Origin of the sequence: Nocardioides euryhalodurans, from assembly GCF_004564375.1 — a bacterium.
Lineage (GTDB): Bacteria > Actinomycetota > Actinomycetes > Propionibacteriales > Nocardioidaceae > Nocardioides > Nocardioides euryhalodurans.
In genome coordinates this window covers 3,616,949-3,731,178 of record NZ_CP038267.1, presented here as the reverse complement: position 1 = coordinate 3,731,178, position 114,230 = coordinate 3,616,949, and the positions used below count along the sequence as shown (strand labels likewise).

General features: G+C 72.9%; 101 protein-coding genes, 4 tRNA genes, 1 pseudogene and 1 riboswitch (2 of these 107 running past the window's edge). Of the genes and pseudogenes, 29 read left to right on the top strand and 77 right to left on the bottom strand.

What is annotated here, in order from left to right:
* The 9 genes from EXE57_RS20275 to EXE57_RS18035 all read right to left on the bottom strand — a co-directional run.
* Positions 1–1,143, bottom strand: the 5' portion of a protein-coding gene (locus tag EXE57_RS20275; RefSeq protein ID WP_244246893.1) for a bifunctional adenosylcobinamide kinase/adenosylcobinamide-phosphate guanylyltransferase. It extends 447 nt beyond the left edge of the window; 1,143 of the gene's 1,590 nt are visible here — the first part of the coding sequence; the start codon lies at positions 1,141–1,143; the stop codon falls past the left edge of the window.
* An 8-nt stretch (positions 1,144–1,151) separates the two neighbouring features.
* Positions 1,152–1,736, bottom strand: a complete 585-nt coding sequence (gene cobO, locus EXE57_RS18070; RefSeq protein ID WP_135079930.1) for a cob(I)yrinic acid a,c-diamide adenosyltransferase — start codon at positions 1,734–1,736, stop codon at positions 1,152–1,154.
* Positions 1,733–2,635, bottom strand: coding sequence for a CobD/CbiB family cobalamin biosynthesis protein (locus EXE57_RS18065; protein WP_135079928.1), 903 nt, complete (start codon positions 2,633–2,635; stop codon positions 1,733–1,735). Before EXE57_RS18065 ends, cobO begins: the two co-directional genes overlap by 4 nt.
* Positions 2,632–3,420 carry an ABC transporter ATP-binding protein gene (locus EXE57_RS18060; RefSeq protein WP_208542903.1) on the bottom strand — a complete coding sequence of 263 codons (789 nt, stop codon included), beginning with the start codon at positions 3,418–3,420 and terminating at the stop codon, positions 2,632–2,634. Before EXE57_RS18060 ends, EXE57_RS18065 begins: the two co-directional genes overlap by 4 nt.
* Positions 3,417–4,514 carry a FecCD family ABC transporter permease gene (locus tag EXE57_RS18055; protein WP_208542902.1) on the bottom strand — a complete coding sequence of 366 codons (1,098 nt, stop codon included), beginning with the start codon at positions 4,512–4,514 and terminating at the stop codon, positions 3,417–3,419. The genes EXE57_RS18060 and EXE57_RS18055 overlap by 4 nt, the downstream gene beginning before the upstream one ends.
* A gap of 6 nt (positions 4,515–4,520) precedes the next feature.
* Positions 4,521–5,510, bottom strand: coding sequence for an ABC transporter substrate-binding protein (locus EXE57_RS18050; protein WP_135079926.1), 990 nt, complete (start codon positions 5,508–5,510; stop codon positions 4,521–4,523).
* Positions 5,511–5,599: 89 nt separating this feature from the next.
* Positions 5,600–5,760, bottom strand: a riboswitch (cobalamin riboswitch).
* A complete protein-coding gene (locus tag EXE57_RS18045; protein ID WP_135079924.1) occupies positions 5,749–7,017 on the bottom strand; it encodes a nitric oxide synthase oxygenase in 1,269 nt (422 codons plus the stop codon). (Overlaps the previous riboswitch by 12 nt.)
* Before the next feature lie 33 nt (positions 7,018–7,050).
* The gene (locus tag EXE57_RS18040; protein ID WP_135079922.1) at positions 7,051–7,668 is read right to left on the bottom strand and encodes a DivIVA domain-containing protein; all 618 of its coding nucleotides are present in this window, start codon (positions 7,666–7,668) and stop codon (positions 7,051–7,053) included.
* Positions 7,665–8,840, bottom strand: coding sequence for a globin domain-containing protein (locus EXE57_RS18035; protein WP_135079920.1), 1,176 nt, complete (start codon positions 8,838–8,840; stop codon positions 7,665–7,667). The genes EXE57_RS18040 and EXE57_RS18035 overlap by 4 nt, the downstream gene beginning before the upstream one ends.
* A 317-nt stretch (positions 8,841–9,157) precedes the next feature.
* On the opposite strand from EXE57_RS18035, the gene EXE57_RS18030 reads away from it, so the two are divergent.
* The gene (locus EXE57_RS18030; protein WP_279633200.1) at positions 9,158–10,639 is read left to right on the top strand and encodes a cobyric acid synthase; all 1,482 of its coding nucleotides are present in this window, start codon (positions 9,158–9,160) and stop codon (positions 10,637–10,639) included.
* An 84-nt stretch (positions 10,640–10,723) separates the two neighbouring features.
* Here the strand turns inward: EXE57_RS18030 and gatB are convergent, their stop codons facing one another.
* From gatB to gatC, 3 genes are read right to left on the bottom strand one after another with little or no spacing between them, the layout of a single operon-like run.
* The gene (gatB, locus tag EXE57_RS18025; protein ID WP_135079916.1) at positions 10,724–12,232 is read right to left on the bottom strand and encodes an Asp-tRNA(Asn)/Glu-tRNA(Gln) amidotransferase subunit GatB; all 1,509 of its coding nucleotides are present in this window, start codon (positions 12,230–12,232) and stop codon (positions 10,724–10,726) included.
* Positions 12,229–13,746 carry an Asp-tRNA(Asn)/Glu-tRNA(Gln) amidotransferase subunit GatA gene (gene gatA, locus EXE57_RS18020; RefSeq protein ID WP_135079914.1) on the bottom strand — a complete coding sequence of 506 codons (1,518 nt, stop codon included), beginning with the start codon at positions 13,744–13,746 and terminating at the stop codon, positions 12,229–12,231. The genes gatB and gatA overlap by 4 nt, the downstream gene beginning before the upstream one ends.
* A complete protein-coding gene (gene gatC / locus EXE57_RS18015; protein ID WP_135079912.1) occupies positions 13,743–14,057 on the bottom strand; it encodes an Asp-tRNA(Asn)/Glu-tRNA(Gln) amidotransferase subunit GatC in 315 nt (104 codons plus the stop codon). The genes gatA and gatC overlap by 4 nt, the downstream gene beginning before the upstream one ends.
* 107 nt (positions 14,058–14,164) lie before the next feature.
* Between gatC and EXE57_RS18010 the strand changes: the two genes are divergently transcribed.
* The 5 genes from EXE57_RS18010 (at position 14,165) to EXE57_RS17990 (ending at position 19,908) form a co-directional block, all read left to right on the top strand.
* Positions 14,165–16,156, top strand: coding sequence for an acyltransferase family protein (locus tag EXE57_RS18010; protein ID WP_167305969.1), 1,992 nt, complete (start codon positions 14,165–14,167; stop codon positions 16,154–16,156).
* A 68-nt stretch (positions 16,157–16,224) separates the two neighbouring features.
* On the top strand, positions 16,225–17,217 hold the full coding sequence (locus EXE57_RS18005) for a cobalamin B12-binding domain-containing protein (RefSeq protein ID WP_135079908.1): 993 nt from the start codon (positions 16,225–16,227) through the stop codon (positions 17,215–17,217).
* A 34-nt stretch (positions 17,218–17,251) separates the two neighbouring features.
* Positions 17,252–18,175: an SGNH/GDSL hydrolase family protein gene (locus tag EXE57_RS18000; protein WP_135079906.1), complete on the top strand. Its 924-nt coding sequence runs from the start codon at positions 17,252–17,254 to the stop codon at positions 18,173–18,175.
* Positions 18,176–18,244: 69 nt separating this feature from the next.
* Positions 18,245–18,769 (top strand): SigE family RNA polymerase sigma factor, encoded by a 525-nt coding sequence (locus tag EXE57_RS17995; protein ID WP_135079904.1) that lies wholly within the window; start codon positions 18,245–18,247, stop codon positions 18,767–18,769.
* Positions 18,766–19,908, top strand: coding sequence for a hypothetical protein (locus EXE57_RS17990; RefSeq protein ID WP_135079902.1), 1,143 nt, complete (start codon positions 18,766–18,768; stop codon positions 19,906–19,908). Before EXE57_RS17995 ends, EXE57_RS17990 begins: the two co-directional genes overlap by 4 nt.
* Here EXE57_RS17990 and ligA read toward each other — a convergent pair.
* Positions 19,905–22,058, bottom strand: coding sequence for an NAD-dependent DNA ligase LigA (ligA, locus tag EXE57_RS17985; RefSeq protein ID WP_425271718.1), 2,154 nt, complete (start codon positions 22,056–22,058; stop codon positions 19,905–19,907). The two genes, EXE57_RS17990 and ligA, sit on opposite strands and share 4 nt — an antisense overlap.
* A gap of 41 nt (positions 22,059–22,099) precedes the next feature.
* On the opposite strand from ligA, the gene EXE57_RS17980 reads away from it, so the two are divergent.
* From EXE57_RS17980 to EXE57_RS17970, 3 genes are all read left to right on the top strand, one after another.
* Entirely contained in the window at positions 22,100–22,723 is a 624-nt protein-coding gene (locus tag EXE57_RS17980) for an alpha/beta hydrolase (RefSeq protein WP_208542901.1), read from the top strand.
* Between the two features lie 236 nt (positions 22,724–22,959).
* The gene (locus EXE57_RS17975; RefSeq protein WP_244246892.1) at positions 22,960–23,598 is read left to right on the top strand and encodes a TetR/AcrR family transcriptional regulator; all 639 of its coding nucleotides are present in this window, start codon (positions 22,960–22,962) and stop codon (positions 23,596–23,598) included.
* Complete coding sequence (locus EXE57_RS17970; RefSeq protein ID WP_135079896.1) at positions 23,591–25,174, top strand: MFS transporter; 1,584 nt, start codon at positions 23,591–23,593, stop codon at positions 25,172–25,174. The genes EXE57_RS17975 and EXE57_RS17970 overlap by 8 nt, the downstream gene beginning before the upstream one ends.
* A gap of 56 nt (positions 25,175–25,230) precedes the next feature.
* Here the strand turns inward: EXE57_RS17970 and EXE57_RS17965 are convergent, their stop codons facing one another.
* The 14 genes and pseudogenes from EXE57_RS17965 to EXE57_RS17900 all read right to left on the bottom strand — a co-directional run bounded on the left by EXE57_RS17965 (position 25,231) and on the right by EXE57_RS17900 (position 43,560).
* The gene (locus EXE57_RS17965) at positions 25,231–26,229 is read right to left on the bottom strand and encodes a uroporphyrinogen decarboxylase/cobalamine-independent methonine synthase family protein (RefSeq protein ID WP_135079894.1); all 999 of its coding nucleotides are present in this window, start codon (positions 26,227–26,229) and stop codon (positions 25,231–25,233) included.
* A complete protein-coding gene (gene mnmA, locus EXE57_RS17960) occupies positions 26,226–27,380 on the bottom strand; it encodes a tRNA 2-thiouridine(34) synthase MnmA (RefSeq protein WP_135079892.1) in 1,155 nt (384 codons plus the stop codon). Before mnmA ends, EXE57_RS17965 begins: the two co-directional genes overlap by 4 nt.
* Complete coding sequence (locus EXE57_RS17955) at positions 27,377–28,576, bottom strand: cysteine desulfurase family protein (protein ID WP_135079890.1); 1,200 nt, start codon at positions 28,574–28,576, stop codon at positions 27,377–27,379. The genes mnmA and EXE57_RS17955 overlap by 4 nt, the downstream gene beginning before the upstream one ends.
* A gap of 121 nt (positions 28,577–28,697) precedes the next feature.
* On the bottom strand, positions 28,698–29,333 hold the full coding sequence (locus EXE57_RS17950; RefSeq protein WP_135079888.1) for a nucleotidyltransferase domain-containing protein: 636 nt from the start codon (positions 29,331–29,333) through the stop codon (positions 28,698–28,700).
* A gap of 19 nt (positions 29,334–29,352) precedes the next feature.
* Positions 29,353–30,480 (bottom strand): glutamate 5-kinase, encoded by a 1,128-nt coding sequence (gene proB / locus EXE57_RS17945; protein WP_135079886.1) that lies wholly within the window; start codon positions 30,478–30,480, stop codon positions 29,353–29,355.
* A complete protein-coding gene (gene obgE, locus EXE57_RS17940; protein ID WP_208542900.1) occupies positions 30,477–32,021 on the bottom strand; it encodes a GTPase ObgE in 1,545 nt (514 codons plus the stop codon). The genes proB and obgE overlap by 4 nt, the downstream gene beginning before the upstream one ends.
* 186 nt (positions 32,022–32,207) lie before the next feature.
* Positions 32,208–32,462: a 50S ribosomal protein L27 gene (gene rpmA / locus EXE57_RS17935; RefSeq protein ID WP_135079884.1), complete on the bottom strand. Its 255-nt coding sequence runs from the start codon at positions 32,460–32,462 to the stop codon at positions 32,208–32,210.
* Between the two features lie 41 nt (positions 32,463–32,503).
* Positions 32,504–32,812 (bottom strand): 50S ribosomal protein L21, encoded by a 309-nt coding sequence (rplU, locus tag EXE57_RS17930; protein WP_135081119.1) that lies wholly within the window; start codon positions 32,810–32,812, stop codon positions 32,504–32,506.
* A gap of 763 nt (positions 32,813–33,575) precedes the next feature.
* A pseudogene (locus tag EXE57_RS20455) lies at positions 33,576–35,510 on the bottom strand (Rne/Rng family ribonuclease); the annotation flags it as partial.
* Positions 35,511–36,347: 837 nt separating this feature from the next.
* Complete coding sequence (locus EXE57_RS17920; RefSeq protein ID WP_135079880.1) at positions 36,348–37,043, bottom strand: TIGR03936 family radical SAM-associated protein; 696 nt, start codon at positions 37,041–37,043, stop codon at positions 36,348–36,350.
* 80 nt (positions 37,044–37,123) lie between these two features.
* Positions 37,124–38,350, bottom strand: coding sequence for a S8 family peptidase (locus tag EXE57_RS17915; RefSeq protein WP_135079878.1), 1,227 nt, complete (start codon positions 38,348–38,350; stop codon positions 37,124–37,126).
* Positions 38,351–38,547: 197 nt separating this feature from the next.
* Positions 38,548–40,257, bottom strand: coding sequence for a S8 family peptidase (locus tag EXE57_RS17910; protein ID WP_135079876.1), 1,710 nt, complete (start codon positions 40,255–40,257; stop codon positions 38,548–38,550).
* A gap of 128 nt (positions 40,258–40,385) precedes the next feature.
* A complete protein-coding gene (locus tag EXE57_RS17905) occupies positions 40,386–41,573 on the bottom strand; it encodes a winged helix DNA-binding domain-containing protein (RefSeq protein ID WP_135079874.1) in 1,188 nt (395 codons plus the stop codon).
* A gap of 31 nt (positions 41,574–41,604) precedes the next feature.
* On the bottom strand, positions 41,605–43,560 hold the full coding sequence (locus EXE57_RS17900; RefSeq protein ID WP_135081117.1) for a TIGR03960 family B12-binding radical SAM protein: 1,956 nt from the start codon (positions 43,558–43,560) through the stop codon (positions 41,605–41,607).
* 138 nt (positions 43,561–43,698) lie between these two features.
* Here EXE57_RS17900 and EXE57_RS17895 point away from each other — a divergent pair, with 138 nt between their 5' ends.
* Positions 43,699–45,672, top strand: coding sequence for a sensor histidine kinase (locus EXE57_RS17895; protein ID WP_135079872.1), 1,974 nt, complete (start codon positions 43,699–43,701; stop codon positions 45,670–45,672).
* 43 nt (positions 45,673–45,715) lie between these two features.
* Positions 45,716–46,825, top strand: coding sequence for a calcium:cation antiporter (locus EXE57_RS17890; protein ID WP_135079870.1), 1,110 nt, complete (start codon positions 45,716–45,718; stop codon positions 46,823–46,825).
* Positions 46,826–46,986: 161 nt separating this feature from the next.
* On the opposite strand, the gene rodA is transcribed toward EXE57_RS17890, so the two are convergent.
* The 8 genes from rodA to ndk form a co-directional block, all read right to left on the bottom strand.
* Positions 46,987–48,174 (bottom strand): rod shape-determining protein RodA, encoded by a 1,188-nt coding sequence (gene rodA, locus EXE57_RS17885; RefSeq protein ID WP_244246891.1) that lies wholly within the window; start codon positions 48,172–48,174, stop codon positions 46,987–46,989.
* The gene (gene mrdA, locus EXE57_RS20045) at positions 48,171–50,288 is read right to left on the bottom strand and encodes a penicillin-binding protein 2 (protein ID WP_135079868.1); all 2,118 of its coding nucleotides are present in this window, start codon (positions 50,286–50,288) and stop codon (positions 48,171–48,173) included. Before mrdA ends, rodA begins: the two co-directional genes overlap by 4 nt.
* A gap of 70 nt (positions 50,289–50,358) precedes the next feature.
* On the bottom strand, positions 50,359–50,871 hold the full coding sequence (gene mreD, locus EXE57_RS17875) for a rod shape-determining protein MreD (RefSeq protein ID WP_135079866.1): 513 nt from the start codon (positions 50,869–50,871) through the stop codon (positions 50,359–50,361).
* The gene (gene mreC, locus EXE57_RS17870; protein ID WP_135079863.1) at positions 50,868–51,803 is read right to left on the bottom strand and encodes a rod shape-determining protein MreC; all 936 of its coding nucleotides are present in this window, start codon (positions 51,801–51,803) and stop codon (positions 50,868–50,870) included. The genes mreD and mreC overlap by 4 nt, the downstream gene beginning before the upstream one ends.
* Positions 51,803–52,831 carry a rod shape-determining protein gene (locus EXE57_RS17865; protein WP_167305967.1) on the bottom strand — a complete coding sequence of 343 codons (1,029 nt, stop codon included), beginning with the start codon at positions 52,829–52,831 and terminating at the stop codon, positions 51,803–51,805. Before EXE57_RS17865 ends, mreC begins: the two co-directional genes overlap by 1 nt.
* A gap of 138 nt (positions 52,832–52,969) precedes the next feature.
* A complete protein-coding gene (locus EXE57_RS17860; protein ID WP_135079861.1) occupies positions 52,970–54,187 on the bottom strand; it encodes an alpha/beta hydrolase in 1,218 nt (405 codons plus the stop codon).
* The gene (locus tag EXE57_RS17855; protein WP_135079859.1) at positions 54,184–54,468 is read right to left on the bottom strand and encodes a hypothetical protein; all 285 of its coding nucleotides are present in this window, start codon (positions 54,466–54,468) and stop codon (positions 54,184–54,186) included. The genes EXE57_RS17860 and EXE57_RS17855 overlap by 4 nt, the downstream gene beginning before the upstream one ends.
* A 111-nt stretch (positions 54,469–54,579) precedes the next feature.
* Positions 54,580–55,011 carry a nucleoside-diphosphate kinase gene (gene ndk, locus EXE57_RS17850; RefSeq protein ID WP_135079857.1) on the bottom strand — a complete coding sequence of 144 codons (432 nt, stop codon included), beginning with the start codon at positions 55,009–55,011 and terminating at the stop codon, positions 54,580–54,582.
* A gap of 93 nt (positions 55,012–55,104) precedes the next feature.
* Between ndk and EXE57_RS17845 the strand changes: the two genes are divergently transcribed.
* From EXE57_RS17845 to EXE57_RS17835, 3 genes are all read left to right on the top strand, one after another.
* Positions 55,105–55,686 (top strand): winged helix-turn-helix domain-containing protein, encoded by a 582-nt coding sequence (locus EXE57_RS17845; protein ID WP_135079855.1) that lies wholly within the window; start codon positions 55,105–55,107, stop codon positions 55,684–55,686.
* Complete coding sequence (locus EXE57_RS17840) at positions 55,683–56,972, top strand: MFS transporter (protein WP_135079853.1); 1,290 nt, start codon at positions 55,683–55,685, stop codon at positions 56,970–56,972. Before EXE57_RS17845 ends, EXE57_RS17840 begins: the two co-directional genes overlap by 4 nt.
* 83 nt (positions 56,973–57,055) lie before the next feature.
* Positions 57,056–58,324 (top strand): MFS transporter, encoded by a 1,269-nt coding sequence (locus EXE57_RS17835; RefSeq protein ID WP_135079851.1) that lies wholly within the window; start codon positions 57,056–57,058, stop codon positions 58,322–58,324.
* A 102-nt stretch (positions 58,325–58,426) separates the two neighbouring features.
* Here the strand turns inward: EXE57_RS17835 and EXE57_RS17830 are convergent, their stop codons facing one another.
* Genes EXE57_RS17830 through EXE57_RS17820 form a run of 3 tightly spaced genes read right to left on the bottom strand, consistent with a single transcriptional unit; the run spans position 58,427 to position 61,115 of the window.
* A complete protein-coding gene (locus tag EXE57_RS17830) occupies positions 58,427–58,822 on the bottom strand; it encodes a DUF4233 domain-containing protein (RefSeq protein ID WP_244246890.1) in 396 nt (131 codons plus the stop codon).
* On the bottom strand, positions 58,819–60,177 hold the full coding sequence (locus tag EXE57_RS17825) for a bifunctional folylpolyglutamate synthase/dihydrofolate synthase (RefSeq protein WP_135079849.1): 1,359 nt from the start codon (positions 60,175–60,177) through the stop codon (positions 58,819–58,821). Before EXE57_RS17825 ends, EXE57_RS17830 begins: the two co-directional genes overlap by 4 nt.
* 26 nt (positions 60,178–60,203) lie before the next feature.
* Positions 60,204–61,115 (bottom strand): GNAT family N-acetyltransferase, encoded by a 912-nt coding sequence (locus EXE57_RS17820; RefSeq protein ID WP_135079847.1) that lies wholly within the window; start codon positions 61,113–61,115, stop codon positions 60,204–60,206.
* Between the two features lie 122 nt (positions 61,116–61,237).
* Between EXE57_RS17820 and EXE57_RS17815 the strand changes: the two genes are divergently transcribed.
* A complete protein-coding gene (locus EXE57_RS17815) occupies positions 61,238–62,749 on the top strand; it encodes a M48 family metalloprotease (RefSeq protein ID WP_135079845.1) in 1,512 nt (503 codons plus the stop codon).
* A gap of 10 nt (positions 62,750–62,759) precedes the next feature.
* Positions 62,760–65,369, top strand: a complete 2,610-nt coding sequence (valS, locus tag EXE57_RS17810; protein WP_135079842.1) for a valine--tRNA ligase — start codon at positions 62,760–62,762, stop codon at positions 65,367–65,369.
* Positions 65,370–65,398: 29 nt separating this feature from the next.
* Here the strand turns inward: valS and EXE57_RS17805 are convergent, their stop codons facing one another.
* From EXE57_RS17805 to EXE57_RS17750, 12 genes are all read right to left on the bottom strand, one after another.
* Positions 65,399–66,595, bottom strand: a complete 1,197-nt coding sequence (locus EXE57_RS17805) for a hypothetical protein (protein WP_135079840.1) — start codon at positions 66,593–66,595, stop codon at positions 65,399–65,401.
* A gap of 132 nt (positions 66,596–66,727) precedes the next feature.
* Complete coding sequence (clpX, locus tag EXE57_RS17800; protein ID WP_135079838.1) at positions 66,728–68,011, bottom strand: ATP-dependent Clp protease ATP-binding subunit ClpX; 1,284 nt, start codon at positions 68,009–68,011, stop codon at positions 66,728–66,730.
* A gap of 144 nt (positions 68,012–68,155) precedes the next feature.
* Complete coding sequence (locus EXE57_RS17795) at positions 68,156–68,890, bottom strand: ATP-dependent Clp protease proteolytic subunit (protein WP_425271691.1); 735 nt, start codon at positions 68,888–68,890, stop codon at positions 68,156–68,158.
* A complete protein-coding gene (locus tag EXE57_RS17790) occupies positions 68,772–69,365 on the bottom strand; it encodes an ATP-dependent Clp protease proteolytic subunit (RefSeq protein WP_135081109.1) in 594 nt (197 codons plus the stop codon). The genes EXE57_RS17795 and EXE57_RS17790 overlap by 119 nt, the downstream gene beginning before the upstream one ends.
* Positions 69,366–69,496: 131 nt before the next feature.
* Positions 69,497–70,687, bottom strand: coding sequence for a PGAP1-like alpha/beta domain-containing protein (locus tag EXE57_RS17785; protein ID WP_135079834.1), 1,191 nt, complete (start codon positions 70,685–70,687; stop codon positions 69,497–69,499).
* A gap of 146 nt (positions 70,688–70,833) precedes the next feature.
* Entirely contained in the window at positions 70,834–72,252 is a 1,419-nt protein-coding gene (gene tig / locus EXE57_RS17780; RefSeq protein ID WP_135079832.1) for a trigger factor, read from the bottom strand.
* Positions 72,253–72,324: 72 nt separating this feature from the next.
* Positions 72,325–72,397: transfer RNA gene (locus tag EXE57_RS17775), tRNA-Pro, on the bottom strand.
* A gap of 32 nt (positions 72,398–72,429) precedes the next feature.
* Positions 72,430–72,503 (bottom strand) — tRNA-Gly (locus EXE57_RS17770).
* A 73-nt stretch (positions 72,504–72,576) separates the two neighbouring features.
* Positions 72,577–73,683: a PP2C family protein-serine/threonine phosphatase gene (locus tag EXE57_RS17765; protein ID WP_135079830.1), complete on the bottom strand. Its 1,107-nt coding sequence runs from the start codon at positions 73,681–73,683 to the stop codon at positions 72,577–72,579.
* A gap of 7 nt (positions 73,684–73,690) precedes the next feature.
* Positions 73,691–74,539 carry an Fpg/Nei family DNA glycosylase gene (locus tag EXE57_RS17760; RefSeq protein ID WP_135079828.1) on the bottom strand — a complete coding sequence of 283 codons (849 nt, stop codon included), beginning with the start codon at positions 74,537–74,539 and terminating at the stop codon, positions 73,691–73,693.
* Positions 74,532–75,038 (bottom strand): ribose-5-phosphate isomerase, encoded by a 507-nt coding sequence (locus EXE57_RS17755; RefSeq protein ID WP_135079826.1) that lies wholly within the window; start codon positions 75,036–75,038, stop codon positions 74,532–74,534. Before EXE57_RS17755 ends, EXE57_RS17760 begins: the two co-directional genes overlap by 8 nt.
* Before the next feature lie 26 nt (positions 75,039–75,064).
* Entirely contained in the window at positions 75,065–75,634 is a 570-nt protein-coding gene (locus EXE57_RS17750; protein ID WP_135079824.1) for an LURP-one-related family protein, read from the bottom strand.
* A gap of 64 nt (positions 75,635–75,698) precedes the next feature.
* Between EXE57_RS17750 and EXE57_RS17745 the strand changes: the two genes are divergently transcribed.
* The gene (locus EXE57_RS17745) at positions 75,699–76,964 is read left to right on the top strand and encodes a GNAT family N-acetyltransferase (protein ID WP_135079822.1); all 1,266 of its coding nucleotides are present in this window, start codon (positions 75,699–75,701) and stop codon (positions 76,962–76,964) included.
* A gap of 16 nt (positions 76,965–76,980) precedes the next feature.
* Here the strand turns inward: EXE57_RS17745 and EXE57_RS17740 are convergent, their stop codons facing one another.
* The 3 genes from EXE57_RS17740 to metG form a co-directional block, all read right to left on the bottom strand.
* Positions 76,981–77,859 carry a glycerophosphodiester phosphodiesterase gene (locus EXE57_RS17740; RefSeq protein WP_135079820.1) on the bottom strand — a complete coding sequence of 293 codons (879 nt, stop codon included), beginning with the start codon at positions 77,857–77,859 and terminating at the stop codon, positions 76,981–76,983.
* A gap of 131 nt (positions 77,860–77,990) precedes the next feature.
* Positions 77,991–78,824, bottom strand: coding sequence for an alpha/beta hydrolase (locus EXE57_RS17735; RefSeq protein WP_135079818.1), 834 nt, complete (start codon positions 78,822–78,824; stop codon positions 77,991–77,993).
* Between the two features lie 6 nt (positions 78,825–78,830).
* Entirely contained in the window at positions 78,831–80,630 is a 1,800-nt protein-coding gene (gene metG / locus EXE57_RS17730; RefSeq protein WP_135079816.1) for a methionine--tRNA ligase, read from the bottom strand.
* Positions 80,631–80,700: 70 nt separating this feature from the next.
* Here metG and EXE57_RS17725 point away from each other — a divergent pair, with 70 nt between their 5' ends.
* Positions 80,701–81,384, top strand: a complete 684-nt coding sequence (locus tag EXE57_RS17725) for a GOLPH3/VPS74 family protein (RefSeq protein WP_135079814.1) — start codon at positions 80,701–80,703, stop codon at positions 81,382–81,384.
* Between the two features lie 4 nt (positions 81,385–81,388).
* On the opposite strand, the gene EXE57_RS20415 is transcribed toward EXE57_RS17725, so the two are convergent.
* The 3 genes from EXE57_RS20415 to EXE57_RS17710 all read right to left on the bottom strand — a co-directional run bounded on the left by EXE57_RS20415 (position 81,389) and on the right by EXE57_RS17710 (position 84,833).
* The gene (locus EXE57_RS20415; protein WP_135079812.1) at positions 81,389–82,447 is read right to left on the bottom strand and encodes an N-acetylmuramoyl-L-alanine amidase; all 1,059 of its coding nucleotides are present in this window, start codon (positions 82,445–82,447) and stop codon (positions 81,389–81,391) included.
* 115 nt (positions 82,448–82,562) lie between these two features.
* Complete coding sequence (locus EXE57_RS17715) at positions 82,563–83,168, bottom strand: mycothiol-dependent nitroreductase Rv2466c family protein (protein WP_135079810.1); 606 nt, start codon at positions 83,166–83,168, stop codon at positions 82,563–82,565.
* Positions 83,169–83,204: 36 nt separating this feature from the next.
* Entirely contained in the window at positions 83,205–84,833 is a 1,629-nt protein-coding gene (locus tag EXE57_RS17710) for a CHAP domain-containing protein (protein WP_135079808.1), read from the bottom strand.
* Between the two features lie 145 nt (positions 84,834–84,978).
* Between EXE57_RS17710 and pepN the strand changes: the two genes are divergently transcribed.
* Positions 84,979–87,522 carry an aminopeptidase N gene (pepN, locus tag EXE57_RS17705; protein ID WP_135079806.1) on the top strand — a complete coding sequence of 848 codons (2,544 nt, stop codon included), beginning with the start codon at positions 84,979–84,981 and terminating at the stop codon, positions 87,520–87,522.
* Positions 87,523–87,615: 93 nt separating this feature from the next.
* Here pepN and EXE57_RS17700 read toward each other — a convergent pair whose 3' ends face one another.
* Positions 87,616–87,996: a DUF5130 family protein gene (locus EXE57_RS17700; RefSeq protein WP_135079804.1), complete on the bottom strand. Its 381-nt coding sequence runs from the start codon at positions 87,994–87,996 to the stop codon at positions 87,616–87,618.
* Positions 87,983–88,324 carry a hypothetical protein gene (locus tag EXE57_RS17695; RefSeq protein WP_135079802.1) on the bottom strand — a complete coding sequence of 114 codons (342 nt, stop codon included), beginning with the start codon at positions 88,322–88,324 and terminating at the stop codon, positions 87,983–87,985. Before EXE57_RS17695 ends, EXE57_RS17700 begins: the two co-directional genes overlap by 14 nt.
* Before the next feature lie 144 nt (positions 88,325–88,468).
* On the opposite strand from EXE57_RS17695, the gene EXE57_RS17690 reads away from it, so the two are divergent.
* On the top strand, positions 88,469–89,503 hold the full coding sequence (locus tag EXE57_RS17690; RefSeq protein WP_135079800.1) for a mechanosensitive ion channel family protein: 1,035 nt from the start codon (positions 88,469–88,471) through the stop codon (positions 89,501–89,503).
* A gap of 20 nt (positions 89,504–89,523) precedes the next feature.
* Positions 89,524–89,916, top strand: coding sequence for a globin (locus tag EXE57_RS17685; protein ID WP_135079798.1), 393 nt, complete (start codon positions 89,524–89,526; stop codon positions 89,914–89,916).
* On the opposite strand, the gene EXE57_RS17680 is transcribed toward EXE57_RS17685, so the two are convergent.
* The 4 genes from EXE57_RS17680 to EXE57_RS17665 all read right to left on the bottom strand — a co-directional run bounded on the left by EXE57_RS17680 (position 89,882) and on the right by EXE57_RS17665 (position 93,267).
* Positions 89,882–90,757: an acyl-CoA thioesterase gene (locus EXE57_RS17680; protein ID WP_135079796.1), complete on the bottom strand. Its 876-nt coding sequence runs from the start codon at positions 90,755–90,757 to the stop codon at positions 89,882–89,884. The genes EXE57_RS17685 and EXE57_RS17680 overlap by 35 nt on opposite strands.
* 68 nt (positions 90,758–90,825) lie before the next feature.
* Positions 90,826–91,335 carry a putative immunity protein gene (locus EXE57_RS17675; RefSeq protein ID WP_135079794.1) on the bottom strand — a complete coding sequence of 170 codons (510 nt, stop codon included), beginning with the start codon at positions 91,333–91,335 and terminating at the stop codon, positions 90,826–90,828.
* 44 nt (positions 91,336–91,379) lie between these two features.
* A complete protein-coding gene (locus tag EXE57_RS17670) occupies positions 91,380–92,759 on the bottom strand; it encodes an FG-GAP repeat domain-containing protein (protein ID WP_167305966.1) in 1,380 nt (459 codons plus the stop codon).
* Between the two features lie 151 nt (positions 92,760–92,910).
* Entirely contained in the window at positions 92,911–93,267 is a 357-nt protein-coding gene (locus EXE57_RS17665) for a YciI family protein (RefSeq protein ID WP_135079790.1), read from the bottom strand.
* A gap of 152 nt (positions 93,268–93,419) precedes the next feature.
* Here EXE57_RS17665 and EXE57_RS17660 point away from each other — a divergent pair, with 152 nt between their 5' ends.
* Together EXE57_RS17660 and EXE57_RS17655 are read left to right on the top strand one after the other, a co-directional pair.
* Positions 93,420–94,637: an acetyl-CoA C-acetyltransferase gene (locus EXE57_RS17660; protein WP_135079788.1), complete on the top strand. Its 1,218-nt coding sequence runs from the start codon at positions 93,420–93,422 to the stop codon at positions 94,635–94,637.
* Positions 94,638–94,686: 49 nt separating this feature from the next.
* The gene (locus EXE57_RS17655) at positions 94,687–95,187 is read left to right on the top strand and encodes a MarR family winged helix-turn-helix transcriptional regulator (RefSeq protein WP_135079786.1); all 501 of its coding nucleotides are present in this window, start codon (positions 94,687–94,689) and stop codon (positions 95,185–95,187) included.
* Positions 95,188–95,211: 24 nt separating this feature from the next.
* Here the strand turns inward: EXE57_RS17655 and ettA are convergent, their stop codons facing one another.
* From ettA to EXE57_RS17630, 5 genes are all read right to left on the bottom strand, one after another.
* Entirely contained in the window at positions 95,212–96,894 is a 1,683-nt protein-coding gene (ettA, locus tag EXE57_RS17650; protein ID WP_135079784.1) for an energy-dependent translational throttle protein EttA, read from the bottom strand.
* A gap of 57 nt (positions 96,895–96,951) precedes the next feature.
* On the bottom strand, positions 96,952–97,404 hold the full coding sequence (locus EXE57_RS17645; protein ID WP_135079782.1) for a single-stranded DNA-binding protein: 453 nt from the start codon (positions 97,402–97,404) through the stop codon (positions 96,952–96,954).
* 141 nt (positions 97,405–97,545) lie between these two features.
* Positions 97,546–99,201, bottom strand: coding sequence for a GTPase (locus EXE57_RS17640; RefSeq protein ID WP_135079780.1), 1,656 nt, complete (start codon positions 99,199–99,201; stop codon positions 97,546–97,548).
* Between the two features lie 39 nt (positions 99,202–99,240).
* On the bottom strand, positions 99,241–100,986 hold the full coding sequence (locus tag EXE57_RS17635; RefSeq protein WP_244246889.1) for a dynamin family protein: 1,746 nt from the start codon (positions 100,984–100,986) through the stop codon (positions 99,241–99,243).
* Positions 100,983–102,104 (bottom strand): PrsW family intramembrane metalloprotease, encoded by a 1,122-nt coding sequence (locus EXE57_RS17630; RefSeq protein ID WP_135079778.1) that lies wholly within the window; start codon positions 102,102–102,104, stop codon positions 100,983–100,985. The genes EXE57_RS17635 and EXE57_RS17630 overlap by 4 nt, the downstream gene beginning before the upstream one ends.
* Before the next feature lie 60 nt (positions 102,105–102,164).
* On the opposite strand from EXE57_RS17630, the gene EXE57_RS17625 reads away from it, so the two are divergent.
* The gene (locus EXE57_RS17625) at positions 102,165–103,538 is read left to right on the top strand and encodes an aminopeptidase P family protein (protein ID WP_244246888.1); all 1,374 of its coding nucleotides are present in this window, start codon (positions 102,165–102,167) and stop codon (positions 103,536–103,538) included.
* Positions 103,539–103,548: 10 nt separating this feature from the next.
* On the opposite strand, the gene EXE57_RS17620 is transcribed toward EXE57_RS17625, so the two are convergent.
* Complete coding sequence (locus tag EXE57_RS17620) at positions 103,549–105,240, bottom strand: CapA family protein (RefSeq protein ID WP_135079776.1); 1,692 nt, start codon at positions 105,238–105,240, stop codon at positions 103,549–103,551.
* Positions 105,241–105,480: 240 nt separating this feature from the next.
* On the opposite strand from EXE57_RS17620, the gene EXE57_RS19870 reads away from it, so the two are divergent.
* Positions 105,481–105,624: a hypothetical protein gene (locus tag EXE57_RS19870; RefSeq protein WP_167305965.1), complete on the top strand. Its 144-nt coding sequence runs from the start codon at positions 105,481–105,483 to the stop codon at positions 105,622–105,624.
* Between the two features lie 37 nt (positions 105,625–105,661).
* Here the strand turns inward: EXE57_RS19870 and EXE57_RS19865 are convergent, their stop codons facing one another.
* Positions 105,662–105,805, bottom strand: a complete 144-nt coding sequence (locus tag EXE57_RS19865; RefSeq protein WP_167305964.1) for a hypothetical protein — start codon at positions 105,803–105,805, stop codon at positions 105,662–105,664.
* A gap of 412 nt (positions 105,806–106,217) precedes the next feature.
* On the opposite strand from EXE57_RS19865, the gene EXE57_RS17615 reads away from it, so the two are divergent.
* Positions 106,218–106,294 (top strand) — tRNA-Arg (locus EXE57_RS17615).
* Between the two features lie 107 nt (positions 106,295–106,401).
* On the opposite strand, the gene EXE57_RS17610 is transcribed toward EXE57_RS17615, so the two are convergent.
* The 8 genes from EXE57_RS17610 to EXE57_RS17575 all read right to left on the bottom strand — a co-directional run bounded on the left by EXE57_RS17610 (position 106,402) and on the right by EXE57_RS17575 (position 112,092).
* Entirely contained in the window at positions 106,402–106,857 is a 456-nt protein-coding gene (locus EXE57_RS17610; protein WP_135079774.1) for a DUF6653 family protein, read from the bottom strand.
* Between the two features lie 122 nt (positions 106,858–106,979).
* Positions 106,980–107,597 (bottom strand): helix-turn-helix transcriptional regulator, encoded by a 618-nt coding sequence (locus EXE57_RS20265; protein WP_135079772.1) that lies wholly within the window; start codon positions 107,595–107,597, stop codon positions 106,980–106,982.
* A gap of 162 nt (positions 107,598–107,759) precedes the next feature.
* Positions 107,760–108,122: a hypothetical protein gene (locus tag EXE57_RS17600; RefSeq protein WP_135079770.1), complete on the bottom strand. Its 363-nt coding sequence runs from the start codon at positions 108,120–108,122 to the stop codon at positions 107,760–107,762.
* 82 nt (positions 108,123–108,204) lie between these two features.
* Positions 108,205–108,882, bottom strand: coding sequence for a response regulator transcription factor (locus tag EXE57_RS17595; RefSeq protein ID WP_135079768.1), 678 nt, complete (start codon positions 108,880–108,882; stop codon positions 108,205–108,207).
* A gap of 126 nt (positions 108,883–109,008) precedes the next feature.
* Positions 109,009–110,016, bottom strand: coding sequence for an adenosine deaminase (locus tag EXE57_RS17590; RefSeq protein WP_135079766.1), 1,008 nt, complete (start codon positions 110,014–110,016; stop codon positions 109,009–109,011).
* 46 nt (positions 110,017–110,062) lie between these two features.
* Positions 110,063–110,839 carry a DsbA family protein gene (locus EXE57_RS17585; RefSeq protein WP_135079764.1) on the bottom strand — a complete coding sequence of 259 codons (777 nt, stop codon included), beginning with the start codon at positions 110,837–110,839 and terminating at the stop codon, positions 110,063–110,065.
* Positions 110,840–110,876: 37 nt separating this feature from the next.
* Positions 110,877–111,620 (bottom strand): DsbA family protein, encoded by a 744-nt coding sequence (locus tag EXE57_RS17580; RefSeq protein WP_135079762.1) that lies wholly within the window; start codon positions 111,618–111,620, stop codon positions 110,877–110,879.
* Positions 111,601–112,092: a MauE/DoxX family redox-associated membrane protein gene (locus tag EXE57_RS17575; protein ID WP_244246887.1), complete on the bottom strand. Its 492-nt coding sequence runs from the start codon at positions 112,090–112,092 to the stop codon at positions 111,601–111,603. Before EXE57_RS17575 ends, EXE57_RS17580 begins: the two co-directional genes overlap by 20 nt.
* A 120-nt stretch (positions 112,093–112,212) precedes the next feature.
* Here EXE57_RS17575 and orn point away from each other — a divergent pair, with 120 nt between their 5' ends.
* The 3 genes from orn to chrA all read left to right on the top strand — a co-directional run.
* Entirely contained in the window at positions 112,213–112,839 is a 627-nt protein-coding gene (gene orn / locus EXE57_RS17570; protein WP_244247106.1) for an oligoribonuclease, read from the top strand.
* A gap of 41 nt (positions 112,840–112,880) precedes the next feature.
* Positions 112,881–112,956 (top strand) — tRNA-His (locus tag EXE57_RS17565).
* A gap of 95 nt (positions 112,957–113,051) precedes the next feature.
* Positions 113,052–114,230, top strand: partial view of a chromate efflux transporter gene (gene chrA, locus EXE57_RS17560; protein ID WP_244246886.1) — the 5' portion only. 183 nt of this gene lie beyond the right edge of the window; only the first 1,179 of its 1,362 coding nucleotides appear in the window; it begins with the start codon at positions 113,052–113,054; its stop codon lies off the right edge, out of view.

The following is a 114,230-nucleotide window of genomic DNA, read 5'->3' as shown; positions in this document are numbered from 1 at the left end:
CGGCCCGGGCGCGACGTAGAGCACGTCCCGGCGGCCGGCCAGCAGCTGCTGCGCGTGCCGCGACTTGCCGGAGCGGGCACCGCCCAGCACCAGGGTCCGGTGACCGGCGGGCCTGTCCGCCACGGTGGTGCGCTGGTCGGCGCTCCCTTCGGGCAGCACGCGTCCCAGGGCGTCGACGAGCGCTGCCCGGACGGCCGGGTCGGGGTGGACCGACACGCGTACGTGGTGGTCGTCGAGCCCCGGGAAGGTCCGGCCGCGGCGGACCGCGAGTCCGTGGTCGAGCAGCCGCTCACGCAGGTCAGCGCGGTCCGAGCGCAGCAGCAGGAAGTTGGCGGGCGAGGGCCAGACCGTCAGCGGGAACGGTGCGAGGGCCTCGAGCAGCGCGGCTCGGTCGTCGGCCGCCTGCTGCGCGCGGAGCCGACGCTCCTCCTCGGCGCCCGCGAGGACCTCGGCCGCCCGCAGGGCGGTCGAGCCGACCGGCCACGGCTGGCGGACCGCGGCGAGCCGCGCCACGAGCGCCTCGGGGCCGAGCAGGTAGCCCACGCGGAGCCCGGCCAGGCCCCAGAGCTTGGTGAGGCTCCGGACGCAGAGCAGACCCGGGATCCCCGATCCGTGCAACCCGTCCGCCTCGGGAAGGAAGTCGGCGAACGCCTCGTCGACGACGAGCACCCGACCCGGCCGGGCGAGCGCGGCCACCGCCTCGACGGTGTCCAGCCGGCCGGTGGGGTTGTCGGGCCGGCCCAGCACCACCAGGTCGGCCTCCTCCGGGACCGCCGCCGAGTCGAGGGCGAAGTCGTGGGCGGGGTCGCGCAGCACCCGCTGGACCGGCACCCCGGCCGACCGCAACGCCGCCTCCGGGGCGGTGAACGACGGATGCACGCAGGCGGCCAGGCGCGGACGGATCGCCTGCGCGACCAGCCAGAACGCCTCGGCGGCACCGTGCAGGGGGAGGCACCGGGCGGGCGCCGTGCGGTGCCGGTCGGCCAGCGCGGCGACCGCCGGCGCCGGGTCGGGATAGCCGGTCAGGTCGACCTCCCGCAGGTCGGCGAGCAGCCAGTCAGGGGCGGGGCCGAGCACGTTGACCGCGAGGTCGAGCGTCCCGGCCGGCACCTGCCGGTCTCCGTGGTCGTGGAGCGGGTCCATGGCCGGCCCTAGAAGTCCAGCCCGCGACGGGCGCGGACCCCGGTCTCGTAGGCGTGCTTGACCTTGCGCATCTCGGTCACGGTGTCGGCGAGCTCGACCAGCTCCGCCGGGGCGTTGCGGCCGGTGCAGAAGACGTTGGTCCGCTCCGCGCGGTCCCGGATGGCCGACCAGACCGGGTCGGCCTCGATCCAGCCGTAGTTGACCGGGTAGGTCATCTCGTCGAGCACGACCAGGTCGTACCTCCCCGACGAGAGCGCCTCCGCGGCCGCGGTCCACGCCTCGCGGGCGATGGTCGCCGAGCGGTCGAGGTCGTCGGACTCCCAGGTGAAGCCGTCGCCGATCGTCCACCACTCGACCCCGAGACGGCGTGCGACCGCCTCCTCGCCGACGCGCCACTTGCCCGACTTCATGAACTGCACGACGCACACCGACCACTCGCGGGCCACCGCCCGCATCACCGTCCCGAAGGCGGCGGTCGACTTGCCCTTCCCGTCACCGGTCGCGACCAGCACGATCGAGGCGACGTCGCGCCGTGGCGGCCGGGTGCGCTCCCGGTCGGGCAGCGCCTCGCGCGGGGTTCCGGTGGGCGTCATCGTCGGCCTCCTCGGGTGGTGCGGATCAGGTGGTCGGCCGCGGCAGCGAGCATCATGGCCAGCAGCGTCGTGCGGCGGGCCACCCCCAACGCGGCGTCGACGTGGTCGGGACCGGGAGCTGCTCCCCCGGCGTTGAGCACGTAGTGGTCACGCTTGGCCAGCGACACCTCGAGGCGCAGTGCCATCGCCGCCATCGGCCAGCCGGCGTTGGGCGAGCTCGTACGCCGGGCGTCCGCGGGCAGCCGTGACCGGTCGGCCGGTCGGGCCAGGAGGGCCGCGGTGAGCCGCGCGGGCACCAGGTTCAGCAGGTCGTCGGCCCGGGCCGCGACCCGGCCGGCGTGCAGCCAGCGCGGGCTGCGGTAGCCCCAGCAGGCGTCCGCGGTGTTGGCGTAGCGGTGGAGCGCAGCCCCTGGCAGCCCCGCGGCGACATACCAGACCAGGGGAGCCACGACGGAGTCCGAGAGGTTCTCGGCCAGCGACGCCACTGCGGCGCCGCGCACCTCCTCCTCGCCGAGCGAGGTGGTGTCGCGGCTGACGATGCGACCCAGCGCGGTGCGCCCGGCCCCGAGGTCGCTGCGTACGGCGGTCTCGACCGCCGCGACCTCGGTCAGCAGCATCCGCGACGAGAGCAGCGGCCACAGCGCGACGCCACGCAGCACCGCACCGCCGGGGCCACCGACCCGTCGGGCGGCGCGCTCGGCGAGCCACCCGAGGGCGACCGCGGACACCGCGCCGACCAGCCAGGCGGCGCCGCCCGTGGTCACGGACCGGGCCGGTGGACGCTCCGGGACCCGGTGGGCCACCGCGTCGAGGTAGCGCCCGGTCCACACGACGGGATGGAGAGCGGGCCGGGGCTCGGCGAAGGCGGCGTCGAGCCCCGCCGCCACGATCACGCTCACCGCTCGCCCCGGAGCGGGAGCACCGCCGGGCCGCCGTCGCGCTGCAGCACCTCGACCCGGGCTCCGTAGACCTCCGACAGCCGGTGGGGCTGCAGCACCTCGGTCGGGCTGGCGTCGGCCACGACCCGCCCCTGGTGCAGCAGCACCACCCGCTGGCCGTACTGGCCGGCCAGGGTGAGGTCGTGCATGGCCGCGACCACGGTCAGCTCGTCCTGCAGCCGCATCCGGTTGACCAGGTCGAGCACGCTCTGCTGGTGACCGATGTCGAGGGCGCTGGTCGGCTCGTCGAGGAGCAGCACCTGCGGCTGCTGGGCCAGCGCCCGGCCGAGGACCACACGCTGCAGCTCACCACCCGACAGCCCCACGGCGGGGCGGTCGGCCAGCTCGACGAGCTCCAGCCGGTCGAGCGTCCGCTCCACGGCGTCCCGGTCGGACGCCGTCTCGGTTCCGAACCGGCGCAGGTGAGGGGTCCGTCCGAGCGCGACCAGCTCGCGCACCGTGGTGCCCTCGGGCACCTCGGGTCGCTGCGGCATCAGCGCGACCACCCGGGCCACCCGGCGGCGCGACGCCGCCCCGGGGTCCAGCCCACCGACCCGGAGCGACCCCCGCGCGGGGATCAGGCCGGCCACGGCGTGCAGCAGCGAGGTCTTCCCCGCCCCGTTGGGGCCGACCACCGCCACCCAGTCGCCGGGTTCGACCACCAGGTCGACGTCGGTGACGACCTCGACGCCGCCACGCTCGACGCAGACTCCCCGGCACTGGACCACCGGCACCGCGCTGGTCACAGGCTCCCCTTGTGCCGTCGCAGCACCACGAGGAAGAACGGTGCACCCACGAGCGCGGTCACGACCCCGATCGGAACCTCCGCCGGGGCCAGCACGGTGCGCGCGACGACGTCGCAGAGCACGAGGAAGGCCGCCCCCAGCAGCAGTGACAGCGGGAGCAGGATGCGGTGGCCGGCTCCGAAGACAAGCCGGACCGCGTGCGGGACGACGATCCCGACGAACCCGATCAGCCCGCTCACGCTGACGACCGCAGCCGTGCCGAGGGTCGCGGTGACCACGAGCAGCAGCCGCACCCGCGCCGGGTCGACGCCCAGGCTGGCCGCCTCGACGTCGCCCACCGCCATCACGTCGAGCACCCGGCGGTGGACCAGGATCGCGACGCACGAGACCACGACGTACGGCAGCGCGATCACCACGTCAGACCAGCCGTCGGTGCTCAGCCGGCCGAGCATCCACGAGTAGACCGACAGCAACGAGTCGTCGTACTGCTGCTGCACGAAGTTCTGGATGGCGTTGAAGAAGGCACCGACCGCCACGCCCGCGAGGATGATCACCACCGCACCACGGCCACCGCCGACCGTGCTGCCCAGCGTGTACGTCGCCGCCACCCCCAGCAGGCCACCGACGAACGCGAGCAGCGGGATGCCGACGGGGCCGATGGCGCCCCCGGCCACGATGCCGAGGGTCGCGCCCAGCCCCGCACCGCTCGAGATCCCCAGCAGGTAGGGATCGGCGAGCGGGTTGCGGAAGACACCTTGGTAGGCGGTGCCGGCGGCGGCGAGCATGGCGCCCACGAGGACGCCGAGCACCACGCGGGGCAGCCGGATCTCCCAGAAGATGGCCTGCTGGGTCACGGAGAGCCCGGACTCGACCTCCACCCCGGGAACGGCGTCGAGCAGCTCCAGCAGGATGCCACGCACGCCGAGCCCCGCAGGTCCGACCAGGCACCCCACGAGCACCGCCCCGAGGCACACGGCGACCCCGAAGCCGAGCTTCGTACGCCGCAGCCCCGGTCGGGCAGCGAGCCGCCGCAGGGCGCGCGCCCGGGCGACCGCGGCCGCTCCGCGGCCTCCGCTCGCCAGGTCCAGAGCCACGGCCCGTCAGCCGCCCGCGCCGTCGAGCGCGGTCTCGCGCTCCTGCAGGATCTCGCTCACCTGCTGCACGAAGTCGAGCGTGCGCGGTCCCCAGCGACTGGCGATGTCCTCGTCGATCACGTGTACCTGCTCGTCGACGACGGCGGGGACCTGCTGCCACCCCGGGCGCTTCGCGACGTCCTCGGCGGTGACGCCGCAGCAGAAGCCGTCGGCCAGGAACACGAGGTCGGGGTCGGCCCCGACGACGTACTCCGAGGCGAGCTGCGGGTAGTCGTCGCCGCCCTTCGCCTCGTCGGCGATGTTCTCGAGGCCGAACAGCCCGTAGACGGAGCCGATGAAGGTCGCGCTGGTGGCGCTGTAGAGGTCCGGGCTGAGCTCGTGGAAGTAGCTCACCCCCTCCAGCTCGGGTGCGTCCGCCACCGCCTGCTCGATGCCCGAGCGGGTCTCGTCGACGAGCTCGGCGGCCTCCTCCACGTGACCGGTGGCCTGGCCCACCCGTTCGAGCTGCGAGTACGTCTCCTCGAGGTCGGCGGCGGCCGGCAGCACCAGCGTCGGCACCCGCGCCTTGTCGAGGCCGGAGACCAGGTCGCCGGTGTCGTCGGAGGCGATCACCAGGTCGGGCTCGTACTCGAGGATCGCCTCGACGTTGGGCTGGTAGCCGGAGAGCTTGGTGACCGGGACGTCCTCGGGGTAGTCGGACTGGTCGTCCACGGCGACCACCTGGTCGCCGGCCCCGACCGCCCACAGCATCTCGGTGGCGGTGGGGCTCAGCGAGACGATCGACGTCGGCTCGGCGTCGAGGGTGACCTCCGTGTCGCCGCCCACGGGGCCCGAGAGCACCGAGACCGGGAACTCGGGGTCGGCGGCCGGGGACGACGACGAGGCTCGCTCGTCGACGGTGTCGACCCCGCCGCAGCCGCTGAGCACGAGGCCCAGCACCAGCAGCAGGGGGGCGAGAAGGCGCCGGTCACGGCGCGGGGATCCAAGGGCAGGCACAGCATCCTCCGGTCTGCGGAGGACGAGAGTCTTCGGGCCGCACGGGTCCCGAGGAACCCACTGCTGCACGAACTAGACTTCGTCCGAGGCTAGTTGCGTGGCCACGGGCCAGATGACCTGGCTCGTCCGGCTCCCTGGTGGCCAGGGTCCGGCTTCACAGTTGCGGGACAGCACCGGGATCTCACCGGACTTCCTGGAGCACCGTGGCACTCCCGCATGGGCCGGGAGCACCAGCACTCTAGCCCACGTCGTCTGCCGCCTTCCCCCCGCCTCCGCGACCCGCGAAGGCGGCCGGGCGCCCGCGGAGCGCGCGCCCCGCAGCATCGTCGTCGGTGACGAAGCCCGGGGTCCGGACCTCGTCGTCGTAGTAGCGGTGGAACACCTCGGTCTGGGAGCCGGACATCGGCGGCACGATCCAGCTCCAGTCGGCGGGGCAGGGGCGCCCGCTCTGCTCCTCCCGCCGCAGGTGGGTGAGGAACCGGCGGGACTCGGTGTGGTGGTCGGTGATGGTCACCTCGTTCGTGCGGAACGAGTGCAGGACGGCCCGGTTGATCTCCACGAGGGCACGGTCGCGCCACAGGGTCGCGTCGTCCGAGGTGTCGAGACCCATCCGCTCCGCCACCTCGGGCACCAGGTCGTAGCGGTCCCGGTCGGCCAGGTTGCGGGCGCCGATCTCCGTGCCCATGTACCACCCGTTGAACGGCGCGGCCGGATAGGAGACGCCTCCGATGACCAGCCGGTTGTTGCTGATGACGGGGACCGCGTGCCATCGGGCCCCCAGGCCGGCGAACCAGCCCAGCTCGGGGTGCTCGAGCGGGACGTCGTGCACCACCCGCTCGGGGATCGGGAACATCCGTGGGCCCTCCTCGACGGTCTCGACCACGAGCGGGAGCACGTCGAAGGCACCCGGCTGCTCGGGCGGTCGCCACCCGTGCCGGACCAGGGTGTCGGTCAGGTCCCGGTACCGCGGGTCGCCGAGGACGCGCCCGTCGGGTCGGTCGTACCCGGCGTACCGGATGAGCTGCTCGTTCCAGATCCTGGGCGCAGGTCGCGAGGGGGTCTCGGGGGCGAACACGCTGATCATCGGGCGGATCCTCCCTCCGTTGTGGGCCTCCTCGAGGTGCGCGAAGCAGTGCTCGGCCACGCCCGCGGCGTCGGCGACCTTCCTCAGGTCGCGCACCTGCAGGCTTCGCCAGTACAGCCGGCCGATGCACCGCGCGTTGTTGCGCCAGGCGACCCGGGCGCCGAAGGTCAGCTCCTCGGAGGTGTGCCAGTAGCTCCCGGTGACGCCGATCTGCCACAGCACCTCGTCGATCCGCGGCCCCGGGGGCCCGGCGTGGGGGGTCTCGGCGTGGAAGAGCTCGAGGAACTCGATGGCCTCGGCCCGGACCACGTCCGGGTGGGCGGGCGCGGGGGTCTGCCCGCGGTCGGGTGGCCCGGCCGGGGGACCGGGGGGAACGGTAGCGACCCGCGCGGTGGCGGGGCAGGGATCGTCCTGGGGCGACACGTCACGTCCTTCGGGGGGTAGGCCGCGCACCGCTCAGCGCGAGCCGGCGGACTCCGGCCCGCGGCCGTTCCGGGAGGGGGTCTGGGGGTCCAGCCAGTCGTCCACGAGCGGGTCGGTGGGCCCCGGAGTCCCCGCACCCGCCTCCCCCGCCAGCGGCGTGCCGAGCCGGTCCACCTCGGTGGCGAACGTGTCCAGGATCGACCGCATCTGGTCCTGGGCCGAGCGGGCGTAGGTGCTCACCTGCTTCCCTGCCGTGTCGAGGGCCTGCTCGACGATCTTGCGCTCGTGCGCGCGGGCCTGGTCGATGCGCTCGCGGGCGTCCCGGCGGACGTCCTGGACCATCTCCTCGGCCACGAGCTGCGCCTGGCTGAAGAGGTCGACGACCTGCTCGTTGACCCGGTCGCCGATCTGTTCGTACTCGTCGAGCTCGCCCTGGACCCGCTGCAGCTCCCGACGGAGCCGCTCGTTCTCCGCCAGGGTGCCGCTGAGCTCCTGCTCCGCGGCCTCCACCTGGTCGGCCAGCCGGTCGAGGTAGGCGTACACCTCGTCCTGGTCGAGGCCGCCGAGGACACGGCGCTGGAACGTCTCGTCGCGGATCGAGTCAGGCATCCTGCGCTGCGACGGGTCCTGGCGGTGGTCGGTGTCGATCATCTGGTGTCTCCTGACCTGGTCAGCTCCGGCTCGGCGGCGGCGTGCTCGTCGGCCGGGTAGTAGAAGTGCTCGTACTTGATGTGCTCGGGCGGCATGCCGGTGGCAGCCAGCTTCTGCAGCGTGTGCGCCACCATCTGCGGTCCCCCGCAGACCATCGCGGTGCGCCCGTGCAGCGCCTGCCGGGCCGCGACCGTGCCGACCAACCCGCGCGTACCGGGGTACGACGCGTCGTCCGACACGACCTCGGTGTACTGGAACCACAGCCGCTCCCGGGCGAGCTCCCGCAGCCGGTGGCGCTCGTGGAGGTGCCACGGCATCCGGACTCCGTGGAGCAGGTGGACCCTCGGAGCGATGCGCGACCGCCTCCACTCGTCGTCGATCTGCTCGATGACCGCGAGGAGCGGTGCGAGACCGGTGCCACCGGCCACCATCAGCAGGTCGCCGTCGTCGCCCGCCCGTCGGGTCAGCCGATCGCCCACCGGAGCCCCCAGCTTCACGTGGTCCCCGACCTTCAGGGACCGCACGACCGCCGGGCTCACCTGGCCTCCGTCGATCTGTTGCACGTGGAGGTCGAGCGAGCCGTCCGGCCGGGGGGCGTTGGCCGGGCTGAAGTAGCGCCACTGCCGGGGGCGTTGCGGGATCTCCATCGACAGTGACTGCCCGGGTGAGAACGGGTAGGCGCGACCAGGGCGCAGCCGCAGGTGCGTGAGGTCCATGGTCCGCCGCTCCACCGAGAGCACCTCGGCGTCCCACCAGTCGGGGCTGGACTCCGACGACGTCTCCGCCGCCTCGACCATGATCCGCGCGATGACCTGGTAGGCCGCGGCCCAGTCCTGGGCGAGCTCCTCGTCCCACTCAGACCCCAGGAAGTGCTTGAGCGTCGCGAACAGCGAGGCGCCGACAGCGTCGTAGTGCTCCGCGACGACCGCGTACTTGCGGTGGTCCCGCCCCAGGTGCTGCAGGAAGGCAGCGTCGTTCTCCATCTGGTCGGCGTGGCTGACGATCCGGCCGAGGGCGCTGACGAACTTGTCGCGCTGACCCGCCATGGAGAGCGGGAACATCGCCCGCACCTCGGGGTGCGACACGAAGACGTGCGAATAGAAGAACAGCGCCACCTTGTCGCCGTGTGCGGCCACCCGGTCCCAGCTGCGCTGCAGTGCAGAGGCCTCCATCGGACCTACCCGATCCGCGGTGGCAGCTCCCCGGACCGGACGGGCGGCCCCCCGGGGGGCCTGAGGTGGGGCCGGCGCGCGGCGGAGCGCATGGACGAGTGGTGCATCGACAAGGGTTTCCCTCCCAGTTCAGTCCCCCGTCATGCTCTCCCCATGCCCCCGCAGCCTCCCTCTGGCGACGGGATCGACCCCGACTGCTCGGAATCGGCCCGTGACGTTACCGCCGAACGGGCGCGACGGCCAGTCGTCGGCGCACCCGGACCACTCGGACCCGGTCCGACCAGCGCCCCTAGGGTCTCCCCGTGAGCGGGAGCCTGATGGTGCTGGGGACCACGTCCGACGCGGGCAAGACGGTGGTGACGACGGGGCTCTGTCGCGCCCTGGTGCGGCGCGGCCTGCGGGTCGCGCCGTTCAAGGCGCAGAACATGTCCAACAACTCCATGGTGACCGTGGACGGGGCGGAGATCGGCCGGGCGCAGTGGGTCCAGGCGTTGGCCGCCCGGGCCGAGCCGGAGGCGGCGATGAACCCCGTGCTGCTCAAGCCCGGCAGCGACCTGCGCAGCCACGTCGTGGTCATGGGGCGGCCGGCCGGTTCGCTGGACGCGGGCGAGTTCGCGGGCAGCCGGACGCCCCTGGCCCGCGCGGCGTACGACGCCTACGACGACCTCGCGAGCCGCTTCGACGTCGTGGTCTGCGAGGGCGCCGGCTCCCCCGCGGAGATCAACCTGCGTGCCCACGACTACGTCAACATGGGTCTCGCCCGGCACGCCGGGATCCCGTCGCTCCTGGTGGGCGACATCGACCGGGGCGGCGTGTTCGCCGCCATGCACGGCACGCTCGCGCTGCTGGACGAAGCAGACCAGGCCCTGGTCAGCGGGCTCGTGATCAACCGGTTCCGGGGCGACGTCAGCCTGCTCGACCCGGCCCTCACGCAGATCCGGAGCCTCACCGGACGGCCCGTGCTCGGCGTGGTCCCCTGGCTGCCGGGGCTGTGGCTGGACTCCGAGGACTCGCTGTCGGTGCGGGAGCGACCGACCCCGGCGGATCCGGGACGGGCGCGGCTCCGGGTGGCGGTGGTGCGGCTGCCCCGGATCAGCAACTTCACCGACGCCGACGCCCTCTGCCTCGAGCCGGACGTCGAGGTCGACTTCGTCGACGACCCGCGAGGCATCCGCTCCGCCGACGTGGTGGTGCTCCCCGGCACCCGCGCGACGATCGCCGACCTCGGCTGGCTGCGGGAGCACGGGCTCGCCGACGCGGTGCGCGCGCACGCGGCGCGCGGCGGGCCGGTGCTCGGTATCTGTGGGGGCTTCCAGATGCTCGGTCGCGAGATCGAGGACCCTGACGGGGTCGAGGGCCCGCCCGGCACCCGCGTGGCCGGGCTGGGCCTGCTCGAGGCGACGACGACGTTCGGCTCCGACAAGGTGCTCGCCACCCGGTCCGGCACCGCGCTGGACGCCCCGGTCACCGGGTACGAGATCCACCACGGCCGCGTCGCGGTCGCTGCCGGCGACGAGCTGCCCGGAGGCGTCCGCTCGGGTCCGGTGCTCGGCACGATGTGGCACGGCTGCCTGGAGGGTGACGCGTTCCGGTGGGCCTGGCTGCGGGAGACCGCCCAGGCCTGCGGGCGTGACGGCCTCCGGTTCGGGACGGTGTCGTTCACCGCCGCCCGCGAGGCACGCCTCGACACCATCGCCGACGCGCTGGAGGAGCACCTCGACCTCGACGCCGTGCTGGCCCTCGTCAGCGACGGCGCCCCCGCCGGGCTCCGCCCGGTCACGGGCGGGCTGGTCGGCTGAGCCCCGCCCACCGCCGAGTCGGCGCGTCCTCGCTGCTGTCCTACGTCGACGCGGCGCGAAGTGACACGCAGGGGACGCCGACTGTCAGGAAAGCCGCTCCAGGACCAGCTCGCGGACCCGCCCGGCGTCGGCCTGGCCGCGCATCTCCTTCATGACCGCGCCGATCAGCGCACCGGCCGCCGCAACCTTGCCGTCGCGGATCTTCTGCGCGACGTCCGGGTTGGCGGCGATCGCGTTGTCGACGGCCGCACCCAGCGCGCCGTCGTCGGAGACGATCGCCAGCCCGCGGGCCGCGACGATCTCCTCAGGCGTGCCCTCGCCGGCGTACAGCCCCTCGAAGACCTGGCGGGCCAGCTTGTCGTTGATGGTGCCGGCGTCGACCAGCGCCTGGACCCCCGCGACGTCCGCGGGCGAGACCCCGAGGGAGGCCACGTCGGTGCCCTGCTCGTTGGCGCGGCGGGCGAGCTCGGAGAGCCACCACTTGCGCGCCGCCTGCGGTACGACGCCGGCAGCGACGGTCTCCTCGACCAGCCCGAGCGCGCCCGCACCGACGGTGTCGCGCATCTCGAGGTCGGAGAAGCCCCACTCGGCCTGCAGCCGGGCCCGTCGCGCGGTCGGGTTCTCCGGCAGCGTCCCGCGCAGCTCCTCGACCCACTCGCGTGACGGCGCCACCGGCACCAGGTCGGGCTCGGGGAAGTAGCGGTAGTCCTCGGCGTCGGACTTCTCGCGGCCGCTCGTGGTGACCCCGGTGTCCTCGTGCCAGTGGCGGGTCTCCTGGGTGATGGAGCCTCCGGCGTCCAGGATCGCGGCGTGCCGCTGCATCTCGTAGCGCACCGCCCGCTCGACGGAGCGGAACGAGTTGACGTTCTTGGTCTCGGTGCGGGTGCCGAGCACTCCCGAGCCCTTCGGCGCCAGCGAGAGGTTCACGTCAGCACGCAGGTTGCCCTGGTCCATCCGGGCCTCGGAGACACCGAGCGCGACGATCAGGTCGCGCAGCTGCGCGACGTAGGCGCGCGCCACCGCCGGCGCCTTCTCCCCCGCGCCGGTGATCGGCTTGGTGACGATCTCGATCAGGGGGATGCCGGCCCGGTTGTAGTCGACGAGCGAGTGGTCGGCGCCGTGGATCCGGCCGGTGGAGCCGCCGACGTGCAGCGACTTGCCGGTGTCCTCCTCCATGTGGGCGCGCTCGATCTCCACGCGGAAGGTCTCGCCGTCCACGTCGACGTCCATCCAGCCCTCGAACGCGATCGGCTCGTCGTACTGGGAGGTCTGGAAGTTCTTCGGCATGTCCGGGTAGAAGTAGTTCTTCCGGGCGAAGCGGCACCACTCGGCGATGGAGCAGTTGAGCGCGAGGCCGATCCGGATCGCCGACTCCACCGCCACCCGGTTAACCACGGGCATCGCGCCGGGCAGGCCGAGGCAGGTGGGGCAGACCTGGGTGTTCGGGTCGCCGCCGAAGACGGCCGGGCAGCCGCAGAACATCTTGGTGTTGGTGTTGAGCTCGACGTGGACCTCGAGGCCGAGGGCGGGGTCGAACTTCTCGAGCGCCTCCTCGAAGGGGAGGAGGGTCGCGGTCCCGGACGCAGACGTCATGCCGAGGTTCCTTCCAGGGTCGGGGCGCGGTCGAGCAGCGGCCCGCCCCACTCACGGTTGAGCAGCGTCTCGAGCGCGGCACCGACCCGGTAGACCCGGTCGTCGGCGAGCGCGGGCGCGAGGATCTGGACGCCGGTCGGCAGGCCGTCCTCGTCGGCGAGACCGCTCGGCACCGAGATGCCGGGGACGCCGGAGAGGTTGGCGGGGATGGTGGCGAGGTCGTTGAGGTACATCGCCAGCGGGTCGTCGAGCTTCTCACCCAGCTTGAACGCCGTCGTCGGCGCCGTCGGCGACACCAGCACGTCGACCTGACCGAAGGCCGCGTCGAAGTCCCGGGTGATGAGGGTGCGGACCTTCTGCGCCTGGCCGTAGTAGGCGTCGTAGTAGCCGCTGGAGAGGGCGTACGTGCCGAGGATGATGCGTCGCTTCACCTCGTCGCCGAACCCGGCGTCACGGGTAGCCCGCATCACCTCCTCGGCGCTCGGGTCGCCCTCGGGCACGACCCGGAGGCCGTAGCGCATGGCGTCGAACTTCGCGAGGTTGCTCGACGCCTCGGCCGGGAGGATCAGGTAGTAGGTGGCCAGCGCGTGCACGAAGCTCGGGCACGACACCTCGACCACCTCGGCTCCGGCCTTGACCATCAGGTCGACCGACTCGCGGAAGCGGCTGAGCACGCCGGACTGGTAGCCCTCGCCACCCAGCTCCGTCACGACCCCGATCCGGACGCCGGTCAGGTCGCCGGAGGCACCCTCGCGGACCGCGTCGAGCAGCCCCGGCAGCGGCTGGTCGATGCTGGTCGAGTCGAGCGGGTCGTGGCCGCCGATCAGCTCGTGGAGCAGCGCGGCGTCGTGGACCGTGCGGGTGACCGGGCCGGCCTGGTCGAGGGAGTTGGCGAGCGCGACGAGGCCGTAGCGGGACACCCCGCCGTACGTCGGCTTGACGCCGACCGTGCCGGTGACCGCACCCGGCTGCCGGATCGAGCCGCCGGTGTCGGTGCCGATGGCCAGCGGTGCCTCGAACGCTGCCACCGCGGCGGCCGAACCGCCCCCGGAACCGCCGGGGATCCGGTCGAGGTCCCACGGGTTGCGGGTCGGTCCGTAGGCGGAGTGCTCGGTGGAGGAGCCCATCGCGAACTCGTCCATGTTGGTCTTGCCGAGGATCGGCAGCCCGGCCTCGCGGAGCCGGCGCACGACGGTGGCGTCGTAGGGAGGCACCCAGCCCTCGAGGATCTTCGACCCGCAGGTGGTGGGCAGGCCCCGGGTGGTCAGCACGTCCTTGACCGCGATCGGCACCCCGTCGAGCGCGGACAGCGGCTCGCCCGCCGAGCGTCGCGCGTCGGAGGCGGCGGCCTCGGCGAGCGCCCCGTCGGTGTCGACGTGGAGGAACGCGTGGACGGCGGGGTCGACCGCGGCGATCCGGTCGAGGTGGGCACGGGTCAGCTCGACGCTGCTGACCTCGCGGGCCGCGATGGCGTCGGCGAGGTCGGCGGCGGTGCTCTTCGTCAGGTCGCTCACTGCTCGTCCCCCAGGATCCGCGGGACGCTGAACCGCTGCTGCTCCGACTCCGGAGCCCCGCTCAGCGCCTCTTCGGCCGTCAGGCCGGGCACGACGACGTCGTCGCGGAAGACGTTGGTCATCGGCAGGGCGTGCGAGGTCGGGGGGACGTCGTCACCGGCGACGCCCTGGATCGAGGCGATCGACTCGAGGATCACGCTCAGCTGCGGCGCCAGGTGGTCGAGCTCGGCGTCGGAGAGGTCGATCCGGGCCAGGTCGGCCAGGTGGGCGACCTGCTCCCGGGAGATGGACGCTCCGGGGGTCTCAGGCATGGGCGCCATCCTAGGTGCACCCGTCGGGCCGCCGAGCGCCGCGTCGGGCGTCCGGGACGGTCCCGACGATGCGGCACCGACCCCCCACGATCCGTATCCTCGGCGCAATGTCGTGGTCCTACCGCCCCGCACTCGACGGGCTCCGGACCCTGGCGGTCTACAGCGTGCTGCTCTTCCACACCGGCCATGCGTGGGCGTCCGGGGGCTTCATCGGCGTCGACCTGTTCTTCGTGCTCTCCGGGTTCCTCGTGACGAGCGTGATCGTCAGCGAGATCGACCGCACCGGAACGCTGCAGCTGGGCCGGTTCTACGCCCGCCGCGTCCGTCGGCTCCTCCCGGCCGCCGCCGTCGTGATCGTCGCCACCTGTGCGGTCTTCGTCCTCGTCGCCGGCCTGTCCACCCGCGTCACGCTGGTCCGCGACGCGCAGAGCGCCCTGCTCTACGTCGTCAACTGGCACTTCCTCGGCCAGGCGGAGGGCGGCTACTTCGCCACCGACATCGAGAAGAGCCCGTTCCTGCACTTCTGGTCCCTGGCCATCGAGGAGCAGTACTACCTCGTCTTCCCGGCGCTGCTGCTCCTGCTCACCCGCGTCGGACGTCGGTGGATCCCCCGCGTCCTGGTGGTGCTGCTGCTGGCCTCGGTCGCCTCGCAGCTCTTCTGGGCGCAGGTCGACGCCGACCACGCCTACTACGGCACCGACGCGCGCCTCTACCAGCTGCTCGCGGGGTCGGTGCTTGCGCTGGGGCTCCACCGGCTCGCCCGTCCCGGCGTACGGGTCCCGTGGGGCCCGGTCGCCGGGGCCGCGCTGGTCGCCTTCGTCGTGCTCAGCAGCGGGCTCGTCCCGCTTTCGCCGTCGGTCCGAGGCCTGGTCGCCACCGTCGTCGCGGTCGCCCTCGTCGCGGCACTGATGCTCGCCGACGACAGCCCGGTCGCGCGGCTGTGCTCCCGACGGGTGCCCGTCTTCCTCGGCAAGATCTCCTACGGCACCTACCTGTGGCACTGGCCGGTGATCCTGGTGCTGCAGGAGGTGCTGGCGACCAGCCCCCGGGTCGTCGCCGTCCTCACCGTCGCGCTGAGCACCGGCCTCGCGGCGGCGTCGTACGAGGTGCTGGAGATGCCGATCAGGAAGTCCTCCACCCTCGACCGGCTGAGCTGGACCCCGGCGGTGGTGGGCGTGGCGGCCAGCGCCGTGCTGGCGGTCACCGTCGTGCCCACGCTGCTCGAGGCCGACAGGCGGCCGGTCCTGGCCAGCAGCCAGGAGGGCGTCGGCGACACGCTCACCGAGCGCCCGGTCCAGGTCCCCACGGACGTCGACTGGGAGCAGGTCACCAACGACTACGGTGACGTCGGCTGGTGCACCGCGGAGGACCCCGAGGCGTGCACGGTCGCGGAGGGGTCCGGCCCCCACGTGCTGCTGCTGGGGGACAGCCAGGCGCAGTCCCTGGTCCCGATGTTCGAGCGCCTCGCGGAGGAGCAGGACCTCACGCTCTCGCTGAACGTCGTCGAGGGCTGCCTCTGGCAGGAGGAGCTGCTCAACAGCAAGTCCTCCGAGGAGGAGAAGCAGAACTGCGAGGACGCCCGGGTGGGCTGGTACGACGAGGTCCTGCCGGTCCTCGATCCCGACGTCGTCGTCATCATGTCCCGTCCCCGCGACGACCGGACGTGGCGCGGGGTCGTGCAACGCCGCGACGGCGCCGAGCAGCCCCTGTCCCGGATGACGCTGCAGGCCTCCCGTGCCACGCTCGGCAAGATCTCCGACATCGTGCCCAGCACGCTGCTCGTCGAGCGTCTGGTCATGCCGGAGACCTTCGACCCCGCGCAGTGCCTGACGACCTCGCCCGACGCCGCGGAGTGCGCCGCTCCCGTGCCGGTCGGCGGCTCCTCGAGCGACGGCTACTTCCAGACGGAGTCGGCCAGGTCGCCGCGCATCCACACCGTGGACCTCAACCCGGCCTTCTGTCCGGACGCACCGGTCTGCCTGCCGGTCGTCGACGACGAGGTCGTGTGGCGCGACGACCACCACGTCACGGCCCGCTACGCCCTCAGCCGCCGTGACCAGGTCTGGCGGATCCTCCGCGGGACCGGCGCCTTCGGCTGAGGCAGGCGGGTGCTCACCCCGTCCGGGTGGTGACTCGGCACCCTCGACCGTGGGACGATCCGCCCATCATGACCCTCACCGCATCGCTGGTCCCCGCCGCCGACCACTACTGGTCAACGCTGGTCCGCAACGACGCGGAGGCGGCGTACGCCGTGATCGACGGCATCCTCGACGCCGGCGTCGACCCTGCCGTCGCCCTCGACATCGTCGTCCACACCCAGCAGCGGATCGGTGAGTCCTGGGCCGCCAACGACTGGACGGTCGGCCAGGAGCACGCGGCCACGGCCATCAGCGAGGAGGTCGTCTCGCGCGTCTGGGAGGACCTGCCCGAACCCACGCCGGGCCCCCGCCCGCTGCTGGTGTGCTGCGCCGAGCGGGAGTTCCACAGCCTGGCCGCCCAGGTGGTGGCCGCCTCGCTCCGTGCCTGGGACCGGCCCACCGAGTTCCTGGGCCCGAACACCCACCGCGAGCGGCTGGTCCAGCACGTCGAGGAGACCCGCCCCTCCGTAGTCCTGGTCAGCGCCTCCCTGTCGTCGTCGCTGACCCGCGTGGCGCGCCAGATCGCCGCGGTCACCGCGACCGGTACGCCGGTGCTGGCCGGCGGTGCCGCCTTCGACGCCAACGGCGCCCGCGCCCACCGGCTCGGCGCGACGGCGTACGCCCCCGACGCCCGCGCGGCCTTCGACCTCCTCGACCGGCTGCCCGACGTCGTCATCCCGCCGCCGTCGCCCCACGACGAGGAGGCGCAGCGGCTCACGACCATGGCCGACACCCTGGCGCGCGAGGTGCTCGACGCCACGGAGGGTTCTCTCGGTGCCGGCGCAGACGCCCTCACGCCCGACCACTGGCGGGTGGTGCTGGCCACCTTCACACCCCACCTGGTCGCGTCGGTGGCAGGCGGCGTGCTCACCGAGGACCCGACCGTCCCGGTGGCGGCCCGGCAGTGGCTCGACGGGGTGCTGCAGCGACGCGGGGCGCCCGACCACGTCACCGACCTGCTCTGGGAGCAGCTCCGCGGCCGCCTGCAGGAGTACCCCGCCTCGCGGGCCCTGCTGGGCTGAGCCCGGGCTTGGACCCGCGTGGGACCGTGAAGCCATGCACCTGCGCGGACCCTCGCTGACCGGTGCCGTCCTGGCGGCGGCCCTGCTGCTCGGCGGCTGCAGCGACTCCGGCTCCGGGGCCGCCGCTCCTCCCGACCCCGCGCCGTCGTCCGAACCGACGGACCCGCCCCAGCCCGCGCTGTCGTACGTCGCCCTGGGCGACTCGTTCACCGCGGCGCCCGGGATCCCGGAGACCGACACCTCGGACGGCTGCCTGCGCTCGTCCCGCAACTACCCCGCGCTCGTCGCCGAGGCGCTCGAGTCCGACCGCGACGTCACGCTCGCCGACCGCAGCTGCAGCGCGGCGGACACCACCAGCCTCGCCGGGCCCCAGGAGATCGGGCGGGAGGCGCTGCCGCCCCAGCTCGACGCGCTGGATCGCGACACCGACCTGGTCACGCTCTCGATGGGTGGCAACGACTTCGGGGTGTTCCTGCAGCTCGTCGGCGGCTGCGTGAGCCTCTCGCAGCAGGACCCGGCCGGGTCGCCCTGCGCCGACGCGGCGGGCCGGCAGGGTGACCTGCTGACCACGACCCAGCAGGAGATCGAGCAGCGACTGGTCACGGCGGTGCGCGAGATCCAGTCCCGGGCACCGCGCGCCCAGGTGCTGCTGGTCGGCTACCCGCAGCTGGCACCCGCCGCCGGCGAGTGCCCCGACCTGCTCCCGCTCGCCAGCGGCGACCTACCCTTCGCGAGGACGGTCAACAAGACGCTCACCGACAACCTCGCGCGAGCCGCCGAGCGCACCGGGACGACGTACGTCGACGTCTGGTCGGCCTCCGCCGGGCACGACATCTGTGCGGACGCGCCGTGGGTCAACGGCCAGGTAGGTCAGCAGGGTGGCGCGATCCCCTTCCACCCGCTCCCGGCCGGCCAGCAGGGCGTGGCCGACCTGGTGGTCGCGGCCGTCGAGAAATGACCGGGCCCGACCCAACCCATTCCCCCGGCGTGCGCATCTTCGAGGTGTAGACACTCTCGAGGAGGTGCGATGACCCGGTCCCCCACGGACGCGGAGTTCGACGAGCTGGTGCACGGCAGCTGGGCGTCGCTCTACCGCACGGCGTACCTCATCGTCGGCGACCACGGCCTGGCCGAGGACCTCGTCCAGACGGCCCTCACCAAGACCTACGCGTCCTGGTCGAGGGTCAGGGACGTGCGCGCCGCCCCGGGATACGCCCGCACCACGCTGGTCAACACCGCCGCCAGCTGGATCCGCAAGCGCTCGTGGCGTCGCGAGCTCCCGACCGAGACCCTCGACGACGCCCGCCCCGACGGTCGCCCCGGCGACCCGAGCCTGCGCCCCAGCGTGCTGCAGGCGCTCGACCGGCTCGCACCCCGCCAGCGGGCGGTGATCGTGCTCCGCTACTACGAGGACCTGTCCGTCGCGCAGACCGCACGGGCGCTCGGGTGCTCCGAGGGGACCGTGAAGTCCCAGACCCACGACGCGCTGGCGCTGCTCCGCACGGAGCTCGGCGACGCCGTCATCCCGTCCACCGCAGGGAGGTCGTCATGACCGAGCGACTCAGCCAGCTCCTCCACGAGGAGGCGACCCACCTCGCCTCCCCCGTCCCCGATCCCGCTCCGCTGGCGCACGCGGGCCGCCGCCTGCGCCGCCGCCGCCAGGTCACGACGGGCGTAGCGGTGGCCGCCAGCGTCGTGGTCGTCGCCGGCGGCAGCGTCCTGCTCGGGCTCGGTGACCGCGGTGACCGTGAGGTGCAGCCCGTCGACGTCGACCGCGACGCCATCGTGTGGGGGTACGGCGACACCGTGCACCTCGACGACGTGACCGCCTCGGTTCCCGGCACCCTGCTCACGCTGAACCACACCTCGGTCGGGGTCCTTGCCGTGAGCACCACCGCGGACGCCGAGCTCGCCGGGCCGGGCCGGCTGACCCTCGTCCGCTACGACGGCACCACCGAGGACCTCGGGGAGCTGGAAGCCGGTGCCCACCCGGCCACGGACCCGGGTCGCGACGTCTACGTCCTCGCCGAGACGCGCGGCCCCGGGCGCGCCGTCATCGTGCGGGACGCCCAGACCGGCGAGGTCCGCGAGGAGCTCGAGGTTCCCGGACTCGACGGCGCCAGGCCGCCGATGGCGCTGGACGGGGACACGCTCTACGTGCGCGCCCAGCCGCGGCGGATGCTCACCGTCGACCTCGTCAGCGGCGAGGTCGCGCCGGCGATCAGGGCGACCTACTACAGCGACGCCACCCGGGACCGCGTGGTGACCGGCGACCGCCGTACGTTCCGGGTGGTCGACGTCGGGACGGGCGAGGAGCTGATGAGCGTTCCCACGGCCGGCACCCTGCTCCAGGCCGAGCTGTCCCCCGACGCGCGCTTCCTGCGCGTGGTGCGCGCAGGCGAGAGCCGCGGGGTCGGCTACGAGTACGCCGCGTCGCGGACGCTGGAGGCCTGGGAGGTCGCGAGCGGCCAGCCGATCGATGTCGACCTCGGTGACGCCAGTGCGGACTCCGGCGGCTGGACGTTGTCGGGCGACCTCTACACCTTGACCGACACGGGCGTCGTGCGGTGCGACGTACCGGAGGGGACGTGCGAGGAGACCCGGATCGAGGACCTCCCCGAGCTCGCCGAGCCCAGCCTGGCGGACCCGGTGCCGCTCGACCGGATCGTGCTTCCCGACGAGCTCCTCTAGACCGCGTCGGGGCCGCCCTCGAGCAACCTCTTGAAGGCGGCTTCGTCGAGCGTCGGGACGCCGAGCTGCTCGGCCTTGTCGGCCTTGGAGCCGGCGTTGTCACCGACCACGACGTAGTCGGTCTTCTTCGACACCGATCCGGAGGCCTTGCCACCCCGGCTGATGATCGCCTCCTTGACCGAGTCGCGGGTGAAGTCCTCGAGCGACCCGGTCGCGACGATCGTCAGCCCCTCGAGGGTGCGCGCGATCGACTCGTCGCGCTCGTCGGCCATGCGTACGCCGGCGGCGGCCCACTTGTCGACGATGGCGACGTGCCAGTCGGACTGGTCGCCGTCGAACCACTCACGCACCGCGGCGGCGATCGTCGGGCCGACGCCCTCGGTGTCGGCGAGCAGCTCCTCGTCGGCGTCGCGGATCTCCTGCAGCGACCCGAACCGGGTCGCCAGCGCCCGGGCCGCGGTGGGGCCGACGTGACGGATCGAGAGCGCCACGACCACCCGCCACAGCGGGACGTCCTTGGCGCGGTCGAGCAGGGAGAGCAGCCGCTCCCCGTTGGCCGACAGCACCCGCCCGTCGGTCGCCCGCTCGACCTCGGTCTTCTTGGCGGCCCGCGTGAACAGCTCGGTGCGCAGCAGCCTGGCCTCGTCGAGGTCGAAGACGTCGCCCTCGTCCTCGATGACGCCGGCCTCCAGCAGCGCGTGGGCGGCCTCGCTGCCGAGGCCCTCGATGTCGAAGGCGCCCCGGCCGGCGACGTGGAAGACCCGGTCGAGCAGCTGGGCCGGGCACTTGCGGTGGTTGGGGCAGCGAAGGTCCTTGTCGCCCTCCTTCTGTTGGGCGAGCGTGGTGCCGCACGACGGGCACTCGGTCGGCATCACCCACTCGGCCAGACCCTCCGGCCGCAGCGGGAGCACGGGGCCGACGATCTCGGGGATGACGTCTCCCGCCTTGCGGAGCACGACCGTGTCACCGGGGCGCACGTCCTTGCGCTTGACCTCGTGGGCGTTGTGGAGGGTCGCCCGCTCCACCGTCGAGCCGGCCACCCGGGTCGGCTCCATCACGCCGAAGGGCGTCACCCGGCCGGTGCGGCCGGTGTTGACCTCGATCGAGATCAGCCTGGCGTTGACCTCCTCGGGCGGGTACTTGAACGCGATCGCCCAGCGGGGGGCCCGGCTGGTCGAGCCCAGCCGACGCTGCAGGGAGACGTCGTCGACCTTCACGACGACGCCGTCGATCTCGTACGGGACGAGCGAGTGTCGCTGCTCGCCGGCGTGGTCGACGAAGGCCTTCACGTCCTCGAGCGTCGGCACGACCCGGACCTGCTCGCTGGTCGGCAGCCCCCAGGCGGCGAGCGCCTCGTAGGCGTGGGACTGCGCCTTCGGTTCGAAGCCCCGACGCTGGCCGATCCCGTGGCACACCATCCCCAGCGCGCGGGTGGCGGTGACCCGCGGGTCCTTCTGGCGCAGTGAGCCGGCCGCGGCGTTGCGCGGGTTGGCGAAGACCGGCTTGCCGGCGTCGGTCATCGCCTCGTTGAGCCGCTCGAACGCCGCCACCGGCAGGAAGACCTCGCCCCGCACCTCGAGCAGGTCGGGGACGGGGAACCCGTCGGCGGCGCGGAGCCGGTGGGGCACCGAGTCGATGGTCTTGACGTTGGGGGTGACGTCCTCGCCCGTCCGGCCGTCGCCCCGGGTCAGCGCGCGGACGAGTCGGCCCTTCTCGTAGAGGAGGTTGATCGCCAGTCCGTCGACCTTCAGCTCGCAGAGCAAGGCGGGGTCGGTGACGCCGTCGCGGGCCATCCGGGCGTGCCACGACTCGAGCTCCTCGAACGAGAACGCGTTGTCGAGCGACTCCATGCGCTGGAGGTGGTCGACGGCGGTGAACTCGGTCGAGACGGCTCCCCCGACCTTCTGGGTCGGCGAGTCGGGGGTCCGCAGCTCGGGGAACCTCTCCTCGAGGGCCTCGAGCTCGCGCATCCGGACGTCGAAGTCGGCGTCGGAGAGGGTGGGGTCGTCGAGGACGTAGTAGCGCCAGCGCGCCTCCTCGATCGCCTCGGCCAGCTGCTGGTGCTGCTCGCGCGCGGCCGCGGACGGGGCGTCGGGAGCAGCTGCCTCGGACGTCGTCATGGTGCCTATCCTGCCTGACCCATCTGACAGGCTGGCGGCTCCGAAGACCGTCCGTGGAGGTTCCTGCGCACGTGACCCATCAGCACGCCCCGACGCTGACCGAGTACGCCTCACCCCCTGTCCCGACCGGCCTGGTGCTGATGCTCCACGGCGGCAAGGACCGCGGGCACGAGGTCGTCGACGAGCGCAGCGCCTCCTGGCGGCGCTCCGCGGCGATGGCCCGGTCGATCTCCGGCGACCTCGGCGAGGCGGGGGCCGCCGTCTGGCTGCTCCGCTACCGCCACCGCGGCTGGAACGGCGGCGCCGGCCCGGTCGACGACGCCCGCTGGGCGCTCCAGCAGGTACGGGAGCGGCTCGGGGACCTTCCCGTCGTGCTGCTGGGCCACTCGATGGGCGCGCGCACCTCCGCCGCCGTCGCGGACGACCCGCTGGTCCGCGGGGTGGTCGCGCTCGCCCCCTGGTTCCCGGGGGGTGAGTCCGTCGCCCCGTTGGCGGGCAAGCGGCTCGTCGCCGCCCACGGCAGCCGCGACCACATCACCTCCCCGCGAGCCACCCGCGCCTTCGTCGAGCGCGCCGGCGACGTCGGCGCCGAGGCGACGTACGTCGACATGGGGCGGGTCGGTCACTACATGCTGCGTCGGATCGGGCGCTGGAACGAGGTCGCGCGGGAGCGGTCGTTGGAGCTGCTGGGCTGAGGGAGGGGCGGGCCGCCGCTGGTTTCCCCGGTCGGCCGGGGAAACCGGGGGTTCGTGCCGCAAGCCTGGGTGACGAACCCGGAGACTCGCGGACCCACCCCGCCCGGTGCACGGCGACCAACCCGGTCTAGACCGCTCGACCGACCTCGGGCGCTCGGGAATCAGGGCGCACCCCGACCCGTTGGGCGATGAAACGAAACCGTTCCGTTTCATCCTTGCCCACAGCGGAGGCACGTGTGACCAGCACCGAGCCCCAGGCCCGCCCCCGGGTCGAGGGTGACCGCGAGCAGGAGATCCTGCGCGCGGCGCTACGCGTCCTCGCGGAGGTCGGCTACGACCGGCTCACGATGGACGCGGTGGCCACCGAGGCGCGGGCCTCGAAGGCGACGCTCTACCGCCGCTGGAAGGACAAGGTCACGTTGGTGATCGACGCGCTGCTCGCGGAGAAGGAGCAGCCGACGCTCCCCGACACGGGCAGCCTCCGGGGCGACCTGCTGGGCGCCTTCTGCGGCATGGGCGGCATCACGGATCCCCGCCAGCTGGCGACGTTCAGCAGCGTCCTCACTGCCGTGACCCGAGACCCGGAGTTCGCCGAGGCGTTCCGGACCCGGGTGATCGGACCCAAGATCGCGCTCACGCAGCGCATCTACGAGCGGGCTCGCGACCGCGGCGAGATCCGGGACGACGTCGACCTGGAGATCCTCGGCCCGGCGCTGGCCGGCATCCTGCTCCACCGCTTCCACGTCCTGGGCCAGCCACCGACCGCCGAGGTCGTCGCCCGGGTCGTCGACCAGATCATCCTCCCTGCAGCGACGAGTCCGACCGCCTCGAACGGTCCCTCGTCCCGACCCACACGACAGGAATCCCATGACTGACACCGACAAGGTGACCGAGGCCCACCGCCCCGGTCGCGAGCTGCACCTGGGCTGGGCCCTCGTCCTGATCTCCGTCGCCCAGCTCATGGTCGTGCTCGACGGCACGATCGTGAACATCGCGCTCCCCTACATCCAGCAGGACCTCTCGATCGACAGCGCCGACCTGACCTGGGTCGTCACCGGGTACGCCCTGGCGTTCGGCAGCCTGCTGCTGCTCGGCGGCCGGCTCGGCGACCTCTACGGCCGCCGCAGGATCTTCATGGTCGGCCTGGTCGTCTTCGCGGTCGCCTCCGGTCTCGGCGGGCTCGCGACCAACGAGGGCACCCTGCTCGCCGCCCGCGCCCTGCAGGGCCTCGGGGCGGCGCTCGCCTCGCCGGCCGCGCTGGCCCTGATCGCCACGACGTTCCCGGCCGGCCCGGCGCGCAACCGCGCCTTCGCCGTCTACGCCGCCATGTCCGGCGCCGGCGCGGCCGTCGGCCTGCTGCTCGGTGGTTGGCTGACGGGTCTGGACAGCCTGCCGGTCGAGGGCTGGCGCCTCACGCTGCTCATCAACGTCCCGATCGGCATCGCCGCGGCCGCCCTCGCACCCCGGTTCCTGCCCGAGTCCGAGTCCCACCCCGGCGAGCTCGACCTGCCCGGCGCCGTCACCGGCACGCTCGGCCTGCTCGGCCTGGTCTACGGCTTCAGCCGCGCCGGGTCCGACGGCTGGACCGACACCTGGACGATCGCCAGCCTGGTCGCCGGTGCCGTGATGCTCACCGCGTTCATGCTGGTCGAGAGCCGCGCGGCCCACCCGCTGCTGCCGTTCCGGGTGTTCCTCCACCGCACCCGCGCCGCGAGCTTCGTGGCGATGTTCCTGGCCCCGGCCGCCATGTTCGCGATGTTCTACTTCCTCAGCCAGTACATCCAGAACGTGATGGGCTACAGCCCGATCGAGGCCGGGCTGGCGTTCCTGCCCTTCTGTGCCGGCATCGTGGTCGCCGCGGGCGTGGTCTCCAACCTCGTCAACCGGGTCGACCCGCGCTTCCTCGCCGGTGTCGGCACCCTGATGTCCACCGCGGCCCTGTTCGGCTTCTCCCGGCTGCCGTACGACACCACCTTCCCGGCGACCGAGGTCACCGGCAGCTACGTCACCGACCTGCTCCCCTGGATCGTGCTGATGTCGCTCGGCATGGGTGCGACGTTCGTACCCCTCACGCTGACCGCCGTCCACCACCTGCGCAGCGAGGACTCCGGCATCGGCTCGGGCGTCCTCAACACGATGCAGCAGGTCGGCGGTGCGTTGGGCCTGGCGATCCTCGGGACGGCGGCGACCCAGATCGCGACCGACCGTGGCGCCGAGTTCGCGGCCGCGGCCGAGCGGGCCGCCGGGTCCGGTGGACCGCAGCCCACGCCGGAGCAGGTCGGGGCGCTCCAGGAGATCGCCGGGCTGCAGATCTTCACCGAGGGCGCGACCAACGCGTTCCTCGTGGGCGCCGGGATGATGCTGCTGGCCTCGGTCGTCGTCTGGATCTTCCTCGACGTCAAGCACGAGGAGCTCGCGACCGACGGTCCCGAGGGCGTGCACGTGGGCTGACCCCCGCGCCGCTCCCGTCGACGGGCTCCTCCCCTGCCGGGAGGGGCCCGTCGTCGTCAACCGCCGTCGAGGTGGCGGGCGGTCGCGGCAGCCAGCGCCAGCGCCTGCCGCGCCCAGCCGCTCGTCGCGCCGGTCAGCCCGCAGCCCGGGCTGACCACCAGCCCCGGACCGGGCTCCAGCCCGACCATGTCGAGCCAGCGCAGCACCGACTCGGTGAGCGACGCCTCGGTCGGCGCGGTGGCCGGGTCCCGCGTCGGGACGACCCCGAGCGCGACCGGTCCCCCGGCCTCGAGGGCGGCGGCGAGGTCGTCGTGGTCACCCGGCGAGAGCACCGCGGGGTCGACCAGCAGCCCCTGCACACCCGCTCCCCGCACGAGGTCGAGCGGCGTCCCCGGGGCACAGCTGTGGACCCACGTCTCCGCCCCCTCCGCAGCGATCGCCTCGGCGACCCAGCCGAGCGCGGCCGACGCCTCGGGTGGCTGCACCACGCGGTGCCGGCCGAAGCCTGACGCGGTCGGGACCCGGCCCTCCAGCACGGACGCCAGGACCGGCTCGTCCAGCTGCACCACCCAGCGGTCGACGCCGGGCAGTCGTCGGCGCAGGTCGGCGAGGTGCCGGCGTACGCCCTCGGCCAGGGCCTGCGCGAGGTCACGGCGGGCGCCGTGGTCGGCCAGCACCCGGTCGCCGCGGGGACGCTCGACGGTCGCCGCGAGCGTCCACGGCCCGGTGACCTGGGTCTTGTACGGGCCGACGTAGCCCTGGCCCTGCTCCTCGACCTGGTCGAGGTCCTGCGCGAGCAGGCTGCGGGCGCGGCGCTGGTCGACACCCTCCCGGTCGGTGAGTCGCCACCCGGCGGGCTGGAGGTCGAAGGCGAGGTCGGTCGCAGCCGCCACGGCTCGCCCGGTCATGGAGGCGCCTGCGCCGCGTCCGGGCAGCTCCGGGACGTACGGGAGGCCGTGGTCGTCGGAGAGCTCGCCGAGCACGACACGCACCGCCTCGGCGTACGCCGTCGCGTCCTCGCCCGGGTGGGACCCGATGCCGGTGGCCAGCGTCACCGGCCACCGCCGGGACCTGGTGGGCGAGTCTGTCGGTCCGAGGGGGAAGGTTCGGCCGCCAGGTGACGCCCGGTCGACGCGATCGTCGCCGACCCCACCACGCGCGTGCCGTCGTAGAGGACCGCCGCCTGCCCGGGCGCGATGCCGTACGCCGGCGTCAGCAGCTCGATCGCCACCTCCTCGCCCGTGACGGTCACGACGGCAGGGTGCTCGTCACCGTGGGCACGGAGCTGGACGGTGCCGTGCAGCCGGTCGGGGACGCTGCCGCACCACCGCGGCCGGACCGCCGCGATCCGGTCGACGGCGAGCTCCTCGCGTGGACCGACCGTGACGGTCCCCGACACCGGCTCGATGTCGAGCACGAACCGGGGCTTGCCGTCCGGCGCAGGCCGCCCGATCCGCAGTCCCTTGCGCTGCCCGATCGTGAAGCCATAGGTCCCCGTGTGCTGCCCGAGCACCTCACCGGAGGTCGCGTCGACGATGTCGCCGCCGTGGTTGGGCGCCCGGTCGCCGAGCTTCTCGGCCAGCCAGCCGGCGTTGTCGCCGTCGGCGACGAAGCAGATGTCGTGGCTGTCCGGCTTGTCGGCCACGAGCAGGCCACGGCGGGCCGCCTCCTCGCGCACGGCGGGCTTGCTCGTGTCGCCGAGCGGGAACAGCGAGTGCCGCAGCTGCTCCTGGTCGAGCACCCCGAGCACGTAGGACTGGTCCTTGCCGTGGTCCACCGCGCGGTGCATCTCGACCAGGCCGTCGTCACCGGTCCGCAGCCGGGCGTAGTGGCCGGTCGCCACCGCGTCGAAGCCGAGCCCGAGCGCGCGGTCGAGGACTGCGGCGAACTTGATCTTCTCGTTGCACCTCAGGCAGGGGTTGGGCGTCCGCCCCGCGGCGTACTCGTCCATGAAGTCCTCCACCACGTCCTCGTGGAAGCGGTCGGAGAGGTCCCAGACGTAGAAGGGGATGCCGATCACGTCAGCTGCCCGCCGGGCGTCGTTGGCGTCCTCGATCGTGCAGCAGCCGCGCGCGCCCGACCGGTACGACGCGGGGTTGCGCGAGAGGGCCAGATGGATCCCGGTCACGGTGTGACCGGCCTCGACGGCACGGGCCGCGGCGACGGCGGAGTCGACGCCGCCCGACATGGCAGCGACGATGTTCATCGTCGTGCTGCCCTCGCGCGTTCGACGACCGGTCCGATCGCCTCGACGACGGCGTCGACGTCGGCGACGGTCGAGGTGTGGCCGAAGGAGAAGCGCAGCGAGTGCCGCGCCTGCTCGTCGTCGCACCCCATCGCGAGCAGGACGTGCGAGGGCTGGGGCACGCCGGCCGAGCAGGCCGAGCCGGTCGAGCACTCGATGCCGCGCGCGTCGAGCAGCATCAGCAGCGAGTCGCCCTCGCACCCGGGGAACCCGAGGTGCGCGTTGCCCGGCAGGCGGGCGTCCGCGGGCTCGAGCGGGGCGCCGTGGAGGTGGGCGTCCGGGACCACCTCGATGACCCGGCGAACCAGGTCGTCGCGCAGCCCCCGGACGTGGGCGGCGTGCTCGGAGCGGGCCTTGACGGCGGCCTCGACGGCCGTGGCCAGCGCCGCGATCCCGGGGGTGTCCAGCGTCCCGCTCCGGATGTCGCGCTCCTGCCCACCGCCGTGGCCGAGCGGGGTCACGGAGACCTCGCGCCGGACGACCAGCGCACCCACGCCGTACGGCCCCCCGACCTTGTGGCCGGTCAGGGTCAGCGCGTCCACGCCGGACGCGGCGAAGTCGACGGGGACGGACCCGACGGCCTGGACGGCGTCGGTGTGCACCGGGATGCCGTGCTCGGCGGCGATTGCGACGACCTCGTCGAGCGGCTGCAGGGTGCCGACCTCGTTGTTGGCCCACATCACCGAGGCGAGCGCGACGGAACCGGGATCGCGCCCGACCGCCTCGCGGAAGGCGTCGACGTCGAGCCGGCCGCGCGCGTCGACGGGCAGCAGCTCGACCTCGGCACCCTCGTGCTCGGCCAACCAGACCAGCGGGTCGAGGACGGCGTGGTGCTCGACCGCGGTCGAGAGGATCCGGGTGCGCGCGGGATCGCTGTCGCGGCGCGACCAGAAGATGCCCTTGAGCGCGAGGTTGTCGGACTCGGTGCCGCCGGAGGTGAACACCACCTCGCCCGGCCGGCAGTCGAGCGCCTGCGCGATCGTCTCGCGCGACTCCTCGACGACCCGCCGCGCGTGCCGGCCGCTCGCGTGCAGCGAGCTCGGGTTGCCGACCGCCACGAGGTGTGCGGTCATCGCCTCGACGGCGACGGGGAGCATCGGCGTCGTGGCGGCGTGGTCGAGGTAGACCGTGCGCGGCTCGGGGGTCGTCTGGGACATGTCCGGTCCAGCGTACGGCGTCCGCCGCGGTGGTCCGGAATCCGGCTCGGACGGCGGCCCGTGTGGGGCGCCGGGGGCAGGGCGGCGGCCCGGGGACCGTCCCACCAGCCGATTCGGTAGCTCACCCACCGCCCATCAGTCCGAGCCACGGGTGGTCCGGGGCGAGGCGCCCGACCGCGGCTCGCAGCCAGGACTGCCGGGACGGGGCCAGGAGGGGCCACGCCGCCGCGAGATCCGTACGGTCCTTGGGCCGGTCGAGCCGGGCCTTGTGCTGGAGGACGATCTCGGGGAGCTGGTGGCGGACGCCCTCCTCGTCGACCCAGGTCACGTCGCCGAGCGGGGCGGACCAGTCGGGCTCGCGCCGTGACACCCACGCTCCGTCCCGGTCCTCGCTGAGGATCACGTCGAGCCGCCACGGAGCCAGCGCATGCTCCCGGAGCCACACCTGGCCGGCGGCGTCGTGCAGCTCCGGCCAGCGCTCGGTCAGCGGACGGAGTGCTCCGTCACCGGCACCCCAGAAGTCGAGCCTCCCGCCGAGGAGCTCGCGGAGCCGGGGCAGGTCCTTGCGGAAGATCACGACGTCGATGTCCTCGTGCCGCCGTGCGACGCCGGTGAACGCCTCGATCGCCCAGCCACCGACCAGCCACCACGGCCTCCCGAACTCGGCCAGCAACACCTGCACGCCGGCCGGGTCGTACGGCTCCCAGGGGCCGTACAACCGCTGGAACTCGCGCTCCTCGGCCTCCTCGCTCGTCACCCGGCGAGGCTATCCCTGCTCAGGAGCCGGGTGAGAGCAGGACGAGGTCGTCGCGGTGGACGACCTCCCGCTCGTAGGCCGCGCCGAGCTCGCGCTTGAGGTCGTGCGAGGTCCGCCCGAGCAGGGCCGGGACCTCGTCGGCGTCGAAGTTGACCAGCCCGCGCGCGACCGGACGGCCGGAGGGGTCGGTGAGGTCGACCGGGTCGCCGGCGACGAACGAACCGTGCACCCCGGTCACCCCGGCCGCCAGCAGCGAGGCCCGCCGCTCGGTGACGGCCCGGACCGCGCCGTCGTCCAGGACGAGCCGGCCCTTCGGCTCGGTCGCGTGGGCCAGCCACAGCAGCCGCGTGGGCCGCCGCTTGCCGGTCGGGTGGAAGAGCGTCCCGACGGGGTGGCCGGCCAGCGCCTCCGATGCCTGGTCGGCCGAGGTGAGCACCACCGGGATCCCGGCCCCGCCCGCGATCCGGGCCGCGTCGACCTTGGTCTGCATCCCGCCGCTGCCGAGGCCGGCCGCACCTGTGGTGCCGATGCTCACCCACGACAGGTCGTCGTCGGCGGGTACCTCGGGCACCAGGCGGGTGCCCGGCCGCGCCGGGTCGCCGTCGTGGAGCCCCGAGACGTCGCTGAGGAGCACCAGCAGGTCGGCATGGACCAGGTGCGCCACCAGCGCCGCCAGGCGGTCGTTGTCACCGAAGCGGATCTCGGAGGTGGCGACGGTGTCGTTCTCGTTGACGATCGGGATGACGCCGAGCTCCAACAACTTGGCGAAGGTCTGGTACGCGTTCCGGTAGTGCGACCGGCGGGTGACGTCGTCGACCGTGAGCAGCACCTGCCCCGCGGTGAGGCCGTGCCGCGCCAGCTCCTCGGTGTAGCGGTGCACCAGCAGTCCCTGCCCCACCGAGGCGGCCGCCTGCTGCGCGGCCAGCGCACGAGGGCGTCGCGGGAGGCCGAGCGGAGCCAGGCCGGCCGCGATCGCGCCCGAGGACACGAGGACGACCTCCGCACCGCGAGCGCGTACGGACGCGAGCACCTCGACCAGCTGCCGCACCCGCCCGGGGTCGATGCCCCCGGCCGCGGTCGTCAGCGAGGAGGAGCCGACCTTGACCACGACCCGACGGGCCGCGGTGACCGGCTCGCGGACGCTCACGCGTCGGGATCCTGCTCGGCCCAGTCGGGGTCGTCGGCGCCGCCGATCTCGTACGACGACGGGCCGCTCGCGCCACCACGGGCCGGGTCGCGCAGGCGACGGGCCACGTCGGCCCGGGTCTCTCCTTCGGCGCGCTCCTCGAGGCCCTCCTGGATCTCGCGGCGGCGGCGGGCCGCCGGCCGGCTCTCGTCGAAGCGGGAGTCCTCGCCGCGGCGGGCGAGGTTCTCGGCGCCGGCGTCGAGACCGGGCTTGAAGTCGAAGACCACCGCGTTGTCGGGATGGCCGATGAGGACGGTGTCGCCCTCGACCGCGCCGAGCTCGACCAGCCGGGTCTCCACGCCGAGGCGGTTGAGCCGGTCGGCGAGGAAGCCGACGGCCTCGTCGTTGCTGAAGTCGGTCTGGCGGACCCAGCGCTCCGGCTTCTCGCCGCGGACCCGCCAGCCCTCGCCGGTCTCCTTGACGGTGAAGTCGGCCCGGCCGTCGGCCGAGGGCGGCCGCAGCACGATCCGCGTGGTCTCCACGTCGGGCTTCTCGGCGCGGGCTGCCTGCACGATCCCCGCCATCGCGAAGGTCAGCTCGCGCAGCCCCTCGCCGGACGCGGCCGAGACGGGGATGACGCGCAGCCCGCGGGCGGTGAGGTCGTCGATGACGATGTCGGAGAGGTCGCGGCCGTCGGGCACGTCGATCTTGTTGAGCGCGACCAGCCGGGGCCGGTCCTCGAGCCCGCCGTACCGCGCCAGCTCCCGCTCGATCACGTCGAGGTCGTCGACCGGGTTGCGGCCGGGTTCCATGGTGGCGGTGTCGATGACGTGGACCAGGGCTGCGCAGCGCTCGATGTGGCGCAGGAAGTCGTGACCCAGGCCCCTGCCCTCACTCGCACCCTCGATCAGCCCCGGGACGTCGGCGACGGTGAAGGTGGTGTCCCCCGCGGTCACGACACCGAGGTTCGGGACGAGGGTGGTGAAGGGGTAGTCGGCGATCTTGGGCCGCGCCCGCGAGATCGCCGCGATCAGGCTCGACTTGCCCGCGCTGGGGAAGCCCACCAGCCCGATGTCGGCCACGACCTTGAGCTCGAGCACGATCTCGATCTCGTCGCCCGGCTCGCCGAGGAGGGCGAAGCCGGGGGCCTTGCGCTTGGAGGAGGCCAGCGCCGCGTTGCCCAGGCCGCCGCGACCACCGGCCGCGACGACGAGCTCGGTGCCCGGTCCGACCATGTCGGCGAGGACGTTGCCCCGGGTGTCGGTGACCACGGTGCCGTCGGGCACCGGCAGCACCAGGTCGGCGCCGTGCCCGCCGTTGCGGTGGGCACCCGCGCCGTGGCCGCCGTGCTCGGCGCGGCGCTTGGGGCTGTGGTGGTAGTCCAGCAGCGTCGTGACGTCGGACTCGACCCGCAGGATCACCGATCCGCCCGGGCCGCCGTTGCCGCCGTCGGGGCCGCCGAGCGGCTTGAACTTCTCGCGGTGCACGGACGCCACGCCGTTGCCGCCCCGGCCCGCGGAGACGTGCAGCGTCACGCGGTCGACGAAGCTGGGGATGGCCATCTGGCTCACGCTGCCTTGGTCGGTTTCCCCGCCTGAGCGGGGAAACCTGCACTTGGAGGGGGAAACTTCGGGTACCAAGCGACAGTTTCCCCGCTCGAGCGGGGAAACCGACACCCGGCCAACGACAAAGGACGTCCCCGATTCCAGGGACGCCCTTCGCGGATGCTGGTGGTGAGTGACGTCAGGTCACTCGCCGGGGACGACGTTGATGACGCGACGGCCGCGCTTGGTGCCGAACTCGACCGCACCGCCCACGAGGGCGAACAGGGTGTCGTCGCCGCCGCGGCCGACGCCGGAGCCCGGGTGGAAGTGGGTGCCACGCTGACGGACGATGATCTCGCCGGCGTTGACGACCTGGCCGCCGAAGCGCTTGACGCCGAGGCGCTGGGAGTTGGAGTCCCGACCGTTCTTGGTCGAGGCCGCGCCCTTCTTGTGTGCCATATCAGTAGTCCTTAGCGTGAAAGTCCCTGAGCTCGACGGGCTCAGAGGGAGATGTCGGTGACCTTGACCTGGGTGTACTTCTGGCGGTGACCCTGGCGCTTCTTGTAGCCGGTCTTGTTCTTGTACTTCTGGATCACGATCTTGGGGCCCTTGGTGCCGCCGAGAACCTCGACGGTGACCGAGGCCTTGCCCAGCGACTTGGCGTCGGCCGTGACCGTCTCGCCGTCGACCGTCATGACCACGGGCAGGGTCAGCGTCTCGCCGACAGCCGTCGAGACCTTGTCGATCTCGATGACGTCGCCGACAGCGACCTTCTGCTGGGTGGCGCCTGCGCGCACGATCGCGTACACCGCGGTCTCCTTCACGTCATTGCTTCGTCTTCGGCCCTGCGGCACGCCACGATCCCGAGCGGGATGGGGATGCCGTGCAGGGAAGGCACGCGTAGCGCACCGAGGTTCAATAGTACGGATCGGGCACGACCGGCGCAAAACGGTGGCCGGTCCTCCCTCACCGCTTGCGCGAGCCCCGCTTCTTGACCGGCACGTGCTCCACCGTGGGGGTGGTCGCCGGCTCCGCGTCGGCGGTCCCGGGCTCGACGATCCCGTCCACCGGGGGTGCCCCGACGGAACCGGCCGCCGCGGGAGGCGTGGAGGCGCTGCTCGGTGGGCCGGCCGGACGGCTGGCGCTGCGGCGGCGGGTCCGGGTGACGACGGTCGGCGTGCTCGGCGGGGCCGGCTCGGCCGTGGGTTCGGCCGTCGGCTCGGGGGCAGGTGCCGGGGTCGGCTCGGAAGGCGCGTCGCCCTCGGTCGCCGTCGGCTCGGCCGGCGACGCCTCGGGCTCCGTGGCGGTCGCCTGCTCCTCGACCGGCTCCGCGTTCGTGGTCTTCCCGGACCTGCGGGCACGCTCGCGCTTCGGGGCCTGCGTCGGCTCGGCGGGCTCGGTCTGCTCGGCCCGCTCCTGCGCAACGGCAGGAGCCTCCGGCACGTCGGTCGGCTGCTGGTCGGCGGGCTCGTCCTCGGGCTTCGCCTCGGAGGCACGCGCCATCGCGGCGACGTCCTTGGGCGAGGGGCCCTTGCGCGAGCTGGACTCCTGCTTGCCGTTGTCGTCACCGTCGCCGCGCCCGCTGCGCCCACCGCGGGACCGACGGGAGCGCCGCGGCTCCTCCTCGCTCCTCCTCGGCTCGACCGGTACCTCCGTGGTGATCAGGCCGCGGCCGTTGCAGTGCGTGCAGGTCTCGGAGAAGGCCTCCAGGAGGCCCGTGCCGATCCGCTTGCGCGTCATCTGCACCAGGCCGAGAGAGGTGACCTCCGCGACCTGGTGGCGGGTGCGGTCACGGCCGAGGCACTCGACCAGCCGGCGCAGCACGAGGTCGCGGTTGGACTCCAGCACCATGTCGATGAAGTCGATGACGATGATGCCGCCGATGTCGCGCAGCCGGAGCTGGCGCACGATCTCCTCGGCCGCCTCGAGGTTGTTCTTGGTGACCGTCTCCTCGAGGTTGCCCCCGGAGCCGGTGAACTTGCCGGTGTTGACGTCGACGACGGTCATCGCCTCGGTCCGGTCGATGATCAGCGAGCCGCCCGAGGGCAGCCAGACCTTGCGGTCGAGACCCTTGGCGATCTGCTCGTCGATCCGGTACGCCGCGAACAGGTCGGTCCCGTCGCCGTCGTGCTTGGAGACCCGCTCCTGCAGGTCGGGGGCGACCTGGCCGACGTACGTCTGGACGGTCTCCCAGGCCTCCTCGCCCTGGATCGCGAGCTTCGAGAAGTCCTCGGTGAACAGGTCGCGGACCACCTTGAGGGTGAGGTCGGGCTCGCCGTAGAGGAGCTGCGGGGCGCTGCCCTTGGCCGCCTTCTCGATGTCGGCCCAGCGGGCGGTGAGCCGCTCGACGTCGCGGGTCAGCTCCTCCTCGCTCGCGCCCTCGGCCGCCGTCCGGACGATGACACCGGCGCCGTCCGGGACGATCTCCTTGAGCAGGGTCTTGAGGCGGTTCCGCTCGGTGTCGGGCAGCTTGCGGGAGATGCCGCTGTTGGTGCCGTCGGGGACGTAGACCAGGAAGCGGCCGGCGAGGCTCACCTGGCTGGTGAGGCGGGCGCCCTTGTGGCCGACCGGGTCCTTGGTGACCTGCACCAGGACCGACTGGCCCGAGGACAGCACCGACTCGATCTTGCGGGGCTGGCCTTCCTTGTGGCCCAGCGCCGACCAGTTCACCTCACCGGCGTAGAGCACGGCGTTGCGGCCCTTGCCGATGTCGATGAAGGCAGCCTCCATGGAGGGCAGCACGTTCTGGACCCGGCCGAGGTAGACGTTGCCGATCAGCGAGGTCTGCGACTCGCGGGCGACGTAGTGCTCGACGAGGACCTTGTCCTCGAGCACCGCGATCTGGGTGAGGTCGTCCCGCTGGCGGATCGCCATCACCCGGTCGACGGACTCGCGGCGGGCGAGGAACTCCGCCTCGCTCACGATCGGGGCACGGCGCCGGCCGGCCTCGCGGCCCTCGCGGCGCCGCTGCTTCTTGGCCTCGAGCCGGGTGGAGCCGCTCAGCGAGGTGATCTGGTCCTCGGCCGTACGGGTCTGGCGGACCCTCGTGACGGTGTTGCGCGGGTCGTCCCCACCGTCGCCCCCGTCCTCGCCGGCGCGGCGCCGGCGCCGGCGCCGACGTGAGGACGGGCTGTCGCCGCCCTCGGCGTCCTTGCCGTCGTCGTCGCCCTGGGCGTCGGTGCTGCTGTCGTCATCCTTCGAGGACGTCGTGTCCTTGCTCCCGCCGCGGCCGGAGTCGCGGTCGCCGGACTTGTCGGAGGAGCCCGCGTCGTCGTCGGGGCCGGCCTCGTTGCCCTCGCCGGGCTCGCCCCCCGGCTTGCGGCGGCGGCGGCCACCACGGCGCCGGCGGCGGCGACCGGCGGACTCGCCGCCCTCGCTCGAGCCGCCGTCCCCCGCGGCGTCCTGGTCGGGCTCCTCGTCGGTCGCCTCGGTCTCGACCGGCTCGGTCGCGACGGGCGCGCCCTCGCCCTCCGCGGCGGCTGCGGGGGCGTCCGACTCGTCGGTGGCCGGCGCCTCGTCGGCGACCGGCTCGGCGGGCTTCTTCTTCGCCCGGGACCTGCGGGCCGGCGGCGCCTGCGCGGCGTCCGGCGCCTGGAAGATCAGCGCGGTCCCGGCCGCGGTCGACCCGTCCTCGGCGGCGGCCTCCGGCGAGGCTGCCGCCTCGGTGCTCTCCGCGGGGACCTCGGCGGCGGGCTTGGCGGCTGCCTTCTTGGTCGTACGCCGCGCAGCGGCCTTCTTCGCCGGCCTGGCCGGCGCGGCGGGTGCCTCGGCCTGCTCGGCCGACGTCTCGGCGGCCGGTTCGTCCGGGGCGTCGGCCGGCGGCGGCGTCGCCGTCTTCTTGGCGGCGGTCTTGCGCGCCGTCGTCTTCTTCGCGGCGGTCTTCTTGGCCGGCGCCCGCTTGGCGGCGGCCTTCTTCGCTGGCGCGGCGGCCGGGATGGTGTCCGCCGCGTCGGGCGTGGCCACCGGTTCGGCGGGAGTCTCGGTGGTGGGCTCCTCGCCCGGGGTGTCGCTGAGCATCTGCTGCTCCCTCTGCCCAGCCGTCCTCGGCCGGGCGGTCGGCGCCGGGACCCGGGTGCGCGGGGTCGTCGGCGCGAAGCCTTCGGTTGCGACAACACCCTCCGCAGGTGCGTCGAGGAACGCCTGCCGCCGACCTGCCGCGGTCGCCGGGCCCTTCGTGGCCGGAGGTCTGTCACCCTCTCCGACCGGGCCGCGTCGCGGTCTGGCGGTGACAAGCGTCCTTCGTGCCGACCACCCGGAGGTGTCCGGCGAGAACGTCGTCGGGCCGACGGTACGCCGACCGAGGCCGAGTATCGCACACGCCGCCGGGTTCGGCGGTATGCCCGCTCAGGCCAGCGGGTCGGCCAGCGCGCCGCTCTCCTCGTCGAGCACGCCCTGCTCCAGTCGGGTGAGCAGCGGCGGACCTGCGACCTCGAGGGCAGCCACCTGGCGCAGCCCGGTGAGGACGTCGTCGGGCCGGACGGCCGGGACGGCGTGGTGGAGCACGAGCTCGAGGGAGCGCCCGGACGCCTCGAGGGTGTGCACCGCGGCCCGGCAGTCGAACTCGCGCATGCCCTTCTTGGTCATCCGCTCCACGAGCACCGACTCGGTGCCCAGGAAGCGGTCGGCGGCCGCTGCCAGGGCCTCGGCGTCGGCGTCGACGTCGATCCGCCACCGGCTCGCGGTCAGCCTGTCGGCGAGCGATCCCCCGGGCGACTCGGCCACGACCACCACGTCGAGCCCGTCCGGCATGACCGCGTCGAGGTCGCGGCGTACGTCGTCGGGCTCGACGACCGTGGCGAGGCCGATCTCGAGGTACTCCGCCTCGCTCGCCGCCCCGGTGGGCGCGGCGCCGGCGTAGGAGATGCGCGGGTGGGGGTTGAAGCCCGAGGAGTACGCCATCGGGATCCGGGCCCTGACCAGGGCGCGCTCGAAGGCGCGGGAGAAGTCGCGGTGCGAGGTGAACCGGAGCCGGCCACGCTTCGCGTAACGGATCCGGAGCCGCTGGACCGGCGGCGCCTGCTGTTCGGGCTGCTCACGCACCCGGACAGGGTAGGCCCCTGTCCGGGTGCGCTCGCAGTCGCGGTCGGCGGAGGGAGGACGCCGGCCGGCCGGGACGCGGGTCAGCTGATCCGCGAGTAGAGCAGGCGGTTCGGTGAGCCGCTACCGGCGTTGGTGACGACGCCCGTGGTGGAGCCGCCGACGATCGCGCTGCTCACCGTGCTCGGGGAGGCACCCGGGTGGCCCTGGAGGTAGAGCGCCGCGGCACCGGCCACGTGCGGGGCGGCCATCGAGGTGCCCGAGATGGTGTTGGTCGCCGTGTTGCTGGTCCACCACGCGGAGGTGATGCTCGAGCCGGGGGCGAAGAGGTCGACGCAGGAGCCGTAGTTGGAGAAGCTCGAGCGGGCGTCGGTGCTCGTCGTGGACCCGACCGTCAGCGCCGCCCCGACGCGCGCCGGCGAGCCGTTGCACGCGTTGGTGCTCTCGTTGCCGGCGGCCACCGCGTAGGTCACCCCGTCGGAGATCGAGCGGCTGACCGCGTTGTCCAGCGTGGTGGAGACGCCGCCGCCGAGGCTCATGTTCGCGACGGCGGGGCCGGAGGTGTGGTTGCCGGTCACCCAGTCGACACCCGCGATCACCCCGGAGGTCGAGCCCGAGCCGTTGCAGTCGAGCACCCGGACCGGGACGAGGGTCACCTGCTTGGCGACGCCGTGGACCGAGCCGCCGACGGTGCCCGCGACGTGGGTGCCGTGGCCGTTGCAGTCGCTGCTGCCGCGACCGTCGTTGATGGCCGTGGCGCCGGCCGTCACCCGGCCCCCGAACTGGTTGTGGGACGCCCGGATGCCGGTGTCGATGATGTACGCGGTGACGCCCTGACCGGTCCGGTCGTAGGTGTAGGAGTTCGTCAGCGGACGGTTGCGCTGGTCGATCCGGTCCAGCCCCCAGGTCGCCGGCGACTGCGTGGCGGCCACCGTGACCCGCTGGTCGGCCTCGACGTACGCGACGTCGGCGTGCTCGCGGACCGCCTCGAGCGCGCTGTCCGACAGCTCGGCGGAGAAGCCGTCGAGCACGGTGGCGAAGCGCTGGACGTCGCTCGCACCCTCGGACCGGGCCTCCCGGACGACCGCCTTCTCGTCGGCGTCGGTGGCGCGGTCCTCCAGCACGACGATGTAGCTGCCGTCGATGGCCGTGGACTTCTGGGCGCCCGTCAGCGGCGCCGCGCCGTCGTCGGCGGGGGCGGCCAGGGCGGGTGCGGCGGCACCCGCGGTGAGGGTGCCGAGGGTGAGGACGGTGGCCGCGGTGGCGGCCAGGCCGCGCCGGCGGCGCGACGTGGGTGTCGACTTCGACATGCGGTAGCTCCCGAGATGTGTCGATGCCCAGCGGTTGCTGGCTGCTCGCGAAACTACCCACCGCGGCAGCCCCGGGGCATCGGTCAGGTTCGTGCACCGCACAAACCTGCACCCTCGGCCGGGGCGCCGGTCGAGGGGTGCGCGCACCCGGACAGGAGGTCCTGGCCGGGTGCGCGCGTCGCCGTGGAACGGCCGGGTCAGCCGGTCGTGATCGAGGTGTCGTCGATGACGAAGCTCGTCGCGAGGCTGGCGTCCTCGGTGCCGGTGAAGCGCAGGGTCACCGTCCTGCCGGCGTAGGCAGCCATGGTGAAGCTGCGCTGCACGTAGGACGTGCCCTCGTCGAGGTTGGAGAAGGTGCCGAGCGTGCTGGTCGTGCCACCCGAGACCACCTGGACGGTGAGCCGGTCGTAGGCGGTGGCGGTCGTGGTCTCGGCGCTGCTGACGTAGAGGTGGAACGACAGCGTGGCGCTGGAGGCAGCCGGGATCGTGACGCTCTGCGACAGGGTGTCGGTGGTGCTGGTGCCGTAGCCGTTGAGCCACGCCTTCCACGAGCCGGTCCGCGCGGGCGCGCCGCTGGCGCTGGTGATGACACCGCTGGTCGAGGTCCATCCCGTGGCACCGGACTCGAAGCCCGGGTTGACCAGCAGGTTGCCGCCGGTGGGCGGCGGGGTGGTGCCGCCGCCGGTCAGCGGGGAGTAGAGCAGCCGGTTCGGGGAGCCGGTCTGGGCCCCGGAGACCACCCCGGTGGTGGCGGTGCTGGTGATCGCGTTGTTGACCGTGGCCGGCGAGGCGGACGGGCTGCCCTGCAGGTAGAGGGCAGCGACGCCCGCGACGTGGGGCGTCGCCATCGAGGTGCCGGAGATGGTGTTGGTGGCGGCGTTGCCGGTGTGCCAGGCGGAGGTGATGGCCGAGCCCGGCGCGAACAGGTCGAGGCAGGAGCCGTAGTTGGAGAAGCTCGAGCGGGCGTCGGTGCTCGTCGTCGACCCCACGGTCAGCGCCGAGGCGACCCGGGAGGGCGAGCCGTTGCAGGCGTTGGTGTTCTCGTTGCCAGCCGCGACGGCGTAGGTCACGCCGTCGGCGATCGAGTTGTTGACCGCGGTGTCCAGGGCGCTGGACACGCCGCCGCCGAGGCTCATGTTGGCGACCGCGGGGGCGCCGGCGGCGTGGTTGCTGGTCACCCAGTCGACGCCGGCGATGACGCCGGAGGTGCTGCCCGAGCCGTTGCAGTCGAGCACGCGGACCGGGCGCAGGGAGACCTGCTTGGCCACGCCGTACGTCGTGCCGCCGACCGTGCCGGCGACGTGGGTGCCGTGGCCGTTGCAGTCGCTGGTGCCGCGACCGTCGTTGATCGCGGTGTAGCCGGACCCGACGCGGCCCCCGAACTCGTTGTGCGAGGCGAGGATGCCGGTGTCGATGATGTAGGCGGTCACGCCCTGGCCGGTCGGGGTGTAGGTGTAGGCGTTGTCGAGCGGCAGGTTGCGCTGGTCGATGCGGTCCAGGCCCCAGGTCGCGGGCGACTGGGTCGCGTCGACCGACACGCGCTGGTCGGCCTCGATGAAGGCGACGTTCGGGTTCTCCTGCAGCCGGGCGACGGCTCGGTCGGACATCCGGGCCGAGAAGCCCTCGAGCACGGTGGAGAAGCGGTCGACGTCCTTGGCCCCGGCTGCGCGGGCCTGCTCGACCGCGTCGGTGCCGCGGGCGGTGGAGGTGCGGCCTTCCAGGACGACGATGTAGCGGCCGTCGATGGCGGAGGCCTTCTCGGTGCCCAGCAGCGGCGCCGGGCGGTCCCCGTCGCGTGCGGCTTGGGCGGATCCGGTGCCGGCGGTGAGGGCACCGAGGGTGAGGACGGCGGCCGCGGTGGCGGCCAGGCCGCGCCGGTGGCGCGACGGCGATGACTGACTCGACATGGGGTGTCTCCCGAGATGATCCATCGCCCAGCGGTCGCTGGGCGCTCGTGAACCTATCCAGCAGGACGGCGGGCTGGCCCGCCTCGCACCGCGTCAGGTTCGTGCACCGCACAAACCTGAACCATCGGTCAGGGCAGCACCGCACCCTTCATCAGCTGGGACTTGTAGATGTTGCCGATCACCTGGCCGTCGAGCCAGGCCGTGAGGCGCGCGGCCTCCCGGTCGAGGGCGGCACGCGCAGTGCGGCCGGGGTCGGAGCGGAGCACCACCTGCACCCGCCCGTCGTCGTCCTGCACCCAGCAGCCGACGACCCGGCCGTCCCACCAGGCGGTGGTGCCGGCGTTGCCGGCGCTGTCGACGAGGTGGCGCACGTCGTCGGGGTGGAGGTAGAAGTCGCGCTCCTTCCACCCCATCGTCGTGGGGTCGAGGGTCGGGAGCAGCGCCGCCGAGGCCGGCTCCGGGTCGGCGGGGTCGACGTCGTCGGGCAGCACCCAGCCGGTGCCGCCGCCGTCGAGCGACACCTCGACGGCGTCGAGGTCGGCGAGCGCCCGGCGTACGGCGCCCTTGGTGCCGCCGAGCCACCAGGCCAGGTCCGTCTCGGTGCCGGGACCGAACCGCGCCAGCCAGCGACCCACGAGCTCGGCGTAGCCGTCGGCCTCGGTGGTGGGCTCCGGGACCTCGCCCAGCCACGCGGCCATCGGGGTCCAGCGCGGGCGGGAGATCCGCCAGTGACCACCGTTGACCCCGCGGACGATCTCGCCGCGCGCACCGAGCCAGGTCAGCACCCGCGGGGCGACGGGGAGCGGGGTGCCCCACTTCGCGCTCGCGGGCGAGGCGGAGACCTTCGCGTCGAGCGCGGGGAGCCGCTCGCGGATCGCCTGGGCGCCGAGTGCGCCCTCGCTCTCGAGGAGTGCGAGCACCTCGGTGCGCCGCTCCCCCAGCCAGGCCTCACCGTCGGTGGCAAGCCCGCCGACGACGACGTCGCGACCGATCTTCTTGCGCTCGGTCTCCGCGACCCGGGCCGAGGCGCTCCCCCACGCCGCCGGGAGCAGGTCGCGGGGGAAGACGAACAGGGTGCGGCGCATCGCCAGCTGCTTGACCAGCGAGCGGTCCTCGTAGAGCGCGGTGTCGACGTCGGCCACCGTGACCCCGTCGACCCGGGCCGCGACCGAGAGATGGACGGAGTGCGGCTCGGTCGCGTGGAGCACGACCATCGCGCGGGTCGCGGCCACCGCGTCGCCGACCCGGTGGTCGGGAGCGATCGCATGACGTCGGACCAGCCTGGCCCGGCGCTCGCTGTCGGGGACGTGTCGCACGGGGCCATCCTGCCCGAGCCCGGTGACGCTCTCAGACGACGCTGAGGGGCAGCAGCTTCTGGCCGGTGGGGCCGATCTGGATCTCGGTGTCCATCTCCGGGCACACCCCGCAGTCGTAGCAGGGCGTCCAGCGGCAGTCCTCGACGTCGGGGACGCCGTCGGGGTCGTCGGCCGCGGCGAGGGAGTCCTCCCAGTCCGCCCACAGCCAGTCCTTGTCGAGGCCCGAGTCGAGGTGGTCCCACGGAAGCACCTCGTCGTAGTCCCGCTCCCGGGTGGTGAACCAGTCGACGTCGACGCCGGTGCCGGCGAGGGCGGACTCCGCGGACTCCATCCAGCGGTCGTAGGAGAAGTGCTCGCTCCAGCCGTCGAAACGGCCACCGTCGCGCCAGACCTGCTCGATGACCCGACCCACCCGACGGTCGCCCCGGGACAGCAGCCCCTCCACGATCCCGGGCTTGCCGTCGTGGTAGCGGAAGCCGATCGCCCGGCCGTAGCGCTTGTCCTCGCGAACCGTCTCGCGGAGCTGGCGCAGCCGCTCGTCGGTCGTCTCGTGGTCGAGCTGGGAGGCCCACTGGAACGGCGTGTGGGGCTTGGGCACGAAGCCGCCGATCGACACGGTGCAGCGGATGTCATTGCGGCCCGAGACCTCACGGCCCTTGGCGATGACCTTCTTGGCCAGCTCGGCGACCTGGAGGACGTCGTCGTCGGTCTCGGTGGGCAGCCCGACCATGAAGTAGAGCTTCACCTGCCGCCAGCCGTGGGAGTACGCCGTCGCCACGGTGCGGATCAGGTCCTCCTCGGTGACCGCCTTGTTGATCACCTTCCGCATCCGCTCCGAGCCGCCCTCCGGGGCGAAGGTCAGCCCCGAGCGACGGCCGTTGCGGGAGAACTCGTTGGCGAGGGTGATGTTGAAGGCGTCAACCCGGGTCGAGGGCAGCGACAGCGAGACGTTGGTGCCCTCGTAGCGGTCGGCGAGCCCGGAGGCGACGTCGCCGATCTCGGTGTGGTCGGCGCTCGAGAGCGACAGCAGGCCGACCTCCTCGAAGCCGGACTGCCGGATGCCGTTCTCGACCATCGCGCCGATGGTGTTGATCGAACGCTCCCGCACGGGGCGGGTGATCATGCCGGCCTGGCAGAAGCGGCAGCCGCGGGTGCAGCCGCGGAAGATCTCGACGCTGAACCGCTCGTGCACCGTCTCGGCCAGCGGCACCAGGGGCTTGGCGGGGTAGGGCCACGCGTCGAGGTCCATGAGGGTGTGCTTGCGGACGCGGTAGGGGATGCCGGGCCGGTTGGGCACGACGGCCTCGATCGACCCGTCGGCGGCGTAGGCGACGTCGTAGAAGCGCGGCACGTAGACGCTGCCACCCACGGCCAGCCGTCGCAGCAGCTCGTCGCGACCGCCGGGGCGGCCCTCCTGCTTCCACTCACGGGTCACGTCGGAGATCGCGAGCACGACCTCCTCGCCGTCGCCGAGCACCGCGGCGTCGATGAAGTCGGCCACCGGCTCGGGGTTGAAGGCGGCGTGGCCGCCGGCGATGACGAGCGGGTCGTCGTCACCGCGGTCGCGGGCGTGGAGCGGGATGCCGGCGAGGTCGAGCGCCGTGAGCAGGTTGGTGTAGCCGAGCTCGGTCGAGAACGAGACCCCGAAGAGGTCGAAGGCCCCGACCGGGCGGTGGGAGTCGACGGTGAACTGCGGGATCGGACCGGCGGCGTCCCCGGCGCGCATCACCTGCTCCATGTCGGGCCACACCGAGTAGGTCCGCTCGGCCATGATCCAGTCGCGCTCGTTGAGCACTTCGTAGAGGATCTGGACGCCCTGGTTGGGGAGCCCCACCTCGTAGGCGTCGGGATACATCAACGCCCAGCGGACGTCGACCGAGTCCCAGTCCTTGACGGTGGAGTTGAGTTCGCCGCCGACGTACTGGATCGGCTTCTGGACCGACGGCAGTCTCGGTTCGAGACGCGGGAAGACCGATGCGACCGACACGGGCGGCTTCACCTCGACAATCTGGTGGGGAACCGGCTCATCGTACGTCGGTCGCGGGGAGGGAACCGATTCCCCACAACCGCCCACGGGTGTCCCCGCCAGCCCCTACCCTCGTGATGTACCGCTAGGGGGAGATTCGTGGGCACCTCTCACAGTGCGATGCGCGAGCGTGCGCGTGTCGGGGGACGCCAGCGTCGCGTGCTGGTCGTCGCCCTCGTCGCGCTGCTCGGAACCGTGCTGGCCCTCGCCGAGATCCCGCCGCCGGGCACCCCCACCGAGATGTGGCCGAGCCTGGCCGCCTCCTTCATCTGGACGACGGTCGTCTGGGACGGCCGCAGCCGCCCCGGCCGCGACGTCCTCCCCCACCTCGCCGCCCAGCTGGTGATCTTCGTGGGCCCGGCCCTGGCGTTCGGCTGGGGCCCGGCCGACTCCCTGTGGATGGCGACGGCCAACATCGCCGGCGGCATCCTGATGGCGGTGGTCTACGCGCGCTTCGGCCCGTCGCCCGAGTGGTCGCCCGGCAGCGCCGTGGCCCACGTGGGGCTGCTGGTCTCCGCCGTGGTCGCCAGCGCGGCGGTCGCGCTCGTGGGCGGTTTCCCCCACGTCGCGATCGGCGCGCTCGATGAGCTGCAGCTGTGGTGGACCATCCGCAGCATGGTCTACGCCTACGTCGGCGGCGCGACCTTCCTGCTGCTCTTCTTCGGCGTCCGCCGGGCCACGACCGCGCCGCGGTGGGCCGTGGCACTGCTGGTGCCGCTGGGCGCGGCCGGGCTGTGGGTCACCTACCTCAACCCCAACCTGCCCCTGACCTGGTCGCTGCTGCTGCCGGCGATCGCGGCGGGCAGCATGCTGAGCCCGCGGGGCGCCGCGACGTACGCGCTGGGCGTGGCCGTCGGCGGGGCGCTGGCGACGCTCCACCCGATCAACCAGTTCGGCTACGACGGGTTCATCCCCGGGTCCGTGCTGATCGACCTGCTGCTGACCGCGTCGACGTTCGTCACGCTCCAGCTGGCGATCCTGCGGGACCAGCGGGCCGAGGCCACCGCCGAGCTGGACCGGCAGTCACGGGCAGCCCACGAGCAGGCGACGCTGCTCGGCACCGTCTTCGACACCATGTCCGACGGCCTGGTGGTGGTCGACGAGCACCGCCGGGTCGTCATGCACAACACCGCCGCGCGGCAGCTCCTCGGCCGCCGGATCCCCGTCGGCCAGGAGATGAACTGGTCCACCTACCTCGGCCTCCACGACCTCGACCGCGAGCCGCTCACCGACGCGGCGCTCCCGGGCAGCGGCGTCGAGCACGCCGCTCGCCAGATCGTGGTCCGCGGCGACGGGGGCGAGCGGGTCCTGGGCGTGGGCTCGTGGGACCTCCCCGGCCAGGACGCCCGGACCCTGGTCCTGTTCTCCGACGTCACCGCCGAGCGCGAGCGCCTCGGCGAGCTCACCAGCTTCGCCGGGGTGGTCGCCCACGACCTGCGCAGCCCGCTGGCCGGCCTCTCGGGATGGCTCGAGATGGCTGCCGACGCGCTCGAGGAGGCCGGGCCGTCCCCGGCGAGCACCTTCGTGTCGCGCGCCCAGCTCAGCGGCGAGCGGATGCGCCAGGTCATCGAGGACTGGCTCGCCTACACGGTCCAGCGCGACGGGCTGCTCGCCGTGGCCGACGTCCCCCTCAAGCCCTTGGTGGCCGAGGTGGTGGCGCCGTACGCCTCGAGCGGACCGGACCTGGCCCCCGTCTTCGAGGTGGCCGCCGACGACGTCGTGCACGCCGATCCTGTCCTGACCCGGCAGCTGATCGCCAACCTCGTCAGCAACGCCGTCAAGTACACCCCCCAGGGCGTCCGCCCCGAGGTGGCGGTGCGGTCCGGGCCCGACGAGGAGCCCGGCTTCGTCCGGGTGACCGTCTCCGACCACGGGATCGGACTCCCCGAGGGCGAGGAGGAGCTGATCTTCCAGGAGTTCCACCGCGCCCCCGGCCACGCCGCCGACTACACCGGCACCGGTCTCGGGCTCTCGTTGTGCCGCAAGATCGTGCACCGCCACGGGGGCACCATCTCCGCCCGCAACAACCCTGACGGAGGGACGGCGGTCTCCTTCACGCTTCCCGCCGCCTGAGCGCGACGGCCGTCGGGATGGCCTCGCCCCCTAGGGTTCAGGCATGAGCAGCGACGTCGTCCGGGGCCGGTTCAGCTGGACCCTGCTGGTCCCGTTGGCGGCCCTCGTGGGCCTGGTCGCCACGTGGGGACGCAAGCCCGGAGACCTGGTCCTCGCGCTGGTCGCGCTGCTGCTGATCGGGGCGGTGCTGGCCGCCGTCCACCACGCGGAGGTGGTGGCGCACCGGGTCGGCGAACCCTTCGGCTCGCTGGTCCTGGCGGTCGCCGTGACCATCATCGAGGTCGCCCTGATCGTCACCCTGATGGTCACGGCCACCGGGCAGGAGACCGCCGGGCTGGCGCGCGACACCGTCTTCGCAGCCGTCATGATCTCGGTCAACGGCATCGTCGGGCTCTCCCTGGTCGTCGGCGCGCTGCGCCACCAGTTCGCCGTCTTCAACCCGGAGGGCGCCGGGTCCGCGCTCGCCACGGTCGTGACCCTGGCGACGCTCACCCTGGTGGTGCCGACCTTCACCACCTCGGCGTCCGGCCCGGAGTTCACCTCCGGCCAGCTCACCTTCGCGGCCGTCGCCTCGCTCGCGCTCTACGGCATGTTCGTCTTCACCCAGACCGTCCGGCACCGCGACTTCTTCCTCCCCGTCGAGGCGGGCGGCTCGTTGCCCGACGAGGACGACGACGGCCACGCCGACCCGCCGTCGGGTCCGCAGGCCCTGACCAGCCTGGCGCTGCTGCTCGGGGCGCTGGTCGCGGTCGTGGGGTTGGCCAAGGTCGAGTCGCCCGCGATCGAGAGCGCGGTCGCCGCTGTCGGCTTCCCCCACGCCGTGGTGGGCGTCGTGATCGCGCTGCTGGTGCTGCTGCCGGAGTCGATCGCCGCCGTGCGCGCCGCGGCCCGGCAGCACGTCCAGATCAGCCTCAACCTCGCGTACGGCTCGGCGATGGCCTCGATCGGCCTCACGATCCCGACGATCGCGGTGGCCTCGATCTGGCTCGACGGACCACTGGAGCTCGGACTCGGCACCACCGAGATGGTGCTGCTGCTGCTGTCGGTGATCGTCGCCGTCCTGACCGTGGTGCCAGGTCGCGCCAAGCCGCTCGCCGGTGGCATCCACCTCGCGATCCTGGCGTCGTTCATCTACTTCACGATCGCCCCCTGATCAGCCTGGACTCACCGGTCGTCGCCGTCGTGAGCGTCCCCCGACGGGTGTGATGGCAAGGCGGAGTGCCGAAGGCGGGCCGGAGGCCCGTCGAGGTGCGACAACGCCCCCAGCGCGCCCGGATGGGGCGCGGACCAGCCGAGAGACCGGTGAATGCACGCTCAGCGGCGGACGAGCACCCGCCCGGGGCTGAGGTGGCGCGTCGGGGAGGCCGACGAGCGCAGGTGGATGTTCTGGAGCAGCCCGACCGCGAGCAGCACCGCGAACATCGAGCTGCCGCCCGAGGACACGAACGGCAGCGGGACGCCGGTGACCGGCATGATGCCCAGGCACATCCCGATGTTCTGGAAGGCCTGGAAGCCGAGCCAGCAGGCGATGCCCGAGGCGGCGATCCGGCCGAAGACGTCGTCGGTACGGGACGCGATCACCAGTGCCCGCCAGATCACGACGGCCAGCAGCGCGATCAGCACGCCGGCGCCGAGCAGGCCGAGCTCCTCGCCGGCGACGGTGAAGATGAAGTCGGTGTGCTGCTCGGGCACGAAGCCGGACCGGGTCTGGGAGCCGTTGAAGAGCCCCTCCCCGAACAGGCCGCCGTTGCCGACCGCGATCCGGGCCTGCTCGGTGTTGTAGCCGGCACCGCGGGGGTCGAGCTCGGGGTCGGTGAAGGCCAGGAAGCGGTCGACCTGGTAGTCCTCGAGCAGCCCGGCCCACACAGCCAGCACGGCCACCGAGACACCACCACCGGCGAGCAGCGCGAGCCAGCGCCGCGGGGCCCCCGAGGCAGCCAGGACCCCGAAGACGGTGGCGGTGAGGACGAGCATCGTCCCGAGGTCGGGCTGCAGCAGGATCAGCGCCGCCGGGAGGCCTGCGATCAGCAGCATCAAGGTGACGTCGACCCAGTCGACCGTACGCCGGCGGCGGGCCTCGCTGCGCTCCGCGACGACCAGCGCCATGCCGATGACGACGGCGAGCTTGGCGAGCTCGGAGGGCTGGACCGACATCCCGCCCAGCTGGATCCACGAGCGCGAGCCGTTGATGACCACGCCGTTGGTGAGCACCAGCACCAGCCCGCCGACCGAGGCGAGGTAGGCGAGCGGTGCCAGGATCCGGACCCACCGGTGGTCGGTGGCCATCACCATCACCATCAGCACCAGGCCGATGGCGACGTTGACCAGCTGCTTGCGCAGGTAGGCGGTCGGGTCGCCGGCCGTCAGGTCGTCACGGGCCGAGGTGGCCGACCAGACCAGCAGCGTGCCGATCACGAGCAGCCCGGCGACCGCGGCCATGAGGAGCCAGTCGAGGCCGGGGACGCGGCGTACGGACGCGGAGCGCGGGGCGCGGTAGGTCACGAGCCGCCTCCCGTCGGCGGCAGGATCGACCCGTCGCGCTTGAAGGACGGGAGGCTGTCGGGGGCGACCACACCGGGGATCGCCGCCTGCTCCGGGTCGACCTCCATGCCGTCGACGCCGTAGAGGGCCTCGTAGATCGCGCGGACCGCGGGACCGGAGGTACCGGAGCCGGTGCCGCCCTGGCTGACCATCATCACCACGACGTAGTCGTCGGTGTAGGAGGCCACCCACGAGGTCGACTGCTTGCCGTAGACCTCGGCCGAGCCGGTCTTGGAGCGGATCTTGACCTGCTCGAGCGGGAACTCCAGCAGCCGCCAGTTCATGGTGCCGCGCAGGCTCACGCCCGTGAGCGCCTCGTCGATGTAGCTGATGACGCTGTCGGGCAGGTCGACGTCGCCGGCGGCCTTCGGCTTGAACCGCTTCAGGACGGTGCCGTCGGGGCTGACGATCGCCTTGGCGATCCGCGGCTCCCAGAGGGTGCCGCCGTTGGCGATGGCGCCGTAGGCCCGGGCGAGCTGCAGCGGCGTGACGATCGTGTCGCCCTGGCCGATGGAGAAGTTGACGGCGTCACCGGCCCGGTAGGCGAAGCCCTCCACGCAGAACTCACCGGCGAAGGTGTAGACGAAGTCGCTGGTCTTGGAGTCCTGCGGCTTGGCGGCGATCCCGCAGTAGTAGTCCTTCATCTGCTTCCAGTACGCCCGCTTCCACCGGCGGTCCGCGATCCGTCCCGAGGCCTCGCCCGGGAGGTCGATGCCGGTCTCGGAGCCGAAGCCGAAGGTCTTGGCCTCCTCGACGAGCGGGTCCTTGGCGTTCACGTCGTCGACGTCGGAGCCGAAGCGCTGCCAGAAGCTGTAGCCGACGCGGTAGAAGAAGGTGTTGCAGGAGACCTCGAGCGCCTTGTCGAAGCCGATGGAGCCGTAGGCGCCAGACTCGTAGTTCTTGAACACCCTGTTGCCGACGGCGAAGCCCGAGGAGCAGTCGAGCCGGGTGTCGGTGGTGTAGCCGTTGGTCAGCGCTCCGGCCGTCATGAACGGCTTCCAGGTCGAGCCGGGCGCGAACTGGCCCTGCGTGGCCCGCCCGAGCAGCGGCGTGCCCGCGGCCTCGGAGTAGAGGGTGGCGAGCTGCTTCTTGGAGATCCCGCCGACCCACACCTCCGGGTCGTACGTCGGCTGGCTGGCCATCGCCACCACACGGCCGGTGTCGGCCTCCATCACCACGACGGCGCCGGCGTCGGCGACGTAGTTGCGGCCGGTCACCTCGTCGCGGGTGGCCCGGGCGGTCGCGATCGTCCTGGCGAGCTGCTGCTCGACCACGCCCTGGACCTTGGCGTCGATCGAGGTGACGAGCGTGTCTCCCGGCTGGCCGGGCACCTCGCTCTCCTCGCCGAGCACGCGCCCCATCGAGTCGACGGCGACGCGGCGGTAGCCCGGCATGCCGCGCAGCCAGTCGTCGTACTGCTTCTCGACGCCGGCGCGCCCGACCGAGGAGGCGCCGTTGACCGAGCGGTCGCCGGTCGCCACGGCCCGGTCGTACTCGCCGTCGGTGATCGGGCTGAGGTAGCCGAGCACGTGGGCGAGGTTGATGCCGAAGGGCTGGGGGTAGGCACGGACGGTCTGCTGCTCGGCGATCACGGCCGGGTGGTCCTCGGGCTGCTCGAGCACCCGCAGCGCGACCCGCTCGGGGACGTCGCGGGCGATCGGCACCGCCTGGTAGGGCGAGCCGTTCCAGCACACGCCGGCGATGCTGCCGGGGTCGCCGCACGTCGCGAGCTGCTTGCGGATCTGCTGCGGCGAGCGGTCGACGCCCGCCCCGATCCGCTCGAGCAGGGCCTGCTGTTGGCGCTCGGGGAGCTTGCCGAGCAGGGTCCGGTCGACCGAGATCACCCACGACATCCGGTTGGCCACGAGCGGCCGGCCCTGCGCGTCGACGATCAGCCCGCGCTGCGGCTGCACCACGATCTCGCGGACCGACTGGGACGCCGCCTGGGTGCGGTAGTCGGCCCCGGAGACCACCTGGAGGTAGTAGAGGCGGACGAAGAGGGTCGCGAAGAGGGAGAACACGAGCGCCTGGATGACGATCAGGCGCAGCCGGCTCCGGGTGTCGGCGCTGGCCATCAGTCGGGGTCCCCGCGGCGTTGTCCGGCGGTGGAGCGCAGCGGAGGAGTCGGAGAACGTCGTGGGGTGTTCATGCAGCGACCCGCTCGTCCTGGAGCCGCCGGAACATGCCCATCAGCGGCGGCAGCACGAACGGCGTGAGCAGCACGTCCCAGACCACCGCGACCACGATCACCCCGAGCAGCCCGGTGACGTCGAAGCTGGCCTGGCCGAGCAGCATGCCGGCGAGCGCGAACGCGCTGGTGCCGATGAACGACGAGGCGGCGACGGTCGCAACCACGGCGGTCGCCGACGGGCGGACCTCCTGCTGCATCCGGCCGGCGACGTAGCCGACCACGACCAGCGCGAGCGCCCACTGACCGGCGACGTGGTCGGCCGGCGGGGCCAGGTCGAGGACGACGCCGGCGCCGAAGCCGAGCACCGCCGCGAACTGGGCACCCCGGGTCAGGGCAGCGGCCACGACCACGAGCAGGACGAGGTTGGGGACGATCCCGTGCCAGGCGACGTACGGGAAGACGGTCACCTGCAGCACGAGGGCGACGAGCACCGCGGCCAGGGCGGTGAGGATGCGGACCAGGCTCACTGCAGGCTCCCGTCCGCCTCGATCACGGCCCGGTCGCTGGCGGTGCCGGAGGGGACGACGACGCCGACCAGGTCGAGCGCACCGAAGTCGACGAAGGGCTCGATCTCGGCGCGCTGCGAGGTCTCGCGCAGGCTGGAGTAGACGGCCGTGACCCGTCCGACCGGCACGCCGGAGACGTACGGCGACCCGCCCTCGCTCCCCCACGTGACGACGACGTCGTGCTTGGCCGGCACCTCGGCCTGGTCGACGAGCTCGAGGTCGAGCAGACCGGCGTCGCCGATGGCACCGCGTCCCTCGAGGAATCCCATCTCCATCGACGTGCCGACGCGGCCGCCGACGACGGAGCCGGAGTCGATGACCAGCAGCACCGTCGCGGTGGTGCGGGTGACCCGCAGCACCCGGCCGACGAGGCCGTCGTTGTTGACGACCGTGAGGTCGGGGTGGATCCCGGAGTCCGAGCCCGCGTCGATGGTGACGGTCCGCGAGAAGGACTGCGCAGGGCCCATCGCCACGACGCGCGCGGGCACCAGGGCGAAGCCGAGGGTCTCGGCAGCCGCGGTGAGACCGTCGTACTCCTCGAGGCGGTTGCGGTCGTAGGGGTCGCTGGCGGCGTCGGCGCGCAGCTCGGCGTTCTCGGCCTCGAGGGCGCTCAGCTCGGCCCGCAGGTCGTCGCGGGACCGGAACCAGCCCGGCACGCCCACGATCGGCCGCACGGTCGCGGCGACGCCCGACTCGACGGGACCGAAGACCTCGCCGACCACCCGGCGTGCGGGCTCAACGGGCGAGTCGGAGCCTGCCTGGTGGTCGAGGGTGATCAGCGAGGCGCTGGCGAGCAGGAGGGCCACGAGGAGCGCCCGCGAGGGGCGCGGACGCTGGTCGAGGTCACCGATGCTGCGCCACCGGCGCTCTCGGGTGCGGTGGAAGTCGCCCATCAGTACCGCCGGGGCTCCGAGACGAGCACCTGCTGGAGGGCCTCGAACTCCTCGACGCACTTGCCCGCCCCGAGCGCGACGCTCACCAGCGGGTCGTCGGCGACGTGGACCGGCATGCCGGTCTCGTGGCGCAGCCGCTCGTCGAGACCGCGCAGCAGGGCGCCGCCGCCGGTGAGCACGATCCCACGGTCCATGATGTCGCCGGCCAACTCGGGCGGCGTCTGGTCGAGGGTGGCGCGGACGGCGTCGACGATCGCGTGGAGCGGCTCCTCGAGGGCCTGCCGGATCTCGGAGCTGGAGACCACGACCGTGCGCGGGAGTCCGGAGACCATGTCGCGACCGCGGATCTCGGCCTCCGGCTCGTCGGGCAGCGGGAACGCCGAGCCGAGGGTCATCTTGACCTCCTCGGCCGTGCGGTCGCCGAGCATGAGGGAGTACTCCTTCTTCATCCACGCGACGATCGAGGCGTCGAGGTCGTCGCCCGCGGTGCGGATGGAGAGACTCGTGACGATGCCGCCGAGGCTGATGACCGCCACCTCGGTGGTGCCGCCGCCCACGTCGACGACCATGTTGCCGGTCGCCTGGTGGACGGGCAGCCCGGCGCCGATCGCGGCGGCCATGGGCTCCTCGACGATGTAGACGCGCCGGGCACCGGCCTGGTATCCGGCCTCCTTCACGGCACGCTGCTCGACGGCCGTGATGCCGCTCGGCACGCACACCACCATCCGTGGCTTGGCGAAGTAGCGGCGGCGGTGCACCTGCTGGATGAAGAACCGCAGCATCTGCTCGGTCGCCTCGAAGTCGGCGATCACGCCGTCCTTGAGGGGGCGGATGGCGGTGATGTTGTCCGGCGTCCGGCCGATCATGCGCTTGGCCTCGTGGCCGACGGCGAGGATCTCGCCGGTCGCGTCGTTGAGGGCCACCACGCTGGGCTCGTCGAGGAGCACGCCCTTGCCGCGGACGTAGACCAGCGTGTTGGCCGTGCCGAGATCCACCGCCATGTCGCGGCCGATGAAGCTGTTCGCCATTGCCCGAATGCCTCGCGCTCGCTCGTTCGTACCTGGGGAAGGAGGAGCCGCACCGTGGTCGGCCACGACACCCTGCGACGAGGGTAGGTTTCGCGGCTGCCTCCGGCGGGGAGGACACGCAGGAGCGGCGGTGGTCTCTTATCGCACCGGACGGGTGGGTGGGGAGGCGGGGTCCCGGTCGAGCTCCGGGTCGTGGGCCCACAGCCCGGACCCGCGCACGGGCTCGGCCCCCTCGACCTCGCCGTGACGGCCGGCGACCACGAGCGCCAGGTGGTGGAGCGACTCCCCGTCGTGGTCGAAGTAGGCGGTGTGGGCGTCCCGCGCGTCGGCCGGCTCCGTCGACTCCGCGCGGATCCTGCGACCGCCCCACTCCTCGGTGGCGGGGTCGTCACCGAGGCCGAGCGGACCTGCGGCACCGAGCGCCGCGACCGGGTCGTGGCTGTTGCGGGCGACCCAGACCCGGTCGGGGTCCAGGCCGGTGTCGGCTGCCCGGTCCACCGGACCGCCCGCACCGGGGCTGCCGACGAGCACCAGGTCGTCGGCGGCGAGGCCGGGGCCGTACGCGCCGAGCGCCGCGGTGGTCGAGCCGTAGCTGTGCCCGAGGACGGTCAGGTGGGCCGGGCCGGCCGGGCGTGCCGTCAACAGGTCGTCGAGGTCCTCGGCGAGACGCTCTCCCCCGGCGACCGCCCGCCGCTCGGTCAGCGCCTCGACCGGGCCGTCCGGGGCGTCGTACCCGATCCAGGCGACGGTGGCGTTGCCGTCGTGGGGGTCGAGGAACCGGGCAGCCTCGTGGAGGCGGAGGGCGCGTGCCACCTCGCGGGGTGCCGAGGACGCGTCGGCCCCGAGCCCCGGCACCACGACCGCGACGTCGTCGGCGGTCGCCGGGTCGCCGACGGCCACCGTCACCGCACCGTCGCCTCCGAAGGCGGTCGGCTCGTAGGCGAGCAGGTGTCCCTCGACAGGGCGCCCGGTGACCGGGTCGACCGTGGCCTCGATGCGCGCGAGCGCGTCGCGGAGCGCTGCCGCGTGGTCGGCGCGCGCCGGCTCGCCGGGTGCGGCCAGGTCCCGCTCGACCGCGAGCAGCAGCCGCGCGTGCAGCAGGTCCTGGACGAGCGCCGCCGCCACGACGGGGACTGTCGAGGCGTCGGCGACGAGACGGCCGGCAAGCTCCTCCAGCACGGCCGCCACGCCCGCCACCCGCCTCCGGAGAGCGGCGGACGCGACGGCGTACGCGGCGGCGGCGGCGCCACACCAGTCGGGTCCCGGCCCGGCGTCGCCGACGGCGCGGTCGAGCACCTCGGCCACCTCGCGCAGCCGGTCGGCCAGCTCGTGCACCCCGGCGGCGGGTGGGCTCACCCCGCGCTCCCCAGACGGGCGACGGCCGCGGCGACCGCCTCGTCGACGTCGGTCACCGACCGGGCGGTCACGAGCAACCCGTCGACCAGCCGCTCCGCCTCCGCGCGCAGCCGGGACACCGCGTCCTCGGCGGCCCGCACCAGCTGGTCCGCCTCGCGGGCCGCACCCCCCAGCGTCGCCACCGGCGCGCCCGCCAGCAGCCCCAGGGCGTCCCCGAGCTCGGCCGCGCACGCGTCCCAGCGGTGCGCCTCGGCGCGGAGGTCATCAGGTCTCAGCTCCACGGCCCCTCCTCTCCCGAGGAGGATGCCGCGTCACGGCCGGCCGCGCGCGCCCACGACGGCTGATCCACAGGCACCGGCCACCGCCCCGCCAGGGCCGCGACAAGGGTGGGGTCAGAGGTCGGAGAACCAGATCGCGATCTCGCGGGCGGCGGACTCGGGCGAGTCGGACCCGTGGACGAGGTTCTGCTGCACGGCCAGCCCCCAGTCGCGGCCGAGGTCGCCCCGGATCGTGCCGGGAGCCGCCGCGGTGGGGTCGGTCGCGCCGGCGAGGGCGCGGAAGCCCTCGATGCAACGCTGGCCCTCGACCACCATGGCCACGACCGGACCCGAGAGCATGAACTCGACCAGGGGCTCGTAGAACGGCTTGCCCTGGTGCTCGGCGTAGTGGTCGGCCAGCAGCTCGGGCGTCGCCGACCGCAGCTCCAGCCGGACCAGGCCGTAGCCCTTGGCCTCGATCCGGCGGATCACCTCGCCGGTCAGGCCGCGGCGGACGCCGTCGGGCTTGATGAGGACGAGGGTGCGCTGGACTGCGGGGTCTGCCATGGCGCGGACTCTAGCGATCCTGCGCACGCGGGCTCACGACCAGGTCGTGCAAAACTCTTGTGCACAAGATCTATGCACAGATAGTGTGCACCCATGCCCGACGAGCTGCTCCACCTCGACACCGCAGCGCTCCACACGCTCGCCCACCCCCTTCGGTCCCGGCTGCTGCTGGAGCTGCGCCTGCACGGCGCTGCGACCGCCACCGACCTCGCCGGCCGGCTCGACACCAACACCGGCGCCACCAGCTACCACCTGCGCAAGCTGGAGTCGGTCGGCCTGGTCACCGACACCGGCACCGGTGCCGGCAAGCGACGGATCTGGGAGGCATCGACCCGCGGTCACGCGTGGACCCCCAGCGAGTTCGCCGGCGATCCCGATGCCGAGGCGTCGGTCACCTGGCTGACGCGCTTCTACCAGTCCACCCTGGCCGAGCGGGTCGACCGCTGGGCCGACCTCCAGCACCAGTGGCCGGCCGCCTGGCGCGACGTGCTCGGCTCCGGCGACGACGGCGTCACCGTCACCGCGCCCCAGGCGCGTGCGATGTGGGACGAGATCGAGGCGGTCGTACGCAGCTACCGCGACGCCGGCGCCGGTGACCCCGACGCGCGCTGGGTGCAGGTGTGGACCCACGTCCTGCCCATCGACGACCGGCCGCCCGCCCCGGAGGGCTCGTGAGCGAGGTCCTCTCCCCCGCCGCTGCCCGGCGTACGTTCCTCCTGCTGACCCTGACACGGTGGTTCCCTGTCGGCCTCGTGGTGGGTGTGATCACCCTCTGGGTCCTCGAGCGCGGCCTCACCATCTCCCAGGCCCTCCTGGCGTTCTCCCTGCAGGGGATCGTGATCTTCGTCCTGGAGCTCCCCACGAGCGGGTTCGCCGACGCCTTCGGCCGCCGACCCATGCTCATCATCTCCGCGGTGGTCAACGTGATCGCCGGTGTGGTGATGATCGTGGCCGACTCGTTCTGGTCCTTCGTCGTCGCCGCGGCCCTCCAGGGCGTCTTCCGGGCGCTCGACTCCGGCCCGCTCGAAGCCTGGTACGTCGACAGCGTCCACGCCACCGAGCCGGGTGCGGACGTCGATGGCACGCTCGCGGCGCAGGGCACTGCCCTTGGCGTCTCGATGGCGATCGGTGCGGTGATCTCCGGCGGCCTCATCGCCTGGGATCCCCTCTCGGGCCCCTCGGCCCTGCTGCTGCCCATGCTCTGCTGGGCGTCCCTGAACGTGCTTCACCTGGTCGCGGTCGTGGTCCTGATGAAGGAGGCGCGCACCCACGTCGATGCCTCCGGTCTACGACGCGCGGCCGCCTCGGCGCGGGAGGCCCCGGCCGTCGTACGGGACGGCCTCGGGCTGCTGCGCGGCAACCGCGTGCTGCGCTGCGTGGTCCTGGTGGAGGTCTTCTGGACCGCCGCAGTCGTGGTGGTCGAGACCTTCCAGCCGATCCGCCTCGCCGAGCTGGTCGGTGGCGAGGAACAGGCCGGCGCCTTGATGGGACCGGTCGCGGCGGTGGGCTGGGGGGTCTTTGCGGCAGGATCCGCGCTGGCGGGGCTGGGCAGCAGACGGTTCGGTGTCGCGAGGACCGCAATCGCGGCCCGGGTCCTCAACGGGCTCGGCGCCGTCGTGATGGGTGTCGCAGCCGGGCCGGTGGCACTGATCGCGGCGTACCTCTTCACCTACTCCATGCACGGCACGGGCGAGCCGATGCACGCGGCTCTGCTGCACCGTGAGGCGAGCGCCGCCAACCGGGCGACGGTGCTGTCCATGGGGTCGATGGTGTTCTTCGCGACGTTCTCGCTCCTCGGGACCCCGCTGGGCCTGCTCGCCGAGGCCAGCAGCACCCAGGTCGCGATGGTCACCGCAGGCGCCTTCAGCGTCCTCGGGGCCTTCCTCTACCTGCCGGCGCTGCGTGCCGAGCAGCGCCGGCCAGCGCCGGCGGGCGAGCCCGCGCCGGCACCGGGGACCTGACCCGCCACCGAAGGGTGTACGCAGGGACCGGCCGCCACTAGGGTGTGCCGGCCACGCGCCATCAGTCTCGGGGGAGAACCACCATGTCCGACCTGCTCTCACCAGCAGCGGCCCGGCGCGCCTTCCTGCTGCTGACGGTCGCGCGCTGGTTCCCCGTCGGGCTCGTGGTCGGCATCTTCACGCTCTGGTTCGTCGAGCGCGGCCTGACGGTAGCCCAGACGCTGCTCGCCTTCTCGCTCACCGGGATCGTGGTGTTCGTGCTGGAGCTGCCCACGGGTGGCTTCGCCGACGCCCTGGGGCGGCGGCCGGTGCTGATCGCGGCCGCGGCCGTCAACATCGTCGCGGGTGCGGTCCTGATCTGGGCACCGGCCTTCTGGGCGTTCGCCCTCGGGGCGGCCCTGCAGGGCGTGTTCCGGGCGCTCGACTCCGGCCCGCTCGAGGCCTGGTACGTCGACACCGTCCACGCGACCGAGCCGGGCGCCGACGTCGACCAGACCCTGGCCACCGAGGGCACCGTGATGGGCGCCTCGATGGCGATCGGCGCGGTGGTGTCGGGCGGCCTGGTCGCCTGGCACCCGCTGTCGTCCGGCACCGCCCTGCTGCTCCCGATGGTCTGCTGGGTGTCGCTCAACGCGGTCTACCTGCTCGCGATCGTGCTGCTGATGAGGGAGCCGCGCACCCACGTCGACACCACCGGCCTGCGGCGAGCGGCCGTCTCGGCCCGCGAGGCACCCGGCGTGATCCGCGACGGCTTCAGCCTGCTGCACCACAACCGGGTGCTGCTCTCGCTGGTGCTCGTCGAGGTGTTCTGGACCGCGGCCCTCGTCGTGTTCGAGACCTTCCAGCCGCTGCGGCTCGCCGAGCTCGTGGGCGGGGAGGAGCAGGCCGGCGCGCTGATGGGACCGGTCGCGGCGGTCGGCTGGGGCGTGTTCGCGCTGGGATCAGCCCTGGCGGGCTTCGCGAGCGGCCGGATCGGGGTGGCCCGGACCGCCATCCTCGCCCGGGTGCTCAACGGCCTCGGCGCGGTCACGATGGGCCTGGTCGCGGGCCCGGTCGCGCTGATCGCGGCGTACCTCCTGACCTACGGGCTGCACGGCACCGGTGAGCCGATGCACTCCTCGCTGCTCCACCGCGAGGCGCAGGCGCGCAACCGGGCGACGGTGCTGTCGATGAACTCGATGGTGTTCTTCATCTCCTTCGCCCTGCTCGGCCCGCCGCTCGGCCTGCTCGCCGGCGCGACCTCCACGCAGGTCGCCATGGTGACCGCCGGCGCCTTCAGCATCCTCGGCGCGTTCCTCTACCTGCCCGCGCTGCGGGCCGAGCGCGCCCGTCCCGTCGCTGTCCCGTCATGACGTCGAGATGGGCCTGAGCAACCTCCGACATGGGCGTCCGTCACCGTCTGGCCGTCACGGATGCCCATCTCGAACGGTGCGGGGGCCCATCTCGGCGTGAGGTCAGGCGGGGTCGCCGGAGTCGCGCGCCTCGTAGGCGGCGTACGCGGCGGCGCGGTCCTGCTCGATCCGGCGGCCGAGGAAGAAGGCGGTGCCCCAGAGCAGGGCGAACACGGTCCCGAGGAGGAACATCATCGGCACGACCACCCCGATGCCGATCGCGGCGACCTGCACGACCCAGCCGGCGACGTACGCGGCCTCGGAGCGGAGCATGCCCGCCAGCACCAGGCAGGCCGCGGCCACACCGAGCCCGACCGCCAGGGCCGTGCCGAGGGACACCCCGGAGACGACGACCATGACGGGCGTCGACAGCGCCACCACGATCCCCTCGAGGGCCAGCACGGCCGCGCACATGCCGCGGCGGGGCGAGCGGGTCGCACCCGCGGCCTGCTCGCTCACGGACGCCGCCTGAGCATCGCCCGGACCTCGCCGACGGTCACCACCGAGCCGGTGACGAGCACCGCGCCGGAGGAGAGCGAGCTGCCGGTGTCGCCCTGCTCGGCGATCGCCGCGGCCACATCCAGCGCGTCGGCGAGCCTGGGCTCCACCGTGACCCGGTCCTCGCCGAAGATCTCGCGCGCGGCGCGGGCCAGGTCGGCGGCGGGCAGCGCCCGGTCGGTGGAATTCTGGGTGCAGACGACGTGGCTCAGGTGCGGCTCGAAGGCCGCCAGCACGCCGGTGTGGTCCTTGTCGGCCATCACGCCCATCACCCCGACCAGCGGCTCGAAGCTGAAGGAGTCCTCGAGCGCGGCGGCGGCCGCCGCGGCACCGTGCGGGTTGTGGGCGGCGTCGAGCACGATCGTGGGGCTGCGCCGGACGACCTCGAGCCGACCCGGCGAGCTGACCTCGGCGAACGCGCCGCGCACCAGCTCGTCGTCGAGGGGGCTCTCTCCCGCGAACGCCTCCACGGCCGCGAGGGCGACCGCGGCGTTCTGGGCCTGGTGGGCTCCGTGCAGCGGGAGGAAGACGTCGTCGTAGCGCGCCCGCAGGCCCTGCAGCGAGACCATCTGGCCCCCGACGGCAGCGGTCCGGGCGGCCACGCCGAAGTCGACGCCCTCGCGGACCACCGTCGCGCCGACCTCGGCCGCCCGCTGCAGCAGCACCTCGGCCACGTCCGGCTGCTGCTCGGCGAGCACCGCCGTGGCGCCGGCCTTGATGATCCCCGCCTTCTCGAGGGCGATCTGGGCCGGGGCGTCACCGAGCAGCTTCGCGTGGTCGACGGCGACCGGCAGCACGACCGCCACCGTGCCGTCGGCGACGTTGGTGGCGTCCCACGTGCCGCCGAGGCCGACCTCGACGACGGCCACGTCGACGGGGGCGTCGGCGAAGGCGGCGTACGCCATGCCGACCACGGCCTCGAAGAACGACAGCGGATAGGGCTCGGACCCGTCGACGAGGTGGGTGTACGGCGCCACGTCGTTGAACGCCTCGACGAACTCCTCGTCGGTCAGCGGCCGGCCGTCCACGCAGATCCGCTCGCTCATGCGCTCCACGTGGGGGCTGGTGAAGCGGCCGGTGCGCAGCTCCATCGCGCGCAGCAGCGTGTCGATCATCCGGGACGTCGACGTCTTGCCGTTGGTGCCGGTCAGGTGGATGACGGGGTAGCCGTGCTGCGGGTCGCCGAGCAGCTCGGTGAAGGCCCGGATCCGGTCCAGCGACGGCTCGAGGCGCGTCTCGGGCCACCGGGACAGCAGGGCGTCCTCGACCTCCTCGAAGGTCTGGGCCAGACGGGGCGCGGCGGGAGTCTCACTCATCGCCGCCGAGTCTAGGACGTCGCGGCTCAGGTCCCGCTTCCGCGCACCAGCAGCTCGACCATGTCCACGACGGGCCGGTAGCCGAGGGCGGCGTACAGCTGGTTGGAGGTGGGGTTCGCCTGGTCGGTGTAGAGGCACGGCTGGGCGCCGGCGTCGAGGACGCGCTGGGAGACGGCCGCCACCGTGCACCCGGCGTAGCCGCGCCCCCGGTGCTCGGCCGGGGTGAAGACCGGCCCGATCCGGGCGGCGCCGAAGGCCGGCGGGTGGGCCGCGGTCAGGTGGACGGGGACGTCGTCGTCGTCCACCCAGAGCCAGATCTCACCGAGCGCGATGCGCCGCTCCATCCCCTCACGGGTGGCGCTCATCGCGTGCATGGTGCCCGGCTCGCGCCCGGCCTGCTCGTCGGCGGCGACGGCGAACGCCTCGAACCACGCCAGCGCCAGGTCGACCTCGGCAGGTCGCGCCTGCCGCAGGCTCCCCGGCGCCGGCCGCGGCGGGGTGACGGCCGTGAGCCGGTGGAGCCGCGTGTGCGGCCCGTCGGCCACCTCGCCCCCGGCCAGCCGCGCGAGCTCCTCCGCGCACACCCGGGCGGCAGGGACGGCACCATTGACGCCGACGACCTGCTCGCCGCGCGCGTGGAGGGCGCGCGCCAGAGCCAGCGCGGCGGTGTCGGGCATCGGCAGCACGAAGAGCGGGTACGGCTCGAAGGGTGCGGTGCGCATCGCCACGCCGCAGACCTCACCGCTACCGTCGCGGGCCACGACCCACCAGCGGTACGGCGCCCCGTCCGTGACGCCGTCGGCGTCCTCGGCCGCGGCGCGCTCGGCGACCGACGCGACCACGGTGTTGAGCACCGGGTCCGCGGCAAGGTGCTCCCCCGCCTCGGCCAGGAAGGCGGCGGGGTCCTCGTGGAAGGTCAGCGTGGGGTCCTCCGGCATGGACAGACCCTAGGGCTCCGCACGGCTGCGATTCGCGCCATTTTCCCGCGGCCGCGGGCGGCACGCCGATACCCTCGGAGCGCCGGGTCGTGGGCCCCGGCTGGCTCGTCGGGGGAGGTGCCGTGACCGGTTCCGCTGCGCATGCCGTACGTCTCGCGACGTGGGGCAGCCTGGTCCTGGTGGGCCCGTTCGTGGTGCTGGTGGCGCTCCTCGGCATCCTGCTCGTCGACCCCGTCCGGGTCCTCACCCCGCTGGTCGGGCTGGTGACCGCCCTGTGGGGCGGCCTTCTCCTCACGACGTGGCTCGCCGTGCGGCACCTTCCCCCGGCGCCCCTCGACCGCGAGGACGCCCCCGGAGCGGTGGCCGTGACCCCCCAGGAGCAGCCCGACCTCTGGGGCCTGGTCGACGAGGCGGCCTCGCTCGCCGGGGTGCAGGCGCCGGACGAGGTGCGGCTGACCGCGGTGGGCGCGATCAGTGCCTGGCCGGGTGAGCGGAGCCACCTCGACATCGGCGTCCCGCTGCTCTTCGTCCTGGACGCCCCCGCCGTGGGGGCGCTCATCGCCCGCGCCCTCGCGACCGCCGAGTCGGGGTGGGCCGAGGCGGCCGGGCCGGTCGAGCGCTTCCGCGCCTTCGCCGGCGTCCTGGCGAGCCGTCGACTCACCCGGGAGCCCGCCCGGACGCTGCACCGACGCGTGAGCGCGCTGCGGAGCGAGGCACTGCTCGCCGCCGACGACGTGGCCGCGCTCGTCGGCGGGCCGCGCACCGCCGCCCGCGCGATGGGCTGGGCGCACGTCGTCCGGGCAGGCAGCCAGTGGTGGCACGAGGAGTTCGTCGCCCCGGGCCTCGCGCTCGGCGTCGCCCCGCGCCCCCTGCTGGTCGGTCTGGAGTCGCTGCTGGGAGACCCCGCCCGGCGTACGGCGCTGGCGCGCGCTGCCGAGACGCTGCTTCCCGCCGGCGACGGGTCGGGCGTCCCGGGATTCGCGGAGCGGGTCCACAGCCTCCGGGTCGGTGCCGACGCCCCGCCCGAGGAGGTCGGCTCCCCCACCTCCGAGCTGCTCCGGGCGCCGTCCAGCATCCTCGAGCGGATCGGCGAGACGGCCGCGCGGGCGGCGACCGGCGACCTGACCTGGCCGCTCGCCCTGGAGGCGTGGGCAGCCCGCACCTCCCACAGCTGCGCCGTGCTGCTGACGGGCTGCACCGGGACCGTGCAACCGCTCGGTGAGCTGCTCGGGAGCGTGGGTGAAGGCCGGCTCCCCGACTGGGTCCGCGGGATCGTCCGAGGCCCGGCCGCCGACACCACCGAGCTGGGCACCTTCCTGCTCACCGGGCTGCTCGTCGCCGCGCTCGTGGACGGCGGCGCCGGACGGATGAGCGCGACCTGGGGCGGCGAGATCGACGTGGTCCAGCCCGACGGCACCACCCTGGAGGTGTCCCGGGCGGCCCGGCTGCTGGTCGAGGACCCGACGCTCGCCCCCACCCTGCGGGACATGGTGGTCGACCTCGGGGCGTCGCCGGACTTCGTCCCGGCCCCCGACGGTGGTGGTGCCGCCCTCCCCCTGCAGTCCTTCCTGCGGGAGCCCGGGCGCCGGCGGATCCCCGGAACTGGTTTCCCGGGCGTGACGCCCCCCTCCTAGACTTCGCCGCATGACCGAGACCGAGCTGCAGGCGACCACGACGACGAGTGCCGAGCGGCGCGCCGTCGTCGTACCCGACAAGCCTGCGCTGGAGGGCCTCGAGGCGAAGTGGTCGCAGCAGTGGAAGGCCGACGGCGTCTACCACTTCGACCGCACCCAGCCCCGCGAGAACGTCTACTCCATCGACACCCCTCCCCCGACGGTCAGCGGCAGCCTCCACGTCGGGCACGTCTTCTCCTACACCCACACCGACCTGGTCGCGCGCTACCAGCGGATGCGGGGCAAGGCCGTCTTCTACCCCATGGGCTGGGACGACAACGGGCTCCCGACCGAGCGACGCGTGCAGAACTACTTCGGCGTGCGGTGCGACCCCTCGCTCCCCTACGACGCCGACTTCACCCCTCCCGAGAAGCCCGACCCCAAGCGGCAGCTCCCGATCAGCAGGCCCAACTTCATCGAGCTGTGCGAGCAGCTCGTCGAGCAGGACGAGGAGATCTTCGAGGAGCTCTGGCGCACCCTCGGGCTGTCGGTCGACTGGAACCAGCACTACACGACGATCGGCCCCAAGGCGCAGCTGGTCAGCCAGCGCGCCTTCCTGCGCAACTTCGCCCGCGGGGAGGCCTACCTCTCCGAGGCGCCCACCCTGTGGGACGTCACCTTCCAGACCGCGGTCGCCCAGGCCGAGCTCGAGGCGCGCGAGTACGCCGGCCACTACCACCGGGTGGCCTTCCACCGGCCCGACGGCGAGCCGATCCACATCGAGACGACCCGCCCGGAGCTGATCCCCAGCGTGGTCGCGCTGATCGCCCACCCCGACGACGAGCGGTACCAGCAGCTCTTCGGCACCACCGTCACCTCCCCGGTGTTCGGCGTCGAGATCCCGGTGCTGGCCCACCCGCTGGCCGAGCCCGACAAGGGCGCAGGCATCGCGATGTGCTGCACCTTCGGCGACCTGACCGACGTCACCTGGTGGCGCGAGCTCGACCTCCCCGTCCGCACGCTCCTGGGACGCGACGGCCGGATGTCCCGCGAGACGCCGGAGTGGCTGTCCGGGGAGCAGGCCGCCGCGGCGTACGAGGACCTCAAGGGCAAGACCGCCTTCTCCGCGCGCGAGGCCGTCGTCGCCAGGCTGCGCGAGTCGGGCGACCTCGAGGGCGAGCCGACGCCCACGAAGCGGATGGCCAACTTCTACGAGAAGGGCGACAAGCCGCTCGAGATCGTCGCGACCCGGCAGTGGTACATCCGCAACGGTGGCCGCGACGCCGACCTGCGCGCCGAGATGGTCGCGCGCGGCAGCGAGATCGACTGGGTGCCCTCCCACATGAAGCACCGCTACGACAACTGGGTGGGCGGGCTCAACGGCGACTGGCTGATCTCGCGCCAGCGCTTCTTCGGGATCCCCTTCCCCGTCTGGTACCCCCTCGACGAGCAGGGTGACCCCGACTACGACCACCCGCTGCTGCCGCGCGAGGACGAGCTGCCGCTCGACCCCTCCACCGTCGCCCCCCACGGCTACGACGAGGAGCAGCGCGGCCGGCCCGGCGGGTTCCTCGGCGACCCCGACGTGATGGACACCTGGGCCACCTCCTCCCTCACCCCGCACATCGCGGGCGGCTGGGAGTCCGACGACGACCTGTGGCAGCGGGTCTTCCCGATGGACCTGTGCACGCACGCCCACGACATCATCCGGACCTGGTTGTTCTCCCGCGTCGTGCGCTCCCACTTCGAGAACCACGTCGCCCCGTGGCGGCACGCGCTGATCTCCGGGTTCATCGTCGACCCCGACCGCAAGAAGATGTCGAAGTCGAAGGGCAACGCGGTCGTCCCCTCGCAGATCCTCGAGACGTTCGGTGCCGACGCGGTGCGCTGGCGCGCGGCGATGGCCCGCCCCGGCCTCGACTCACCCTTCGACGAGAGCCAGATGAAGGTCGGCCGGCGGCTGGCGATGAAGGTGCTCAACGCCTCGCGCTTCGTGCTCGGCATGGCCGACTCCGAGCTCAACCACGCCGCGGTCAGCGACCCGGTGGACTGCGCCCTGCTCGGTCGCCTGGAGGTGGTCGTCAACCGAGCCACCGAGGCGTTCGACGCCTACGACTACTCCTCCGCGCTCGAGGCGGCCGAGAAGTTCTTCTGGGAGTTCTGCGACGACTACCTCGAGCTGGTGAAGGAGCGGGCCTACGACGAGGCCGGCGGCCCCGGCACCGCCTCGGCGCGCGCGACGCTCGCCATCGCCCTCGACGTGCAGCTGCGACTGCTCGCACCCTTCCTCCCGTACGTCACCGAGGAGGTCTGGTCGTGGTGGCGCGACGGGTCGATCCACACCGCCTCCTGGCCGGTGAGCACCGACCTCGGTGCTGCCGCGGCGGCCGACCCCTCGCTCATCGACGCGGTGGCCGCCGCCCTCATCGGCATCCGGGGCGCGAAGTCGCAGGCCAAGGTCTCGATGAAGGCACCGCTGGCCCGGGTGGAGATCTCCGGCCCGGCCGACCAGGTGGCGGCCGTCGAGAAGGCCGCCGCCGACCTGCGGTCCTCGGGCAGGATCACCGGTGACCTGGTGTTCACCAGCGTCGCGGGCGCCGACCAGATCACGGTGCAGGCGGAGCTGGCCGAGACCGACTGATCCCCGACGCCCGCTGGAGGGGCGCCCCGTCAGCGGCGAGCGCCGTGCGAGCCGCCCCGACCGCGGTCGTCGCCGCGGTCTCCCCGGTCGTGGTCGCCGCGGTGGCCGCGGTCTCCCCGGTCGTGGTCGCCGCGGTGGCCGCGGTCGTGGTCGCCGCGGTCCTGGTGGCGCTGGTCGTCTCGACCCCGGTCGCGGTCGCCCCGGTCGCCGTCGCGGCCGCCGTGGCTCTTCTCCTGACCTCGGTCGTGGTCACGGTCCCGGTCGCCCTGGTGGCCGCGGTCGTCCCGCCCCCGGTCGCCGTGGTCGTCGCGGTCACCGTCGTGGTCGTCCCGGTCGTGGTCGTCGCGACCCTCGTCGTCCCGGTCACCGTCGTGGCCGCGGTCACCGCGGTCCTCGCCACCCCGGTCACGGTCGCCGCGGTCCCGGTCGTCGCGGTCCCGGTCGCCGCCGGTGGCCTCATCACCGTCGTTGCCGTGGCCGTGGCCATGGCCGTTCCCGTGGCCGTGGCCGTGGCCATTCCCGTGCCCGTTCCCGTTCCCGTGGCCATTCCCGTGGCCGTCGTCGTCACCGTCGTCGTCGGGGTGGTCGCCGTCGCCGTCGTCGTCACCGTCGGGCTGGTCGACCCCGCCGTCGTCACCGTCGGGGTAGTCGACCCCGCCGTCGTCGTCCGGGTTGTCGATGACGCCGCCACCGTCGTCGTCCGGGTTGTCGATGACGCCGCCACCGCCGTCGCCGTCCGGGGTGTCCGGGTCGCCCGGGGTCCCCGGGTTCCCACCGGGGGTGCCAGGCTCGACGGGGTTGCCGCCGCCCTGGGTGCCGTCACCGCCGGCGTTGCTGATCTCGCTGCGGACGCCACCGGCGGCGTCGTTGCCCCCGTTGCCCCCGTTGCCGCCGTTCGTCGGCGCGATCGGGGTGGCCGCCGGGACCACGGTCGCGGGCTCGACGGGGGCCGGCTCAGGAGCGACCGGCGCGCCGGGAACTGCCGGAGCCAGCTCGACCGCCTGGCCATCGGGCACGGACGGGGCCTCGGGCTCCTGCGCGGCGATCATCGTCTGCTGGACACCCATGCCGGGCACGACCTCGAAGGCGAGGAGGGTCGAGTAGATCCCGTGGGGCGTCAGCGCGGTCGGCACGGTGCCCGGCCGGAACACCCCGGAGACCACCAGTGCGCAGAGGAGCGCGACGACGCCGAAGGCGAGTGCCGGCCTGCTGTGGTTGATCTCCATGACATCCCTCTCCCGAGCGCCCGAGCGGTCCTTGACCAGTGTCGGGGGGGCTCAGGCGGCAGAGAAGGGCCCGGGCGACAAATGACTAGAAGTGACTAGACCGCGATGACCAGTCGGAGGGCCGATCGGGGGTCAGGCGGACTTCTTCTTCTTCGACTCGGCCTCGCGCGGCACCAGGGTCGGGGCCACCTCGTCGGTCACGACCTCGCCGGTCACGACCACCTTGCTGACGTCGCCACGGGAGGGGACGTCGTACATCACGTGGAGGAGGACCTCCTCGATGATCGCGCGCAGCCCCCGCGCACCGGTGCCACGCTCCATCGCCTGGTCGGCGATCGCCTTGACCGCCTCGTCGGTGAACTCGAGCTCGACGCCGTCGAGCTCGAAGAGCTTCTGGTACTGCTTGGTGAGGGCGTTGCGGGGCTCGGTCAGGATCTGGCAGAGCGCTTCCTGGTCGAGCTTGTTGACGCTGGCGATCAGCGGGAGCCGGCCGATGAACTCGGGGATCAGCCCGAACTTGGTGAGGTCCTCCGGACGGACCATGGCCAGCAGGTCGTCGGAGTCGCGCTCGGCGGCACCACGGACCTCGGCGGTGAAACCGAGGGTCTTCTTGCCCACGCGCTGCTCGATGATCCCCTCGAGGCCGGCGAACGCACCACCCACCACGAAGAGGATGTTGGTGGTGTCGATCTGGATGAACTCCTGGTGGGGGTGCTTGCGACCGCCCTGCGGCGGGACGGAGGCGGTGGTGCCCTCGATGATCTTGAGCAGCGCCTGCTGGACGCCCTCGCCGGAGACGTCACGGGTGATCGAGGGGTTCTCCGCCTTGCGGGCCACCTTGTCGATCTCGTCGATGTAGATGATCCCGGTCTCGGCCTTCTTGACGTCGTAGTCGGCGGCCTGGATCAGCTTGAGCAGGATGTTCTCGACGTCCTCGCCGACGTACCCGGCCTCGGTAAGGGCCGTGGCGTCCGCGATCGCGAAGGGGACGTTGAGCATCCGCGCGAGGGTCTGGGCGAGGTAGGTCTTGCCGCAGCCGGTCGGACCGATCACCAGGATGTTGGACTTGGCGACCTCGACCGCCTCCTCCTTGGCGTGCTTGCCCACGGTCGGCTGCAGCCCGGCCTGGACCCGCTTGTAGTGGTTGTAGACCGCCACCGCGAGCGACTTCTTGGCCTGCTCCTGGCCGATGACGTAGGAGTTGAGGAACTCGAAGATCTCCTTCGGCTTCGGCAGCTCCGCGAGGCTGACCTCGGTCCCCTCGCTGAGCTCCTCCTCGATGATCTCGTTGCAGAGGTCGATGCACTCGTCGCAGATGTAGACGCCGGGACCGGCGATCAGCTTCTTGACCTGCTTCTGGCTCTTCCCGCAGAAGGAACACTTCAGCAGGTCGCCACCGTCACCGATGCGTGCCAAGGGGAATCATCCTCCGCTCCAGTCCGGCACCACGGGGTGCGCCGGAACCGCTCAACTCAGGGCCACCCCCACGGGGGCAGCCAGACGACGGTACCCCGTGCCACCCGCGGACTGCGGGTGACACGAGGAACGCGTCGTGTCGGGTCATGTCAGGGCGGGGGCGCCCTTGCGCGGCTGGATCACCGCGTCGATGAGGCCGTACTCGACCGCCTGCTCGGCCGTCAGGATCTTGTCGCGCTCGATGTCCTGGCTGACCTGCTCGCGGTCGCGACCGCTGTGGTCGGAGATCATCCGCTCGAGCAGCTCGCGCATCCGGAGGATCTCGTTGGCCTGGATCTCGATGTCGGAGGTCTGGCCGAAGGTGCCCTCGGTGTAGGGCTGGTGGATCAGGATCCGGCTGTTGGGCAGCGCGGTCCGCTTGCCCGGGGTGCCGGCGGCGAGCAGGATCGCGGCCGCCGAGGCGGCCTGGCCGATGCACACCGTCTGCACGTCGGGCTTGATGAAGTTCATCGTGTCGTAGATCGCGGTGAGCGCGGTGAACGAGCCACCCGGGGAGTTGATGTAGATCTGGACGTCCTGGTCGGGGTTCATCGACTCCAGGCACATGAGCTGGGCGATGACCGCGTTGGCGACGTCGTCGGAGATCGGGGTCCCGAGGTAGATGATGCGGTCCTCGAAGAGCTTGGCGTAGGGATCGATGCGGCGGAAGCCGTACGACGTCCGCTCCTCCCACTGCGGGATGTAGTAGTTCACGTCGTCCTCAGTCCTTGTCCTGGTTGCGCGCGGGGCGGCCCTCGTCGGCGGCCTCGCGGGCGCTCTTGATGACCTGGTCGACGAGGCCGTACTCGAGGGCCTGGTCGGCGGTGAACCACCGGTCACGGTCGGCGTCGTTCTCGATCTGCTCGACCGGCTGGCCGGTGTGCTGGGCGATGAGATCGAGCAGCACCTTCTTGATGTGCAGCGACTGCTGCGCCTGGATCTTGATGTCCGAGGCCGAGCCCCCCATGCCGGAGGACGGCTGGTGCATCATGATCCGCGCGTGGGGGAGGGCGTAGCGCTTGCCCTTGGTCCCGGCGCAGAGCAGGAACTGGCCCATCGAGGCAGCCAGGCCCATGCCGACCGTGGCGACGTCGTTGGGGATGTAGTTCATGGTGTCGTAGATCGCCATGCCGGCGTCGACGGAGCCACCCGGCGAGTTGATGTGGAGGAAGATGTCGGCCTCGGGGTCCTCGGCGGACAGCAGGAGGAGCTGGGCGCAGATCGCGTTGGCGTTCTGGTCGCGCACCTCGGAGCCGAGGAAGACGATCCGCTCACGCAGCAGCCGCTGGTAGATGTGGTCGTCGAGCCCGTACATCGAGGAGCCGCCGTTGGCCTCCGGGGAGAGCGTGGGGCTGGAGTTCTGGTTCACGACTGCGACCCTAGCCGGAAGGACGGACAGTTCCACGGGTGATGGGCCCCTGTTCGCCAACAGCGGATTCGGTGGCCTCAGCCGAGCCACTCCAGCAGCGCCTGCTCGACCCGGGGGTGGTTGAGCAGGTCGAAGTGGTCCGCGTGGGGGACGTGGAGCAGGTCGGCGCCCGGGAACAGCTCGCGGACGGCCGACCTCCGGCCCGAGCGGCCGTACGCCGACGGGAGCCGGACCAGCAGGTCGCCGGCCACGGCGCCGACCGGGTGCCGGGGCGAGCCGGTCAGCGTGGCGGCGACCAGGTGGTAGCGGGCGTTCGGGAGCGGCGGCAGGTCCGCGCCGAGACCCTCGACGAGGTCGCGCACGCCGGTCGAGCGCCACTCGAGGATCCGGCCGAAGGCCGCCGACTCGGGCAGCAGCCCCAGCGCGCGGCTCCCCCGGCCGACGCCGCGTGCGATCGGGCTGCCGTGGTGGGGGCTGCCGAGGGTCACCACGTCGGTGACCCTGTCGACCCAGGGGCGGTCGGCCCCGGTGGCCACCGCCGAGGCGGCCCGTATCACGAGACCCCCCATGGAGTGACCGACCAGGGCGATCCGCTCCACCTCGACCGGCCAGGCCTCGACGAGGTCCTGGAGCAGTCCGGCGAGGGCGGCGCCGTTGTCGCGCAGCGGGAGCCCGGAGTTGGCCCGGAGCAGGACGGGGGTCCAGCCTCGGCAGGCCAGCGCCTCGGGGTACGTCGTGCCGCGGCGGTCGCGGCCCGCCGACCAGGCGGCCTCGCTCTCGCAGAGCCCGTGCAGCATCACCGCGACCCGGCCGGTGGCGTCGGGGAAGGCCTCGGCGAGCGCGCCGCGCTCCGGGCGTACGTCGGCATGGTCGCGCCGGACCGCCATCGGGATCGCCAACGAGGGCCGTTCGCGCTCGAGCCGGTCGCCGATCAGCCCGTTGACCGCGGCGTTGAGGAAGCGCCCCCGCGGGTCGGCCTCGAGCCGGGGACCCCGGGCGCCGGCGTCGTCGAGCCCGCGTGCGGCCGCTCGCAGCCCCGCACCGAGGCCGCCGTACACGGCTCCGGCGATGCCGCGATGGGCGACCTCCGCGACCCCCGGCCCGGAGCGGGTGACCCGGCGGCCGACGCCGTGGACCCGGTCCACCCACGCAAGGTGGGTGTCGCGCACGGTCCGGACGACCAGCTCCTCACCCACCTCGGCGAGCAGCGACAGGGCGTCCAGCACCGTCGGCTCGCGGGGGCCGGCGGGCGACCGGGTCGAGGTCATGGTGCCCACGATACCCCGGTGAGTGCACAGATGTGCACCAAGTCAGGGGCGGACCTGGTGGGCGAGTCGTGCGCCTGGCGGCCGAAGCTTCGGCCGCCAGGTGCCGGTTTCCCCGCTCGACCGGGGAAACCGACGCAGCCCAGCGATCAGGCCTTCTCCGCGGTCTCCTCGACCTCGTCAGCAGCCTCGACGGTCTCCTCCGAGCCCGACTCGGCCTCGGCCTCGTCCTCCGGCTCGCCGATGGTGCCGTCGGGGCGCAGGCCCTTGAGGACCACCACGTTGCCCGAGGCGTCGGTGACGGTGGCCGCCTCGACCATCGTCGCCAGCGCCTTGCCGCGCAGGATCTCCTGCACCAGCTCGGGGATGTGGTTGTGCTCGAACATGTGGTTCGCGAACTCCTGCGGGTCCTGCCCGGACTGCTGGGCCCGGCGGACGAGGTGCTCGGAGAGCTCGCCCTGGTCGACGCCGAACTCCTCCTTCTTCGCGATCTCGTCGAGGAGGAACTGCGCGGCGACCGCGTCCCGGACCCGGCGCTCGAGCTCGGCCTCGAACTCCTCCTGGGTCTGTCCCTCGTCCTCGAGGTACTTCTCCATGGTGATGCCGGCCATCATCAGCTGCTGCTCGACGGACTGGCGCCGCGAGTTGAGCTCGTCGGTGACCATCGTCTCCGGGAGCGGGACCTCGACCTGGTCGAGGAACGCCTCGAGGACCGCGTCGCGCGCCGCGGCGGCCTGCTCGAGCCGCTTGCCGCGCCCGAGGCGCTCGCGGACGTCGGCCTGCAGCTCCTCGGCGGTGTCGAACTCGCTCGCCATCTGGGCGAACTCGTCGTCGAGCGCGGGGAGCTCCTGCTCCTGGACCTGGTTGACGGTGACCTTGACCTCGACGTCCTCGCCGACGAGGTCGCCGCCGACGAGCTGGGAGGTGAAGGTCTTGTCCTCGCCGGCAGCCATGCCGGCGAGGGCCTCGTCGAGGCCGTCGAGCATGCCGCCACGACCGACCTTGTAGGACATGCCGGACACCTCGGCGCCCTCGACGGGCTCGCCGTCCTGGGTCGCGGCGAGGTCGATCACGACGAAGTCGCCGTCGGCGGCCGGGCGGTCGACGTCGGTCAGCGTGGCGAAGCGCTCACGCAGCGCCTCGACCTGCTCCTCGACGTCGGCGTCGCTCAGCTCGACGTCGTCGACCTGCGCCTCGAGGCCGTCGTAGGCCGGGAGCTCGATCTCGGGCTTGATGTCGACCTCGGCGGTGAACTCGAGGGTCTCGTTGTCCTCGAGCTTCGTGATCTCGATCTCCGGCTGGGCCAGCGGCTCGAGGGAGTTCTCCTGGAGCGCCTCGATGTACTTCTGCGGGACCACGTCGTTGATCGCCTGGTCGAGGACCGCCCCGCGGCCGACCTGGCGGTCGATCACGGTCGGCGGGACCTTGCCACGGCGGAAGCCGGGGACGTTGATCTGCTGGGCGATGGTCTTGTACGCCGCGTCGAGGCTCGGCTTGAGCTCCTCGAAGGGCACCTCGACGGTCAGCTTGGCCCTGGTCGGGCTCAAGGTCTCGACGGCGCTCTTCACAGGTGGATCTCCTTGTGTCGGTGTTGGGGTCGTGCTCGGACGGTGGTCGTGCGTCAGCTGGACCACCGCACGTCGGGGCGACAGGACTCGAACCTGCGATCTCCTGCTCCCAAAGCAGGCGCGCTAGCCACTACGCTACGCCCCGCCAAGTGGCCCGCAGGCTGTCCGCCGACCGCTTGGAGCGGATGACGGGAATCGAACCCGCGTAGCCAGTTTGGAAGACTGGGGCTCTACCATTGAGCTACATCCGCGCGCTCACTTCGCGCCGCGAAATGTGCGTTGTCATCGTGCCACACCGGCCTCGTCAGGCCCCAACCGAGGCGGTCAGCGGCGGGCGACGAGGACCAGCGCACGGTCGTCGCTGCGCGACCCGAGGGCGTCGATCAGCCGACGCGCCCCGCCGTCGTACTCGCCCCGGAGCAGCTGCTCGGCCTGGCCCAGCATCCGGTCGATGCCCAGGCCGATGTCCTTGGTGGGGGTCTCCACGAGGCCGTCGGTGTAGAGCATGATCGCGTCCCCCGGCCGCAGCTGGCCGCGTACGGCGGGGAAGTCGACCCCGTCGAGCAGCCCGAGTGCCGGCCCGTCCCCGGCCCGGACCACCCAGCGCCCCGACCCGGCGATCCGGTGGGCACCCGGCGGGTGACCGGCGCTGCGCAGCTCGTAGAAGCCGCTCTCGAGGTCGAGGGAGAGGTGGACCGCGGTGGCGAACCCCTCCTCCCAGCTCTGGCGCAGGAGGTAGGCGTTGGCGGCAGGGAGGAACTCCGCGGGCGGCAGCGCGTTGAGGAGGCCGCCGAAGGCCCCCGAGAGCAGCAGGGCGCGGGTGCCGGCACCCTCGCCCTTGCCGGAGACGTCGACGACGACGACGTCGAAACGCTTGCGCTCGGGAGGTCCTGCGGTGACGACGAAGTCCCCCGCGAACGGGGTGCCGCCGGCGGAGCTCAGGGCGAACTCGGCGTGGTAGCCCACCGGCAGCGTGGGGATGGTGCCCTGGCTCTGGATCCGGTCGCGCAGGTCGACCAGCATCGACTCGCCTCGCACCCCCGCGACACCGAGCCGACTGCGGCGGAACGAGCTGAGCAGGATGATGAAGCCGGCGATGAAGAGCACCACGATCCCGCCGAGGACCCGCGAGTTCACGTCGTCGCTCTCGGTGAGGCGGCCGAGCGAGACCACCACGAGCAGCAGCACGAACACGACGAACCACGGCAGCTGTCGCGGGCCGAGGCTCAGGCTGCCGATGATCAGCGGCAGGACCAGCGCCGTGACCGGCACCAGCTCGGGGAAGAGCCACTGCGGCACGGCCAGGCACATCGAGAGCACGATGAGCAGGAGCAGGGCGCGGTTCTCCGGGGGCGTGCTCCGGCGCATCGCAGCGGCGACGGCGCCGCGGAGGCGGGGGGTCCGGCCACCGGGCCGGTCGTTGCTGGTCATCGGGCAGTCACTGTACGGCTCGGGAGCGGAACTTCGGCTGACATCCGGGACACCAGAAGAGGTTGCGCCCCTCGAGCTCCTCGGTCCGCACCGCACGGCCGCACACCAGGCACGGCTGCCCGGTCCGCCGGTAGACGTAGACCTCTCCCCCGTGGTCGTCCCGACGCGGCGGGCGACCCATCGCCTCCGGGGTGTGCTCGGGGCGGACGGTGTCGATGCGGCCCAGTCTCACGCCCTCGGCGAGCAGCAGGACCAGGTCGTCCCACATCGCCTGCCACTGGCCCACCCGCAGGGTGCGGCCCGGCCGCAGCGGGTGGATCCGGTGCCGGAAGAGCACCTCGGCCCGGTAGACGTTGCCCACGCCTGCGAGCACCTTCTGGTCGAGCAGCAGCGCGCCGATCGGCCGCGCGCTGCGACGGATCCGCTGCCACGCCCGGTCCGGCTCGGCGTCCTCGCGGAGCGGGTCCGGGCCCAGCCCGGCCAGCACCCGGTCGCGACGGGCCGGGTCGACGAGCTCGCAGATGATGGCGCCGCGGAGGTCGGCGTACGCCAGGCCGTCGGGGCGGCGTGCCTGCAGCCGCAACCGCACCTGCCCGACCGGCAGCGGGACGTCGGTCAGCCCGGTGCGGGTGTCGAGCTGCCCGATCAGCCCGAGGTGGACGTGGACCAGCCGGTCGCCCTCGAACGCGACGAACAGGTGCTTTCCGGCGGACTCGGCCCCCAGGAGCACGGCACCGTCGACCAGCGCGGCATCGGCGGCGAACCGGCCCTGCGGGGAGCTGACCGCGGTCGGGAGTCCTCCGAACGCGTCGCGCAGCTCGCCGGCGATCCGGAAGAGGGTGTGGCCCTCAGGCATCGCCCCGGCCGAGCGCCGACTCCGGGAGCGGGGGCAGCTCGCGCGTGGTCTCGTACGACGCGAGCTGGCCGATGCGCCGCACGTGACGCTCCTCGCCGGTGAACCCGGTGGCCAGGAAGACCTCCACGAACCGGGTCATGTCGTCGAGGGAGTGCAGCCGGCCGCCGACGGAGACGACGTTGGCGTCGTTGTGCTCGCGGGCGAGCACGGCCGTCTCCTCGGACCAGACCAGGGCGCAGCGGATCCCGGCCACCTTGTTGGCGGCCATCTGCTCGCCGTTGCCGGAGCCGCCGACGACGACCCCGAGGCTGTCGCGGCCCTCGGCCCGTTCGGCCGCCACCGCGTCGGCAGCACGCAGGCAGAAGACGGGGTAGTCGTCGAGGGGGTCGTAGACGAACGGCCCGTGGTCGACGGCCTCGTAGCCGTGCTCGGCGAGCCAGGCGAGCAGGTGGGCCTTGAGGTCGAGGCCGGCGTGGTCTGAGCCGAGGTGGACGCGCATGGCGGGCATCTTCCCAGAGCCCGGGGTCAGCGCTGCATCAGGGCGTCGAGGCCGACGGCCACGGCGGCGGCCACGCGGAAGTCGACACGGGGGTCGGGGACGCGGACGGTGTAGGTGTCGCGGACCGAGCCCTGGCGCTCGACCGACATCAGGGGCGCGCCGGCGGGGTCGACGAAGTCGAAGTGGATCGGCAGGAACGGGATGTCGACGAAGCGGCGTACGAGGGCCACGCCCTGGCTGCGCTCCTGACCCGTCCCGGTGTAGCCGGGGCCCTCCACGTGGAAGGTGGACCGCAGCAGGCTGGCGCCGAAGTCCTTGCGGAAGAAGCCGATCGGCTGCCCTGCCTCGTCCGCGATGTCGTACCCGGCGTTGAGGTCGACCTTCTTGCGCGCCTTGAACGAGAAGACCGGACGCGTCTGCTGCTCGTCGGCGTAGAAGGTGACGTGCTCCTTGAAGGCCATCCGCTTCTGCTGCGCCAGCCCCATCAGCGCGCCGTCCGAGCCGTCCGCGTTCGTGGCGTACAGGGCGTAGCGGTTCGTGGTCATCGCGAACTTCTGGCGCACGTGGAAGGTCGGCAGGTACATCTCGGCGGTCATGGCCGTCAGGGTAGCCACGCGATAACGCGTGGCGGCCGGGCGCGCACCACGGCAGGCTGGGGGGATGACCACCAGCGACGTCCGGGTCGACCGCGCCACCGACGACGAGCGCTACCTCGCGACCGACGAGGTGGTGTGGTTCGACGAGCCCGGGAGCCTCCCCGCCGCCGACGAGCTCGCCGGGGTGCCCGCCGACCAGCGGTTCGCGGCCGAGGTGCCCGACGCCGACCCCGCGACGTACGCCGGCATCTACGGCGTACGCCCGCTGCAGCTGGCCGTGCCCGGAGGCGAGGGCGCGCGGCTGGTGCCGTGCGCCGGCCTCACCTGGGTCGGCGTCCACCCCGACCAGCGGCGCCGCGGCGTGCTGACGGCGATGCTGCGCCACCACGTCGAGCAGACCCACCGCGAGGGCGTCGCGATCTCCGCCCTCCACGCCAGCGAGGCGGCGATCTACGGCCGCCACGGCTGGGGCGTCGCGTCGCTGACCTTCGCGGTGTCCCTGGGTCGGGGCACCGAGCTGAAGGCGCCCGGCCTCGACGAGGAGGCGGCCGCCCTGCGCACCCGCATGGCCGGCCTGGCCGACCCGGGGATCGCCGAGCGGCTGCGGGAGTGCGAGCTGCGCGTCGCCGTGGGCGAGCCGGGGATGGTGGTCGGGGAGCTCGGCTTCTTCGAGGCCATCGTGATCCACCAGCGCGAGCCGCGCGCCACCCGCGACAAGGAGCCGATGCGCTTCCTCTTCGCCCAGCGCGACGGCGTCGACGTCGGGCACGCGGCGTTCCGGCGCGAGCACAAGTGGGAGCAGGGACGGCCCGGCGGCAAGCTCGAGGTGTTCGCGGTGGTGGGCGCGCCCGCCACCCGGCTGGCGCTTCTGCGCCGGCTGGTCGACTTCGACCTGATGGCGAGCGTCAAGGTCCCCGAGGTCGGGGTCGACGACCCGCTGTGGCAGTGGATCGGCCCCCGCAGCGCCAGCGACGTCGAGACCACCGACAACCTGTGGCTGCGGATCGTCGACCTCCCGGCGGCCCTGCCGCTCCGGTCGTACGTCGGCGACTGCGACGTGGTCGTCGAGGTCGACGACCCGGCCGCGCCGTGGCAGGCCGGTCGCTGGCGGATCGTCACCCGGGGTGGCGAGGGCTCGGCCACGCGGACCGACGCGGACGCGGACGCCTCGCTGCCGGTCGCGGCGCTCGGCTCGGCGTACCTCGGGGGCACCAACCTGGTCGCGATGCTCCGTGCGGGCGTGCTGTCCGAGCACCGGCCGGGCGCGATCGGGGAGCTGTGGCGGGCGTTCCGCACCGACCTCGCGCCCACGCCCGCCAGCGGCTTCTGACCGCTCCAGGGTGTGCCTAGCCGCGACGCAGGATGTCGCGCAGCACCTGGGGGTAGTTGGTGATGACCCCGTCCACGTCCCAGCCGATCGCGCGGCGCATGCCCTGGCCGTCGTTGACGGTCCACACGTGGGTCTCCAACCCGTGGGAGTGGATCTGGTCGACGGTGGCCTCGGTCATGTCGCCGAGGGCGGGGTTGGCCTGCTCGGCCCAGGTCGCGGCGTCGGCCAGCTGCGCCTCCGTCGGCGGTCCACCGGCGAAGAGCAGCCCGACGGGCACGTTCCCCGCCACCTGGTCGTAGGTCCGCAGCCAGGCGTGGTCGAAGGACTGGACCACGAGCCGGTCGGCGCGCAGCGCGGCGCGGAAGACGGGCAGGGCGTCGAGCTGCCGGTCGAGGTCGGCTGCGATGCCCGGGTAGAGCGAGGGGTTCTTGACCTCCAGCAGCATGCCGGTGCGACGACCGACGGCGTCGCCCCACTCGGCCAGGGTCGGCACCCGGGCACCGGCGAACTCCGGCGCGAACCACGATCCGGCGTCGAGGGTGCGGATCTCGGCCAGCGTGAAGTCGGCGACGTTCCACGGCGCCCGGTCGGGGAACCGCTCCTCCACGTCGGTGGTCCGGGCCAGCGAGGTGTCGTGGAGGATCACCAGCTCCCCGTCGCGGGTGCGCTGGATGTCGTTCTCGACGACGTCGGAGCGCTGCTGCACGGCGAGGCGCACGGCGGCGAGCGTGTTCTCCGGCGCGGCACCCGAGGAGCCGCGGTGGGCGACGACGTCGACATCGCTGCCGGGCGCGGCCTGGGCAGGCGCGGCGACGCCGGCCGCCAGGCCGACGCCGAGGAGGGTCGTGAGGAGGAGTCCGAGGAGGAGTCCGAGGAGGCGGACGAGGACAGGCATGGTTTCTCCCGAGAGTGATGGGCCGGCCCCGAGTGGCCGGCCTCGATGACGTCACCCTGCCCATCCCCGCGTGACACAGGATGACGCCGCCGCCAACTCTGCCCGACATGACGGCGTCGGGACGGTGCGTGTCAGGGAGCGGTCAGGAAGCGCGCGACGTCGGCGACGGCCCGCTCGCCCTGGTCGTTGTCGGTGCGGCGCCAGAATCCGTGCGGCACGCGCGGATAGACCACCACCTCGGTCGGGACGCCGTCGCCGGCCAGCAGGTCGGCCAGCACGTGCCCGGTCGGGGTGAGCACGTCCAGCTCGGCGAGCTGGACGAGCGTCCGCGGCAGTCCCGCCAGGCTCTCCCGGTCGAGCACGTGGAAGGCCTCGTCCCCCGACGCGTCTGCTCCCTGGACGTAGAGGCGCCAGAACCACGCACACCGGTCCAGGGTCAGGTCGACGCCGGCCAGCTCGCGGTCGTAGGTCCGCCCGGCGGGGTCGACGAACGGGTAGACGAGCACCTGCGCGTCGTACCGTCCGGGATGGCGCAGCACCTCGCCGAGGGCCAGCGTGGCACCGGCCGAGTCCCCGGCGATCGCGAGCCGCTCGAAGCCCTGGTCCGCGAGCCAGTCGGCGGCGGCCCAGGTGTCGTCGGCAGCCGCGGGCCAGGCGTGCTCGGGGGCCAGCCGGTAGTCGATGAGCAGCACGGCCATCCCCGTCGCCACGGCGAGCCGGCGGGCGATGCCGTCGTGGGTGACGAGGTCGCCCATCACGAAGCCACCGCCGTGGACGTAGAGCAACGCGCTGGTCGCGCCTTCCGGCGTGTAGAGCCGGGCCGGTACGCCGCCGGCGTCCACGTCCGCCACGCGGTCGACGGCCGGCTTGGTCTCGTGGGCGGCCTCGGCCCGCCCTGCCGCCCGGTCCGCCGCGACGGCGGCGCGGTCGCCCTCGGTCACGAGTGGTCCACGGAGATCGGTCATGTCACCTCAGCCCAGCCGGGCCAGCTCCTCGTCGATGATGGAGGGGTCCAGCTTGGTGAAGACCGGCGTCGGCTTCGCCACCGTGGCCCCGACCCGGACCGGCCGCGACTCCCAGGCCGGCGTGCCGGAGTAGTCGCCGGTGATGACCGGGTACGACGTCAGTCCGGCCCCGTGGTCGGGCTCGAGCTCGTCGACCTGGTCGACCCGCGGCATCGGCATGAACTCGCCCTCGCCCCCGAGCACCAGGTGGACCTTGTTGGCGGAGTGCGGCAGGAAGGGCGAGAGCAGCGTGTTGCAGTCGCTGACGCACTGCGCCGCGACGTGCAGCACGGTCGCCAGCCGCTCGCGCTGCGACTCGTCCTTCATCTTGTAGGGCTCGGTGACGGTGAGGTAGCGGTTGACCTCGCCGACGACCCGCATCGCCTCGGCGGTGGCCGCCCGCAGCCGGTGGTGGGCGAGCAGGTCGCCGACAGTGTCGAAGCCCGCGCGGACCTTGGCCAGCACCGCCTCGTCGACCGGCTCGAGGTCGCCGCAGGGTGGGATCTCCCCGAAGTTCTTGGAGATCATCGTCGCCGTGCGGTTGACCAGGTTGCCCCACCCGGCGACCAGCTCGGAGTTGTTGCGGGTGACGAAGTCGGCCCAGGTGAAGGCCGCGTCGGAGGTCTCGGGCCCGGCCGCGCAGATGAAGTAGCGCAGCGGGTCGGGGCCGTAGCGGGCCAGGAAGTCACCCACGTACAGGACGTGGCCGCGCGAGGTGGAGAACTGCTGGTCGCCCATGGTGAGGAACTCCGAGGACACGACCTCGGTGGGGAGCTGGAGCACGCCGTAGTCGCCGGGCTCGCCGCCCCGGCTCCCGCGCCCGTCGTAGGCCAGCAGCTCCGCGGGCCAGATCTGGGAGTGGAAGACGATGTTGTCCTTGCCCATGAAGTAGTAGGAGCGGGCCTCGGGATCGTTCCACCAGTCGCGCCACCGGTCGGGCTCGCCGAGCCGGCGCGCCCACTCGATGGAGGCCGAGAGGTAGCCGATGACGGCGTCGAACCAGACGTAGAGCCGCTTGGTCGGCTGGTCCTCCCAACCCGGCACCGGGATGCCCCAGTCGATGTCGCGCGTCATCGCGCGAGGCCGGATCTCCTTGAGGATGTTCTGGCTGAACTTGATGACGTTGGGACGCCACGTGCCCGACGCCTCGCGCTCGTCGAGCCACTCCCCCAGCGCCTCCGCGAGCGCGGGCAGGTCGAGGAAGAAGTGCTGGGTCTCGACGAACTCGGGCGTCTCGCCGTTGATCTTGCTGCGCGGGTCGATCAGGTCGGTGGGGTCGAGCTGGTTGCCGCAGTTGTCGCACTGGTCGCCGCGCGCGTCGGCGTACTTGCAGATCGGGCAGGTGCCCTCGATGTAGCGGTCGGGCAACGTCCGGCCGGTCGAGGGACTGATCGCCGACTGCGTCGTCTGCTCGACCATGTAGCCGTTGCGGTGACAGGTGCGGAACATCTCCTGCACGACCCGGTAGTGGTTGCCGGTGGTGGTGCGGGTGAAGAGGTCGTACGACAACCCGAGGTCGACCAGGTCGGTGACGATCACGGCGTTGTTCTTGTCGGCGAGGTCGCGGGCGCTGACGCCCTCCTTGTCGGCGGTGACCAGGATCGGGGTGCCGTGCTCGTCGGTCCCGGAGACCATGAGCACGTCGTGGCCCGCCATCCGCATGTACCGGCTGAACACGTCGGAGGGAACGCCGAAACCGGCCACGTGGCCGATGTGGCGCGGGCCGTTGGCGTACGGCCAGGCGACGGCAGACAGGACATGGGTCATGCGGGTCATCCTAGGAGTGGCCCGGCAGCGGTCCGTGGCCGGTTTCGGCCCACGGTCCTACGGTGGTCGCGTGGAGACGCTGATCGCGGAGGACCTCGCCCTGCTGCTGCTCGACGACGACAAGGGGACCATGGCTGCGTCGAGCGTGGCGCGCCCGCTCTTCGGCGGGGCGCTGCTGGTCGAGCTGGCCCTCTCCGGCGCCGTCGAGGTGGCCGAGAAGACGGGCGTGTGGTCGAGCGCGAAGGTGCGCGCGACCGGGACGGCAGCACCGTCGGACCCCCTGCTGGCCGCTGCGCTCGCGACGGTCGCCAAGCAGCCGCGGTCGGCACAGGACCTCACCAACCGGATCGGCAAGGGGGTCCGCGAGCAGCTGCTCGAGCGGCTCGTCGACCGCGGGCTGCTGGAGCGGCGCGAGGGCCGGTTCCTCGGCCTGTTCCCCCACACGACCTGGCCGGCGGCCGACGCGGCCCACGAGCGGGCCGTCCGGCAGCGGCTCCAGGACGTGCTCGTGACCGGGGTCGACCCCGACCCGCGTACGGCCGGGCTGGTGGCGCTGCTCGCCGCCGTCGACCAGGCCCACAAGGTCGTGGACCCCGACCGGCTCAAGGCCCGGCAGGTCAAGCGCCGTGCGAAGGACGTGGCCGAGGGAGCCTGGGCGGCTGACGCCGTGCGCGACGCCGTGCAGGCGGCCCAGGCGGCGGTCACAGCCGCCGTCGTGGCCTCCACCGCCGCGACCACCGCCGGCGGCAGCTGACCCGTCAGCCGTCGATCCGGGCCTGGGTCCGCCGTCGGATCGCGGGCAGCCGGTCGTAGAGGCGCTGGCCCGGGCACGCGGTGTCGTTGGTGTCGCGGTGGCCGTCGATGACCGGCAGCCGCACCCGCTGGCCGTCCCGGTAGCGGTCACTGCCCGTCGAGGTCGTGCGGACCGTGCCGACCGCGTCCCGGCCGTGCTTGTCGAGCTTCCAGGCCGCGATCCGGGTCACCATCCGGACGGCGCCCTTCGAGGGCCGGCGCTGCTCGAGGTTCCCGATGACCGCGACTCCCACGGACTGGTGGTTGAACCCCAGCGTGTGGGCGCCCTGGACGAGGCGGTGGGCGCCACCGGAGCGGCCGATCCAGCCCCGCCCGAAGCGGTCGACGAGGAAGTTGTAGCCGAGGTCGAACCACCCGAGCGACTGCGTGTGGTAGCGGTACATGCCGCGGATGATGCCCGGGACGTCGGAACGGCGGTAGCCGTTGCCGGTCGCGGTGTGGTGGACGTGGACCTGCTGCAGCCGGTCGAGGTAGCGGGGCCGGCCGTTGCGCAGCCGCGGCTTGGCGCCCCAGTCCTGACGCGTCCGCAGCACGGGTCGGCGGGCCTCGCCGTCCGCCGCCTCGGTCGCCGCGGCCCGGGGCGCCGGGGCCGCCGTCCGGTCGGTGGCGAGGGTGCCGGGATCGATCAGCACCAGCTCGAGGTCACGGTGGCCCGAGCCAGCGACCCGGACCTCGACGTCACGCTGCGGGCCGGTCCACACCAGGTCGGTGCCGTGCCGCGCTCCTGACGCCTCGGCGGCACCGATGGTCGGGCCGTCCTCGAGCACGGGCAGCCGCCGCCAGGCCTCGGCCGGAGCGGTGCGGAACCAGACGCGGGGGGCGGCACCCCGCCAGGTCGCGCCCACGAGGGAGTACGACGTGGTCTGCAACCGCGAGGTCCCGCGGGCGAGCGGCTCCTCGGCGGCGCGCACCACCGAGCCGTCGGCGGCGGTGAGCCGGACCATGGGTGGCGGCGCCTCGGCGGGGGCTGCGGGTGGGAGGCCGGCCAGGAGGGGCAGGCTCACCACTCCTGCGACCAGGACACGGGGGGCTGGGCTGAGTCGCATGACCCCGGCATCATGCGTCACGCCCGCCACGGTGTCGACCCCGCGGGCACGGCCGCGGGGTCGACCCGGCGGGTCAGCTGAAGTCGAGCTCCCGGGTGCGGGAGCGCTTGAGCTCGTAGAAGAACGGCACCTTCGCGATGGCGATGCAGCCGTCCCAGAGCTGGCCGGCCTCCTCGCCGCGGGGGATGCTGCTGATGACCGGGCCGAAGAACGCGGTGCCGTCGAAGGCGATGGTCGGCGTGCCGACCTCGTGGCCCACCTGGTCCATGCCGAGGTGGTGGGACTTGCGGATCGCGTCGTCGTAGGAGGAGTCGTACATCGCGTCGGCCAGCGAGGTCGGCAGCCCGGCCTCGACCAGCGCCTCCTCGATCGTCGCGCGGTCGAAGTCCCGGCCGTCGTGGTGGCGCCGGGTGCCGAGCGCGGTGTAGAGCGGGAGCAGCGCCTCCTTGCCGTGGAGCTGCTCGGCGGCCATCACGACACGCACCGGGCCCCAGGCGTCCTTGAGGAACTCGCGGTACTCGTCGGGCACGTCCTTGTCCTCGTTGAGGTAGGCGAGGCTCATGACGTGCCAGGTGACCGAGATGTCGCGGACCTTCTCGACCTCGCGGATCCAGCGGGAGGTGATCCAGGCGAAGGGGCAGGCAGGGTCGAACCAGAAGTCTGCATTGGTGGGGGTCATGCTGGGGCAACCTCGTCCCTCGGGACCGTTATTCCGTCAGCGGCGGGGCACCCGCACCGTCGTCGTGGCCTTGCCGCCCACCACCACACCGGTGCCGGTGTACGACGCGCGGACCGTGTGACGCCCCGGGGCGATCCCCCGCAGCACGGCGCGCAGCCGGCCGTCGACGACGTCGCCGGTGACCGACGTACGCCCGATCCGGAGGGTCGCCTCGCCCCGCGGCCCGGGGACGCCGGCCGCGGCGACCCGCAGCACGACGACCGCGCGGCCGCGCCGGCCGGTCGCGCCGAGGCGCAGCGTCGCCGGCGTGACCACGGGACCGGCCGCGGCCATCGTGACCGTGTGGTCGCGGTAGCCCGGGTGCTGCAGGTCGACACGCACGGACAGCCGGTGGCCGACGTCGTCCACGGTCGCGACGTACGCGTTCCCGGTCGCCCGCGGGATCGGCTCGCCGTCGCGGAGCCAGGTGTGGGTCACGGTGGCGCCCGCCGGGGCGAACGTCCCGGCCGCCACCTCGAGGCGCCGGTCGAGCCGCGGGGTGCCGGACAGCGCGAACGGGGTGGTGACGTCGAACTCCCCGGCCGCCACCCGGGTCGTGGCCGCGGTGCTGACGGAGTGCCGGCGGTAGCCCTCGCGGGTCGAGACCACGGTGGCGGTGATCCGGCTGCGGATGTGCTCCTGGCGCAGCCGCAGCCTGCGGGCGTCGGCGCCCTCGATCCGCTGCCCGTCGGCGTACCACCGGAAGGTGCGGGTCGTCGCGGACGGCGTGAGCGAGCCCGGCAGGACCTCGAGCACCTCGTCGACCTGCGGCGTGCCGGAGACGGTGGGCGCGACCGCGGTGGCCAGGGTGCCGCGGACGACACGGGTGGTCGGCGCCGTGGTCTCGCGGCCCGGGAGGTGGCCCCGGGCCGTGGCCGACACCCGGGCGGTCAGCCGCTTGCCGCGCTGGGCGAGCGTCGGGGTGAAGGAGGTCGCGGTCGCGCCCTCGATCGGCTTGCCCGCGGCCAGCCACTGCACCGAGGTGGTCGCGGTCGGCGTCCAGCGACCGAGGTCGACGCGGAGGGTGGCGCCGATCGCCGGGGTGCCGGTGACCACCGGGTCGGAGGTGGCGCGCACCTCCCGGTCGTCGAAGTGCACGAAGCCCGAGGGCCAGCCGGTCCCGCGCTTGGTGATGGTGCGCCAGTGGAAGTCCCCACCCCAACTGTCCTCGGAGACCACGATCCTGCGTGCGGACACGACCCGCTCGACGTACGCCACGTGGCCGGACGACCCCGCCCCGGGGACGTTGGCCCGCCACCACGCGACGGCACCGACCATCGGGGTGTCGTCGGTGATGCGGCGGTTGGCCGGTCCCCAGTTGGAGGCGTTGCCGCTGCCGCTCCACGGCCGCTCGGCGGACATGCCGCCCCGGACCAGGCGGTAGGCGACGTAGTTGGTGCAGTTGTGGCCGGAGTACATCCGCCACCACATCCGGTCGTTCGCGCGCTTGTAGCCGAAGTGGCCGTAGCCGCGGTCCTGGCAGCTGTCGTAGCCGGTGCACAGATAGCTGCTCGCGGCGGTGGCGGAGGGCAGCGGGGAGAGCAGCGTGAGCAGCATCACCAGCAGCAGCGACAGGGGCAGGGCCGCTGTCAGTGCCGCGAGAGGAGACCGGGGGGGCGGGGTCACGGGGAGCGATTCAACCCGATGTCAAGGAGGCGCGCAGCAGTTCGCACCAGAATTCTCAGATGCCCCACCCGTCCCGGCAGGCCCTCCACCCCCGCGCACGCCGCCCAATTCGGCGGCTACCCGACCCGGTGAGAGGATCGCGGTCATGCCGGGAACGAACCTCACCCGCGACGAGGCCACGGCCCGCGCGGACCTGCTCGACGTGACGTCCTACACCGTCGACCTCGACCTCACCACGGGCGCGACGACCTTCGGATCGACGACGACGATCCGCTTCGAGTGCGCGCGTCCCGGCAGCGACACCTTCGTCGACCTCGTCGACGCCACCGTGCACTCGATCACGCTCAACGGCACCGAGCTCGACCCCGCGACGGCGTACTCCGACAGCCGGATCGCGCTGACCGGCCTCGCCGCGAGCAACGAGCTCGTCGTGGTGGCCGACTGCACCTACAGCCGGACCGGCGAGGGCCTGCACCGCTTCGTCGACCCCGTCGACGACCGGGTCTACTGCTACAGCCAGTTCGAGGTGCCCGACGCCCGCCGCGTCTACGCCACCTTCGAGCAGCCCGACCTCAAGAGCGTCTTCACCTTCAACGTGACCGCGCCGGCCCACTGGCGGGTCGTCTCGAACGCGCCGACCCCGGAGCCGGTGCCGGCCGGTGAGGGCGCGGCCGTCTGGCACTTCCCGACGACCAAGCGGATGTCGACCTACATCACCGCGGTCGTGGCAGGCGAGTACCACGAGGTGCTCGACACCTACGTGGGGAGGCACGGCACGATCCCGCTCGGGCACTACTGCCGGCAGTCGCTGGTCGAGCACCTCGACCTCGACGAGCTGCTGCTGCTCACCCGGCAGGGTTTCGAGTTCTTCGAGGACGCCTTCGGCTACCCCTACCCGTTCGAGAAGTACGACCAGCTCTACGTGCCGGAGTACAACATGGGCGCGATGGAGAACGCCGGTTGCGTGACGCTGCGCGACGAGTACCTCCCCCGCAGCCGCCAGGACCGCTCGTTCTACGAGTTCCGCGCCTCGGTGATCCTCCACGAGATGGCCCACATGTGGTTCGGCGACCTGGTGACCATGAAGTGGTGGGACGACCTCTGGCTCAACGAGTCCTTCGCCGAGTGGGCCTGCTACCACGCGGCCGTCGAGGCCACCGACTTCACCGAGTCGTGGACCGGCTTCACCAACTCGCGGAAGCAGACCGGCTACCGCCAGGACCAGCTCCCGAGCACGCACCCGATCGCGGCCGACAACGTCGACCTCCACGCGGTCGAGGTCAACTTCGACATGATCACCTACGCCAAGGGGGCGGCGGTGCTCAAGCAGCTCGTCGCCTGGGTGGGGCTCAAGCCGTTCCTCGCCGGGCTGACCGACTACTTCCACGCCTTCGCCTACGACAACAGCCAGTTCGCGGACCTGCTCGCCGCGCTGGAGAAGTCCTCGGGCCGCGAGCTCGAGGGCTGGGCCACCGAGTGGCTGCAGACCGCGGGGGTCAACACGCTGGCGCCCGAGTTCGAGCTGGACGAGGCCGGCCGCTACGCGAGCTTCGCCGTACGCCAGAGCGCCCACCCGGACTGGCCGACCCTGCGCCGGCACCGGATCGCGATCGGCCTCTACGACGACGTGAACGGCTCCCTGGTGCGCCGCGACCGCTTCGAGGTCGACGTCCAGGGCGAGCTCACCGTGCTCCCCCAGCTCGCCGGGGTGCCGCAGCCCGACCTGCTGATCCTCAACGACGAGGACCTCACGTACGCCAAGATCCGGCTCGACGAGCGCTCCCTCGAGACCGCGGTCACCGAGCTCGGTCGGCTCGACGACTCGCTGGCGCGGGCCGTGTGCTGGGGGGCAGCGTGGGACATGACGCGCGACGCCCAGATGCGGGCGACCGACTTCGTGCACCTCGTGCTGCGCAACATCGGCGCCGAGACCGACCCCTCGGGCCTGTCGAGCCTCCCCCGCTTCGCCGCGCTCGCGGCCAGCACCTACTCCGCACCGGAGCACCGCGACGCGCTCAAGGCCGAGTGGGAGGAGGGGCTGCGCGCCCTCGCCGAGGACGCTGTGCCGGGCAGCGACCACCAGCTGACCTTCGTCCGCCAGTACGCCGCGGCCGCCCGCAGCCCGCAGGCGCTGGACCACCTGGCGGCGCTGCTCGACGGCACGGCCACCCTCGAGGGGCTCGACGTCGACCAGGACCTGCGCTGGTCGCTGCTGACGGGCCTGGCCCGGGCGGGGCGTGCCGACGAGGCGGAGATCGCCGCCGAGCTCGCCCGCGACCACACGATCTCGGGCCGCGAGAAGGCCGCCGCCGCGCGGGCCTCGCGCCCGACGGCCGAGGCCAAGGCCGAGGCCTGGGCGGCGGTCGTCGACAAGACGACGCCCAACGAGACCTCGCGGTCGATCGTGCTGTCCTTCATGCGCCCCGACCAGACCGACGTGCTGGGGCCGTACGTCGCGAAGTACTTCGAGGCGGCCGAGACGCTGTGGGACGAGATCGGCACCCACAAGGCGTCGGTCGCGCTGGAGCACATCTTCCCGAAGCCGCTGGCCTCGCCGGAGCTGCTCGAGACCGTCGACGCCTGGCTGGCCACGACCTCGGCCGCCCCGGGCGCGCGGCGCTACGTCAGTGAGGGACGCGCCGACGTCGTCCGCGCGCTGGCTGCCCAGGAGCGGGACGCCCGGGCCTGAGCGGATAGCTGACCGCGAAGATCATCGTTCCCGCTCACGAAATGATGATGTTCGCGGTCAGCTGTCGGGCAACCCGAGGGCGCCGCCGCGGGATCAGTGGGCGTGGCGGGTCTGCGGGGCGCGCGCGTGCTCGGCGAGCTGGGCGATCCCGCGGACCAGGCCGACGACGAGGTCGCCCTCGGCGAACGAGCTGCGCATCTGCAGCACGGCCAGCTCGACTGACTGGTCGTCGAGGGTGCGGCGTACGTCGGCCCCGGTGACGACCTCGATCACGCGGGCGCGGGGGTCGACCAGGATCAGGACGCTGCGGTCCGGGGCGACCGAGGCCGCGTGGAGCCGGGTGGCGAACTCGCGGGGTGCGCCGTCGGCCTTCCCGACGAAGACCGAGAACTCGTAGCGGCTCGCCTGCTCCGCCGCCCGGATCGCGGTGTCGATCTCGTGACGGTCCGAGGACCGGAGCTCACCAGCTGCCACTGGCCCCACCGGTCGTCCCGGTCTGCCGGCCAGCCGGCTCGAGCTCGCCGGCCGAGCCGCCCGGACCGCCGAACCACTGGTCCTTGCTCTCGGTGCTCGGCAGCAGCTTCTCGCCACGGGTCAGGGCCGGCAGCAGCACGGCGAGCGTGATGAGTGCGAACAGCACGAGCGGGATGCCGGCCACGACCACGAGGATCTGGAGCAGGCTCACGTCCTCGGGAGTGCTCCAGCCCTCCGGGACCTCCGCGCCGGCGGGCGCTGCCACCAGGACGGGCAGCGCGGACGCGAGGAGCAGGAGGGTGATGCGGCGGGTCAGCGTCGAGGTCACGAGGGGAGGATATCGGAGTCCCCGCCCGTTCGGTCCAGCCGCCCGCGAGGGCGTACGCCGGCGGGCGACGTCGACTCCGTCACACCTGGCGCGGCCCCGCGTGCACCGATTCGACGTGGGGCACGAGGTCGACATACTGGATGGATGCTGCAGATAGTCACGACCGACCCGTGCACCGACGAGGAGTACGTCTGCAACACCGTCCTCGACTGGACGGGCAACGACCAGGCGGCCTGGGCCGCCGACCTGCTGGTCGGCACGCCGCTGGCCATCGCCGGCCTGCTCATCCTCTTCTTCGTGCTCCGCTGGGTTCTCGGCCGGCTGGTCGACCGGCTGGTCGCCCGGGCCGAGTCCGGGGCGCTGACCGCCCGCGTGGGCCGTCTCTCGCTCGGTGCCGGCAAGGCCAAGATGCCCTCCCCCACGGAGCTGGCGACCGCCACCCGCCGGGTCCAGCGCGCGAAGGCCATGGGCTCGCTGCTCAAGAGCGTCATCACCGGCGTCCTGCTCGCCGTGATCGGCACCATGGTGCTCGCCGAGATCGGCGTCAACGTCGGCCCGATCATCGCCAGCGCCGGCATCGTCGGCATCGCGCTGGGCTTCGGCGCCCAGAGCCTGGTCAGCGACTACCTCGCCGGCATCTTCATGGTCTTCGAGGACCAGTACGGCGTCGGCGACGAGGTCGACCTCGGCGAGGCGAGCGGCACCGTGGAGGCGGTCAGCCTCCGGGTGACGCGGGTGCGCGACGTCAACGGCACCGTCTGGTACGTCCGCAACGGCGAGATCGTCCGCGTCGGCAACATGTCCCAGAACTGGGCGCGCAGCGTCATCGACGTGTCCGTCGCCTACCACGAGGACCTCGCCCGGGTGCGCCGCGTGCTCGAGGACGTCGCCCACGACATGTGGGAGGACGACGACTATCGGGGCGTCATCATCGAGGAGCCCTCGGTCTGGGGCGTCCAGGAGCTCGGCGTCGACGGCGTGGTCGTCCGGGTGGCGCTCAAGACCGCCCCCCTCGAGCAGTGGGCCGTGGCGCGCGAGATGCGTCAGCGGATCAAGGCGCGCTTCGACCACGAGGGCATCGAGATCCCGTACCCGCAGCGCATGGTCTGGCACCGCGGTGCACCCGGCGAGGAGCAGCCGGCCGACGCCGCGTCGACCGCGGGCGAGCCGACCTCGTGACCGCCCGGCACAATGAGCCGGTGACCACGTTCTACGAGGAGATCGGCGGGTTCGAGACGTTCCGGCGGATCGTCCACCGCTTCTACGAGGGCGTGGCCACCGACGAGGTGCTGCGCCCGCTCTACCCCGAGGAGGACCTCGGTCCGGCCGAGGAGCGCTTCCTGCTCTTCCTCGTCCAGTACTGGGGCGGGCCCACGACCTACTCGGACACCCGTGGGCACCCGCGCCTCCGGATGCGCCACGCGCCCTTCGCGGTGACCCCCGAGGCGGCGCAGCGCTGGCTGGTCCACTTCCGCGAGGGGCTCGACGCGGTCGACCTCACCCCGGAGCAGGACGCGCGGTTCTGGGACTACGTCACCCACGCAGCGCAGTTCATGGTCAACACGTTCGAGCAGCCGACACCGCCGCAGTGAGCCGCTCCCGGTAGCCCTCCGCCGGGGCGGACGGACGGCCGGTGGCGGGATCCACGAACACGACGACGACCCGCGCCCGGGACAGCACGTCGTCCCCGTCGCAGATCTCGGCCTCCAGCGTCATGGACGTCGACCCGAGGTGGGCGACGCGGGTCCAGGCGTCGTACGGCTCGGGACGGAGCAGGATCGGCACGGCGTAGTCGACGTCGATCTGGGCCACCACGACCGGCGGCGGCCCACCGTCCTGGCCCAGCCCCTCCCACAGCCGGCCGAACAACCGGATCCGCGACTCCTGGAAGTACTCGAAGTACTTCACGTTGTTGGTGTGACCGTAGACGTCGACGTCGGAGAAGCGGACGTGGACGGGGTAGTGACCGAGCTCGTCGCGCACCGGCTCGTGGCGCCGCGTCCGAACCGGCTCGCCGGGCTCGAGGTACGGCTCCAGGGCCTCCCGCTCCGCGGTCGAGAGCCGACGGGGCCGCTCGGTCGCGAACACGTACGGGGTCAGCAGGGTGCTGGCTCGGGCGTAGACCTGTCGCGCGCCGTCGTGCTCGTGGAAGATCTCGTAGGCCAGCGTGAACGACGCTGCCCTGACCTCGGTCACCCAGACCTCGATGGAGACCGTCTCCCGGCCGAACAGCAGCGGAGCCAGGTACGACACCTCGTGCCGGACGACCACCACCCCCTCCACCAGACCCTCCCCCGACTGGACCGCCGGCCCGTGGTGGCGCAGCAGGTCGACCCGCGCCTCCTGGAGGTAGTCGACGTACACCACGTTGTTGACGTGGCCGAGCAGGTCGAGGTCGGCCCAGCGCATCGGGCACTCGTAGCGGTGGCGCACCCCTCGACTCTGCCAGAGTCCGCGCGTCGGGACGCCCACCGTCCGCACTCAGGCGTCGAGCGAGGAGGTCAGCAGTCGAAGACCGACCAGCAGAGGTCGTTGCGCAACCGCTGGTCGTCGAGGACGAGCTCACGGATCTCCTCGGGGAGCTGGTCCCGCTGCCACCGGCACTCGTCCCGACCGGCCGCCTCGGACTCCCCCTCCGCCGCCCGCGCGGCCTTGATCGCGTACGCAGCCGCCCCGAGCTCGTGCGCCGCGACGTGCGCGACGGCGCCGGCCTGACCCGCGGCGTACGCAGCGTGCCGGGCCGCACCGCGCAGCTCCCTGGCCGCACCCATGGCGTGCCCGCCTGCGGCGCGGGCCTGCATCATCGGGACCTCACCACGGACCCACGCGCGGGCGTGCTCGATCGCCTCGCGCGGTCGCGGGTCGTCGGGCCGCGCCGACTCGAACAACGGCAGGACGTGCTCCGCGCACGCGGCAGCCCACAGCGTGAGGAGATGGTGGTCGGCGTCGGTGAGGGTGCCTCCGCGCCGGATCGTGACGAACCGGGGGTCGCGGACCTTCGGCAGGATCATGGACGGCGCTCCTTCCCGAGCAGCGCCTTCGCGCCCGGGCGGCTCTAACGGGTCAGGATGACGAGCTGACGGTAGCCGCGGTAGCGCTGCTCCTCGGGGCTGGGGATAGACCTTCCGTTGCTGATCGTCCACGCCGCCCGGTTGCCGCGATAGCCCGGGATGGCGCTGCAGGTGTCACCGTTGCCGTTGCGCCCCCTCCGCATCGCCGGCTGAGGCACGGGCAGCGCCCGGAAGCGCTGGCCCCTGCCCGCGTTGACGAGCATCCAGTCCCGCTGCTGGGTCCTGTCGTCAGGCGACACCAGCTTCTGGACGACAAGCAGGTCCGTTGCGGTGTCGCCGTTGGCGCGACCGCTGCAGAAGCTGAAGCCCGCGCTCAGAGGGAAGCTGAAGTCCACCTGCGGGAAGTGCGGTGACTGCCGACGATTGAGGCGTACCTCCAGAGCGAGGTTGGAGACGGTCACGAGGTCCGGCCATCGGTCACGGTTCAGGTGGACGAGCCCGGCGTCCTGCCACCGCCGTGCAGGAATGACCTCGTCCCGGGCCACCTCTCGATAGGACACCCGTCCGGCCCGGGTCGTGCGGTTCTCGTACAGGCGCAGCGAGTAGGAGCAGGACAGGAAGTCCTGGCGACCGTCGCGATCGAAGTCCCCGGTCGACGAGCAGCGTGTGTTCTGCACCGACGGCAGCCCACCGGTGCGCCTCTCCACGAACCGCTTGCCCCTGTTGACGAAGATGTGGTCCCTGCTCGGATGGGAAGCGGGCGCCAGGTTGCCCACGAACAGGCTGGGTCGTCCATTGCCGCGGATGTCGAGGATCGAGACTGCTCGTCCCCGTCCTGAAGGATCTCGGGCCCCCCACGAGGACACGACGTTCTCGAAGCCACCGCGAGGCTGCTGGATCAGCAGCTCGTTCCTCTTGTCCGAGACCGTGCCGTTGTTGGCGCCGCGGACGCAATAGAGGTCGGGCCGCCCGTCCGGGCGTGCGTCGTCCGGCCCGGCGAAGTCGGCCGTCGCGCACTGATGACGGTCGGTCCGCGACAGGTACCGGTCGAACGTGAACCCCCCGCGGCTGTTCCCCAGCCAGATCTCCCACGGCCGGGTGTGGAACGAGAGGAGGACGTCCGGGTTCCCGTCGCGGTTCTTGTCGAAGACGAGACTGTCACCCCACGTCTGGGAGTACGCCCCCAACCCCTCTCGTCGGGGGTCCACCTGGAGGGTGATGCCACGCACCCGCGGCCGGGCGCGCAACCGGGAGGATCTCAGCTCGGCCTCGCGCGCCGTCGCGGAACCCATGGGCCCGGCGGCGAAGTCCTGGATGGGCCTGCCCGCAGGCAGCACCCGGCTTCCGCCCGTCGAGGCACCCCGCGCCGGGAGTCCGTGGCTGAGCCCGACGAGCACGGAGAGGGCAAGGCTGGGTACGAGCACGGTGCGCATCATGATCCCCCGATCGCGTCCGACACGATCCACACCCGAGACGCGGGCCCGATGCCCTGCTGATGGTGTTCGGAGACCGTCGAGCGTAATCGTCAGGCTCCCGGTCCGGCAACGGCTCGACGACACGGCGTCGTGCGCCCCGTCACTCGATCGCGGGCTGCGAACCGAAGCGGCGCACCTCGTGCGGCCAGCCACATGCCTCGGCGATCCTGGCGGCCCACGTCAACGCTGCCGCCTCGTCGGGCACGTCCACGACGGCGAACCCGCCCAGCCACTCCTTGGTCTCGGCGTACGGTCCGTCGGTGATCACCACCTCGCCACCGGTGGGGTCGACGCCATGGACCGGGCCGCCCTCCTCCAGCCCGCCGGCGAAGACGTACACGCCGGCCGCCTTCATCTCGTCCACGACCCCGAGTGCGAGCGGCGCGCGCCCGCGGAACCACTCCTCGGTGTGGTCGCCCACCCACTGCTGGTTGAAGTACAGGAGGTACTCGGCCATGACTGCTCCTTCTGTGGTGCGGCCCCGACGGACCGCGTTCACCAGGTCCACGAACGGCGACGGGCGAATTCGACACTGTTGTACCGGACGGTTCCTGCGACGTGTCGCGGACTAGGGTGACGGAGTTGTTCATCCCCGAGATCGGAGTCGCCATGCCCGAAGCCGTCATCGTGTCCGCTGCCCGCACCCCCATCGGCCGGGCCAACAAGGGTTCCCTCACGGACCTGCGGCCCGACGACCTGGCGGCAGGCATCGTCCGTACGGCGCTCGACAAGGTGCCGGCGCTCGACCCGGCGGACGTCGACGACCTCTACCTCGGGTGCGGCCTGCCCGGCGGTGAGTCCGGCTTCAACATGGGCCGCGTGGTCAACGTCATCAACGGCATGGACCAGGTGCCGGGCGCCACCGTCACGCGCTACTGCGCCTCGTCGGTGCAGACCACCCGGATGGCCTTCCACGCGATCAAGGCCGGGGAGGGCGACGTCTTCGTGTCCGCCGGGGTCGAGACCGTGTCGCGCTTCCGCAAGGGCACCTCCGACCACTGGCCCGACACCCAGAACCCCCGCTTCGCCGACGCCCTGGCGCGGACGGAGAAGGCGGCCCAGGGTGGTGGCGACCCCTGGCACGACCCGCGTGAGGACGAGCAGCTCCCCGACATCTACGTCGCGATGGGCCAGACGGCCGAGAACGTCGCCTCGCTTCGCGGGCTGAGCCGGCAAGAGCTCGACGAGTTCGGCGTACGTTCCCAGAACCTCGCCGAGAAGGCGCTCGCAGACGGCTTCTGGCAGCGCGAGATCACCCCCGTCACCACTCCCGACGGCACGGTCGTCAGCGCCGACGACGGGCCGCGGGCTGGTGTCACGCTCGACGCGGTCAGCGGGCTGAAGCCGGTCTTCCGGCCCGACGGCGTCGTCACCGCCGGCAACTGCTGCGCCCTCAACGACGGCGCCGCGGCCGTCGTCATCATGTCCGACACGAAGGCGGCCGAGCTCGGCCTCACCCCCCTGGCCCGCATCGTCTCCACCGGAGTGAGCGGGCTGTCTCCGGAGATCATGGGACTCGGCCCGGTCGAGGCGACCAGGCGGGCGCTCGCCCACGCCGGCATGAGCATCGGCGACATCGACCTGGTCGAGATCAACGAGGCCTTCGCGGCCCAGGTCGTGCCGTCCTACCAGGACCTCGGAATCGACCTGGACCGCCTCAACGTCAACGGCGGTGCCATCGCGGTCGGCCACCCCTTCGGCATGACCGGCGCCCGGCTCCAGAACACGATGCTCAACAGCCTGGACTGGCACGACAAGTCCACCGGGCTGATCACGATGTGTGTCGGCGGCGGGCAGGGCATGGCCCTGATCCTCGAGCGCGTGTGACGTGTCGCCGGACCCGCCGCAGGGGCGGGTCCGGCGCTAGGGTCACGCCATGGACGATTCGGGGGTTCAGTGGCTCGACGTCGACCAGCAGCGTGACTGGCGAGCCCTGGTGCTGGGGACGACGCTGCTCTTCGACCGGCTCGACAGCGACCTGGCACGACGCCACGGCATCTCGCTGGCGGAGTACGAGATCCTGGTCCGGCTGTCGGAGCGCGAGGGACGGTGCATGCGGATGGCGCAGCTCGCCGACTCCGTCGCCCACAGCCGCAGCCGGGTCACCCACACCGTCAAGCGGCTGGAGAAGGCCGGCCTCGTCGAGCGGGGGAAGTCGCCGGAGGACGGACGCGGCATCGTCTGCGCCATGACCGACGAGGGCATGGACCTGCTGCGGGCCATGGCGCCGACCCACGTGAACGGGGTGCGTGCCCACCTGGTCGACCTGGCCAGCGAGGAGGACTTCCGGGCGGTCGGGCGCGTCATGAACGCGGTCGCCGACCACCTCATCGCGGCCCACCCGGAGATGGAGATCCGCGACGGGTCGGAGGCCTGAGCCGCCGACCCCGTCGCGGCGCGGTCAGTCGCGCGTGAGCCGGCGGTGGGTGACGCGGTGCGGACGCGCCGCCTCGACCCCGAGCCGCTCGACCTTGTTCTCCTCGTAGGCCGCGAAGTTGCCCTCGAACCAGAACCACTTGGCGTCGTCCTCGTCGTCGCCCTCCCACGCGAGGATGTGGGTCGCGACACGGTCGAGGAACCACCGGTCGTGGGAGGTGACCACGGCGCAGCCGGGGAAGTCGAGGATCGCGTCCTCGAGGCTCGAGAGGGTCTCGACGTCCAGGTCGTTGGTCGGCTCGTCGAGCAGCAGCATGTTGCCGCCCATCTTGAGCGTCAGCGCGAGGTTGAGGCGGTTGCGCTCACCACCGGACAACACCCCCGCCTTCTTCTGCTGGTCGGGACCCTTGAAGCCGAACGACGCGACGTAGGCGCGCGAGTTCATCTCGAAGTTGGCGACCTTGATGAAGTCGAGACCGTCGGACACGACCTCCCAGACGTTCTTGTTCGGGTCGATGCCGCCACGGCTCTGGTCGACGTAGGAGATCTTGACGGTCTTGCCGACGGTGAGCTCGCCGCCGTCAGGCTGCTCCTGGTCGGTGATCATCCGGAACAGCGTCGTCTTGCCGACGCCGTTGGGGCCGATCACGCCGACGATGCCGGCACGCGGCAGCGAGAACGACAGGTCGTGCATGAGCGTCCGGCCCTCGAAGCCCTTGGTCAGCCCCTTGGCCTCGAGCACGACGTCACCGAGCCGCGGGCCCGCCGGGATGTTGATCTCGGAGGTGTCGATCTTGCGCATCCGGTCGGCCTCGGCCGCCATCTCCTCGTAGCGCGCGAGACGCGAGCGGCTCTTGGTCTGCCGGGCCTTGGCGTTGGAGCGGACCCACTCCAGCTCCTTCTCGAGCATCTTCGCGCGCTTGGCGTCCTTCTGGCCCTCGATCTTGAGCCGGTCCTTCTTGGTCTCGAGGTAAGTGGAGTAGTTGCCCTCGTAGGGGTGGGTCTTGCCCCGGTCGAGCTCGAGGATCCACTGCGCGACGTTGTCGAGGAAGTACCGGTCGTGGGTGACGGCCAGGACCGCACCGGGGTACGACGCCAGGTGTCCCTCCAGCCACTGGACCGACTCGGCATCGAGGTGATTGGTGGGCTCGTCGAGGAGCAGCAGGTCGGGCTGCTGCAGCAGCAGCTTGCACAGCGCCACCCGGCGCCGCTCGCCACCGGAGAGGTTGTCGACGAGCACCTCGGGCGGGGGGCAGCGCAGCGCGTCCATCGCCTGCTCGAGGCGGCTGTCGAGGTCCCACACGTTGGCGGCGTCGAGCTCGCTCTGCAGGTCACCGGCCTCGGTCGCGACCTTGTCCTGGTCGGCGTCGGGGTCCCCCATCATCATGTAGAGCTCGTCGAGCCGGGCCATCTTGGCCTTGGTCTCGGCCACGGCCTCCTCGACGTTCTCCTGGACGGTCCTGCCCTCGGACAGCGGCGGCTCCTGCTGGAGCATGCCGACGGTCGCGTCGGGGTCGAGGATCGCGTCGCCGTTGTTGGCGTGGTCGAGGCCCGCCATGATCTTCAGCAGGGTGGACTTGCCGGTGCCGTTGGGGCCGACGACGCCGATCTTCGCGCCGTGGAGGAACGACAGGGTGACGTTGTCGAGGACCACCTTGTCGCCGTGGGCCTTCCGCACGTTGCGCAGGGTGAACACATACTCAGCCATGTCTCGGGAGCCTACGGGGCGCGGGCGCACCCCTCCCAATCCGCTGCCGGCCGCACCTCAGGCCACCTGGTCCTGCGGCTCCGGGGCCTGCTCGTCCAGCTCCGCCGACGACCCCGCGGACGGCTCCGCCGGCACCTCCGCGGCCGCCCGGCCACCGGCCCGGCTGAACTCGCTGGTCCCCCGGTTGAGGTCGTGGCCCACGAACGAGGCGTCGACCTCGAGGGAGGTCATCTCGACGCCGTCGGTGCTGACCCACGTCGACTGCGTCAGCCGGCCGTGCACCACGACCGGGTCGCCCCGCCGCAGCGAGGCCGCGCAGTGCTCGCCGAGCGCGCGCCAGGCGTTCACCGTGTACCACTGCGTCGGACCGTCACGCCACTCACCGCTCGCGCGGTTGAGCCGGCGCGGGGTGCTCGCCACCCGGAAGGACGTCACCGTCGCTCCCCCGGCCTGGCGGCTGCGGACGTCGGCCCCGAGCCAGCCCTGGAAGGTCACCATCGATTCGTTCATCGCTGTCTCCTCGTGTCGCGCGAGGTCCGGTCGACCCCGCACGCACCAGCCTGCGAAGGCGCGCCGACAGCGCGGTCGCCCTCGCCCCGCGCTTGTGGAGAAGTACGTCGGCCGCGCGGACTGTGGACGGCTCGTGGCCGGTCAGCGCAGCGCGCGGTCCAGTCCGCTGCGGACCGCGCCGTACGCGGCGAGCTCGTCCTGCACCGGCACCACCACCAGCTCCTCGGACACCGTGGCGATGGCAGCCCGGAGCCGCCGGTCGGCACTGCGGGCGCGCCGCCGCGCGGTGAGCCCGACCAGCAGCCGGCAGACCAGGGCCAGCAGGACACCCACGGCCACGCCCCCGAGCAGGAGCAGGGTCGGCAGCGGGATCCCCCGCCAGTCCGGCGTGGCCGGAGCCGGGAGCTGGAGGTAGCCCATCACCGCGAGCACGCCCAGCCACACCCCACCGGCCAGCGCCGACAGGATGAGCAGCCACTGGAGCACGCGGACCCCGCCCGCCCAGACCGGGATCCGGGCCACGCGGAGGTCGGTCGCCCCGAGGGCCGCGTCGAGCCGGTCGCCGAGCTCCTCCAGCCGGGAGGTCGAGGCGGACCGGACCGCGTTCGCCCACGGGCGCGCCATCCCCTCGGAGGCGTCGTCGGCGAGCGCCCGCACCTCGGTGTCGACGCGGGCGCGCTGCACCTGGGTGGCCTCGGGGACCGAGGTCCGGGCCTGACCGGTGAGCTGCCTGCCGTCCTTGCCGAGGTCGAGGTGGAGCCGCTTGAGGGGGTCGGGCTTGAGCCGGGAGAGCCAGGCCGTGACGGGCCAGCCGGTGGCGCGGTTGGCGCGCAGCCGGGTCGACTGCTCCACCGCCGCCACCACGGTCGGCACTCCGGCCGCCTCGGCGAAGGCGTCCTCGAGGGCCCGCACCCGCTCCGCGGCGAGGTTGTCGACCTTCGTGCGGCCGGTCGCCTCGTCGAGCCGCTCCGCGGCCGCCCGGACGTCGGCGGCGATCCGCGTGCGCGTGGACTTCTTGGCCTGCACCCGCGAGACGATCTCGGCGCGGAGCTGCTCCATCCCGGTGCCGTGGCGGGCGCTCACGCCGAGCACCGGCACCCCGGCCAGGCCGTCGGCCTCGAGCAGCCGGCGTACGTCGGACAGCATCCCCTCGCGCTGCGCCTCGGGCACCGTGTCGAGGTGGTTGAGCACGACCAGCATCACCTCGCGATGGCCGGCGAGCGGCTTGAGGTAGCGGTCGTGGAGGGCCGCGTCGGCGTACTTCTGGGGGTCGAGGACCCAGACCAGCAGGTCGGCGAGGTCGACGAGCCGGTCGACCTCGAGGTGGTGGGACACCTCGGTGGAGTCGTGGTCGGGCAGGTCGAGAAGCACGACACCCTCGAGGTCGCGGTCCTGGCGACCGACGTCGAGCATCGAGTCACGCACCACCCGGTGGCGCTCGGGGATCCCGAGCCAGTCGAGGAGCTCGTCGGCACCCTCGGTCCCCCACACGCAGGCGGTGGCCCACGACGTGGTCGGGCGCCTGACGCCGACCGCCGCGAGGTCGAGCCCGTTGAGCGCGTTGAAGGTGGAGGACTTGCCGGAGCCGGTGGCCCCGGCGAGGGCGACCACGGTGTGGTCCGCGGAGAGCTTCAGCCGGCCGGAGGCGCGCTCGACGACGGCGACGGCCTCGTCGACCACGGTGTCGTCCACCCGGCCCCGCGCAGCCGCGGCCGCGGCGTCGAGGCCCTCGAGACGGGAGCCGACGTCGGTCCCACGGGTGACCAGCTTCCTGGCCCCCTCCAGCAAGGACGTCATGGTCTCCCTCGGATGCTGCCGGCCGGTGCGGGGACCAGCCTATTGCCCCGGGTGGAGCCCACCGTGACCAGCCGTCGCGAAGCGCAGGTCGTCCACCCGGCGGGCGCTGGCGCGCAACCGGTCGGGGGCATCGGAGTCGATCGCCAGGGAGTCGAGGAGGTCGGTGTAGCGGCGGCGCTCGGCGTCGAGCAGCTCCTGGGTGCGCTGCTCGAGGTCGAGCCGGGCACGCTCGGCGAGCGTGCGGACAGCCTGGTCGCCGAAGACCGCCTCGAGCAGCTTCTGGCCGAGCACGGCGGCGCCGCCGGCGACCCCCGCCTCGGCGCCGACCAGGGCGCCCCCGGTGTGGGCGAAGACCACGACCATCAGCGCGACGCCGAGCCCGTTGACGCCGTAGGCGAGGAAGCGGGCGGTGCCGCGCTTGTCCGCGCCCTCGGTGCGCACCATCTCGAGCACGCCCTGCTGCCAGTCGCGCACCGCGCGCTCGGCCCGGCGGCGGAAGTCGCGCGAGGCACGACCGAGGTCCTCGCCGGCATCGGCGAGCAGCGCCTGGCCCGGGGCGAGGCTCTGCCAGGACGCCTCGGCCCGCTCGGCGGCGGCCTCGGCGTGCTCGAGCAGCAGTGTCTCGAGGCCGGACTCGACGGCCACCGTGACCCGCTCGGCCTGCTGCGGCTTCCCCTTGATGGCGTTGACCAGCCGGTCGCGGAGCCAGCCGACGCGGGTCTCGAGCGACTTGAGGAGCTCACCCGTGCCGACGAACTCCTGCCAGCGCGCCAGCACCTCGCCGCGCAGCAGCGACCCGTCTGCGCTGGCCTCGCCGACCCGGGCGATGGCGTCGTCGTACGCCGTGTCGGCGTCCTCGCGCAGCCGCTGCTCGGCAGCCACCTGCTCGGCGGCCGCGTCCGCCACCCCGTGCGTACGCCGGGCGAGGGTCCGGACCGCCCCCTCGAGGGTCTGCCGCACGACCATGCTCCGGGCGTCGGCGTCCGCGGCCAGGGAGTCGAGCCACCCCTTGATCTCGGCGACCGACTCGGCCGGTAGCAGGCCGTCGTCGCTGACGACCTCCTCGGTGACCGTGAACAACGGCGAGTCCTTGAGCCCGCGGCTCGCGAGCATGCGGGCGAGGTGGGTGGAGACGGTGTCGATCGCCTCGGTGGGTGTCCGGTCGAGCACGACCGCCACCGCGGCGGAGCGCTCGGCGGCCCGGCGCAGGAAGTCCCACGGCACCTGGTCGGCGTAGCGGGCGGCCGAGGTCACGAAGAGCCAGAGGTCGGCGGCGGCGAGGAGCTGTGCGGCGAGCGCGCGATTCTGCTCCTCGACCGAGTCGATGTCGGGGGCGTCGAGGACGGCCAGGCCGACCGGGATCGAGTCGGCCGCGACCAGCTGCAGCGCCCCGGGGTCGGTCGTGGGCCGCTCGACCCGCTCGAGGTCGTGGAGCAGCCGGTCGGCGCCGAACCACTCGGCGTCCTCGGGGTTGTGCACGAGCACCGGCGACCGGGTGGTCGGGCGGAGCACGCCGGGCTCGGTGACGCGGCGCCCGGCCAGGGAGTTGACGAGCGTGGACTTGCCCGCGCCCGTCGATCCGCCGACGACCGCCAGCAGCGGCGCGTCCAGGGTCATCAGCCGCGGGATGACGTAGTCCTCGAGCTGGTCGACCATCTCGGCACGACCGGCCCGCTCGCCGGCTGCGCTGGGCAGCTCCAGCGGCAGCCTCGCGTCCTGCAGGGCACCGCGCAGCTGCACGAGCGCGGTCACCATCTGCGTGTTGTCCGTCTGGGGCTGGCTCATCGGGCGGGGACCACCTGTCCGGGGAAGGAGACGAAGGGGCGAGCGGCGGCGATCCGCTCGACGTAGGCCTGGCCGCGGGCGGCGAAGTCGGGGGGCGGGGTGCCACGCAGGTAGCGGTGGTGCAGGAAGCCGAGCTCGACGGCGGCCTGCTGGTAGTCGAGCATCGCACGGTGGGCGTCGGGACCGCCCTGCCTGCGGGCGTACGCGCGGCTGTGGCGTCGCGCCTGCAGGCTCACCAGCCAGCCGATGTCGGTGGCGGGGATCAGGCCGCGGCCGGCGGCGTCGGCGAGCGAGGCGTGCAGCATCCGCTGCTCGGAGCGGCGGGCCCAGACGGCGAAGCCGATCAGGCCGAGGAAGGCGGGTGCCATGAGGACGAGGTAGGCGCTGAGGAAGCCGGTGAAGCCGAACAGCGTCGACGCGTTCCAGATGCCGTGGGTGACCACGGCCAGGACGTAGCCGACCAGCGGTGCGACGACCCGCACGGTGCCGTTGCGGCTGCCGACGGCGATGCCCACGCCGATCCCGACGAAGGTCGTGAAGAGGGGGTGCGCGAAGGGGCTGACGAGGCAGCGCATCACGAAGGTCGCGGTCAGCGCGGAGGTGCCACCCGGGCCGAGCCCGTCGGCGCCGTCGTAGGCCGCCGCGAGGTAGAGGATGTTCTCGACGAAGGCGAAGCCGATGCCGACCATCCCGGCGTAGACGATGCCGTCGAGGATGCCGTCGAGCTCGTTGCGCCGCCACCACAGCAGCAGCACGAGGAACAACCCCTTGAAGAGCTCCTCGGTCACCGGCGCCACGATGGCGAGCGACTGCTGCTCGGTGAAGCCGACGACGAAGCCGCCGAGGCCCTGGACGAGCAGGGCCGCGGCCGTGGCGACGAACCCGCCCCACAGCAGGGCGGCAGCCAGCAGCCGGCGCGGCTCGGGCTCGTAGCGGTCCAGCCAGAGGTAGCACGCCACCAGCGGACCCACCGGGAGGGCGGCCAGGACGGTCGCCAGGAGCAGTGACGACGGGGCGCCGGAGAGGCCCAGGACGAGCAGCACTGGGAGCGCGCCGAGGCACACCAGCACGGTCACGACGACCGTGAACAGGGTGTTGCTGCGGCGGCTGCTCGGCATGCCGGGAAGCCTACTTGGAGGACTTCGGGGTCCCCGAGTCCTCGGCGTACAGTGACCGTCGTGAGCGAGGAGAAGCACGAGCCCAAGACCGAGTCCCACGACCCCAAGGTGCCCGCTGCGTGGCAGTCGTTCATGCGCACCGGCTGGGGCGACCGCGAGCTCGACCTGCCGCGCCACCCGGTCGCGGACCTCGCCGCCCAGCGGCGCAGCCGGCTCGCGGCGAGCTTCCCCGGGGAGCGGCTGGTGTTCCCGTCGGGCACCTATAAGGTGCGCGCCAACGACACCGACTACCGCTTCCGGTCCGACACCGACCACACGTACTTCTCGGGCAACCAGACCAGCGACGCGGTCCTCGTCGTCGAGTCGGACGCGACCGGGGCCGGCGACGCCGTCCTCTACGCCCGTCCCCGCTCCTCGCGGGAGACCGACGAGTTCTTCCGCGACCGCCAGTACGGCGAGCTGTGGGCCGGCCGCCGCCCGTCGGTGCACGAGCTGTCGTCCTCGCTCGGCATCGAGGTCCGCCACATCGACGACCTCCCCGACCTGCTGGCCGACGACAAGACCCGCGACGTCACGACCGACGACGAGCTCGCCCGGGTCGCCTCCGAGCAGCGGCTGGTCAAGGACCAGTGGGAGATCGAGCAGCTGCGCGAGGCCTGCGACATCACCACGCTCGGCTTCGAGGACTCCGTCGCCGAGTGGGACCGGGTGCTGGAGTTCGGCGAGCGCTGGATCGAGGGCACCTTCTTCCGACGGGCGCGCGCCATGGGCAACGACATCGGCTACGACTCGATCGTCGGCGGCGGCAAGCACGCCACGACGCTGCACTGGATCGACAACTCCGGCCCGATCACGCCCGGCGAGCTGGTGCTGCTCGACATGGGCGTCGAGGGCCGCAACCTCTACACCGCCGACGTGACCCGGACGCTGCCGGTCGACGGCCGCTTCACGCCGCTGCAGCGCGACCTCTACGACCTCGTCTTCGCGGCCCAGGAGGCCGGCATCGAGGCCGTACGCCCGGGCGCCCCGTTCCTCGCCGCCCACGACGCCGCGATGACGGTGCTCGCCCACGGCCTCGAGGGCATGGGCCTGCTGCCCGTGTCGGCCGAGGAGGCGCTCGACCCCGACTCGAAGGTCTACGCCCGCTGGACGCTCCACGGCACCAGCCACATGCTGGGACTCGACGTCCACGACTGCGGCCGGGCTTCCGACGACGCCTACCGCAACGGCACCCTCGCCGAGGGCTACGTCCTGACCGTGGAGCCCGGCCTCTACTTCCAGGAGGACGACCTGCTCGTCCCGGAGGAGCTGCGCGGCATCGGCATCCGCATCGAGGACGACATCCTCGTCACCGCCGAGGGCCACGAGAACCTCTCCGGCTCGCTCCCCCGCACGTCCGCGGCCGTCGAGGAGTGGATGGCCGCCCGCCGCTGAGCGGGCGGTCTCAGTCGCCTGCTGCGGAGAAGTGCTGGTAGTCGGGGTCGGCCCAGGTGCCGCCCCACTCCCAGCCGACCTCCTCGAACGCGCGGACGACGACGTCGTCGGCGTGGATGACTCCACGTGGAACCCTGGCGCGTGCTGAGCGGTCGACGTCGGCGAAGGCCCGACCGCGCGGCGGCGCCACGCCGTCGCCCGTGACGTACGGGTTGCGCACCGGGTTGAGGTCGATCGCCGCACCGAACGCGTGGTCGGACCAGCGGTCGGTGCCGGCGACCCGGCGGCAGTTGTAGGCCGAGGTGTTGTCGGCAGCCATGGAACGGTCGTCGTCGCCGCCGTACGCATCGACGAGGCGCATCCGGCGGATCGGCCAGCGGGCCCGGTGCAGCCGGTCGAAGACGCGGACGACGTCGGCGGCGTGCTCGGCCGCGACCACCATCTCGCCGAGCCGCTCCCGACCGTCGAATCCGACGTAGGGCAGCCGCAGGTGCCGCAGGTCGGACAGGCCGACCGGGCACCCGGGGCGGTGGCTGCTCCGCATCCGCGCCCGCAGTGCGGGGCCGAGCTCACTCACCGAGGCGTCGTACGCCGGCACCGGCTCACCGCCCGGCTCCGGGGCCAGCCGCGCGCACCCGCGCAGCGCCCGCCAGTCCGCGACGGCCTGCGTCGCCTCGCGACCGGAGAGCGGCACCGGCCGTCCCCAGGGCTGGATCCGCGCCGGTGCCCAGTCGTCCGCGACGACCGCACCGTCCTCGACCGTGAGCTGCAGGACGCCGGTGTCGGGCTCGCGGTCGTGGTACCAGAGGAAGTTGCCCAGGCCGTAGCCGACGTAGGTGTCCCCCAGCCAGCCGGACCCGAGCAGGACGTGGGCGTGGCTCCCCACGACGACGTCGGCGCCCGCCCGGGACAGTGCCCTGGCGGTCGCCCGCTGCATCGCGGTGGGGCAGCCCTGGCCCTCGCGGCCCCAGTGGAGGTAGACCACCACGACGTCAGCGGTCCGCGCGGAACGCCGCACGGCGGCGAGGAGCTGCTGCGGCCGGGCCTCGCGGGCGGCGGCGATCCCGGGGGTGCCCGGTGCGGCCGACCAGGTGCTGGCCGTGCTCTCCAGCGGCGAGGCGTCGGCGGCGAGGAACGCGAGGTCGGTGCCGCGCACGGTCACCCGGTGGGCGGCGAAGGCGCGGTCGCGATCCCGACCGACCCCCACCACCGCCACCGGCCCGGTCCGCGCGGCACGCAGCGTGTCCCGCAGGCCCACGGGCCCGTAGTCGGCGCCGTGGTTGTTGGCCAGCGTGACCACGTCGACCCCCGCGTCGGCCAGGAAGTCCAGGGCCGCCGGCGGTGTCCGGAACCAGTAGCGGTCCTCGGCGTTCTCGAGCTGCTTGGGGTCGGGCGTGCCGCGTCGGGTGACGGCGCTCTCGAGGTTGACCATGGCCACGTCCGCGCCCGCCAGCGCCCGGCTCGTCGGCCCCAGGCCGCGGGGGTCGTCGAGGAGGTCGGCGACCTGGAGCTGGAAGTGGATGTCGCCGGCGAAGGCCAGCGTGACCGCGCCGCGGGGAGAGGGCGTCCCGGCCGCGGCGGGAGCGTCGGTCTGCTCCGGCGTGCGCGGCTGCTCCGTGGGCACGGGAGCTGCTGTCGCGCAGGCAGCGGCGAGCACCGCGACGCCGACGGCGACGGCGCTCCAGCTGACCGTGCGGTGCATGACTCTCCCCCGGGACGGTGAGGACGCCCTCACCTAGGAAGACGCTCGACAGGGCGCTGCGGTTGCACGAAAGCCACCCCGAGTTCGCAGCGCGACCAGGCGGAGCCGGAGGCGCGGCGCTCGCGGTCCACGTGCGGAGCGTGATCGGATGGCAGACTCGCACCCTGCCCACACTCAGGGAGGCTCCGTGCTCGTCAGCTGCGAAGTCTGCTGCGCATCCTGGCGGAAGCGGGGAGCGCGGTGATCTTCCTCATCGTCGGTCTCGTCGTCGTGGTCGTCGTGCTCGTCGTCGAGTCCGCTCGTCGCAGTGACCCCCGGGCCGGAAGGACCGGTGGCCAGGCGGACGGCGGCGGCGACGGCGGGGACGGCGGCGGATCTGCGTGACTCGTACGGCGGCCCCACACGGTCGCGTCCGCGGCCGTCAGCCCGGAGATCGGTCGAACTGCTGGAAGAGACGGACCTCGTCACCGACGATCTTCAGCCACGTACAGACCACGCGCCGATCGAGCAGGCTTCGGGCGGCGCAGCTCTCTCCCGAGATGCCGACGCTGGCTGCGACCTCCACCTCCGACCACGTCCGTGGCCCGCTCAACCTCCACTCGCGCCAACACCCCCCGGAGGCGCAGCTCACCCCCTGATGGACGGCGCGTACCCCATCGGGTAGCGCGGGAGCGTCGGTTGCGGGCGGCACGGCGGCTTCATCGATCTCGAGCCACAGGATCGGGGCCGTCACCACGAGGGCAAGTGCCAACAACAGCACGCACACGACGGCCGTGACTCTTCGACGCACTCACGAACTGTAGGCCCGCTTCCCCACCGGCGTGCCGCTCGACGGCATCAGCGAGGACTGCGACATCGGCCACCGCAGGAGGACCACCGCGCGCCGTCCAAGCGGCCGACGGGCATAATCCCCTGCGGGTCGCCGAACTGGCCGGCTGAACCACCCTGACGGGTTCTGTCGACCACGAGCGCCCGCTGCCCCCGTAGCTCAGCTGGACAGAGCAGCGGCCTTCTAATCCGCGGGTCCCAGGTTCGAGTCCTGGCGGGGGCGCCACCGCCGGTTCTCCTCCTGGGTGCCTTCGGGTGAGGGGCGACACCCCCCCGGTCGGGGTCACCGGCACGCCCGAGCCTGCTTCGCACGCCCTCCGTGCCTCGCTGTGCTCACCAGCGCGCGGCGACGTGACCGGGACCGTCCACCGCACCAGCGTTGCGGTCGTGGTAGCGAGCCATCAGCTCCCAGAAGACCAGCAGCAGCCCCATCTCCACGGCGGTCGCCACCGCGGCAGGCAGGGCGCGCCGCCGGCGGGCAGCGACCAGCGCGAGGAGCCCCGCCGCGGTCGCGGCGAGGTCGACCGCCATCGCGGTGTCCATCGGCCGCTCGGCGATCCACTGCTCCTCACCGAGCACCGCCCGGGTCGCCCAGGCCCGGTCATGGGCGGGTTCGCCGAACACCACAGGGTTGACCGCCAGCCAGGCGCCGACCAGCACAGCGTCGCGCGGGCTGCGTCGCCACACCGGGACGAGCATGAGCGGCGCAGTCGCCCACCTCGTCCAGGCGCTCCACGGGTTGCTGTGGCGCGCGAAGACCGCCCGCTTGACCGTCCGCCGGTCCTCCATCGGAGCGTCCTCCTCCCGACCCAGTGAACCTCAGCAGCACCCGGCCGGCCCGGAGGACCTCCCGACCGTCGTACGCCGCCCGCGAGCTCGCGAGCTCCGGGACCGACGTCCCGGGGGCAGCCTCAGGCGGGGGCCCCGGCCCGCTCGAGGTCGTGGGCGACGTCGAGTCCGTGCTGGACACCCCAGCTGACGGCCTGGGAACGCCGGACCACGCCGATCTTGCGGTAGGCCGTGCGGACGTACGTCTTCACCGAGTTGATCGAGATGTAGGCCCGGTCGGCGATCTCCTGGTTGGTCAGCCCCTGGGTGATCAGGCCGATCACCTCGAGCTCACGCGGGGTCAGCCCGGCGAGCCGCAGCCCCGGGTGGCAGTGGCCGTCCTCCGGGAACCCGCTGCTCCGGTCGCGGGCGCGGTGCATCCGCTCCACCCGCGCGACCAGCTCGTCGCCGCCGAGCGTCTTGGACAGGTGGCCGTGCGCTCCGCAGGAGAGCGCCCACTCCGACTGGGGAGAGGTGGCCCGCCAGCCCAGCAGGATCACGGTCGCCGAGTGGCTCCGCAGCAGGGCGTGAAGGTCGGCGTCGTGTCCCGACTGCTGCTCACGCACGCCGTAGAGGACGACGTCGGCGTCGTGGGTGGTGTCGACGAGGTGGATCCGCTCCCCGAAGCGGCTGAGGACGGCTGAGATGCCGGCGACGTCGATCTCGTGGGCGTCGACCACGTGGGTTCGTACTGGTTGCACGTCCAGCAACCTAGGCCATCGCGTCGCCACCCGGAGGGGTGAACCTCCGGTGCCGGCTTGGGTCACCGTGGCTCGCGGGGGCGATACCTGACAGCGAAGATCATCAGCATCACCCACGAGATGATGACGATCGCGGTCAGCTGACGACGTGCCCGGGCAGCCTCAGGGTCGTTCGTCGAGTGCCCAGGCGAGGGCGTTGAGGCCGGCCCAGCCGAGCGTCACGGCGATCACCTTCCGCCGCGTGGCAGGGTCCGGGGTGCTGCTTCCGAGCACCGCGCAGTCGCCGAGGTCCCCGGCGATGCGCAGGCCCATGGCCGCGCGGGCCAGCGCCGGGCGCGAGGACAGGAGCAGCGCGGAGCTCGCGAGGTCGCGGACGCCGTACGTGCGCGCCAGCCGGTCCAGCGAGCGCCGTTCCCCGGGGCGGGCGCCCAGCGCCCGCGCGAGGTGACCGGGCCTGAGGAGTGCGTACACGGCGTAGCCACTGGTCGCCAGGCCCATCACCCGGCTCAGCGGATAGTCCGTCAATGCGTCACCACTCCGCACACTCCCCACGACCTCTCCCTCGTCCGGTCCGCCTCCAGACAAGCAGCGGGCGGTGGGGGGCGGCTCACCCGACGGGGCGAGCGCCCGCCACGGGCGGAGCAGACGAGGGGTCGACGGCCCGGGTGCGCTGCGGGCGGAAGCCGTGCTCCATGCCCCAGCTGACGGCCTGCGCGCGACGCGTGACCCCGATCTTGCGGTACGCCGTGCGGACGTACGTCTTCACCGAGTTGATCGAGATGTAGGCCTTGTCGGCGATCTCCTGGTTGGTGAGCCCCTGGGTGATCAGGGCGAGCACCTCGGCCTCGCGCTGGGTCAGGTGGTAGTCGCGCCCCGGCCAGTCGCCGCTCTCGACGCCCTCGCCGCGCAGCGGGCGCGTCTCGGCGACGATCTCGCCGCGGTGGATCGCCTCGAGGCCCTTGACGATCTCCTCGGCGGTCAGCGCCTTGGAGAGGTAGCCGCTGGCGCCGAGGGCCAGCGCACGGTCGACGAGGTCGTGCTGCAGGTTCCAGCTGAAGATCGCGACCTTGGCGCCACTGCCCTTCAGCAGGTCGTCGAGGTCGATGCCGTCACCCTGGACCTGCCCGAAGGTGTCGTAGAGGACGACGTCGACGTCGCTCTGGACCTGCTTGTTGGCCCCGATCTCCACGACGTTGATGCGGTCCTGGAACCGCCCCAGCAGTGCGGCGACGCCAGCGACCACGATCTCGTAGTCGTTGACGATGGCGATGCGTACGGCGTCCATAGGTGAAAAATACGTCACTGCGCCCCTCGGGGGCGACACGCACGGCAAATGAATGATCCGGGGAGACCGGGGCGCTTCAATGGTGGTGGCCCCGCGAAGTATGAGCTCGCGGGGCCGAGTACGTCCTCAGGGTGCCGCGTAGGCGTCGATCTCCGCGAGCAGCGACTGCCTGACTGCCGCGGGCGCGAACGACGCCCGGACCGCCTCGCGCGCCAGCTCCGCGACGCCCTGCTCGTCGAGGTCGAGCAACCGGGCGGCGACGGCGTACTCCTCGTTGAGGCTGGTCCCGAACATGGGCGGGTCGTCGGAGTTGACGGTGACCCGCACCCCCGCGTCGACGATCGCGCGCAGCGGGTGGGCGTCGAGCGAGGCCACGGCGCGGGTGGCCACGTTGGACGAGGGACAGATCTCGAGGGTGATCCCCTCGGCCGCCAGGTGGGCGAGCAGCTCGGGGTCCTCCGCTGCGCTGATGCCGTGGCCGATCCGCTCCGCGCCGAGGAGCCGGCAGGCGTCCCAGACCGACTCCGGCCCGGTCGTCTCGCCGGAGTGGGGCACGCTGCGCAGCCCCGCCGCCCGGGCCGCGTCGAAGTGCGGTTGGAACTGCGGCCTCGGCACCCCGATCTCGGGGCCGCCGAGCCCGAAGCCGACCAAGGCGTCCGGCGCGTGCTCCAGCGCGTACGACAAGGTGGCGTCGGCCGCCGGCAGGCCCGACTCCCCCGGGATGTCGTAGATCCAGCGCAGCACCAGCCCGAAGTCCCGCTCCGCCGCCGTGCGGGCGTCCTCGATGGCCTCGGTGTAGGCCTCGATCGGGATGCCACGGACGACCGAGGTGTACGGCGTGCAGGTCAGCTCGGCGTAGCGGAGGGACTGTCCGGTCATGTCCCGGGCCACCTCGTAGGTCAGTGTCCGGACGTCCTCGGGCGTTCGTACCAGGTCGACCACGGCGAGGTAGACCTCGATGAAGTGGGCGAAGTCCCGGAAGGCGAAGAACTCGCGGAGCGCCTGCGGGTCGCCGGGGACGACCCCGGGATGGCGCGTGGCCAGCTCACCGACGATCCGCGGTGACGCTGACCCCACGTGGTGGACGTGCAGCTCGGCCTTGGGCAGCCCGGCGATGAAGTCGGTGAGGCTCACCCGCCGAGTCTGGCAGCCCTCCCGCGCGCCGGCCGAACTCGCGACGTCACTCGATGGCGGCGAGCACCGCCCGGGCGACGTCCTGGGTCGTCTGGCCGGCTGCCTGCTGGCCGTCGACGTAGACGGTGGGCGTGGACCGGACGCCGGCCTGCGAGGCAGCCTCGGTCCCGTCGGCGATCCAGCCCTCGAAGCCGAGGTCCTCGATCAGCGGCCGGACCGTCGACTCGTCCGCCCCGGCGGCGACCGCCTGGTCGACCAGGGCGTCGTCGTCCGGGAACGGACCGGACTCGGGGGGCTGGTCGGCGAACAGGCTGCGGTGGAACTCCTGCGCCGCCTCGGGTCCTGCGGTGTCCAGCACCGCGGCGAAGGCGTTGGCCGCGCGCAGCGAGTAGTCGCCGTACTGGCTGAGGAAGTCGAGGGTGCGGTACTCGACCCGGGCCCGTCCGTCCTCGATCGCGGTCGCCAGCGGCTCCTCGAGGGTGGCCTCCAGGTCACCGCAGGCCGGGCACAGGAAGTCCTCGTAGATCACGACCTCGTGGGTCGCGTCGGCGTCGCCGACGACCACGCCGAAGTCGGAGGACGCGCCCTCGGGCGGCGCGGCGGTGTCGGAGGTGTCGGTGAACCAGCGGACGAGGAAGAACCCGCCCACGACGAGCGCCAGCGCGACCACGGCGACCACCACGTAGGTCAGCCGCTCCTTGCGCTTCGCCTTGCGCCGGGCCTCGGCGGCCGCGGCCTTGGCACGCTCGGCCTTGGCGCGGCGCTGGTCCCGCTTCGCCTGCGCGGCCTTCTTCTCGTCTGCCCTGCCCCGTTGCTGCGCCATCGCCCCGCTTCTCCTGGTCCGCTGTCGGTCCGTCGCGTCAGTCGCCGGACACCACGTCGAGCACCGCGGCAGCGTACTCCGCCGGGTTCTCGCCGGCCGGCTCGCCGTCGATGAGCACGGTCGGCGTGCCGGTCACACCGTCCTGCGACATCTGGTCGGTGGCGTTGACGACGAACTGCTCGAAGACCTTGCCCTCGATGAGGGGACGTACCTCGGACTCCTCGGCGCCGGCCGCCACGGCCCAGGCGACCAGCTGCTCGTCGTCGGGCCCGTCGCTGCCCTCCTCGGGCTGGTTGGCGAAGAGCGTCTCGTGGAGTGCGGCGAAGGCGTCGGGCCCGGCGACGTCCTGCACGGCCATGAGCGCGTTGGCGGCGCGGGAGGAGTACTCGTTGCCCGAGGCACGGTCGAGGAACGACACGATCCGGTAGTCGACCCTCACGTCACCGGCCGCGACGGCCGTCGCCACCTGCTCGCCGACGGCGGCCTCGAAGTCGCGGCAGATCGGGCACTGCGGGTCCTCGTAGACGGTGATCGTCGAGGGGGCGGACTCCTCACCCACGACGACCGAGTAGTCCTCGACACCGGCGGGCACGTCGGAGGCGGTCTCGCCGGAGGTGTCGCTGGAGCTGCTGAAGACGTACGCCCCCACCAGCACCGCGACGACCAGCGCGACCACGCCACCCACGACCAGCAGGTTGCGACGCCGCTCCTGCTGGCGCTGGGCCGCGATGGCGGCGGCCGCTCGCTCGGAACGGCTGAGCTCAGCGGACTTCTTCGACATCGGGGATCCCTTCGGAGGTCGTCGGACGGAACAGGAGCCCGTCGAGGGAGAACCTCGACGAGGGCCGGACCACGAGCCACAGCGACAGCGCCAGCAGCCCGACGTCCCGGGCGATCTCCCAGGGGTAGTCGTCGGACGCGTTGGCCTTGGGGCCACCCCCGCCGAAGCACCCGCAGTCGATCTGCAGCCCCCGCGCCCAGGCGGAGGCGATCCCGACGATGAACGCCAGGAACAGCAGCGCGGACAGCAGCGCGGCGCCCCGGGTCAGCAGGCCGAGCAGCAGGCCGACGCCGATGACGATCTCGAGGGTGGGCAGCAGGTAGCCGACGGTCGGGACGACCGCCTCCGGCAGCAGCTCGTAGGCGCGCACGGCGCGCACGCTGCCGGCCGGGTCGGGGAGCTTGAGGGCTCCCGCGACGATCCAGACACCGCCCGTGACGACCCTGGCCAGGAGTCCGAACCAGTCCTTCACGTCGCACACCGTAGGTGGGCGTTCTGAGACGAACCTGAGTCGAAGGGCCCGCACCGGTGGGACCACCGGGCAGTAGGGTGACCACTCGTGACTGACCGACTCGTCTGGATCGACTGCGAGATGACCGGCCTCGACCTCGAGGCCGACGCGCTCATCGAGGTCGCTGCCCTGGTGACCGACTTCGACCTGAACGTCCTCGGCGACGGCATCGACCTGATCGTCAAGCCGCCGGCCGAGGCCCTGGACCAGATGGGCGACTTCGTCCGCGAGATGCACGAGAAGTCCGGGCTGCTCGAGCACCTCGCGTCGGGCATCTCGCTCGGTGAGGCGGAGGAGCAGGTGCTGGCCTACGTCCGCGAGCACTGCGACGAGGGCACCCGGCCGCCGCTGGCCGGCAACACGGTCGCCACCGACCGGGCCTTCCTCGCCCGCGACATGCCCGACCTGGAGTCCTTCCTGCACTACCGCATCGTCGACGTCTCCTCCATCAAGGAGCTGTCGCGCCGGTGGTTCCCCCGGGCGTACTTCCAGTCGCCGGCCAAGCGCGGCAACCACCGCGCACTCGCCGACATCCAGGAGAGCATCGAGGAGCTGCGCTACTACCGCGAGGCGGTCTTCGTCCCGCATCCCGGCCCCGACTCCGACACCGCGCGGGCCATCGCGGCCCGCCATGCCGGGTCGCTGACGGGGCTCCAGGGGAGCGACGCCGAGGGGTCGGCTCCCGATGCGGGGACACCGGCCCCCTAGGGCTACACTTCTTCCGGTTCCCGGTCCCCGGGAGCGACATGGTGGGTATAGCTCAGCTGGTAGAGCGCCGCCTTGTGGTGGCGGATGTCGCGGGTTCAAGTCCCGTTACTCACCCCAGACAGAGACGAAGGGCCCCGGCGACGCCGGGGCCCTTCGCCGTCACCGGCACCCCACGGTGGACCGCTGAGGGATCCTCGGCGAGGATCGCGGTCGTGCCGACTCCCCCGCCGATGCGCACCGGTGACGCCGTCCCGCTGGGCGAGGCGACCCGGGCCTGGTTCCTGATCTCGCTGCAGACCTTCGGCGGGCCGGCCGGCCAGATCTCGGTGATGCAGCACGAGCTCGTCGACCGTCGGCGCTGGATCGGGCAGCGCCGCTTCCTGCACGCGCTCAACTACTGCATGCTGCTCCCCGGACCCGAGGCCCAGCAGCTCGCGATCTACACCGGCTGGCTGCTCAACGGCACCCGCGGCGGCCTGATCGCCGGCACCCTCTTCGTGCTGCCGGGGATGCTCGCACTGCTCGCCCTCACCGCGCTCTACCTGGCGGCCGGCTCGACGAACGTCGTGTCCGGTCTCTTCGCAGGCCTCGCCCCAGCGGTGATCGCGATCGTGGTCCAGGCGGTCCAGCGCGTCGGCCGTCGGGCCCTCACCCATCCGGGCCTGGTCGTCCTGGCCGTGGCGTCGTTCGTGGCGCTGACGGCGTTCGGCGTCCCGTTCCCCGTGGTCGTGCTCGGCGCCGGCTTCCTCGGCTGGCTGCTCGGCCGCTGGTTCCCGTCGCTGCGCCGCCTCGGCCCCGAGCAGGACGACGAGGGGCCACCACCCCTCGTCAGCGACGACGCCCTCCACGTCGACCTCCCGTCGGCCGGCCGTACGGCGCGCATCGTGGCCCTCGGGCTGGTGGTGTGGTTCACCCCCGTGGTGCTCGCCGGCGCGCTGCTGGGACGCGACAGCGTCCTCGTCGACCAAGGCCTGTTCTTCTCGGGCGCCGCGGTGGTGACCTTCGGTGGCGCCTACGCCGTGCTGGCCTACGTCGCCCAGCAGGCGGTCGAGGTCTACGGCTGGCTGGCGCCGGGCGAGATGGTCCGCGGGCTCGCCCTCGCCGAGACGACGCCGGGGCCGCTGATCATGGTCGTGCAGTTCGTCGGCGGCGTCGGCGCCTACCGCGACCCGGGCCCGCTCGACCCGTGGGTGGCGATGCTGGTCGGGTCGCTGCTGGTCACGTGGGTGACCTTCGTGCCGTGCTTCCTCTTCATCCTGCTGGGAGCGCCGTACGTCGAGCGGCTGCGCCGCAACCAGCAGCTGACCGCCGCCCTCACCGGCATCACCGCGGCGGTGGTGGGCGTGATCGCGAGCCTGGCGGTCTACTTCGCCCTGCACACGCTCTTCGAC

Excerpts from the sequence above, each read along its gene's own strand:
- cobO (WP_135079930.1), bottom strand. The coding sequence starts at position 1,736 with ATGACGCCCACCGGAACCCCGCGCGAGGCGCTGCCCGACCGGGAGCGC.
- EXE57_RS18040 (WP_135079922.1), bottom strand. The coding sequence starts at position 7,668 with ATGATCGACACCGACCACCGCCAGGACCCGTCGCAGCGCAGGATGCCT.
- EXE57_RS18035 (WP_135079920.1), bottom strand. The coding sequence starts at position 8,840 with ATGGAGGCCTCTGCACTGCAGCGCAGCTGGGACCGGGTGGCCGCACAC.
- EXE57_RS18030 (WP_279633200.1), top strand. The coding sequence starts at position 9,158 with ATGGTGCTGGGGACCACGTCCGACGCGGGCAAGACGGTGGTGACGACG.
- gatB (WP_135079916.1), bottom strand. The coding sequence starts at position 12,232 with ATGACGTCTGCGTCCGGGACCGCGACCCTCCTCCCCTTCGAGGAGGCG.
- gatC (WP_135079912.1), bottom strand. The coding sequence starts at position 14,057 with ATGCCTGAGACCCCCGGAGCGTCCATCTCCCGGGAGCAGGTCGCCCAC.
- EXE57_RS18010 (WP_167305969.1), top strand. The coding sequence starts at position 14,165 with ATGTCGTGGTCCTACCGCCCCGCACTCGACGGGCTCCGGACCCTGGCG.
- EXE57_RS18005 (WP_135079908.1), top strand. The coding sequence starts at position 16,225 with ATGACCCTCACCGCATCGCTGGTCCCCGCCGCCGACCACTACTGGTCA.
- EXE57_RS18000 (WP_135079906.1), top strand. The coding sequence starts at position 17,252 with ATGCACCTGCGCGGACCCTCGCTGACCGGTGCCGTCCTGGCGGCGGCC.
- EXE57_RS17995 (WP_135079904.1), top strand. The coding sequence starts at position 18,245 with ATGACCCGGTCCCCCACGGACGCGGAGTTCGACGAGCTGGTGCACGGC.
- EXE57_RS17990 (WP_135079902.1), top strand. The coding sequence starts at position 18,766 with ATGACCGAGCGACTCAGCCAGCTCCTCCACGAGGAGGCGACCCACCTC.
- EXE57_RS17970 (WP_135079896.1), top strand. The coding sequence starts at position 23,591 with ATGACTGACACCGACAAGGTGACCGAGGCCCACCGCCCCGGTCGCGAG.
- mnmA (WP_135079892.1), bottom strand. The coding sequence starts at position 27,380 with ATGAACATCGTCGCTGCCATGTCGGGCGGCGTCGACTCCGCCGTCGCC.
- EXE57_RS17955 (WP_135079890.1), bottom strand. The coding sequence starts at position 28,576 with ATGTCCCAGACGACCCCCGAGCCGCGCACGGTCTACCTCGACCACGCC.
- obgE (WP_208542900.1), bottom strand. The coding sequence starts at position 32,021 with ATGGCCATCCCCAGCTTCGTCGACCGCGTGACGCTGCACGTCTCCGCG.
- rpmA (WP_135079884.1), bottom strand. The coding sequence starts at position 32,462 with ATGGCACACAAGAAGGGCGCGGCCTCGACCAAGAACGGTCGGGACTCC.
- EXE57_RS17915 (WP_135079878.1), bottom strand. The coding sequence starts at position 38,350 with ATGTCGAAGTCGACACCCACGTCGCGCCGCCGGCGCGGCCTGGCCGCC.
- EXE57_RS17910 (WP_135079876.1), bottom strand. The coding sequence starts at position 40,257 with ATGTCGAGTCAGTCATCGCCGTCGCGCCACCGGCGCGGCCTGGCCGCC.
- EXE57_RS17890 (WP_135079870.1), top strand. The coding sequence starts at position 45,716 with ATGAGCAGCGACGTCGTCCGGGGCCGGTTCAGCTGGACCCTGCTGGTC.
- mrdA (WP_135079868.1), bottom strand. The coding sequence starts at position 50,288 with ATGGCCAGCGCCGACACCCGGAGCCGGCTGCGCCTGATCGTCATCCAG.
- mreC (WP_135079863.1), bottom strand. The coding sequence starts at position 51,803 with ATGGGCGACTTCCACCGCACCCGAGAGCGCCGGTGGCGCAGCATCGGT.
- EXE57_RS17865 (WP_167305967.1), bottom strand. The coding sequence starts at position 52,831 with ATGGCGAACAGCTTCATCGGCCGCGACATGGCGGTGGATCTCGGCACG.
- ndk (WP_135079857.1), bottom strand. The coding sequence starts at position 55,011 with ATGGCAGACCCCGCAGTCCAGCGCACCCTCGTCCTCATCAAGCCCGAC.
- EXE57_RS17845 (WP_135079855.1), top strand. The coding sequence starts at position 55,105 with ATGCCCGACGAGCTGCTCCACCTCGACACCGCAGCGCTCCACACGCTC.
- EXE57_RS17835 (WP_135079851.1), top strand. The coding sequence starts at position 57,056 with ATGTCCGACCTGCTCTCACCAGCAGCGGCCCGGCGCGCCTTCCTGCTG.
- EXE57_RS17825 (WP_135079849.1), bottom strand. The coding sequence starts at position 60,177 with ATGAGTGAGACTCCCGCCGCGCCCCGTCTGGCCCAGACCTTCGAGGAG.
- EXE57_RS17820 (WP_135079847.1), bottom strand. The coding sequence starts at position 61,115 with ATGCCGGAGGACCCCACGCTGACCTTCCACGAGGACCCCGCCGCCTTC.
- valS (WP_135079842.1), top strand. The coding sequence starts at position 62,760 with ATGACCGAGACCGAGCTGCAGGCGACCACGACGACGAGTGCCGAGCGG.
- EXE57_RS17805 (WP_135079840.1), bottom strand. The coding sequence starts at position 66,595 with ATGGAGATCAACCACAGCAGGCCGGCACTCGCCTTCGGCGTCGTCGCG.
- EXE57_RS17790 (WP_135081109.1), bottom strand. The coding sequence starts at position 69,365 with ATGTACGGGCTCGACGACCACATCTACCAGCGGCTGCTGCGTGAGCGG.
- EXE57_RS17785 (WP_135079834.1), bottom strand. The coding sequence starts at position 70,687 with ATGACCTCGACCCGGTCGCCCGCCGGCCCCCGCGAGCCGACGGTGCTG.
- EXE57_RS17765 (WP_135079830.1), bottom strand. The coding sequence starts at position 73,683 with ATGACCAGCAACGACCGGCCCGGTGGCCGGACCCCCCGCCTCCGCGGC.
- EXE57_RS17760 (WP_135079828.1), bottom strand. The coding sequence starts at position 74,539 with ATGCCTGAGGGCCACACCCTCTTCCGGATCGCCGGCGAGCTGCGCGAC.
- EXE57_RS17755 (WP_135079826.1), bottom strand. The coding sequence starts at position 75,038 with ATGCGCGTCCACCTCGGCTCAGACCACGCCGGCCTCGACCTCAAGGCC.
- EXE57_RS17750 (WP_135079824.1), bottom strand. The coding sequence starts at position 75,634 with ATGACCGCCGAGATGTACCTGCCGACCTTCCACGTGCGCCAGAAGTTC.
- EXE57_RS17745 (WP_135079822.1), top strand. The coding sequence starts at position 75,699 with ATGACCACCAGCGACGTCCGGGTCGACCGCGCCACCGACGACGAGCGC.
- EXE57_RS17740 (WP_135079820.1), bottom strand. The coding sequence starts at position 77,859 with ATGCCTGTCCTCGTCCGCCTCCTCGGACTCCTCCTCGGACTCCTCCTC.
- EXE57_RS17735 (WP_135079818.1), bottom strand. The coding sequence starts at position 78,824 with ATGACCGATCTCCGTGGACCACTCGTGACCGAGGGCGACCGCGCCGCC.
- metG (WP_135079816.1), bottom strand. The coding sequence starts at position 80,630 with ATGACCCATGTCCTGTCTGCCGTCGCCTGGCCGTACGCCAACGGCCCG.
- EXE57_RS17715 (WP_135079810.1), bottom strand. The coding sequence starts at position 83,168 with ATGACCCCCACCAATGCAGACTTCTGGTTCGACCCTGCCTGCCCCTTC.
- pepN (WP_135079806.1), top strand. The coding sequence starts at position 84,979 with ATGCCGGGAACGAACCTCACCCGCGACGAGGCCACGGCCCGCGCGGAC.
- EXE57_RS17690 (WP_135079800.1), top strand. The coding sequence starts at position 88,469 with ATGCTGCAGATAGTCACGACCGACCCGTGCACCGACGAGGAGTACGTC.
- EXE57_RS17675 (WP_135079794.1), bottom strand. The coding sequence starts at position 91,335 with ATGATCCTGCCGAAGGTCCGCGACCCCCGGTTCGTCACGATCCGGCGC.
- EXE57_RS17665 (WP_135079790.1), bottom strand. The coding sequence starts at position 93,267 with ATGGCCGAGTACCTCCTGTACTTCAACCAGCAGTGGGTGGGCGACCAC.
- EXE57_RS17660 (WP_135079788.1), top strand. The coding sequence starts at position 93,420 with ATGCCCGAAGCCGTCATCGTGTCCGCTGCCCGCACCCCCATCGGCCGG.
- EXE57_RS17655 (WP_135079786.1), top strand. The coding sequence starts at position 94,687 with ATGGACGATTCGGGGGTTCAGTGGCTCGACGTCGACCAGCAGCGTGAC.
- ettA (WP_135079784.1), bottom strand. The coding sequence starts at position 96,894 with ATGGCTGAGTATGTGTTCACCCTGCGCAACGTGCGGAAGGCCCACGGC.
- EXE57_RS17645 (WP_135079782.1), bottom strand. The coding sequence starts at position 97,404 with ATGAACGAATCGATGGTGACCTTCCAGGGCTGGCTCGGGGCCGACGTC.
- EXE57_RS17640 (WP_135079780.1), bottom strand. The coding sequence starts at position 99,201 with ATGACGTCCTTGCTGGAGGGGGCCAGGAAGCTGGTCACCCGTGGGACC.
- EXE57_RS17635 (WP_244246889.1), bottom strand. The coding sequence starts at position 100,986 with ATGAGCCAGCCCCAGACGGACAACACGCAGATGGTGACCGCGCTCGTG.
- EXE57_RS17630 (WP_135079778.1), bottom strand. The coding sequence starts at position 102,104 with ATGCCGAGCAGCCGCCGCAGCAACACCCTGTTCACGGTCGTCGTGACC.
- EXE57_RS17620 (WP_135079776.1), bottom strand. The coding sequence starts at position 105,240 with ATGCACCGCACGGTCAGCTGGAGCGCCGTCGCCGTCGGCGTCGCGGTG.
- EXE57_RS17610 (WP_135079774.1), bottom strand. The coding sequence starts at position 106,857 with ATGGAGGACCGGCGGACGGTCAAGCGGGCGGTCTTCGCGCGCCACAGC.
- EXE57_RS17595 (WP_135079768.1), bottom strand. The coding sequence starts at position 108,882 with ATGGACGCCGTACGCATCGCCATCGTCAACGACTACGAGATCGTGGTC.
- EXE57_RS17585 (WP_135079764.1), bottom strand. The coding sequence starts at position 110,839 with ATGGCGCAGCAACGGGGCAGGGCAGACGAGAAGAAGGCCGCGCAGGCG.
- EXE57_RS17580 (WP_135079762.1), bottom strand. The coding sequence starts at position 111,620 with ATGTCGAAGAAGTCCGCTGAGCTCAGCCGTTCCGAGCGAGCGGCCGCC.
- orn (WP_244247106.1), top strand. The coding sequence starts at position 112,213 with ATGACCGGCCTCGACCTCGAGGCCGACGCGCTCATCGAGGTCGCTGCC.